General features: G+C 72.8%; 97 protein-coding genes and 3 tRNA genes (1 of these 100 cut by a window edge). 46 read left to right on the top strand and 54 right to left on the bottom strand.

Annotation, left to right across the window (positions count from 1 at the left end; all coding sequences use genetic code 11):
• The 7 genes in view from ACFYQQ_RS07280 to ACFYQQ_RS07250 are tightly spaced (at most 52 nt apart) and all read right to left on the bottom strand, a layout consistent with a single transcriptional unit that may run on beyond the window.
• Window positions 1–252 carry the start of a glycosyltransferase gene (locus tag ACFYQQ_RS07280; RefSeq protein WP_356164826.1) on the bottom strand. 882 nt of this gene lie to the left of the window's left edge, so the window shows 252 of its 1,134 coding nt (coding positions 1–252); the start codon lies at window positions 250–252; its stop codon lies off the left edge, out of view.
• Complete coding sequence (locus ACFYQQ_RS07275; RefSeq protein ID WP_356164829.1) at window positions 252–1,016, bottom strand: polysaccharide deacetylase family protein; 765 nt, start codon at window positions 1,014–1,016, stop codon at window positions 252–254. The genes ACFYQQ_RS07280 and ACFYQQ_RS07275 overlap by 1 nt, the downstream gene beginning before the upstream one ends.
• Entirely contained in the window at window positions 1,000–2,874 is a 1,875-nt protein-coding gene (murJ, locus tag ACFYQQ_RS07270; protein WP_388903815.1) for a murein biosynthesis integral membrane protein MurJ, read from the bottom strand. Before murJ ends, ACFYQQ_RS07275 begins: the two co-directional genes overlap by 17 nt.
• On the bottom strand, window positions 2,871–4,196 hold the full coding sequence (locus ACFYQQ_RS07265) for an O-antigen ligase family protein (protein WP_388904011.1): 1,326 nt from the start codon (window positions 4,194–4,196) through the stop codon (window positions 2,871–2,873). Before ACFYQQ_RS07265 ends, murJ begins: the two co-directional genes overlap by 4 nt.
• A 52-nt stretch (window positions 4,197–4,248) precedes the next feature.
• Window positions 4,249–5,682: an exopolysaccharide biosynthesis polyprenyl glycosylphosphotransferase gene (locus ACFYQQ_RS07260; protein ID WP_388903813.1), complete on the bottom strand. Its 1,434-nt coding sequence runs from the start codon at window positions 5,680–5,682 to the stop codon at window positions 4,249–4,251.
• Window positions 5,679–6,923, bottom strand: coding sequence for a glycosyltransferase (locus ACFYQQ_RS07255; RefSeq protein ID WP_388903811.1), 1,245 nt, complete (start codon window positions 6,921–6,923; stop codon window positions 5,679–5,681). The genes ACFYQQ_RS07260 and ACFYQQ_RS07255 overlap by 4 nt, the downstream gene beginning before the upstream one ends.
• Window positions 6,924–6,963: 40 nt before the next feature.
• Complete coding sequence (locus tag ACFYQQ_RS07250) at window positions 6,964–8,070, bottom strand: DUF3344 domain-containing protein (protein WP_355790406.1); 1,107 nt, start codon at window positions 8,068–8,070, stop codon at window positions 6,964–6,966.
• A 303-nt stretch (window positions 8,071–8,373) separates the two neighbouring features.
• Between ACFYQQ_RS07250 and chpG the strand changes: the two genes are divergently transcribed.
• From chpG to ACFYQQ_RS07205, 9 genes are all read left to right on the top strand, one after another.
• The gene (chpG, locus tag ACFYQQ_RS07245; protein WP_121402990.1) at window positions 8,374–8,613 is read left to right on the top strand and encodes a chaplin ChpG; all 240 of its coding nucleotides are present in this window, start codon (window positions 8,374–8,376) and stop codon (window positions 8,611–8,613) included.
• Between the two features lie 230 nt (window positions 8,614–8,843).
• On the top strand, window positions 8,844–9,563 hold the full coding sequence (locus tag ACFYQQ_RS07240) for a hypothetical protein (protein WP_355790402.1): 720 nt from the start codon (window positions 8,844–8,846) through the stop codon (window positions 9,561–9,563).
• Window positions 9,564–9,796: 233 nt separating this feature from the next.
• Window positions 9,797–10,105, top strand: coding sequence for a hypothetical protein (locus ACFYQQ_RS07235; protein WP_355790399.1), 309 nt, complete (start codon window positions 9,797–9,799; stop codon window positions 10,103–10,105).
• Window positions 10,106–10,188: 83 nt separating this feature from the next.
• Window positions 10,189–10,428 (top strand): chaplin, encoded by a 240-nt coding sequence (locus ACFYQQ_RS07230; protein WP_355790396.1) that lies wholly within the window; start codon window positions 10,189–10,191, stop codon window positions 10,426–10,428.
• A gap of 197 nt (window positions 10,429–10,625) precedes the next feature.
• Entirely contained in the window at window positions 10,626–11,123 is a 498-nt protein-coding gene (locus ACFYQQ_RS07225) for a DUF5949 family protein (RefSeq protein WP_356164846.1), read from the top strand.
• Entirely contained in the window at window positions 11,123–11,752 is a 630-nt protein-coding gene (locus tag ACFYQQ_RS07220) for a vitamin K epoxide reductase family protein (protein ID WP_356164848.1), read from the top strand. Before ACFYQQ_RS07225 ends, ACFYQQ_RS07220 begins: the two co-directional genes overlap by 1 nt.
• A gap of 140 nt (window positions 11,753–11,892) precedes the next feature.
• Window positions 11,893–12,402, top strand: coding sequence for a hypothetical protein (locus ACFYQQ_RS07215; protein ID WP_356164851.1), 510 nt, complete (start codon window positions 11,893–11,895; stop codon window positions 12,400–12,402).
• 90 nt (window positions 12,403–12,492) lie between these two features.
• A complete protein-coding gene (locus tag ACFYQQ_RS07210; protein WP_355793359.1) occupies window positions 12,493–12,951 on the top strand; it encodes a tyrosinase family oxidase copper chaperone in 459 nt (152 codons plus the stop codon).
• Window positions 12,935–13,801, top strand: a complete 867-nt coding sequence (locus ACFYQQ_RS07205) for a tyrosinase family protein (protein ID WP_355793355.1) — start codon at window positions 12,935–12,937, stop codon at window positions 13,799–13,801. The genes ACFYQQ_RS07210 and ACFYQQ_RS07205 overlap by 17 nt, the downstream gene beginning before the upstream one ends.
• A 79-nt stretch (window positions 13,802–13,880) precedes the next feature.
• Here the strand turns inward: ACFYQQ_RS07205 and ACFYQQ_RS07200 are convergent, their stop codons facing one another.
• Both ACFYQQ_RS07200 and ACFYQQ_RS07195 read right to left on the bottom strand, forming a co-directional pair.
• Entirely contained in the window at window positions 13,881–14,153 is a 273-nt protein-coding gene (locus ACFYQQ_RS07200) for a chaplin (protein ID WP_355793357.1), read from the bottom strand.
• A 287-nt stretch (window positions 14,154–14,440) separates the two neighbouring features.
• Window positions 14,441–14,513, bottom strand: a tRNA-Arg gene (locus tag ACFYQQ_RS07195).
• A 313-nt stretch (window positions 14,514–14,826) separates the two neighbouring features.
• On the opposite strand from ACFYQQ_RS07195, the gene ACFYQQ_RS07190 reads away from it, so the two are divergent.
• The 7 genes from ACFYQQ_RS07190 (at window position 14,827) to ACFYQQ_RS07160 (ending at window position 24,125) form a co-directional block, all read left to right on the top strand.
• Window positions 14,827–16,434: a dynamin family protein gene (locus ACFYQQ_RS07190; RefSeq protein WP_356237671.1), complete on the top strand. Its 1,608-nt coding sequence runs from the start codon at window positions 14,827–14,829 to the stop codon at window positions 16,432–16,434.
• Window positions 16,435–16,439: 5 nt separating this feature from the next.
• A complete protein-coding gene (locus tag ACFYQQ_RS07185) occupies window positions 16,440–18,545 on the top strand; it encodes a YfjP family GTPase (RefSeq protein ID WP_356164916.1) in 2,106 nt (701 codons plus the stop codon).
• A gap of 317 nt (window positions 18,546–18,862) precedes the next feature.
• Window positions 18,863–19,336 carry a single-stranded DNA-binding protein gene (locus ACFYQQ_RS07180; protein WP_355785291.1) on the top strand — a complete coding sequence of 158 codons (474 nt, stop codon included), beginning with the start codon at window positions 18,863–18,865 and terminating at the stop codon, window positions 19,334–19,336.
• Window positions 19,337–19,598: 262 nt separating this feature from the next.
• The gene (locus ACFYQQ_RS07175) at window positions 19,599–21,008 is read left to right on the top strand and encodes a TQXA domain-containing protein (RefSeq protein ID WP_355785294.1); all 1,410 of its coding nucleotides are present in this window, start codon (window positions 19,599–19,601) and stop codon (window positions 21,006–21,008) included.
• 353 nt (window positions 21,009–21,361) lie between these two features.
• Window positions 21,362–23,026, top strand: coding sequence for an energy-dependent translational throttle protein EttA (ettA, locus tag ACFYQQ_RS07170; protein ID WP_355785297.1), 1,665 nt, complete (start codon window positions 21,362–21,364; stop codon window positions 23,024–23,026).
• A gap of 2 nt (window positions 23,027–23,028) precedes the next feature.
• On the top strand, window positions 23,029–23,439 hold the full coding sequence (locus ACFYQQ_RS07165) for a thioesterase family protein (RefSeq protein ID WP_355785300.1): 411 nt from the start codon (window positions 23,029–23,031) through the stop codon (window positions 23,437–23,439).
• On the top strand, window positions 23,436–24,125 hold the full coding sequence (locus tag ACFYQQ_RS07160; protein ID WP_355785303.1) for a hypothetical protein: 690 nt from the start codon (window positions 23,436–23,438) through the stop codon (window positions 24,123–24,125). Before ACFYQQ_RS07165 ends, ACFYQQ_RS07160 begins: the two co-directional genes overlap by 4 nt.
• A gap of 96 nt (window positions 24,126–24,221) precedes the next feature.
• Here ACFYQQ_RS07160 and ACFYQQ_RS07155 read toward each other — a convergent pair whose 3' ends face one another.
• The gene (locus ACFYQQ_RS07155) at window positions 24,222–24,626 is read right to left on the bottom strand and encodes a globin (RefSeq protein WP_355785306.1); all 405 of its coding nucleotides are present in this window, start codon (window positions 24,624–24,626) and stop codon (window positions 24,222–24,224) included.
• A gap of 151 nt (window positions 24,627–24,777) precedes the next feature.
• On the opposite strand from ACFYQQ_RS07155, the gene ACFYQQ_RS07150 reads away from it, so the two are divergent.
• Window positions 24,778–25,758, top strand: a complete 981-nt coding sequence (locus ACFYQQ_RS07150) for a methyltransferase domain-containing protein (protein ID WP_356164930.1) — start codon at window positions 24,778–24,780, stop codon at window positions 25,756–25,758.
• 63 nt (window positions 25,759–25,821) lie between these two features.
• Here the strand turns inward: ACFYQQ_RS07150 and ACFYQQ_RS07145 are convergent, their stop codons facing one another.
• From ACFYQQ_RS07145 to ACFYQQ_RS07080, 14 genes are all read right to left on the bottom strand, one after another.
• Window positions 25,822–27,117: an FHA domain-containing protein gene (locus ACFYQQ_RS07145; protein WP_356164932.1), complete on the bottom strand. Its 1,296-nt coding sequence runs from the start codon at window positions 27,115–27,117 to the stop codon at window positions 25,822–25,824.
• 73 nt (window positions 27,118–27,190) lie between these two features.
• Window positions 27,191–28,537 (bottom strand): VWA domain-containing protein, encoded by a 1,347-nt coding sequence (locus ACFYQQ_RS07140; protein WP_355794048.1) that lies wholly within the window; start codon window positions 28,535–28,537, stop codon window positions 27,191–27,193.
• Window positions 28,538–28,650: 113 nt separating this feature from the next.
• Entirely contained in the window at window positions 28,651–30,141 is a 1,491-nt protein-coding gene (locus tag ACFYQQ_RS07135) for a protein phosphatase 2C domain-containing protein (RefSeq protein WP_356237675.1), read from the bottom strand.
• Between the two features lie 2 nt (window positions 30,142–30,143).
• Window positions 30,144–32,600 (bottom strand): tetratricopeptide repeat protein, encoded by a 2,457-nt coding sequence (locus ACFYQQ_RS07130; RefSeq protein WP_388904008.1) that lies wholly within the window; start codon window positions 32,598–32,600, stop codon window positions 30,144–30,146.
• Window positions 32,601–32,688: 88 nt separating this feature from the next.
• On the bottom strand, window positions 32,689–34,023 hold the full coding sequence (locus ACFYQQ_RS07125; RefSeq protein ID WP_355789719.1) for a hypothetical protein: 1,335 nt from the start codon (window positions 34,021–34,023) through the stop codon (window positions 32,689–32,691).
• A gap of 47 nt (window positions 34,024–34,070) precedes the next feature.
• Entirely contained in the window at window positions 34,071–35,087 is a 1,017-nt protein-coding gene (locus tag ACFYQQ_RS07120) for a glutamate ABC transporter substrate-binding protein (RefSeq protein ID WP_356164940.1), read from the bottom strand.
• Window positions 35,088–35,101: 14 nt separating this feature from the next.
• Complete coding sequence (locus ACFYQQ_RS07115; RefSeq protein WP_356164943.1) at window positions 35,102–36,553, bottom strand: hypothetical protein; 1,452 nt, start codon at window positions 36,551–36,553, stop codon at window positions 35,102–35,104.
• 263 nt (window positions 36,554–36,816) lie between these two features.
• Window positions 36,817–37,815, bottom strand: a complete 999-nt coding sequence (locus ACFYQQ_RS07110; RefSeq protein WP_355782725.1) for a BadF/BadG/BcrA/BcrD ATPase family protein — start codon at window positions 37,813–37,815, stop codon at window positions 36,817–36,819.
• A complete protein-coding gene (locus tag ACFYQQ_RS07105; protein WP_355782723.1) occupies window positions 37,806–39,071 on the bottom strand; it encodes a 6-phospho-beta-glucosidase in 1,266 nt (421 codons plus the stop codon). Before ACFYQQ_RS07105 ends, ACFYQQ_RS07110 begins: the two co-directional genes overlap by 10 nt.
• A gap of 2 nt (window positions 39,072–39,073) precedes the next feature.
• Complete coding sequence (locus ACFYQQ_RS07100; protein ID WP_355782720.1) at window positions 39,074–39,970, bottom strand: carbohydrate ABC transporter permease; 897 nt, start codon at window positions 39,968–39,970, stop codon at window positions 39,074–39,076.
• 2 nt (window positions 39,971–39,972) lie between these two features.
• Window positions 39,973–40,917 (bottom strand): sugar ABC transporter permease, encoded by a 945-nt coding sequence (locus ACFYQQ_RS07095; protein ID WP_355782717.1) that lies wholly within the window; start codon window positions 40,915–40,917, stop codon window positions 39,973–39,975.
• A 7-nt stretch (window positions 40,918–40,924) separates the two neighbouring features.
• Window positions 40,925–42,262 (bottom strand): ABC transporter substrate-binding protein, encoded by a 1,338-nt coding sequence (locus tag ACFYQQ_RS07090; RefSeq protein WP_355782714.1) that lies wholly within the window; start codon window positions 42,260–42,262, stop codon window positions 40,925–40,927.
• Window positions 42,263–42,342: 80 nt separating this feature from the next.
• Window positions 42,343–43,554 (bottom strand): ROK family transcriptional regulator, encoded by a 1,212-nt coding sequence (locus ACFYQQ_RS07085; protein ID WP_355782711.1) that lies wholly within the window; start codon window positions 43,552–43,554, stop codon window positions 42,343–42,345.
• A 227-nt stretch (window positions 43,555–43,781) separates the two neighbouring features.
• A complete protein-coding gene (locus ACFYQQ_RS07080) occupies window positions 43,782–44,858 on the bottom strand; it encodes a mechanosensitive ion channel family protein (protein ID WP_355782708.1) in 1,077 nt (358 codons plus the stop codon).
• A 273-nt stretch (window positions 44,859–45,131) separates the two neighbouring features.
• On the opposite strand from ACFYQQ_RS07080, the gene ACFYQQ_RS07075 reads away from it, so the two are divergent.
• A complete protein-coding gene (locus ACFYQQ_RS07075) occupies window positions 45,132–45,668 on the top strand; it encodes an HNH endonuclease (RefSeq protein WP_355782705.1) in 537 nt (178 codons plus the stop codon).
• A 46-nt stretch (window positions 45,669–45,714) separates the two neighbouring features.
• Here ACFYQQ_RS07075 and ACFYQQ_RS07070 read toward each other — a convergent pair whose 3' ends face one another.
• From ACFYQQ_RS07070 to ACFYQQ_RS07045, 6 genes are all read right to left on the bottom strand, one after another.
• A complete protein-coding gene (locus tag ACFYQQ_RS07070) occupies window positions 45,715–46,275 on the bottom strand; it encodes a hypothetical protein (protein WP_355782727.1) in 561 nt (186 codons plus the stop codon).
• A gap of 50 nt (window positions 46,276–46,325) precedes the next feature.
• Complete coding sequence (locus ACFYQQ_RS07065; protein WP_388903800.1) at window positions 46,326–47,735, bottom strand: hypothetical protein; 1,410 nt, start codon at window positions 47,733–47,735, stop codon at window positions 46,326–46,328.
• Window positions 47,732–48,481 (bottom strand): ATP-binding cassette domain-containing protein, encoded by a 750-nt coding sequence (locus tag ACFYQQ_RS07060; protein WP_355795789.1) that lies wholly within the window; start codon window positions 48,479–48,481, stop codon window positions 47,732–47,734. The genes ACFYQQ_RS07065 and ACFYQQ_RS07060 overlap by 4 nt, the downstream gene beginning before the upstream one ends.
• Window positions 48,482–48,561: 80 nt before the next feature.
• Window positions 48,562–49,446 (bottom strand): zf-HC2 domain-containing protein, encoded by an 885-nt coding sequence (locus ACFYQQ_RS07055; RefSeq protein WP_388903798.1) that lies wholly within the window; start codon window positions 49,444–49,446, stop codon window positions 48,562–48,564.
• Window positions 49,443–50,027: an RNA polymerase sigma factor gene (locus ACFYQQ_RS07050; protein ID WP_355794948.1), complete on the bottom strand. Its 585-nt coding sequence runs from the start codon at window positions 50,025–50,027 to the stop codon at window positions 49,443–49,445. Before ACFYQQ_RS07050 ends, ACFYQQ_RS07055 begins: the two co-directional genes overlap by 4 nt.
• A gap of 88 nt (window positions 50,028–50,115) precedes the next feature.
• Window positions 50,116–53,157 carry a beta-N-acetylglucosaminidase domain-containing protein gene (locus tag ACFYQQ_RS07045; RefSeq protein WP_388903795.1) on the bottom strand — a complete coding sequence of 1,014 codons (3,042 nt, stop codon included), beginning with the start codon at window positions 53,155–53,157 and terminating at the stop codon, window positions 50,116–50,118.
• Between the two features lie 417 nt (window positions 53,158–53,574).
• Between ACFYQQ_RS07045 and ACFYQQ_RS07040 the strand changes: the two genes are divergently transcribed.
• The 3 genes from ACFYQQ_RS07040 (at window position 53,575) to ACFYQQ_RS07030 (ending at window position 56,516) form a co-directional block, all read left to right on the top strand.
• Window positions 53,575–53,883 carry a hypothetical protein gene (locus ACFYQQ_RS07040; protein WP_355795198.1) on the top strand — a complete coding sequence of 103 codons (309 nt, stop codon included), beginning with the start codon at window positions 53,575–53,577 and terminating at the stop codon, window positions 53,881–53,883.
• A complete protein-coding gene (gene malQ, locus ACFYQQ_RS07035) occupies window positions 53,884–56,046 on the top strand; it encodes a 4-alpha-glucanotransferase (protein WP_356164968.1) in 2,163 nt (720 codons plus the stop codon).
• A gap of 221 nt (window positions 56,047–56,267) precedes the next feature.
• A complete protein-coding gene (locus ACFYQQ_RS07030; protein ID WP_356164971.1) occupies window positions 56,268–56,516 on the top strand; it encodes a hypothetical protein in 249 nt (82 codons plus the stop codon).
• Between the two features lie 254 nt (window positions 56,517–56,770).
• On the opposite strand, the gene ACFYQQ_RS07025 is transcribed toward ACFYQQ_RS07030, so the two are convergent.
• Window positions 56,771–57,280 carry a MarR family transcriptional regulator gene (locus ACFYQQ_RS07025; RefSeq protein WP_355796083.1) on the bottom strand — a complete coding sequence of 170 codons (510 nt, stop codon included), beginning with the start codon at window positions 57,278–57,280 and terminating at the stop codon, window positions 56,771–56,773.
• Window positions 57,281–57,462: 182 nt separating this feature from the next.
• On the opposite strand from ACFYQQ_RS07025, the gene ACFYQQ_RS07020 reads away from it, so the two are divergent.
• The 3 genes from ACFYQQ_RS07020 to ACFYQQ_RS07010 all read left to right on the top strand — a co-directional run bounded on the left by ACFYQQ_RS07020 (window position 57,463) and on the right by ACFYQQ_RS07010 (window position 60,530).
• Window positions 57,463–58,479, top strand: a complete 1,017-nt coding sequence (locus ACFYQQ_RS07020) for an EamA family transporter (RefSeq protein ID WP_356164977.1) — start codon at window positions 57,463–57,465, stop codon at window positions 58,477–58,479.
• Window positions 58,480–58,598: 119 nt separating this feature from the next.
• Window positions 58,599–59,555 carry a DMT family transporter gene (locus tag ACFYQQ_RS07015; protein ID WP_388904005.1) on the top strand — a complete coding sequence of 319 codons (957 nt, stop codon included), beginning with the start codon at window positions 58,599–58,601 and terminating at the stop codon, window positions 59,553–59,555.
• Window positions 59,556–59,564: 9 nt separating this feature from the next.
• Entirely contained in the window at window positions 59,565–60,530 is a 966-nt protein-coding gene (locus tag ACFYQQ_RS07010; RefSeq protein ID WP_356164980.1) for a LysR substrate-binding domain-containing protein, read from the top strand.
• 107 nt (window positions 60,531–60,637) lie between these two features.
• Here the strand turns inward: ACFYQQ_RS07010 and pepN (ACFYQQ_RS07005) are convergent, their stop codons facing one another.
• Window positions 60,638–63,211, bottom strand: coding sequence for an aminopeptidase N (gene pepN, locus ACFYQQ_RS07005; protein WP_388903791.1), 2,574 nt, complete (start codon window positions 63,209–63,211; stop codon window positions 60,638–60,640).
• A gap of 112 nt (window positions 63,212–63,323) precedes the next feature.
• Here pepN (ACFYQQ_RS07005) and ACFYQQ_RS07000 point away from each other — a divergent pair, with 112 nt between their 5' ends.
• Window positions 63,324–63,827, top strand: coding sequence for a DUF1203 domain-containing protein (locus ACFYQQ_RS07000; RefSeq protein ID WP_356164986.1), 504 nt, complete (start codon window positions 63,324–63,326; stop codon window positions 63,825–63,827).
• Between the two features lie 102 nt (window positions 63,828–63,929).
• On the opposite strand, the gene ACFYQQ_RS06995 is transcribed toward ACFYQQ_RS07000, so the two are convergent.
• Window positions 63,930–64,958 (bottom strand): aspartate-semialdehyde dehydrogenase, encoded by a 1,029-nt coding sequence (locus tag ACFYQQ_RS06995; RefSeq protein ID WP_356164988.1) that lies wholly within the window; start codon window positions 64,956–64,958, stop codon window positions 63,930–63,932.
• A 218-nt stretch (window positions 64,959–65,176) separates the two neighbouring features.
• Here ACFYQQ_RS06995 and ACFYQQ_RS06990 point away from each other — a divergent pair, with 218 nt between their 5' ends.
• Both ACFYQQ_RS06990 and ACFYQQ_RS06985 read left to right on the top strand, forming a co-directional pair.
• Entirely contained in the window at window positions 65,177–65,698 is a 522-nt protein-coding gene (locus ACFYQQ_RS06990; RefSeq protein ID WP_356164991.1) for a sigma-70 family RNA polymerase sigma factor, read from the top strand.
• A 1-nt stretch (window position 65,699) separates the two neighbouring features.
• Entirely contained in the window at window positions 65,700–66,491 is a 792-nt protein-coding gene (locus ACFYQQ_RS06985) for a hypothetical protein (protein ID WP_388903788.1), read from the top strand.
• Window positions 66,492–66,557: 66 nt separating this feature from the next.
• On the opposite strand, the gene ACFYQQ_RS06980 is transcribed toward ACFYQQ_RS06985, so the two are convergent.
• On the bottom strand, window positions 66,558–69,869 hold the full coding sequence (locus tag ACFYQQ_RS06980; protein WP_388903786.1) for a S8 family serine peptidase: 3,312 nt from the start codon (window positions 69,867–69,869) through the stop codon (window positions 66,558–66,560).
• A 240-nt stretch (window positions 69,870–70,109) separates the two neighbouring features.
• Window positions 70,110–70,673, bottom strand: coding sequence for a CGNR zinc finger domain-containing protein (locus tag ACFYQQ_RS06975; protein WP_355785960.1), 564 nt, complete (start codon window positions 70,671–70,673; stop codon window positions 70,110–70,112).
• Window positions 70,674–70,798: 125 nt separating this feature from the next.
• Here ACFYQQ_RS06975 and ACFYQQ_RS06970 point away from each other — a divergent pair, with 125 nt between their 5' ends.
• The 5 genes from ACFYQQ_RS06970 (at window position 70,799) to ACFYQQ_RS06950 (ending at window position 75,856) form a co-directional block, all read left to right on the top strand.
• Window positions 70,799–71,242 carry a VOC family protein gene (locus tag ACFYQQ_RS06970; protein WP_355785963.1) on the top strand — a complete coding sequence of 148 codons (444 nt, stop codon included), beginning with the start codon at window positions 70,799–70,801 and terminating at the stop codon, window positions 71,240–71,242.
• A 15-nt stretch (window positions 71,243–71,257) separates the two neighbouring features.
• Entirely contained in the window at window positions 71,258–72,136 is an 879-nt protein-coding gene (locus ACFYQQ_RS06965; RefSeq protein WP_355785965.1) for a pyridoxamine 5'-phosphate oxidase family protein, read from the top strand.
• Between the two features lie 9 nt (window positions 72,137–72,145).
• Window positions 72,146–72,604, top strand: a complete 459-nt coding sequence (locus ACFYQQ_RS06960) for an NUDIX hydrolase (RefSeq protein WP_356165004.1) — start codon at window positions 72,146–72,148, stop codon at window positions 72,602–72,604.
• 231 nt (window positions 72,605–72,835) lie between these two features.
• A complete protein-coding gene (locus tag ACFYQQ_RS06955; protein WP_388903783.1) occupies window positions 72,836–74,617 on the top strand; it encodes a TIGR03767 family metallophosphoesterase in 1,782 nt (593 codons plus the stop codon).
• 102 nt (window positions 74,618–74,719) lie between these two features.
• Window positions 74,720–75,856 (top strand): serine hydrolase domain-containing protein, encoded by a 1,137-nt coding sequence (locus ACFYQQ_RS06950; protein ID WP_355783938.1) that lies wholly within the window; start codon window positions 74,720–74,722, stop codon window positions 75,854–75,856.
• An 81-nt stretch (window positions 75,857–75,937) separates the two neighbouring features.
• On the opposite strand, the gene ACFYQQ_RS06945 is transcribed toward ACFYQQ_RS06950, so the two are convergent.
• Entirely contained in the window at window positions 75,938–76,987 is a 1,050-nt protein-coding gene (locus ACFYQQ_RS06945; RefSeq protein WP_355783936.1) for a hypothetical protein, read from the bottom strand.
• A 223-nt stretch (window positions 76,988–77,210) separates the two neighbouring features.
• A complete protein-coding gene (pepN, locus tag ACFYQQ_RS06940) occupies window positions 77,211–79,784 on the bottom strand; it encodes an aminopeptidase N (RefSeq protein WP_355791291.1) in 2,574 nt (857 codons plus the stop codon).
• 137 nt (window positions 79,785–79,921) lie between these two features.
• Here pepN (ACFYQQ_RS06940) and ACFYQQ_RS06935 point away from each other — a divergent pair, with 137 nt between their 5' ends.
• Window positions 79,922–80,566, top strand: a complete 645-nt coding sequence (locus ACFYQQ_RS06935; protein ID WP_355791294.1) for a DsbA family protein — start codon at window positions 79,922–79,924, stop codon at window positions 80,564–80,566.
• Between the two features lie 19 nt (window positions 80,567–80,585).
• Here the strand turns inward: ACFYQQ_RS06935 and ACFYQQ_RS06930 are convergent, their stop codons facing one another.
• The 10 genes from ACFYQQ_RS06930 to ACFYQQ_RS06885 all read right to left on the bottom strand — a co-directional run bounded on the left by ACFYQQ_RS06930 (window position 80,586) and on the right by ACFYQQ_RS06885 (window position 90,101).
• A complete protein-coding gene (locus ACFYQQ_RS06930) occupies window positions 80,586–80,819 on the bottom strand; it encodes a hypothetical protein (protein WP_355791297.1) in 234 nt (77 codons plus the stop codon).
• Window positions 80,820–81,000: 181 nt separating this feature from the next.
• Window positions 81,001–81,642, bottom strand: a complete 642-nt coding sequence (locus ACFYQQ_RS06925; RefSeq protein WP_356237689.1) for a superoxide dismutase — start codon at window positions 81,640–81,642, stop codon at window positions 81,001–81,003.
• Window positions 81,643–81,777: 135 nt separating this feature from the next.
• Window positions 81,778–83,187, bottom strand: coding sequence for an amino acid permease (locus ACFYQQ_RS06920; RefSeq protein WP_355793685.1), 1,410 nt, complete (start codon window positions 83,185–83,187; stop codon window positions 81,778–81,780).
• A 177-nt stretch (window positions 83,188–83,364) separates the two neighbouring features.
• Window positions 83,365–84,258 carry a TauD/TfdA family dioxygenase gene (locus tag ACFYQQ_RS06915; RefSeq protein WP_355793683.1) on the bottom strand — a complete coding sequence of 298 codons (894 nt, stop codon included), beginning with the start codon at window positions 84,256–84,258 and terminating at the stop codon, window positions 83,365–83,367.
• A 135-nt stretch (window positions 84,259–84,393) separates the two neighbouring features.
• Entirely contained in the window at window positions 84,394–85,737 is a 1,344-nt protein-coding gene (locus ACFYQQ_RS06910) for an LLM class flavin-dependent oxidoreductase (RefSeq protein WP_356165031.1), read from the bottom strand.
• Window positions 85,734–86,546: an ABC transporter ATP-binding protein gene (locus ACFYQQ_RS06905; protein ID WP_355793865.1), complete on the bottom strand. Its 813-nt coding sequence runs from the start codon at window positions 86,544–86,546 to the stop codon at window positions 85,734–85,736. The genes ACFYQQ_RS06910 and ACFYQQ_RS06905 overlap by 4 nt, the downstream gene beginning before the upstream one ends.
• Window positions 86,522–87,394 (bottom strand): ABC transporter permease, encoded by an 873-nt coding sequence (locus ACFYQQ_RS06900; protein WP_388903778.1) that lies wholly within the window; start codon window positions 87,392–87,394, stop codon window positions 86,522–86,524. Before ACFYQQ_RS06900 ends, ACFYQQ_RS06905 begins: the two co-directional genes overlap by 25 nt.
• Window positions 87,391–88,458, bottom strand: a complete 1,068-nt coding sequence (locus ACFYQQ_RS06895; protein ID WP_355794536.1) for an ABC transporter substrate-binding protein — start codon at window positions 88,456–88,458, stop codon at window positions 87,391–87,393. The genes ACFYQQ_RS06900 and ACFYQQ_RS06895 overlap by 4 nt, the downstream gene beginning before the upstream one ends.
• A 221-nt stretch (window positions 88,459–88,679) precedes the next feature.
• Window positions 88,680–88,832, bottom strand: coding sequence for a hypothetical protein (locus ACFYQQ_RS06890; RefSeq protein WP_355794538.1), 153 nt, complete (start codon window positions 88,830–88,832; stop codon window positions 88,680–88,682).
• Between the two features lie 54 nt (window positions 88,833–88,886).
• A complete protein-coding gene (locus ACFYQQ_RS06885) occupies window positions 88,887–90,101 on the bottom strand; it encodes an ROK family protein (protein ID WP_356165038.1) in 1,215 nt (404 codons plus the stop codon).
• A gap of 454 nt (window positions 90,102–90,555) precedes the next feature.
• On the opposite strand from ACFYQQ_RS06885, the gene ACFYQQ_RS06880 reads away from it, so the two are divergent.
• On the top strand, window positions 90,556–91,131 hold the full coding sequence (locus tag ACFYQQ_RS06880) for a biotin transporter BioY (protein WP_388903775.1): 576 nt from the start codon (window positions 90,556–90,558) through the stop codon (window positions 91,129–91,131).
• Between the two features lie 4 nt (window positions 91,132–91,135).
• Here the strand turns inward: ACFYQQ_RS06880 and ACFYQQ_RS06875 are convergent, their stop codons facing one another.
• Together ACFYQQ_RS06875 and ACFYQQ_RS06870 are read right to left on the bottom strand one after the other, a co-directional pair.
• Window positions 91,136–92,452, bottom strand: coding sequence for an FAD-binding oxidoreductase (locus ACFYQQ_RS06875; protein WP_388903773.1), 1,317 nt, complete (start codon window positions 92,450–92,452; stop codon window positions 91,136–91,138).
• A 123-nt stretch (window positions 92,453–92,575) separates the two neighbouring features.
• Window positions 92,576–93,295 carry an LPXTG cell wall anchor domain-containing protein gene (locus ACFYQQ_RS06870; protein WP_356165047.1) on the bottom strand — a complete coding sequence of 240 codons (720 nt, stop codon included), beginning with the start codon at window positions 93,293–93,295 and terminating at the stop codon, window positions 92,576–92,578.
• A 187-nt stretch (window positions 93,296–93,482) separates the two neighbouring features.
• Here ACFYQQ_RS06870 and ACFYQQ_RS06865 point away from each other — a divergent pair, with 187 nt between their 5' ends.
• Window positions 93,483–95,870, top strand: a complete 2,388-nt coding sequence (locus ACFYQQ_RS06865; protein ID WP_388903771.1) for a protein kinase — start codon at window positions 93,483–93,485, stop codon at window positions 95,868–95,870.
• A 299-nt stretch (window positions 95,871–96,169) separates the two neighbouring features.
• Here ACFYQQ_RS06865 and ACFYQQ_RS06860 read toward each other — a convergent pair whose 3' ends face one another.
• Entirely contained in the window at window positions 96,170–97,654 is a 1,485-nt protein-coding gene (locus ACFYQQ_RS06860; RefSeq protein ID WP_355789150.1) for an amino acid permease, read from the bottom strand.
• 230 nt (window positions 97,655–97,884) lie between these two features.
• On the opposite strand from ACFYQQ_RS06860, the gene ACFYQQ_RS06855 reads away from it, so the two are divergent.
• Both ACFYQQ_RS06855 and ACFYQQ_RS06850 read left to right on the top strand, forming a co-directional pair.
• Entirely contained in the window at window positions 97,885–98,370 is a 486-nt protein-coding gene (locus tag ACFYQQ_RS06855) for a ribose-5-phosphate isomerase (protein WP_355789153.1), read from the top strand.
• A 166-nt stretch (window positions 98,371–98,536) separates the two neighbouring features.
• On the top strand, window positions 98,537–99,346 hold the full coding sequence (locus tag ACFYQQ_RS06850) for a DNA-formamidopyrimidine glycosylase family protein (RefSeq protein ID WP_355789156.1): 810 nt from the start codon (window positions 98,537–98,539) through the stop codon (window positions 99,344–99,346).
• Window positions 99,347–99,349: 3 nt separating this feature from the next.
• On the opposite strand, the gene ACFYQQ_RS06845 is transcribed toward ACFYQQ_RS06850, so the two are convergent.
• Complete coding sequence (locus tag ACFYQQ_RS06845) at window positions 99,350–100,579, bottom strand: GNAT family N-acetyltransferase (RefSeq protein ID WP_355789159.1); 1,230 nt, start codon at window positions 100,577–100,579, stop codon at window positions 99,350–99,352.
• A gap of 161 nt (window positions 100,580–100,740) precedes the next feature.
• Between ACFYQQ_RS06845 and ACFYQQ_RS06840 the strand changes: the two genes are divergently transcribed.
• Together ACFYQQ_RS06840 and ACFYQQ_RS06835 are read left to right on the top strand one after the other, a co-directional pair.
• Complete coding sequence (locus ACFYQQ_RS06840) at window positions 100,741–101,913, top strand: PP2C family protein-serine/threonine phosphatase (protein ID WP_356165054.1); 1,173 nt, start codon at window positions 100,741–100,743, stop codon at window positions 101,911–101,913.
• Window positions 101,914–101,959: 46 nt separating this feature from the next.
• Window positions 101,960–102,415, top strand: a complete 456-nt coding sequence (locus tag ACFYQQ_RS06835; RefSeq protein WP_355793217.1) for an HD domain-containing protein — start codon at window positions 101,960–101,962, stop codon at window positions 102,413–102,415.
• A gap of 15 nt (window positions 102,416–102,430) precedes the next feature.
• On the opposite strand, the gene ACFYQQ_RS06830 is transcribed toward ACFYQQ_RS06835, so the two are convergent.
• Window positions 102,431–103,618 carry an acyltransferase family protein gene (locus ACFYQQ_RS06830; RefSeq protein ID WP_355793219.1) on the bottom strand — a complete coding sequence of 396 codons (1,188 nt, stop codon included), beginning with the start codon at window positions 103,616–103,618 and terminating at the stop codon, window positions 102,431–102,433.
• A 614-nt stretch (window positions 103,619–104,232) separates the two neighbouring features.
• On the opposite strand from ACFYQQ_RS06830, the gene ACFYQQ_RS06825 reads away from it, so the two are divergent.
• Window positions 104,233–104,427, top strand: a complete 195-nt coding sequence (locus ACFYQQ_RS06825; RefSeq protein WP_016435177.1) for a hypothetical protein — start codon at window positions 104,233–104,235, stop codon at window positions 104,425–104,427.
• Window positions 104,428–104,732: 305 nt separating this feature from the next.
• Here ACFYQQ_RS06825 and ACFYQQ_RS06820 read toward each other — a convergent pair.
• Window positions 104,733–104,806: transfer RNA gene (locus ACFYQQ_RS06820), tRNA-Gly, on the bottom strand.
• A gap of 163 nt (window positions 104,807–104,969) precedes the next feature.
• Here ACFYQQ_RS06820 and ACFYQQ_RS06815 point away from each other — a divergent pair.
• The 5 genes from ACFYQQ_RS06815 (at window position 104,970) to clpX (ending at window position 110,061) form a co-directional block, all read left to right on the top strand.
• Window positions 104,970–105,046 (top strand) — tRNA-Pro (locus tag ACFYQQ_RS06815).
• Window positions 105,047–105,261: 215 nt separating this feature from the next.
• On the top strand, window positions 105,262–106,647 hold the full coding sequence (gene tig, locus ACFYQQ_RS06810) for a trigger factor (protein ID WP_356165059.1): 1,386 nt from the start codon (window positions 105,262–105,264) through the stop codon (window positions 106,645–106,647).
• 561 nt (window positions 106,648–107,208) lie between these two features.
• Window positions 107,209–107,814, top strand: a complete 606-nt coding sequence (locus tag ACFYQQ_RS06805) for an ATP-dependent Clp protease proteolytic subunit (RefSeq protein WP_183116939.1) — start codon at window positions 107,209–107,211, stop codon at window positions 107,812–107,814.
• A gap of 116 nt (window positions 107,815–107,930) precedes the next feature.
• The gene (locus tag ACFYQQ_RS06800; protein ID WP_355791635.1) at window positions 107,931–108,611 is read left to right on the top strand and encodes an ATP-dependent Clp protease proteolytic subunit; all 681 of its coding nucleotides are present in this window, start codon (window positions 107,931–107,933) and stop codon (window positions 108,609–108,611) included.
• A gap of 160 nt (window positions 108,612–108,771) precedes the next feature.
• Window positions 108,772–110,061, top strand: coding sequence for an ATP-dependent Clp protease ATP-binding subunit ClpX (gene clpX / locus ACFYQQ_RS06795; protein ID WP_355791632.1), 1,290 nt, complete (start codon window positions 108,772–108,774; stop codon window positions 110,059–110,061).
• A gap of 71 nt (window positions 110,062–110,132) precedes the next feature.
• Here clpX and ACFYQQ_RS06790 read toward each other — a convergent pair whose 3' ends face one another.
• On the bottom strand, window positions 110,133–111,065 hold the full coding sequence (locus tag ACFYQQ_RS06790; RefSeq protein WP_356237695.1) for a hypothetical protein: 933 nt from the start codon (window positions 111,063–111,065) through the stop codon (window positions 110,133–110,135).
• Window positions 111,066–111,201: 136 nt separating this feature from the next.
• On the opposite strand from ACFYQQ_RS06790, the gene ACFYQQ_RS06785 reads away from it, so the two are divergent.
• Window positions 111,202–113,832: a valine--tRNA ligase gene (locus ACFYQQ_RS06785; protein ID WP_356168887.1), complete on the top strand. Its 2,631-nt coding sequence runs from the start codon at window positions 111,202–111,204 to the stop codon at window positions 113,830–113,832.
• Window positions 113,833–114,389 lie beyond the last annotated feature (557 nt).

The raw sequence follows: 114,389 nt of genomic DNA, 5'->3' as shown, positions 1-114,389 counted from the left end.
GTGGGTGTGGACGAGGTCGTAGCCGCCCGACCGGATGATCTTCACCAGGCGGGGGAGCGCCGAGAGGTCGCGGTTGCCGGTCATCCCGAGGTGGAAGACGCGTACGCCGTCGTCGGCGAGGCCGTCGGCGACGCTCCCCGGGTTGGTGAGGGTCACCACGTCGCAGTCGACCGGCAGATGCCGCAGGAGCAGGCGCAGTTGCTGCTCGGCGCCGCCGACACCGAGACCGGTGATGACGTGCAGGGCCTTCATCAGACCCCCTCGGCCGGGCGGCGGCGCAGCCGGTGCAGCCGGTGCTTGAGCAGCAGGCGCACGGCGGTGTCGTTCTGCCCGACGTGGACGCGGGGCAGCGCGAAGGGCCCGGTGAGCGGGCCGGGGTCGATCGCGCAGGCGTAGCGGTACCCGGCCGCCCGTACGGCGTCGACGGCCCGCTGGTCCACCGTGCCGTACGGGTAGCAGAACCCGTCGATGTCGGCACCGATCAGCTCCGCGAGCGCCGCCCTGCTCTCGGCGACCTCGGCACGCAGGACGGCGTCGTCGGCCGTGGTCAGGTCGACGTGGGTCAGCCCGTGCGAACCGATCTCGATGCCCTCGGTCGCGGCGGCGACGCGGATGCCCTGCTTGCCGAGCAGCGGCTTGCGGGGGCCGAGGGGGTCCCACGCGTTCTCGCCGTCCAGCCGGCCGGGCAGCACGAAGAGGGTGGCCCCGCAGCCGTGGCGGCGCAGCACCGGGAGGGCGTGCTCCACGAAGTCGGCGTACCCGTCGTCGAAGGTCAGGCCGATCAGGCCCCGCCCCTCGCCCCGGGCGCGCGCCGCGATCAGGTCGGCCATGCTCACGCCCCGCAGACCGCGGCGGCGCAGCAGGCCGAGCTGGAGGTCGAGACGGCCGGGCGTCACGGTGATGCGGTACGGGTCGTCGGAGCAGTCGCCCACGGAGTGGTACATCGCCACCCACGGGGGAGTGCCGGGGCGTCTGGTGGCACGTCGTGCTCGTGCCGTGTCAACGGAAACGGACATGCGGGAGCCTTCGGGTCACGGAACGGAGGGCGGGTGCGACGGCCTGGGCGTTCAGGGCCCAGGCCACCAGGACGAAGACGACGACGACGGCGGTGCCGCCGGCGGCCAGACCGGCCGGCGCGGAGTCGGTGCGGCTCGCGCAGAACGCGCCCGCCGCCGCCGCGGCCACCGCCGCGCGCACCGGGCGGCTGATCTCGGTCACGACCTGCCGGGTACGGATCGGCACCCCGTGCCGCCCCATCCCGGAGAGCAGGAGCAGCGCGGACAGGGTGATGCCGAGGGCGTTGGCGGCGGCGATCCCGCACACGCCCCAGGGGCCGACCGCCCACGCCCCGGCGCAGGCGGTGGTGACGATCCCCGCCGCCATCGCGCCCATCGGGTACCAGGTCGGCCGGCCCGCAGAGAAGTACGAGCGGACGAGCGCGCCCACGAGGGTGTGGCCGAGCAGGCCGAGCGCGTACACGCGCATCACGGCGGCGGTGGCCGCGGTGTCACCGGCGCCGAACGCGCCGCGCTCGAAGAGCAGCCGGATCATCTGCGGCGCGCAGGCCACGACCGCCGCCGCCCCGAGGAGGACGGTGCAGGACACGAGGGCCAGGTCGCGTTCCACCCGGTCCCTGGCGCGCCGGGTGTCGCCCTCCGCCAGCGCCTGCGCCACCACCGGGAAGGTGACGGTGCACAGCATCAGCGACAGCACCATCGGCATCTGGGCGACCTTCTGGGCGTAGTTCAGATGCGAGATCGCCCCCGCCGGGAGCGACGAGGCGAGGAACCGCTCCACGAGGACCTGGGACTGCCGGAACAGCGCGAAGAGGAGCACCGTCGCCACGAGGACCAGGTCCATCGAGCGCGCCGTCCGGTCGCCTTCGCCGGGGCGGCCGGTGGTGTCCTCGGCGGCCGGGGAGCCGTCGGCCGCCGAGGGCCGCTCCTCGCGCGAGCGTCCCCAGACCTGCCGCCACAGCGACGGCAGTTGCGTCACGACCATCAGGGCGCCGCCCACCGCGACCCCGGCCGCCGCCGACCGCACGCCCCAGCGCCCGCCGAGGACGAACATCGTCGTGATGATGCCGGTGTTGTAGGCGACGTAGATGGCGGCGGGCGCGACGAACCGGCGGTGCGCCCGCAGCGCCGCGCTGCAGTACCCGGCGAGCCCGAAGCTCAGTACGCAGGTCGCCGTCAGTCGCGTGCAGTCCACCGCCGGGGCGGGGTCGGGCAGTCCCGGCGCCAGCACCTCGACGACGTACGGCGCCCCGGCGATCAGCAGTGCCGCCGCCGCCACGAAGGCGAGCGCCAGCCGGGGCAGCGTGGTCGCGACCAGCGAGCGCACCGGATCGCCGCCGGCTCCCTGGGCCCGCAGCGCCACCGCCCGGCTGAACAGCGGGACGAGGACGAAGGCGAGCCCGTCCTCGATGAGCAGCGTCGCCGCGAACTCCGGCACGGTCCAGGCGACGAGGAAGGCGTCCGTCTCGCTGCCGGCCCCGAAGAGGTGCGCGAGCGCCTGGTCCCGGCCGAGGCCCAGCAGCGCGCCCACGATGGACAGGCCGACGGTGACGAGAGCGGCCTTGGCCAGGAAGCGCCGCGAGGACGCCCCGGCGGAGCCGGTATCGGCGGGATCGACCTTGTCGGTACGGGTACCCCCCGCCGAGCCGACGCCGTCGGCCGCGTCCGCGTTCTCGCGGATACCGGTGTCGGTACCGGGACATGTGCTGTGCGGGGCCGCGTCGGTACCCGGACCCGTGGTCCGTGGGGCCGCGTCCGTACCGGCACCCGTGCCCTCCGGGGCCGAGCCCGTGTCCGTACCGGTACGGGCCGGAGGCAGTGTCGCCGCGTCGTCGGCCCGGCGAGGGGTGACCGTCATCGCGCCGCCCCGGAGCAGCCCACCGTGACGCCCAGCCGGTCGGCCGCGCCGTCGGTCCCGGCCCGGCGTCCGCCTGGCCGCGCGGAGGCGGGATCCATCAGCGCCCACCAGGCCACGAGCCCGAAGCAGACGGCCGTCAGCACGGTCGAGGGGCCGCCGATGTCGCCGTACACGAAGTCCACCAGCTGCCAGACCAGCAGCCCGCACGCGACGAGCGCGCAGTCGAGGCCGTTCCCGCCGCCGGCGGCGCCGCCCGGCTCCTCGCGCCGCACGCGGACGAGCCCCCGCACGGCGCAGACCAGCAGCGCCAGCCAGCTCCCGGCCAGGGCGAGCAGCCCCAGGAGCCCCTGTTCGCTGAGCACCAGCAGGTACATGTTGTGCGGGGAGAGCAGCGGTTGCTTGCGGAACGCGGCGCCCGCGCCCTCCGTGTCGCTGCCCGAGGACAGCGCCAACGAGGCGTGCCCGTCGCGGTGTTCGGGGAAGCCCTTCAGCCCGACCCCGTTCACGGGGTGCTGCCGCCACATGTCGGTGGCGGCGGCCCACATCGTGTAGCGGTCGGTCACCGAGCGGTCGGGCGCGTCCGTGACCTGCGTGATGCTGCTGATGCGCTCCTGGAGCATCGCCGTACCGACGCCGACCCCGCCGACCAGGACCACCGCGGCGGCGGTGACGACGAGGGCCGCCTTCATCGCGCGCCGCATCCCGGCCAGGGCGAGCTGCGCCCCGACCGCCACGGCGGTGGCGATCCACGCGCCCCGGCTGAAGGACAGCGCGAGCGGCGCGAGCAGCACCGCCGCGCATGCCGCAGCGGTGGCCCGCTGCCGGGCCGGCCCGGTCCCGAGCGCCAGCGCGACCGCGCACACCAGCCCGAAGGCCACCACGGTCGCCATCCCCATGACGTCCGCCGCCCCGAACGTGCCCACGGCCCGGATCTCCTCGCCCATGTACGAGGCCCCCGTGCCGGTCGCGTACTGGCGCACCCCGATCGCGCCCTGCCACAGCGCCAGCGCCACGAACGACCAGGCGAGCAGCCGGAAGTCGCGCCGGTCCCGCACCACCAGCACCACCGCGGCCGGCACCAGCACGAAGACCTGGAGATAGCGGGCGAACCCGGTGAGCCCCGCCCCGGGCGACACCGCGCCGACCGCCGCCACCGCGAAACCGGCGACGGGCAGCGCGAGGATCACGGCGGCGGACGGTGTCAGGGGCCGCCGTCGCTGCCGCAGGAGACGGACCACGCAGTACGCCACCAGGAGCCCGGAGACGGCGTCGGCGACGGTCGCGCCGCCCTCCCCGCCGGGCGCGACCGGCAGCGCGAGCATCGCGACCACCGCCAGCACCGGCACGACGGGCGTCCACCTGACCCTCACCTGCTCAGCTCCCCGTCGGACGGACGAGCGCGACCGCGGTGCGCAGCAGGATGCAGACGTCCTGCCACAGCGACCAGTTGTCGATGTAGGCGTTGTCGAAGCGGCAGCGGTCCTCGATGGAGGTGTCGCCGCGCAGACCGTGCACCTGGGCGAGCCCGGTGATGCCGGTCCGCATCCGGTGGCGGGTCGCGTAACCGGGGTACGTCTGGCTGAACTTGGCGACGAAATAAGGGCGTTCGGGGCGCGGGCCGACCAGGCTCATGTCGCCCCAGAAGACGTTCCACAGCTGGAGCAGCTCGTCCAGCGAGGTCCGCCGCAGGAAACGGCAGAACGGGTTCATCTCGTGCTCGTTCGCCACGCTCCACCGGGTCGCCGCCTCGTGCGCGTCGACGGGCCGGTGCGTGCGGAACTTCAACAGCGTGAACGGCCGTCCGTCCTTGCCGATGCGCTCCTGCCGGAAGACCACACCGGGCCCGTCGGCGAGCCGCAGCACCACCGCGCACACCAGCAGCAGCGGACTGACCGCGAGCAGCAGCGCCCCGGAGACCAGCACGTCCAGCAGCCGCTTGCCCGCGCCGCCCCGGGGCTCGCCCACGCTGAGCCGCCGGCAGGAGAATCCGGCGAGCCGCTCGCCGTGCACGTCGTACGACGGCGACTCGGCGTCGACCTCCCACAGCACGCAGCCGGACTCGCCGAGCGCGCGCAGCAGCGGCGCGTGTTCGGCGCGGCGGCCGACGACGAGGACGGTCTGGACGCCGTTCTGGATGAGCGCCCGCTGCACCTCCTCGCCGGTGGTCAGCACCGGCAGCCCCTCGCCGCCGGACGGCTGCCGGTCCACGATGCCGACCGGCCGCACCCCGCAGGCCGGGTGGCGCAGGAAGGCCGCGGCCACCCGCTGGGCCGTGCCGGCGGGACCGATCACCAGGGCCGCCTCGGGGCGCCGGACCAGCGCCCTGCGCCGCCGCCAGTGGACGGCGCCGCGGCCCAGACAGCTCGCCGCCGACTGCGCGGCGCAGCCCGCGGCCAGCGTCCCCGCGGACAGCGCGTCGGCCGGCGAGAGCGCCGCGACGAGGGCCGCGAGCACGCACCAGCCCACGACGATCCGCCCGCAGACGGCGGGCAGTTCGTCCAGGACGGCGGGCACGGCGGGCGGCCGGTACAGCGACGCGCGCGCGTTCAGGCCGACCACGGCGGCCAGCAGCAGGCCGACGAGCAGTGGATGGCGCTGGGCCCCGGTCAGCGCCAGGGACGCGAGCAGCGCGGCGCCGGCGTCCACCGCGGGCAGCGGCCACCGCGCGGTCCGCCGTACGGAGGTCCGCCGGCCGGCGGGAAATCTGAAGCCGTCGGCGGCCTCGCGCGGAGGGATGACCGAGACGGGCGAGAATCCGTGCTCCCGTGGCTGTCCGCCGGGGGAGGGAACGGTGCTTTCCGCAGTCACGTGTGGATGGACTCCCTGCACTCGTTGTGTGCCCCGCGCGCGGCGAACTCCGCGCGCTCGGCGTGCCCGGCGGGCTTCGCGGCGGACCGCCCGCGGCGCCGGGACGGCTCCGCGACGAGCAGCTCGCCGTACACGGCGGCGACCGCGTCGGCCGTGTGCCGCACGTCGTGCGTGGCCAGCACGTGGTGCCGGCCGCGACGGCCGAGCGACTCCCGCAGCGGTGGATCGGACAGCAGGCCGCACAGCGCCTCGGCCAGTGCCCCGGGCGCCTCGGGGGGCACCAGGCACCGGTCCTTCAGACCCGGCGGAAGACTTTCGCGGGCGCCGTCGACATCGGTGATGACGACGGGGCGTTCGCAGGCCATGGCCTCCAGCGGCGCCAGGGCCATCCCCTCCCAGCGGGAGGGCAGCACCACCAGATCGGCGGCCTGGTACCAGGGCACGGCGTCGGCGGCGGCCCCGGCGAACAGCACGGAGTCGGGGGCGGCGGCGCGCAGTTCGGGGGTGTCGGGCCCGTCCCCGACCAGCACCAGCCGGGCCCCCGGCACCCGCCGGACCACCGAACTCCACGCGGCCAGCAGGACGTCCTGCCCCTTCTGCCGGCACAGCCGCCCGACGCAGACGACCAGCGGACCGGCCGGGCCGGCCTTCGCGAGCAGCGGGATCGCGGAGCGCGCGCTCCGCACGTCCGCCGGACGGAAGCGCGCCGTGTCCACGCCGTTGGGGATCACCCGCCACCGGGCGGCCACTCCGGCCCGCGCCCCGGTCGTACGCTCCGCCTCGCTGACGCACACCACCCGCGAGGCCCAGCGTGCCCCCCACCGCTCCCACCGCAGCGCGACCGAGGCGGTGACGCCGCCGACCGCCTCGAACGACCAGGCGTGCGGCTGGAACACGGTCGGCACCCGGCCGCGCAGGGCGAGCCGCACCGCGAGTCCGGCCTTGGCGCTGTGCGCGTGCACGACGTCCGGCCGCATCTCGTCGACGATCCTGCCGAGCTGCCACAGTTCCGACGCCAGCCGGCGGCCCGGCGAACGCGTCGCCCGCCACCGCCGTACGTCACTGCCGAGCATCCGGAGCGTGTCGGCGAGCCCGCCGCCCTCGGGGCAGGCGACCGTGACGTGCAGTCCGGCGGCGAGCTGCGCCCGCACCAGGTCCGTGACCACCCGCGCGACCCCGCCGTCGACCGGCTGGGTGACATGCAGGACCCGCGTCGGTGGGTCGGTCGATGACACTGGCATACGCGGTTCCTCGCTCACGGACGGCGCCGGCGGGAGCGCGTCACTGCTTGGCGTCGACAGCGACGAAGAGCGCCCCGGCCCAGGCCGCGTCCTGCTGCGCAACGAGCCGGAAGGCCAACTGGTCACCGCCGCGCCGCAGAGCCGTGCCCAGATCGAAGACGTCGGAGTCGTATCCGAGGGTGTTGGGGAAGGCGGGCGAGCGCCTGGCGACGGCCGGTCCCGGCTCGCTGATCGTCGAGTTCAGGACGTCGTCCGCGGGGTTCGCGGAGTCGCTCAGCGCCGTCACCCGTCCGCGTCCGGTCGACACCATGAGCGAATCCCCTCCGCGCCCGGCGTCGCCGTCGTAGGCCACCAGTCCCGCCCGGCCGCCGGCTCCCGGTGCGAGGGGCAGCCCGCGGACCCCGACGACCTGGTCCGCGCCCGGCCCGAGCGGGGCGAAGCCGTCCCACATCGCGAGGTGCCGCAGCGGTTCCGACTCCCGTTCGTACGCCACCATCAGCGTCCAACCGCCCCAGGCGCCGGCGGCCGAGCGGCCCATCGCCACGTTGACCTGCGCCACCGTGTAGAGGCCCGAACCGCTCGCCCGCACCAGCCCGGTGACGTCCGCGGAGGCCTGGAACGCGTCCGCCCCGCGTGTCACCCGGTGTCCGACGACGGTGTCCGCGAGCACGGCCTTGTACCGCCCACCGGGCTCGGCGACCAGCACGCGCGCGTTGTCCTTCGGCGGCTTCTGCTCGCCCACGCGCAGGTTCCCGCCCCAGTACAGGCGCGCGTACGTGACCCGCGCGCCCCGCGGCAGACGGACCTCGCCCCGGCTGGAGTTGTAGGTGTTCGGGTCCTTGTCGACGTCGATGTAGAACATGTCGAAGTCGTCGTTCGCGGCCGTCCCGCCCGCCCGCGCGGCCGTGCACGGCGACGAGCCCGACGTGCGGGAGGGGGCGGGCGCCGTACGGCAGCTGATGGACGAGTTGGCCGCGCGGACGATCCCGCCGTGCTGGAGGGCGTGGTACCGCTGCGTGAACGCGAGGCTCTCGGCCTCCGCGGGGGGCGGTGCGGTGCTCGCGTGGCCCGCCGGCGCGTACAGCGAGGTCAGGGCGAGGCACCCCACCAAGGCACGGCGCAGCAGAGGACCCGGGGAATGACGCATGATCGGCGTTGCCCTTCCGAGCTGTGAAGGTTCTGGAACGACGGACGGACTGTCGCGTGCGGATCGCACAGGTGTCGGTCGGTTCCCCCGTCCGTCCCGTGGTGCCAAGGGGCCTCGGGAGGAGCGCAACTCTAGCCGTTGTCGGTATTTATCGGTGAAACCTGCCAAGTGTGTCGGAATGGTGAAGCCCGGCACTTGTGACATCACTCCTTTGGAGGCACAACCCGCGCGTGCGCCGCGCGTTGACACAACGCCGGGCATATCCGCCCGGATGTTGTGTCGACCCCCAAGGAGCACCTCTCCATGTCGCGTATCGCGAAGGGCCTGGCCCTGACCTCCGTTGCCGCCGCCGCTGTGGCGGGCACCGCCGGCATCGCCGCCGCCGACAGCGACGCACACGGCGCCGCCGCCAACTCCCCGGGCGTGCTGTCGGGCAACGTCCTGCAGGTTCCGATCCACATCCCGGTCAACGTCTGCGGCAACACCGTCGACGTGATCGGCCTGCTGAACCCCGCGTTCGGCAACGTCTGCGTCAACGACTGACGCCGGTACGGACCCTTCTGCCGGCCGTTCTCCCCTGACGGGAGGGCGGCCGGTCCGCGTTGCCCCGAATGGACGGATGGGGTATCAGCGCGACGAGAACGCGCTCACCAGCGACGACGCCCGCGGTGGCGTCGACACGCGGACACCGGTGGCGGGCCGATCGGTTGCAGGGCAAGATCACCGATCCCACGGTGATCACAAGCTCCTCGCGACCATCGAAGGGAACGTCAATGCGTGTTCTGCCCGCCCGGCGCATCGCCTCCTCCGCACTCTGCGCCGCGCTCCTGCTCGGGATCGGTGCTCCCGCCGCACTCGCGGCCGACGGCGCCCCGACGCGTGGCCACGCCCGTGCGGCCGCTCCCGTCCCCGGTGCTGACGGGCTCCTGCCGCAGGTCACGGCCCTCGCCGGACTCGGCGGCCCGCTGACCCCGGTCACCGACCTCCTCGACACCGTGCTCACCACGGACCACGCCCGGCTCTCCGACGAGGAGACGGAGGAACTCGGTGCCGCGGCCGAGGCCGCGATCGCCCAGATCACCGAAGAGGCCGCCTCCGTACCGCGGTCCGACCCGGCGGCGGACGCCGACGGACAGGGGAGCGAAGACGGCACGGACGCCACGGACGTCAAGGACGACCCGCTCGCGAAGCTGCGCGGCAGCCTGGACAAGCTCCTTGAGGCGGTCACCTCGGGGGACCTCGGCAAGGTGGTCCCCGCGGCCACGGGCCTGGTGACCGGTCTCGTCGACGTCGTGGTCTCCACGGTGGTCGCGAACAGCACGACGGAGCCGAACACGTCCGCACTGCCCGACTCCGCCCAGTCGGCGGACCTGACGAGCGGGTTGAACCCGTCGAACGTGTCGAGCATGCCGGGCATGCAGCACCTGCCCGACTCCTCCCGCCTCCCCAAGACCGGTCTGCTCTCCCTGCTGGGCCTCGGGGCGGGCGCCTGAGACGAGCGGCGCGGCAGCGGAGCCGTCGGGCCGGCCCGGGGGGCCAAGCCCGACGGCTGTTTTATATGAGAATGAGACACGCCGTTCATTCGGGTGGCGTCCAGGAATTTACCGGGCGCGGGGTTTCCGGGTGCCACGGGGCTCGTTATCCAGGGCGAAGTGAGAGACCAGGCATAAGTAGTGCCTGTATTGAATTCCTCCTGGCGACGCGAGTTGCCGAAGAAAGGAACACGATGAAGCCCCTGAAGGCCGCCGCTGTCATTGCCGGTTCCCTCGTCGCCGCGGGCGCCGCCGCTCCCGCCTTCGCGTACGACGCCGCGCCCACCAGCCTGAACGGCGGCCTGAACGGCGCGGTGGAGACCATCGCGAGCCAGCGTTCGCTGGACGTCGAGGACCTTCAGCCCCTGAAGCACCAGTCGGACGCGCTCGACACCGAGAACAAGGACTCCGCGCTCAGCACCGTGAAGGGCGCGACGAAGACCCTGAACACGGTGAGCAGCCCCTCGGACACCCTGCTCGGCGGCCTTCCCGTCAACGGTTAATCAGTTCATTATTGCGTGTCCTTACGGAAAGCCTTGCGGGGCCGTTTATAGGCTGGAGCAAACCTTCCAAGAAAGGACCGACGATGAACACCGTCAAGAAGGCCGCTCTGTTCGTGGCCGCCGTGGGAATGTCCATGGGGGCCGCCGCGGGCACCGCGTTCGCGGACGCCGAAGCCGAAGGTGCCGCCGTCAATTCCCCCGGCGTCCTCTCCGGCAATGTGGTTCAGATCCCCGTGCACATCCCGGTCAACATCTGCGGCAACACCGTCGACATCATCGGCGTTCTCAACCCGGCCGCCGGGAACGTGTGCGTCAACAAGTGACGTCGTACGCCGGCGGGTGAGTTGACGCGCCGGCACCCGGCGACACGATGACGCCGAAGGGCCGGTTCCGGACGCTCGGAGCCGGCCTTCTCCCCTGTTCGACATCCGTCCCTCATTCGGGTGGTCGGCCCTGTGGTGTCACCCTGTCGAGTGATGAGTCGGCGGGGCGAATTCCGTTGCCTGGATAGGGTCTTGCGGTGACCTCAGCCTCAAGCGACACACGTCCGTTCAGCGCCGCCGAACTCGGCACGCTCGTCGTCATGGCCTTCAGCGGCGCCGCCCCCGACGGCGACATGCCCTACCTCCTCGCCTACACCCTGGGCGACGGCGCGGGCGGCCCGGAGGCATCCACCGCCGCGGTCGAGGAACTCCTGCGCGCCAACGGCCTGTCGACGGGCGACCAGATCATCGACGGCTCCCAGCGGCCGGACCTGCCGCTGACCCTCGTCGTCGACGGGGGCGAGGCCGTGGTCGACATGCCGTACCTCCACGCCCGGTGCGTGGTCCCCGAGGAGTGGCTCGCCGCCGTGGGCCGGCGCGGCTACGCCTACTTCCTGTTCGCCACCCGCCCGTGGCCCGGCGCCGAGCCCGGCAAGCCCGTGGCGCCGGAGGACCTGGCCGCCTTCGCGGGTGACGAGGGCATCCTCGACAGCGCGGCGCACGTGCTCCTGCCCGCCCGCGCCGCCCAGGGCTGATGGCGGCCACCACGGGGCCGGCGACGGGTGCCGGCGCCCGGTCCGAGGTGCGGGCGGTGGGCGGCGGCCGTGCCTTCGCGCTGCTGCTGGTGATCACCGGTGCGGCCGGTCTCCTCGCCGCCTGGGTCATCACGATCGACAAGTTCAAGCTGCTGGAGGACCCGGGCTTCGTACCGGGCTGCAGCCTCAACCCGGTCGTCTCCTGCGGCAACATCATGAAGAGCGACCAGGCCTCCGCCTTCGGGTTCCCCAACCCGATGCTCGGACTGGTCGCCTACGGCGTCGTCGTCTGCGTCGGCGTCAGCCTGCTCGCGGGTGCCGTCTTCCCGCGCTGGTACTGGCTGCTCCTCGACGCGGGGACGCTGTTCGGCGTCGGATTCGTCTCGTGGCTCCAGTTCGAGTCGCTGTACCGGATCAACTCGCTGTGCCTGTGGTGCTGTCTGGCGTGGGTCGCCACGATCCTCATGTTCTGGTACGTGACCTCGTTCAACGTACGGAACCGGTTCCTGCCCGCACCCCGCTGGGCGAGGCAGTTCCTCACCGAGTTCACCTGGGTCCTGCCGGCGGTGCACATCGGCGTCATCGGGATGCTGATCCTGACCCGCTGGTGGGACTTCTGGACGAGCTGATCGTCGTACCGATCCGATAGCCGCATGGCCGTCGGTCCTATTACTGCGTCCGTCGGGGGAATCTTTCGCTGATGCCGTTCCCGGGATCGTTACGCGGTACGGACCCAATGCACCGAATCCTGAAAGGGACCGTACCTGAGATGAAGTCCACCACTCGAGCAACCCTCGCCGCCGTCCTGACCGGTGTGGCGGCCTCGGTCGGCGCCGCCGCGACGCCCGCCGCCGCGGCTCCCGTCGTCCCCGTCCCGGTACCGCTGGGCGGCGCCGAGCGCGCTCTCGGCATGGAGTTGCCCAGGGTCGCCGGGGAGCTGCCGGTCCCCGTGCCGGGAAGCCCGAACGGGCCGCGGTACGTCACGGGCCGTCTGATGCCCGAGCGCACCCTCCCGCAGCTTCCGATCAGCGCGGGGCTGCTCGGTGCGGACGTCCAGGCGCCCCTCCCGCAGGCCCTCGGACAGGAATTCGAGTACCTGGTGGTCGACGCCCCGGCCTCCGACCTCAGGACCCTCACCCCGGGGCTGTCCGTCGACACCCCGGTGACCGCGCCCAACGCCGACCACCTCGGCCTGCCCGACCCGAAGCTGCCCCAGGCGGCCGTGCTCACCCCGCTGCTGCAGACGGCGCCCGGGCTGAATCTCGGGCTCGGGGACTGACCGGCGGGGGCCGGGGGTCCGTGGTCCGGTCCCCGGCGCCCGCGTCCCACCGGGGCGGCCACCGCCACGGGATCCGACAAGGAGAGAACGATGTCCGTCAGCAGAGTGCCGGTCACTACGGCCGGTCCGGTGGAGGTCGGGAACAGAACCCGCCGGAACGCGATGCGCGCGCTGTTCGCCTCGCTCGTCGCGGTGTCCGCGGTCCCGGTCGTGGCGGCCTCCAGACCCTCGGGGGGCGACGAGGTGGTGTCCGACCCGCACGACGTGGCGGACACCTTCGAGGAGACGTACCGGGGCCGCCGCATCCACGGCGTGTGGTCCGTCGCGGGCCGCGCCGCCTACGACAGCGGGCAGTGGCAGGTCACCGTGGACGGGCGGCCGCTGCACCTGATGCGGCGCGCCGACGGCTCGTATCTGAGCATGGTCGACCACTACGAGTCCTACCCCACCCCGCTCGCCGCGGCGCGCGCCGCCGTCGACGTGCTCGGCGCCTCCGAGCGGCTGCGCGGCCCCGCCACAGGGGGGAGGCACGATGGTGTACACGCGTAGGGACGTCAGTTCCCTGACCCGCGCCGAGCGGCGGCGGTTCGTCGGCGCCCTGCTGGAGGTCAAACGCCGGGGCGAGTACGACGAATTCGTGCGGACGCACATCGAGTACTACGTCTCCGACGGCGACGACGAGCTGCGCACCGCCCACATGGCGCCGTCCTTCCTGCCCTGGCACCGCAAGTTCCTGCTGGACCTGGAGCGTGCCCTGCGGCGGGTGGACTCCTCGGTGAGCGTGCCCTACTGGGACTGGACCCGCAGCCGTACGCCGTCCGCGGCCCCCTGGACGAGCGACCTGCTCGGCGGCAACGGGCGGCCCTCCGACCACCGGGTCATGACCGGCCCGTTCGCCTACGGGCACGGGAAGTGGAAGATCAAGGAGGGGGTGACCGACGTCGAGTACCTCACCCGCGACTTCGGCCGCCCGCACAACCCGATCGACCTGCCGACCGCGGCGGAGCTGGCCCGGGCGCTGGACGACCCGGTCTACGACACCGAGCCCTGGAACTCGACCTCGGCGCGCGGGTTCCGCAACAAGCTGGAGGGATGGGGGCCGGGCAGCGGCAGCGCCGCCTGGCGCAACCACAACCGCGTCCACCGCTGGGTCGGCGGGCACATGCTCGGCGGCGCCTCCGTCAACGACCCGGTCTTCTGGCTGCACCACGCCTTCGTGGACCTCGTCTGGACCCGCTGGCAACGCAAGCACCGGGGAGGGCGCTATCTGCCGGCCAGCCCGCCAGGACTGGGCAGTTCACAGTACGGACGGATCGTCGCGCGGCACGAGGCCCTGCCGCCCTGGGATGTGACGCCGGATCAGCTGGAGGACGTCGGCGGGATCTACCGGTACGCGTAGCGAGGGACGTGCCGGTGCCTGGCGCGCGAGACCCCCGGCGGTACCGCTGCCGGGGGTCGTTGCACACATGCAGGCCGGTTCAGCGGCCGTAACCGCCGTCGTGCTTGTCGTCGCTCTTGTTGACGCAGGAGTTGCCGAAGGCGGGGTTCAGCAGGCCGATCACGTCGACGGTGTTGCCGCACAGGTTGATCGGCACGTGGACCGGGACCTGCAGGACGTTGCCGGACAGGACGCCGGGCGAGTTGGCTGCGGCGGCGGCGGCCCCGGCGTCCGCGGTGGCCAGGCCGGCCCCGCTGAGCACCACGGCGCCGGTGCCGAGAGCGACGGTGGCTGCCTTCGCGATGCGAGACATCACGTTCTCCTTCTACTCGGTGAGTGCGACTGCACGGACGCGGCCGCACTTCCCTTCAACGCGCCCGGTCACCTTGGGTAACGGCGATCATCGGTGCGTCACCCTTACCGGAGAGGGCGCAGGTGGAGAGGCCGGGCGTAGGGGCCGGGCGGAGGGAGGGGGCCCGAGGCCGGAGAGGGCGGGACCAGGTGAGGGGCCGGGCGAGCGACGTCGCCCACGCGGCGGGGCCCGGCTGTGCGGCCCGTGAGAGGCACGCGCGTACTGCGACGACGCAGCCAGCGGCGGAGCGCCCCCGGCAGGACTCGAACCTGCGGCCAAGCGCTTAGAAGGCGCCTGCTCTATCCACTGAGCTACGGGGGCCGGGTGTGGTGGCCTGTGTCCTGGTGCTGCCCGGGTGTGGGCTGATCCGTGACCTTGCCGGGGACAAGGATAGGGCTCCCGCGTCCTTGCCCTTGGTGCTTCCCCTCCGTGGCTCGATGTGGAGGTTCAGTGAAGCGGTCCTGATAATCGCAGGCAGGTACGAATCGTGCACCGCTTTTGGGCTCTGTGGCACCGGGTGTTGTGCACTCGTTATGCCTGCGCCCCAGTCATCCCTTCCGCCCCCTGTGTCCTGTCGGCGCGCAGACATACCCATATGCTTCAGAAAGCCTCCAAAATTGGGCATTCTTCGCATGTGGTGACCTTGGACGTACGGCCTCAGCTGCTCGACGCACTCTCCGCCCTGCGCGACCGTGTCGCCGCCGCACGCTTCCCGCTGCCCCTGGCGGGGGCTCCACGCGCGCGTGCCAACCGCGACGAACTGCTCGCACAGCTCGACGACTATCTGGTGCCCCGGTTGAGAGACCCCGAAGCGCCTCTGCTGGCCGTGGTGGGCGGATCCACCGGTGCCGGCAAGTCGACCCTGGTGAACTCCCTCGTGGGCCGCCGGGTCAGCGAGGCGGGGGTGCTGCGGCCGACCACGCGCACCCCGGTGCTCGTCTGCCACCCGGAGGACCATCACTGGTTCAGCGGGATGCGGGTGCTGCCCGACCTCACGCGCGTGTGGGTGCCCCATCAGGAGCCGGGCGACGACATGAACCCACCGGTCGAGCGCGGCGAACGGGTGCTGCGCATCGAGACCGCCGACACGCTGCCACCTGGCCTCGCTCTGCTGGACGCGCCCGACGTCGACTCCCTGGTCGCCGACAACCGCGTCCTCGCCGCCGAGCTCATCTGCGCGGCCGACATCTGGGTCATGGTGACGACGGCCGCCCGGTACGCCGACGCCGTCCCGTGGCATCTGCTGCGGACGGCGAAGGAGCACAAGGCGACCCTGGTCACCGTGCTCGACCGGGTGCCCCACCAGGTGGTGTCCGAGGTGTCGCGGCAGTACGGCGCGCTGCTCGCCAAGGCCGGGCTCGGCGACGTGCCCCGCTTCACCGTGCCCGAACTGCCCGAGTCCGCCTGGGGCGGCGGTCTCCTTCCGGCCACCGCGGTCGCGCCGCTGCGGACCTGGCTCACCCACCACGTCCAGGACCCCGCGGCCCGCCACGAGGCGATGGCCCGCACCGCCTACGGGGTCCTCGACTCGCTGAAGTCCCGGATGCCCGAACTGGCCGGCGCGGCAGCCGCTCAGTACGCCGCCGCCCTGCGGCTCACCGCGGCCGTGGACGGCGCCTACGACAGCGAGTACGCGCGTGTACGGGGGCGTCTGCAGTCCGGCGCCGTGCTTGCCGGGGACGCGCTGAAGCGGTGGCGTGCGTACCCGCTGGACTGCACCGCCGGTGAACTTCTCGACGCGCTCGTCGAGAGCCTCGCCGCGCTCGTGCTGTGCGCTGTCACCGCCGCCGACGAACGGATCGACGAGGCGTGGCGGCGCGAACCGGCCGCGGACGCACCCGGGCTGACGGACCGTGACCCGACCCTGGAGAGTGCCGAGCACCGCATCGGGATGGCCGTACGGCGCTGGCGGCGGGTCCTGGAGGAGTACGCGGAGGAAGAGGTCCGCGACCTCGACAAGAGCGTCGCGCCGGACGCCGAGGTGGTGGCCGCGCTGGTCGCCACCACGCTCCTGGGCGGACGCCGGGCGCGGGTCGCGGGTGAGGGCCTCGCCGAACGGATCGGCGCGCACGGCGCCCTGCGGCTGCGGGACCGCGGCGGCCGCCTCCTCACCGACTACCTCGACCAGGCGCTCCACACCGAGCGGGAACGCCGTCTCGCGCCCCTCGACGCACTCGAGGTCCACCCGGAACCCCAGGCCGAACTCATCGCCGCGCTGTCCGTACTGCAGAAGGAGAGGTGACCGCTGTGACCGCCGTCACTGACCGCACGGATCACGCCGACCGTCCCGGAGACGAGCCCTCCGGGGACGGCACTTCCCAAAACGGCCTCTCCGGGGAAGCCCGTTCCGGGGCCGCGTCCCCGGCGGAGCCCGGAGGCGGCGAGCGTCCCGGGCGTGAGCCCACCGGGGACGGGTCCGCCGGTAAGGCCCCCTCCGACGGCGTCCACGCGCGCGTGGAGCGCGAGGAGGGCACCCCGCGGCTGACCCGCGCGGAGCCGGACAAGCCCGCACCGTCCGCCGACGCGGGCGGGTCCGGCAGGACGATCAAGCCGATCAGGTTCATCACCAGGAGGGGCCGCGGCGACAAGGACGAGAAGGGCGGCAAGGGCACCGGGGGCGCCGAGGACCGCTCCGACGCGGCCGCCGGTACGGAGGCCGGGCCCGCCTGGGACGACGGGCTGATCGCCCGCCGGGTGTCGGAGAGCGACACCCCGCAGGAGGTACCGGCCGTCGAGACCAGGCCCGCCGTACAGGCACCGCCCGAGCCCCTCGCGTACGACGGACCGCTGCGGTCGCGGCTCGACGCCCTGCGCGAACTGGTCGGCCTCTCCCGCGCGCGGCTCGACAACAGGACGCTCGCTGAGGCGGGACGGGTCCTCGACGAGGCGGCGGCCCGCCGCAAGCTCTCCGGGCAGCACACCGTGGTCGCCATCGCCGGAGCCACCGGCAGTGGCAAGTCGCAGCTCTTCAACGCCCTCGCCGGAGTGGCCATCTCGGAGACCGGCGTGCGCAGGCCCACCACAGCGGCGCCCATCGCGTGCAGCTGGAGCGACGGCGCCGCCACGCTCATCGACCGGCTCGGCATCCCCGGGCGGCTGCGCCGACGGCCGCTGCAGAGCCCGGAGGCCGAGGCGCAGCTGCGCGGGCTCGTCCTGGTGGACCTGCCCGACCACGACTCCGCGGCCGTCCAGCACCGCGAGCACGTGGACCGCATCCTGGCGCTCGTCGACGCGGTCATCTGGGTCGTCGACCCGGAGAAGTACGCCGACGCGGTGCTCCACGAGCGCTATCTGCGGCCCATGGCGGCGCACGCGGAGGTCACCTTCGTGGTCCTCAACCAGGTCGACCGGCTCCCCGGGGAGGCGGCCGACCAGGTCCTCGACGACCTGCGTCGGCTGCTCGACGAGGACGGGATCGCGCTGGGGGAGTACGGCGAGCCCGGCGCCACCGTGCTCGCGGTGTCCGGACTGACCGGGGAGGGGGTCGGCGAACTGCGCGAGGCGCTCGGCCAGTTCGTGGCCGAACGGGGCGCCGCGGCCCGCCGGATCGCCGCCGACCTGGACGTGGCCGCGGCCCGACTGTGGCCCGTCTACTCCACGGGCAGGCGCGCCGGGCTCAGCGAGGAGGCGCGCGACGAGTTCGCCGACCGGCTCGCGGACGCGGTGGGCGCGACGGCCGCCGGCGACGCGGCCGAACGCGCCTGGCTGCGCAACGCCAACCGTGCCTGCGGCACGCCCTGGCTGCGGCTGTGGAGGTGGTACCAGGACCGGCGCGAACCCCCTACCGGACGGCTGCCCGTGCGGGCTCCCGCGGACGAGGAGTGCACCGCGCGCCAGCGCGTCGAGCAGGCGGTGCGTACGGTCGCCGAGCGGGCCGCGTACGGGCTCCCGGCGCCCTGGGCGCAGGCGGTGCGCGAGGCGGCCGCACGGGGCGCTCAGGGGCTCCCTGAGGCGCTGGACGAGCTGGCGGTGCGCGCGGGGGGACCTCCCGGCCGGCCGCCCCGTCCCGGCTGGTGGCCGGTCGCCGTGTTCGCCCAGGCGTCCATGACGATCCTTCAGGTGGTCGGCGGCCTGTGGCTGCTGGGCCAGATCATCGGGTTCATGTCGCCCAATCTCGGTGTGCCGGTGCTGCTGATGGTGGCGGGCATCGTCGGCGGCCCGGTCGTCGAGTGGAGCAGCAAACTGGCCGCGCGCGGCCCGGCCCGCAGATACGGGCTGGAGGCGGAACGGCGGCTGCGGGAGGCGGCGGCCGGGTGCGGACGGGCCCGCGTACTCGATCCCGTGGCCGCGGAACTGCTGCGGTACCGCGAGGTGCGGGAGCAGTACGGGAGGGTCGTGGGGACGCGGGTGTAGGCGGAGACGGGTCCCGGGCGAGGGCGGGTGTGCCGTACGGGCGTTGAGCTTTCGGGGCGGGGGGAGAGAGGCGACGGGCACGGGTAGTACGTCCGGGCACGGAGAGTGTGCGCGGGGAGCGGAACTACTCGTTCGGGTGGCGGCGTTGTCCACAATCGGCCGGTGGCCCACAGCTCTCAGCGGGTCCGGCCCGGCGGAGGCAGTCTGAATCCGCGGCGATCGCACCGACGCGGTCGCCGCGGCAGACGCAGCCGTACGGGCCGGGCCCGTACGCGTATCCGCCCGGCGCGGCAGCCGGGGTGAGGGAGGGGTTCGGGATGAACGAGACGATGGTGTGCGCGGTGGGGAACGTGGCGACGCAGCCCGTGTACCGGGAACTGGCGTCGGGGGCGTCGGCGCGGTTCCGGCTCGCCGTGACGGCGCGTTACTGGGACCGCGAGAAGAGCACGTGGACGGACGGGCACACCAACTTCTTCACGGTGTGGGCCAACCGGGCGCTCGCGACGAACGTGGGGGCGTCCCTCTCGGTGGGCGATCCGGTCGTCGTGCAGGGCCGGCTGAAGGTGCGCACCGAGGTGCGGGACGGCCAGAGCTGGACGTCGGCGGACATCGACGCGGTGGCGGTCGGCCACGACCTGTCACGGGGGACGTCGGCGTTCCGGCGCCCGTCCAGGGAGGGGGAGGCGGCGGTTGCCGTCGCGTCCCGGCCGGAGCCCAACTGGGAGACGGAGCCCGGCATCCGGAGCGAAGTGGCGGCCCAGGAGCAACCGGAACCCGTCCCGGTGACGTGATGTCAGGTGTCGGACCGGGCTGACCGGTGGACGGCCCGTCGGCGTCCGCTTTCCGTACGGTCCTGGTGGATTTGTCGATAAGCCCAGCTCACAGGGTCTGCCCAGCCGATAACGATTCCGAGTCGGATCGGTTATCGGATGACATGACTGGGGAGAGCGGTGTGCCGTCTCCCTAGGATGCCGGGCATAGCTCATGGGGCTTCTGATTCTGCTGGTGGGACCGTTCCCCCACGTCAACGGGTCCTGCTCGGAGGGGAATTCTGTGTTTTCTTGGTTCTCTGCGTCGTCCGCGCGCGGACGGGGCGCCGCTCGCCTCACCGCCGCGACGTTCGTGTCGGGGCTGCTCGCCGCGGGGGTTCTGGCCACCGCCGGTGCGGCCGTCGCCGACGAGGCGCCGCAGAGTCAGGGCGGCGCGACAGCGACCATAGGCGGCCTGAAGACGTACGGCGACGCCGTGATCCACGACGGTGCCGAGGACCTCCAGGTCTCCGCGGGACTCTTCGAGATGTCGGTCGACAACGGCGGGATGCTGCAGACCTACTGCGTCGACCTGTACAACCCGACGCAGAAGGACGCCAAGTACCAGGAGACCCCCTGGAGCGGCACGTCGCTGAGCGGCAACCCGGACGCGGGCAGGATCCGCTGGATCCTGCAGAACTCCTACCCGCAGGTCAACGATCTCGCGGCGCTGGCCCGCGAGGCCGGGACGAGCGGCCTCACCGAGCAGGACGCGGCGGCCGGCACCCAGGTGGCCATCTGGCGGTACTCGGACGGCGCGGACGTCGACGCGGTCAGCCCGCGGGCCGAGAAGCTCGCGGACTACCTCCACAAGAGCGCGCGGAACCTCGCGGAGCCCAAGGCCTCGCTAACCCTCGATCCGCCGGCGGTCGCCGGTCACGCCGGCGAGAAGCTCGGCCCTGTGACGGTGCGCACGAACGCGGACAGCGTGACGGTGACGCCGCCGGCGGACGCGGCAGCCGCCGGGGTGCGGGTCGTCGACCGGGACGGGAAGCCGGTCACCTCGGCCAGGAACGGCAGCCGGCTCTACTTCGACGTGCCGGAGGACACGCCGGACGGGTCCGCGGCCGTGGGCGTGCAGGCGTCGACGACCGTGCCGGTCGGTCGTGCGTTCACCTCCGAAACCCGGAGCCAGACGCAGATACTCGCGGGGTCGAGTGAGTCCACGGTCTCCGCGACGGCCAGTGCGAACTGGGCGGAGAAGGGCGCGATACCCGCCCTGTCCGCCGAGAAGAACTGCGCCGAGGGCGGTGTGGACATCACGGCGGCCAACAAGGGCGACGAGGCGTTCACCTTCGAGCTGATGGGGCTGGAGCACACCATCGAGGCGGGGGAGTCGCAGACGGTGACCATCCCGCTCCAGGAGGACCAGGCGTACGACTTCACGATCAAGGGGCCGAACGGCTTCCAGAAGCGGTTCACGGGCGTGCTCGACTGCGAGACCGAGGGCGGCGCCGGCGGCGACGCGACCCAGACGCTCAGTGAGCCGAGCCCGGCGACCGCGGGCGGTGGTTCGACCACCGGGGGGACGGACCTCGCGGAGACCGGCAGCTCCGGTGCCACCCCGATGATCGCGGGCACCGCCATCGGCCTGCTGGTGATCGGCGGGACGGCCCTGCTGCTCCTCCGCAAGAAGGCGCCCGCACAGGACTGAGCGCGCGGGACCGAGCACACGGCACCTTGACATCTGGACAGGGAGACAGGCCCCCGGGGCGGGGCGGTCGGCTTCGGGGCGGGTGCCGGGTGGGTGCAGAGCGTTGCGGACCGTCGCCTGTCCTCGCCCCACGTTTCTCAGGCACCCCACAGGTATCGAGATCTATCCGAAATTGTGACCAAAGTGGATGCAATGCCCACAACAGAGAGTGCGTGATCGGCTCGGCGGAGAAGGCGGGTCCGCAGGCGCAGGTCACGGACCCCCGATGAGACTGGTTTCCATCCAGGGGTGGCCGTCAGGCAAGATGGGGTGTATCTGCCCACTGCCGATTTCAAGCGTCCGGACGGTTTCTCTTGGCTGAGTTCATTTACACCATGCGCAAGACGCGCAAGGCGCACGGCGACAAGGTGATTCTCGACGACGTCACCCTGAGCTTCCTGCCCGGAGCGAAGATCGGTGTGGTCGGCCCGAACGGCGCCGGTAAGTCCACCGTTCTGAAGATCATGGCCGGCCTGGAGCAGCCGTCGAACGGCGACGCCTTCCTGTCGCCGGGCTACTCGGTGGGCATGCTCCTCCAGGAGCCGCCGCTGGACGAGTCGAAGACGGTCCTGGAGAACGTGCAGGACGGCGCCGCCGAGATCATGGGCAAGCTCCGGCGCTTCAACGAGGTCGCCGAGCTGATGGCGACCGACTACTCGGACGCGCTCATGGAGGAGATGGGCAAGCTCCAGGACGACCTCGACCACGCCAACGCGTGGGACCTGGACACCCAGCTGGAGCAGGCCATGGACGCCCTGGGCTGCCCGCCCGGCGACTGGCCCGTCACCAACCTCTCCGGTGGTGAGCGCCGCCGCGTCGCGCTGTGCAAGCTGCTCCTCGAAGCCCCCGACCTGCTGCTCCTCGACGAGCCCACCAACCACCTGGACGCCGAGTCCGTGCAGTGGCTGGAGCAGCACCTCGCGAAGTACCCCGGCACCGTCGTCGCCGTCACCCACGACCGGTACTTCCTCGACAACGTGGCCGAGTGGATCCTCGAACTGGACCGCGGCCGCGCGCACCCCTACGAGGGCAACTACTCCACCTACCTCGACAAGAAGGCCTCCCGCCTCAAGGTCGAGGGCCAGAAGGACGCCAAGCGCGCCAAGCGGCTCAAGGAAGAGCTGGAGTGGGTGCGGTCCAACGCCAAGGGCCGGCAGGCCAAGTCCAAGGCGCGTCTGTCCCGCTACGAGGAGATGGCCGCCGAGGCGGACAAGATGCGGAAGCTGGACTTCGAGGAGATCCAGATCCCGCCGGGCCCGCGTCTGGGCAGCATCGTGGTCGAGGTCGACAACCTCAGCAAGGCCTTCGGTGACAAGGTCCTCATCGACAACCTCTCCTTCACGCTGCCGCGCAACGGCATCGTGGGCGTCATCGGCCCGAACGGCGCCGGCAAGACCACGCTGTTCAAGATGATCCAGGGCCTGGAGACGCCGGACTCCGGCACCATCAAGGTCGGCGACACGGTCAAGATCTCGTACGTCGACCAGAGCCGCGAGAACATCGACCCGAAGAAGTCGCTGTGGGCGGTCGTCTCGGACGAGCTGGACTACATCAACGTCGGCCAGGTCGAGATGCCCTCGCGTGCCTACGTCTCCGCCTTCGGCTTCAAGGGCCCGGACCAGCAGAAGCCGGCCGGCGTCCTCTCCGGTGGTGAGCGCAACCGCCTGAACCTGGCGTTGACCCTCAAGCAGGGCGGCAACCTGCTGCTCCTCGACGAGCCGACGAACGACCTCGACGTGGAGACGCTCTCCTCCCTGGAGAACGCGCTGCTGGAGTTCCCGGGTGCGGCCGTGGTCGTCTCCCACGACCGGTGGTTCCTGGACCGGGTGGCGACGCACATCCTCGCGTACGAGGGCGACTCCAAGTGGTTCTGGTTCGAGGGCAACTTCGAGTCGTACGAGAAGAACAAGGTCGAGCGGCTCGGCCCGGACGCCGCCCGTCCGCACCGCGCCACCTACAAGAAGCTGACCCGGGGCTGATCTTGCGGCACATCTACCGCTGCCCGCTGCGCTGGGCGGACATGGACGCGTACGGCCACGTCAACAACGTGGTGTTCCTCCGCTACCTGGAGGAAGCGCGTATCGACTTCCTGTTCCGCCCGGACAAGGATTTCCAGCAGGGGTCCGTGGTGGCGCGCCATGAGATCGACTACAAGCGCCAGCTCGTCCACCGGCACGCGCCGGTGGACATCGAGCTCTGGGTGACGCAGATAAGGGCGGCGTCGTTCACGCTCGCCTACGAGGTCAAGGACCCGGACCAGGTGTACGTCCGGGCCCAGACGGTCATAGTGCCGTTCGACTTCGAGGCGCAGCGCCCGCGCCGCATCACAGCGGAGGAGCGGGAGTTCCTGCTGGAGTACCAGGACGACCGCGCCGAGGCCGTCGCGGCATGACGGTCCTGCATCTGGCCGACGAGGGGGAGGCGGCGGACCTCGCCGCCTTCCTGGCCAGGCTGATCCACTACGACCGCGCCGCCGCCGTGCGCCTCCAGGTGTCCGGCACCGCGCTCGCCGTGTTCGGACGGCCGCCGTCGTTCGAGGTCCTGGCCGTCCGTGCGGCGCGGCTCGCCAAGCCGTACGAGAGCGGGCTCAACGACTCGCTGGACGTGACCGTCTCCGCGGGTGAACTCCTGGAGTCGCTCGACGACACGGCGGCCACGGTCACCGTGCCGGCCGCCGTCACCGGACCGCCCTGGGCCGGACTGCTGCCGCCCCGCGGCGGTTGGCGGCCGGAGCCCGGGCTTCCTGAACCGGCCGCGGTGCGGGCGACGGTCGCCGAGGCGGTCGCCGAATTCCGGTCGCGTACGCAGGAGTTGGCGGCCGACCGGCGCACGCGTGCCGAACTCGACAGGATCGGGCGGGAGATCTGGTCCCGGCCGCTCGGCGACAGCGGACTCCCGGTGCGGGCGGCGCACGCCGCACAGGCACTCGGGTTCCTGCGTCCCGCGCGCGCGGCGGCACCGGACGAAGAGCCGCTGGGGCTGTACTCGTCGGGAGCGTGGCTCAGACTGCGCACACCGTACGGCTCGATAGCCGTACGCAGGGCGGGACTTGGCGCACTGGACGTCAGCGTCCGCTGACCGGCCGCTCCGTACCCTGCCACGTCCTACGGGTGGGCGCCGTACCCGGCCAGGTCCTCTCTGCGGCCGGGTACGGGCAACCGGACGTGCCGTGGGTCAGCCGGCCGTGTTGACCATCGAGGCCGCCGCGTATGTCAGGTAGTTCCACAGGGTGTGCTCGTGCTCCTCGGAGAGGCCGAGCTCCTCGACGGCGACGCGCATGTGCCGCAGCCAGGCGTCGTGCGCGGCCCGGTCGACGGTGAAGGGGGCGTGGCGCATCCGCAGCCGGGGGTGGCCGCGGTTCTCGCTGTACGTCGTCGGGCCGCCCCAGTACTGGATCAGGAACAGCGTCAGCCGGTCCTCGGCGGGGCCCAGGTCCTCCTCGGGATACATCGGCCGCAGCAGCGGGTCCTCGGCGACGCCCTCGTAGAAACGGTGCACGAGGCGGCGGAAGGTCTCCTCGCCGCCGACCTGCTCGTAGAAGGTCTGCTCCTGAAGCGTGCCGCGCCGGATCTCATTCACCCGTCCATCGTCTCAGACGCGCCGACCGAGGACTCAAGACCTAGGTCGCTTCGCACCGGCCCGGGTGCTGCGGGCCGGCCGGGGGCCGCTTCTTACGGACCGCGGGGCTCCGGTACTCGCGTCGCGGGCCGTCCGGCAGCACAGTGGAGGTATGGGTGCCCACGCTCTCGACCCCGGCCTGGACGACCTCGCCGCGTCCGCGCGGGCGGCGCTGGTGCGCGAGATCGAGGCGAGCGGGGCCTGGGCCGCGGACCCGGTGTGGCGGGAGGCCTTCGAGGCGGTCCCGCGGCACCTCTTCGTGCCGTACTACTACGTCGGCGTCCTGGGCGGTTACGAGCGCATGTGGGGGGAGGACCCCGACCGGCGCAGACGGGAGCGCTGGCTGCGCGGGGCGTACGCCGACGCCCCGCTGGCGACGCGGGTGCGGGACGGGGAGTTGCTCTCCTCCAGCAGCCAGCCCTCGCTGATGGCGAAGATGCTGACCGAGCTGGCGGTACGGGACGGGCACACGGTCCTGGAGATCGGCGCCGGCACCGGGTACAACGCGGCGCTGCTCTCGTACCGGCTCGGCGACGACCTCGTCACCACCGTCGACCTCGACCCGGAGATCACGGACTCGGCGCGACGGCATCTGGCCACCGCCGGCCACCACCCGGCCGTCGTCACGGGCGACGGAGCCCGGGGGGTCCCGGAGCGCGCGCCGTTCGACCGGATCATCGTGACCTGCACGCTGACGTCGATCCCGCGGGCCTGGCTCCCGCAGTGCGCCCCGGGCGCCCGCATCCTGGGGCCGCTGGCCACCGGCCTGATCGCCCTGCGGGTACGGGACGGCCGGCACGCCGAGGGGCACTTCCTGCACACGCCCGCCTTCTTCGTGCCGCTGCGCGGGGACACCCCGCCCGAGCCGGAGCCGCCCCAGCTCGACGGGCTGCCGCACCGGGCGAGGACGGACGACCTGTTCCGGTTCCTGCTGACGCTGACGGCGGGCCGCCTCGACCCGTACGAGGCGTACGTCCTGTGGGAGCGCGAGCACCAGCCGACGCGGGAGCGGTTCGGCGTGACGGTCAGCGGCGCGGACGCCTGGGCGTGGCTGGACGACCCCGCGGGGCCGTACGCCTGGCCACTGCGCTGACCCGCGGCCGTACGAGCCCCGCGCGTCCGCCGTACGGGGCTTTCCGGAGCCGGGAGGCCCCGGTCAGCCCCGGCGGATGGTGATCGTCGTCCAGGCGCCGACGTGGACGCGGTCGCCGTCCTGGAGCGGTACGGGCACGAAGGGCTGAATGGGCTCCTCGCCGCCGTTGACCGTCGTCCCGTTGGTGGAGTTCTGGTCGACGACCGCCCAGCTGCCGTCCGGCTGCTGGACCAGGACCGCGTGCTGGTGCGAGACGCCCGGGTCCTCCGGCGGCACCGACAGGTCGATGTCGGGGGTGTCGCCGGTGGAGTGGCGGCGGCGGCCGATGGTGAGCTGGTTGCCGGTGAGCGGGCGCTGCTGCTCGGGCGAGTACGCGGGCAGGTTGAGACCCGCGGCCTCGGGGCCGGAGCGCTGCATCATCGCCATGAAGTACGCGCGGTCGGGGCCGATCGTCGCGGTCCAGGTGAGTGGCTGCTGCTGGTAGCCGCCGCCCGGGCCGGGAGGCGCCTGGGTCGCGCCGGGCTGCGGGTAGCCGTAGCCGCCCTGTCCCCGGCCCTGGTCGGGTCCGCCCTGGCCGCCGGACGGCGGAGGCAGCACCCAGTCGTCGTCGCCGCCGAAGGCGGGGCCACCGGTCTGCGGCCGGCCCTGCGGCTGCTGCCGCTCACCGGGGAAGGCGGGCGGAGCGGGCGGGCTCTGCTGCTGGAACGCCTGCGGGGCGCCGGGACCGCCGGACTGCTGCGGGACGGGACGGCCCGGATCGCCCGGGAAACCGGGCTGGGCGGGCCGCGAGGGGTCGCCGGGGAAACCGGGCTGGGCCGGACGTGCGGGGTCGCCGAAGCCGGAGGGGCCCGAGGGCTCCTGGCCGAAGGGCGGGATGGGCTCGGCGGGCCGGTTCATCTGCGAGGGACGCGAGCTCTGGTAGTCGTACGCGTCACCGCCGCCGCCGGCGTAGGACGGGCCGGGCTGCGGCTGGAAGCGCTGCGCGGGACCGGGACCGGGACCGCCCGGGGACCCGGGGCCCGGCGCCGGCGGGCGCGGTGCGGCCGGGGTGTACGAGGTCGCGGTGTTGGTCAGGAAGTTCCACCGGCACTCCTCGCAGAAGGGCGCGCCGCCCTCGCGGGGCGTGCGGCACTGCGGGCACAGCTGCGGCTCGTGCTCGGGCGCGGCGGAGAAGGGTCCGCCTCCCGGACCGCCACCGGGCCGGCCGCCCGCACCGGGCGGCGGCGAGCCGGGCGGCGGGTAGCCGTAACCGGCGGGCGGTGGGGGCGGAGGCGGGGGCACGGCACCGGCCATGCGGTGACCGCAGACCTCGCACCAGTCGTCGGAACCCGACTGGTGTCCGTTCGGGCAGGTCGGCATGTCGGCGCTTCCCCCTCTCCTTTTCCGGCCGGTTCGGCCGGGTTTCTCCGGTCCCCTGGAGGGGCCGGGCTCGCTACTTCTTTACACGAACAGTCTTTGTGGACCGGGTCTCGAGGGTCATTTCGTCCGCCTCCTCGACCCGTGCCTTCAATCGCACAGTACCCGCCGCCGCGTCGACGACGTCCACCACCTTCGCAAGCAGTTTCGCAGTATCGGCGTTGCCGGACGCACTCGCGAGCTGGACGGCTCGGCCCAGCTTGGCCGTCGCCCCGTCGACATCTCCCGCTTTGCGCGCATCCAGTCCCTGCTGGATGACTTGCGCCAGTTCGGCCTGACCTGTGTAGTGCGCGACCTGGGGGTTGATCGACGTCGACGCCACCATGTCCTCGGTCCACACCGCCCGTACGAGACCCTGCGCGCCGAGGTTCTGCACGCTCCCGTCGCTCTGCGGGATCACCAGGGAGACGCGGGCGGCCAGCATCTCCCGGCCGATGCCCGCGGAGGGGACCTCCACGCACACGTGGTAGTCGCGGGACTCGTCCCCCCAGGAGCCGGTCGGATAGTCGCCGGCGCGCGGGCCGGCCTCGGTGCGACGGTGCGTCAGTTCCTCGACGGTGGGAGCCACTTGCTTGACGAACTTGATCTCCGTGCCGACCGGCGTCCACAGCCGCAGCGCGACGTCCGCGACCTCCTTGCCCATGGCCGTCTCCATCATCTGCGTGAAGTCGGCGGACAGGGCCGCGGGGTCGGCGACGATGTCGGCGGTGCCCAGCAGCCCGGAGGCGATCGCGGTGACCTCCTTGACCTCCCAGTCCGTGCCGACTCCCCGGGCGTCGCAGGTGAAACGGCCCGCACAGGAGTCCAGGGCGGCCTTCAGGTCCTCCGGGGACTCGTGTTCGTTGCGCCCGTCGGTGAGCAGGATCCCGTGCCGGATCGACACGTCGGCCGAGGACAGCAGGCGGTCGGCGAGACGCAGCCAGGTGCCGATCGCGGTCCCGCCGCCGGCGCTGAGCCTGCGCAGGGCCTGCTTCGCCTGGTCGCGGGTCCGGGCGTCCGCCACCGCGAGCGCGCCGTTTCCGGGGTAGACCTCCTGGGCGGCGTGCGTGCCGGAGATCACGGCGAAGTGGACGCCGTCGCGGACCGCGTCGATCGCGGCGGCCGTCGCCTCGCGCGCGCCGCGCATCTTGGCCGGCGGGTAGTCCATCGAGCCCGAGCAGTCGACCATGATCGCCACCGCGGCGTCGGGCGCCTGCCCGGCCGGGTACAGGTGCGGGGCGGCGATCGCGCTGCCGACGGTGCCGCCGCCGGTCGCGCTCACCGTGACGATCGCGTTGACCTCGCGGCCGCCCTCCGGCAGGTACTCGTTCTGGTACACGTCCACCGAGAACTGCGGCACATTCGACTTCGAGAAATTGGCCATGCCTTCTCTGCTCCCCCTAGACATCCCGCGCCGCCGCTTCCCGCGGCGGGCGGAACGACGACGATATGCGGACCGGTCCCCTCCGGTCCGAGACCGTTCCCCGTGCTGCGGCCTCAGGCCGATCCTGCCCCCTGAGAGGGTGCGGGGAACGGCACGACGGCCACTGTTACGTTGTCGTGGCCCCCGCCGTCCAAGGCGTGACCGACCAGCACCTGCGCGCTGTGCAGGGGCCGGGCCGCCGCGTCGAGGGGGACCACCTCGGCCATGTGTTCGGCGGCCTCGGCGTAGTTCCACAGCCCGTCGGTGCAGACCACCACCACACCCGGCCGGTCGGGCTTGAAGGAGGCGGTGTGCGGCTCCAGTTCGTACGCGTCCGCGCCGAGCCAGCCCGTGATGGCGTGGGCGCGCTCGTCGGCGTAGGCCTCCGCCTCGTTCATCAGGCCCGCGGCGACCATCTGCGCGGCCCACGAGTCGTCCTCGGTGAGCCGGGCCGGCGGTGAACTCCGGTCGACCGGCACCCAGTAGGCGCGGCTGTCGCCGACCCAGCCGACGGTCAGCAGACTGCTGGTGACGACGGCGCCGACCAGGGTGCAGGCCGGGGCGTTCTGGTGCGGGGTGTGCTCGCGGGCCGAACCGGGGTCCTCCGCGAGGGCGTTGACGGCGTGCGAGGCCGCGATGATCGCCTCGTGCATCGCCTGCTGCGGATGCGTGCCCTGCGGCAGCGACTCCAGCAGCGCCTCGCCCGCGGCGCGGGAAGCGGCCAGGGACGCCTCGTCGGGGCGGGTCGCCGAGGAGACACCGTCACACACGATGGCGACGACGGCGGGCGAACCGTCGGGCAGCGCGGTCGAGGAGAGCGTGAACGCGTCCTCGTTGCGGTGGTGGCGCAGCCCGCGGTCGCTGACCGCGGCCACCGCGGCGAGCTCCTGCTCCATGTGGTCGCGCTCGCGGGGCTGGGCGTGCCCGCAGTTCTCGCAGTAGCCGTCCCGGTCGACGTGACCGGCGCGGCAGGCCACGCAGAGCTTGGTGCCGGCGGGCGGCGTCCCGAGGTCGGCGGTGCGCGGATCGGCGGGCGCCGATCCGGGCGGGGCCAGCGGGTACTCGTCCGGCTCGGCGGGCCGGTCGAAGCGCACCCCGGCCGACTCGCCCCCGGTGCCCGGCTGTTCGGCGCCCGGCGCGGCGGGGGAGGCGGCCTCGGGGTGCCCCGGAGCGGGGGCGGCCGAGGGCGCGGGACCGAAGGCGGCGGGAGGCCGCGCCCCGGGAGCGGCCGCGGGGCGGGGCTCGGACACCGCACCGGCGGCCGGGTGGGCGGCCGGCAGCTCCGAGCCGCCCGAGTCCGTGCCGGGGATGTCCGTCGGCAGGTGGACCGGGGCGGGCGCGCCGGAACTGCCCCGCTCGGGTGCGTCGGGCCAGTCCACGGACGAGACCTCCGAAGGGGGGCGGGGCGCCGCGCCGTTCATCGTGATCGTGGGGGTGTCCTGGGGCGGTGCGGACACCGCCGACAGGTCGAACCCGCACGCACCGCAGAAACGGTCACCCGACTCCAGGGGCTCCTCGCAACTGGGGCACCTCGAAAGAGCCGTCGGCTGGGGCATCTGGGACATCCTCACACCCACGTCCGGGGGCGGTAACGGTTGGCACGTTCCACCAGGTCGATCCTCTCCTCGCCGCCCTGCGCGAGTCTGGCAAGCATCCGGTACGAACGCTCCAGACCGAAGCGGAGGCCTCGCTCGTCCAGCTCGCTGCCCAGCAGCGCACGTCCGCCCCCGGCAGGTGCGGAACCCTGGCTACCGGAGAGTACCCAGTCCAGCGCACAGCCCAGGACCTCTGTGGACAACTGCTCGCGCCGCACGGCGTCCAGACCGTATCCGTCCAGCGCCTCCACCTGCCCGGCGGCGGCGGTCAGTTCGTCCAGGAAACCGGGCGCGGCGGCCTCCTCGGCCATCCGGTGCCGCAGCCGCGCCCGTACGGCCGCGACCCGCGCCGCCGTGTAGTGGATCGACGACTCCGGCACCGACTCCAGCGTCAGCACCGCGCCCCGCCGGTCGCCGGCCGCCAGCTGGACCCGCGCCAGACCGAACGCCGCGCTCACATAACTGGGGTCGGTCGTCCACACCAGGCGGTAGTACTCCGCCGCGTTGTCCAGCTGGCCGAGCACCTCCGCGCAGACGCCCAGCGCCAGCTTGGGCGCGGACTCGCCGGGGAACGCGTCGTAGACCGCGTCGAAGGACAGCGCCGCGCCCTCGTGGTCGCCGGTCGCCAGCGCCGCCACGCCCCGGTACCAGACCACCCGCCAGTCGTCGGGCCGCTGCTCCTCCAGCTTCCGCAGGACCTCCAGGGCCGTGTACGAGTCGCCGCTCTCCAGCCGGGCCCGGATCTGCCGCAGCCTCGTCTCCACGGACTCGCTGGGGGCCGCCGCGAGCGCCGTGATCAGTTCCCCGGGCGCGGACGTCAGCAGACCCGCCAGGAAGCCGGCGTTCGGGTCGCCCGGGTCGACGCGCGGGACGGGCAGCGCGAGCGCGGTGGCGGCCGTGTTCAGCGGCTTGACCAGGGACGCTCCGGGGCGCGGTGGCGGCGGTGCGCCGTTCGGCCTCGGGGCGGGCACGGAGGCGCCCTTCCCGCCCCGTACGGGCACGGCGCGCGCCCCCAGCCGGGAGACGTCACCGTCCAGCCTGACGAACAACTCCGTGTCCGTGACCTTGACCTCGGGCCCGAACAGCGTGGACAGCGAGGGGCGCGGGCGGCCCGTCTGCAGGGCCACGACCTCGCGCAGGACGCCGGTCAGCTGCTCCGACATCTCCTCCGCGGAGGCGAAGCGGCGGGCCGGGTCGGGGTCGGTGGCCCGCACGAGCAGCCGGTAGAAGGACTCGTACCGCCGGAAGACGTCGATGGTGTCCGGGTCCGGCAGCGAGTCCACGAAGGCGTTCGTGTAGCCCTGGAAGTCGAAGCTGAGCACCGCCAGGGTGCGCGCGACCGTGTAGAGGTCGGAGGCCACGGAGGGGCCGATGTCGGCGACCTCGGGGGCCTGGTAGCCGACCGTGCCGTAGATGGCCGACTCGTCGTCGTCCATCCTGCGCACCGCGCCCATGTCGATCAGCTTGAGCTGGTCCTCGGTCTGGATCGCGTTGTCGACCTTGAAGTCGCAGTACAGGAGGTTGCGGCTGTGCAGGTGCCCGAGGGCCTCCAGCGCCTCGATGCCGTACGCGCAGGCCTGCTCCACCGGCAGCGGGTCCCGCTTGCCGTCCGCCGTACGGCGCCCGTTCGCGATCTCCTTGAGGGACTTGCCGCCCACGTACTCCATGACGATGTAGCCGTCGAGGGAGCCGGTGCGCTGGTCCAGGTGTTCGACGAAGTTGTAGATGCGCACGATGTTGGCGTGCTCGATCTCGGCGAGGAAGCGGCGCTCGGAGATCGCGGCCGCCATCGCGTCCTGGTCCCCGGTGTCCAGGAGGCCCTTGAGGACCACCCAGCGGTCGGAGACCGCGCGGTCGACGGCGAGGTAGACCCAGCCGAGCCCGCCGTGCGCCAGACAGCCCACGACCTCGTACTGGCCGTGCACGATGTCGGCCGCGTGCAGCTTCGGCACGAACGAGTACGGGTGGCCGCACTTGGTGCAGAAGCCCTCCGTGCGCCCCGGCCTGTCTCCGCGCGAACGCCCCACCGGCGCACCGCAGTCGGAGCGCGAGCAGAACCGCTTGCGCTCGGGCACCTCCGGGTTCTCCAGGACCATCTCGCGCGGGTCGGGCCGCGGCACCCCCGGCACCTGCACCAGACCGGCGCCGAGCCGGCCGCGGCTGGAGGAACCCGTCGTCGAGCCGGAGCTGCGCACCGACACCGACCGCGAGCCCGAACTCCCCGACAGGGAACGCGACAGGCGGCCCGAGACCGAGCGCCGGGACTGCGAGGACCGCGACGACGCCCGCGAGCCGGTCCGCGAACTGCTGCCGCGCGACCCGCGAGAGCCGCCGGCCGTGATCCCGGTCGGCTGCGAGCCCACCATGCCGTCCGACGAGACGACCGGCGCCAGACCGCACGTGTCGCAGTACAGCTCCCCGCCGCCCATGTCCTCGTACGACCCCGGGCAACCGGGGCGCTGGCACTTGCGCGCACCGCTCACGGACTGCTCACTCACGCTGCCTCACCCCTGCCCCTCACGTGCCGGGCCTCCTCTGGTCCGTCGGCTCCCCGGCGCCGCCCTGTTCGGGCACCCGCGGGCTCAGCAGGTCGGCCGCCGCGCGCTGGTAGCGCAGCACCGCCTCCTCCGCGACCCGCAGATCGCAGGGCGCGCTCCACAGCATGCGGCGCGCCGCGTCGTAGCGCTCGATGAGGAACGGGTCCTCCGCGAGACCGTGCCGGGCGACCTTCGCCTTGTACGCGTCGAGCCGGCCGCGCAGCTCCGCGCGGACCGCCAGCGGCGCGGTGACGGCCGTCAACGACTCGCGGGCGCGCAGCAGTTCGTCCTCCGCCTTCTGCTCCAGCGACTCCAGGAGCGGGGAGAGGCGATGCCACTGCGCGTGCCTGCGGTACTCGGCGGCCGTCGCCAGCTGCTCGTGCAGCGCCGTCGGCGGACCGCTCACCGCGGGCACCTCGGACGCCGCGATCTTCGCCAGCACCTCACCGCGCGCGGACCGGGCCTCCGCCAGGGTGCGGTCGGCGCGCGAGAGCACGTCCCGCAGCCGCACGAGCCGCGCCTCCGCGTCCTGCCGCACCGTGAGCACCGCGTCGATCTCCCGTCGCACGTCCTCCAGGGCGCGCGCCTCGCGGTCGTACGCCGTCGTGTCCGGCCGGCCACCGCCGGGCGCCGAACTGCCCTGCGCGGGCAGCCAGAAGGCCAGCGGGTCGGAGATCACCTGCTCCCGCATCGACGTCAGCGTGCGCGTGATCCGCTCCAGGTCATCACCCGAGGGGTGCTCCCCGGGGCGTACGCCGACCGAGTGCGCGAGGCGGCGGGTGCGCTGGAGCTCCGCGGCCAGTAAATCGATCCGGGCCGGCAGCGCGGACCAGACGGCGTCCGCCGCCACGACCATGTCGAGCGAGGCCGCGTACAGCTCGTTCATCCGCTCCACGAGGGCGACCAGCGAGAACCGTTCGCTGAGCTTGCCCGAGCCGGCGAGCGTGGGCGCGTTCGCCGTGGCCGTGGCGCTGCCGGCGACGGTGACGCTCTCGCCGCGCAGCAGCTCCGTCAGCTCGGCCAGGTCCTCACGGCTCGACCAGCGCCGGCGCGCACGGATGCCGCGGGCCGCGCGCAGGGCGTCCGCGTACGCGTCGAAGTACGCCCACAGCAGGGTGATCGACGCCTCGGTGGCCGTCCAGCGCTCCTTGGTCGTGCCCGTGAGCTCGGCGCCTTCGAGGAGTCTGCGGCCCGCGTGGTCCTGGAGGGCGAGGAGCGAGGTCTCGATGGCCTCGTGCTCCGCGCCGAGCCGCGCCAGCGCACGGTCCACCTCGTCCCGGTCCATCACCGGCCCGGGGGGCCCCGTGACGCCCATCGATCACCTCTCGCTCTCGGTTGCTGCCTGTCGCCGGTCGTGGCACGTCACCTGTAGTGGGCCACCGGCGGCTTCGACGACGGCGACTTCTCGGGCAGGGTCGCGGACAGCCAGGTGTCGTAGGACGCCTGCCAGCCGCTCTTGCGGTAGTCCTCGATGACCTGGTTGACCCGGCGCACCAGGTCCTCGGCGTCCTTGTTCATCGCCACACCGTAGTACTCGGTGGTGAAGGTGCCGCCCTTGAGCTCGACCGTCGGGTCCTGCGCGGCCTGGCTCGCGGCCAGCGCGCCGTCGGTCACCACGGCGTCCACCTCGCCCAGCTGGAGCCGTACCAGGCAGTCGAGTTGGTTCGGGACGACGGTCCGCAGGTCGGCGGACGCGGGCAGCCGGCCCGCCTTCCGGTCGTCGGTGAGGGTCTCGTAGGCGGTGGAACCGTCCGCGGTGCAGATCCTCTTGCCGGCGAGGGTCTTGTCGTAGCCCTCGATGGCCGACTTCTTGGGGGCGAGCACCTGCTGACCGGTCATGAAGTACGGCGCGGAGAAGGCGACTTCGTCCAGGCGCTTGCAGGAGATCGTCATGGTGCGCACCACCATGTCGACCCGGCCCTCCCGGATGGCCGGGATGCGCTCGTTGGTGGGTATGGCCTGGAAGCGGATCTTGTCCGGGCTGCCGAGGATCGCCTCGGCGATCCGGCGCGCGAGATCGATGTCGAAGCCTTCCAGCTCGACCTTCTCCTTGGTGCTGTTCGGGTCCCGGTAGCCCCAGCGGTAGCTGTTCTGGTCGACGCCGACTTTCAGGTAGCCGCGCTCCTTGATGGCCTTGACCGTGTCGCCGCTCTCGTCGCCGGACGGGGAGGGGCTCAGGTCCTGCGGGTCCGTGCACTCCTCGGCCCTGGTCTGGCGGCCGTCGGCGACGCCCTGGCCGCCGATGCCCGTGCTGCCGTCCCCGCGCGCGTCGGCCAGCGGGAGCAGCAGCGCGAGAGCCGCGGTGAGGGCGCAGGCGAGCGCCATCGCGCCCACTCCGCCCCAGCCCCGCAGGCTCGCCCTCAGCCGTCGTACGGTCATGGCCGCTCCTCCTCTCACCGGTACTCCGAAAGCCTGCGCCCGATGCCGAGCACCGCCCCCGCCGCACCGAGCACCGCGAGGACGGCCGCGCCGACGGGCAGACCGGTCATGGCGCCCAGCCCGTCACCCGCCGACTGCCGGAACTCCCGCTCCTCGTGCCGCAGGGCCAGGTCCAGATTGTCGTCGACGCCGTCGAAGCACTCGCCGGTCGGTTTCTGCGCCGGGGTGCCGATGATCCTGTCGAGGGCGCCCTGGTAGTCGCCCGCGTCGTCGGCCCGGCGGGCCTCCAGGTGGCGGGACTTCCACACCTTCATGTTGCCGGTGGCGGTCGTGACGGGCTTCTCGCCCGCCGTGTCGTCCGCCAGCGCGGCCGCCTCGGCCAGGCCCTCGGTGAGGTCGCTCATCGACTTCTGGAAGTCGACGTCGAACCGGTCCTTGGGCTCGCCGCCGACGTCGACGGTCTCCGCGCCGCGGCTCACCAGGGTGAGCGTCTCGTTGCCGCGGGCCTTGAGGGAGGCGATCTGCGCGTCGTGCAGCACGTTCAGCGAGCGCACGCCGTGGTCGTAGGAGGAGTCGAGTCCGGCGCGGGCCACGCTGTGCCCGACGACCAGCCAGAGCAGGACCACCGCGGCGGCGGCCGTGGCGGCGGCCAGGCCATGGTTCAGCACGCGGTTGGTGCGCCGGTAGTGGCGCCGCTGGGTCCAGGCGAGCGCGCCGAGCACGAGCAGGCCCAGCGCGATCGCGGCCCAGGGGTAGGGGGTCGCGGCGGCGTAGTCGGAGCGCAGCCGGCGGTTCTCCGAGGTGTAGAGGTCCTCGGCGGCCGGGAGCATCTCCTTCTGCATCTTGTCGTTCGCGTACCGCAGGTAGGCGCCGCCGAGGGGGAAGCCCTGCCGGTTGTTGGCGCGGGCCCGCTCGACCAGGCCCTTGTACTGCGGCAGGAGCTTGTTCAGCTTGGTGATCGTGTCCGCCGAGGCCGAGCCTGGCTCGGAGTTCGCGGCGGCGGTGACCAGCTTGGCGGCCGCCGTCCTGATGTCCTTCTCGTACCGCTTCCGGGTGGCCTCCGGCTCCTGACCGCCCGCCAGGAAGCCGCTGGACGCCGCCGTGTTGGCGTCCGCGAGGGAGCGGTAGATGTCGGCCGCGTCGGAGCTCAGCGGCTGGCTCTTGTGCAGCACGTCGTCGGCGGCGGCCGAGCGGTCGGACATCTGCCAGGCGGTGACGGAGCCGAACGCGACGACCAGCAGCGCGAGGAGCGCGCCGATGATCCGCAGCCGGCCGGGCTCGGTCGTGGCGCCCGCACGCAGCCGGTCGACACCCTCGGACCAGGCGGTACGGCGCGGCGGGGCCGGGGCGGGCAGCGGACGCGCGGCCGGCACCGGCGCGGGCGGCCCGGCCTGCGGCGGCACGGCCGGGACCGCGGGCGCGGCCGGCGCCGGTGGCGCCGCACCGCCCTGCTGCGGATACGTCACGTGACCTCCCCCTGGTCCTTCGTCGGTCACCTCCGCCCGCCGCGCCGAGGGCGCGGGCGAAAGTGCACGGGCGCAAGTATCGCCGCCGCGGCGGACATCCGCACAGGCCTTGACTCGATCTTGTTCGGATCGCGGCACACCCGTCGGACTCCAGCACGGCGCACGACTCCCCGCGCCACCCCCCCTGCCCATGAATACGCGCGCCGGATCAGTTCGGTTCCCGGGCCGCGGCGGAGGGATCGCGCCCCCCGCCGCGCGGGAGTTCACGCCCCGTCGCGTACGGCGGTCACGTCCCCTTCGTAGGCGGCCCGCACGCGCGCGTGGACCTCGTCCGGGGCGCCGAGGTGGTCGAGGCCGAGGAGCGCGGCGCCGAGGACGGGGCTCGCCGTGACCACCCGGGGGACCGCCTTGGGGGCGCGGTCCGCGAGCAGTTCGCCGATCCGGTCGTCGAGCTGCGGGTGCCGGGCGGCGAGGATGCTGCCGCCGAGGAGGACCGGCACCTCCTCGTCCAGCAGTTCCAGGCGGGTCAGGGCGACCGCCGCCATGGCGACCACCTCGTCCGCGAGCCGGTCGACCAGCGCGCGGGCCGCCGGGTCGCCGTCCGCGGCGGTGGCGAACAGCACCGGGGTGAGCTCGTGCCGCCGGGCGTTGCCGATGTGCCCGAGGTGCAGGGCCTCGATCAGCGCGTACATCGAGCCGAGGCCGAAGTGGGCCGGGAGGGTGCGGGCCAGGGCCGTCGGTCCGCCCCGGCCGTCCTCGGCGCGCGCCGCGTGCCACAGGGCCTCCTCCGCGAGACCCCAGCCGCCGCCCCAGTCGCCGGAGATCCGGCCGATCGCGGGGAAGCGGGCGGTGCGTCCGTCGGGCCGCATGCCGACGCAGTTGATGCCCGCGCCGCACACCACGGCGACCCCGCGCGGCTCGGCGATCCCGGCCCGCAGGATCGCGAAGGTGTCGTTGCGCACGTCCACGCTCGCGCCCCACCCCCGCGCCTCCAGGGCGGCCGCCAACTGCTCCTCCTCCACGGGCAGATCGGCGTTGGCGAGACAGGCGGAGACATGGGCGACGGAGGTCACGCCCGCCGCGGCGTACGCCCGGCCGACCGCCGCGGCGACCGCGTCCACGGCCGGCCCGACGCCCACCGCGGGGGGCCGGAAGCCGCCGCCGCGGGCCGTGGCGAGCACCCGGCCGTCGGTGGACACGACCGCGATGTCCGTCTTGCTGTTCCCCGCGTCGATGGCGAGGACTCCTGCGCTCACGCCCACGCGAGGTGCTCCCGGTTGTGCGCGATCAGCCGGTCGGTGAGGGTGTCGGCGTAGGCGTACTGGCCCACCAGGGGGTGCGCGAGCAGGGCGCGGAACACCCGGTCGCGGCCCCCGCGCAGCGCGGCCTCCAGCGCCAGGTCCTCGTACGCCGTCACGTTCGCCATCAGCCCCGCGTACAGCGGGTCCACGTCCGGCACCGGCAGCGGCGTCGGCCCCTTGGTGCCGACCGCCGCCTGCACCTCGATCACCGCGTCGTCCGGCAGGAAGGGCAGCGTCCCCCGGTTGTAGGTGTTGACCACCTGGTAGGGGCTGCCGCCTCCGCCGAGCAGCGAGGCCGCCAGGTCCACGGCCGCCTCCGAGTAGTACGCGCCGCCGCGCCGGGCCAGCAGCTCCGGCTTCTCGTCGAGCGCCGGGTCGCCGTACATCCGCAGCAACTCCCGCTCCATCTCGGCCACTTCGGCGGCGCGCGACGGCTTCGTCCTGAGTTCGCGGACCACCTCGTCGTGCGCGTAGTAGTAGCGCAGGTAGTACGACGGGACGACGCCGAGCCGGTCGACGATGCTGCGGGGCAGGTGCAGGTCGTCCGCGACGGTGCCGCCGTGCTCGGCGAGCAGCCTGGGCAGGACGTTCTCGCCCTCGGGGCCGCCGAGGCGCACGCCGGTCTCCCAGGTGAGGTGGTTGAGGCCCACGTGGTCCAGGTGCACGTCGGCCGGTGCCACCCCGAGCAGTCCGGCGAACTTCCGCTGGAAGCCGATCGCCACGTTGCACAGCCCGACCGTCCGGTGGCCCGCCTGGAGCAGGGCGCGGGTGACGATGCCGACCGGGTTGGTGAAGTCGATGATCCAGGCGTCCGGGTTCGCGCGGCGGACCCGCTCGGCGATGTCCAGCACCACCGGAACCGTGCGCAGCGCCTTGGCGAGACCGCCCGCGCCCGTCGTCTCCTGCCCGACGCAGCCGCACTCCAGCGGCCAGGTCTCGTCCTCGTTGCGGGCGGCCTGCCCGCCGACGCGCAGCTGGAGCAGCACGGCGTCGGCGCCCTCGACCCCCGCGTCCAGGTCGGAGGTGGTGACGATCCTCCCCGGGTGTCCCTGCCGGGCGAAGATCCGCCGGGCCAGGCCGCCCACCAGCTCCAGTCGGTCGGCGGCCGGGTCGACGAGCACCAGCTCCTCGACGGGCAAGGTGTCCCGCAACCGCGCGAATCCGTCGATGAGTTCAGGGGTGTACGTGGAGCCCCCGCCCACTACTGCCAGTTTCATAGTCAGCCCTTCACTCCGGTGAGCGTGACGCCCTCGACGAACGCCTTCTGCGCGAAGAAGAACACGAGGATCACGGGGGCCATGACCAGGACGGTCGCGGCCATGGTGAGATTCCAGTCGGTGTGGTGCGCGCCCTTGAACGACTCCAGGCCGTAACTCAGTGTCCAGGCGGCGGGGTTCTCGGACGCGTAGATCTGCGGCCCGAAGTAGTCGTTCCAGGCGTAGAAGAACTGGAAGAGCGCGACCGCCGCGATACCGGGTTTCGCCATCGGCAGCACGACCCGCAGCAGCGTCCTGAGGTCCCCGCAGCCGTCGACCCGGGCCGCGTCGAGGTACTCGTTCGGGATGGTCGTCAGGAACTGCCGCAGCAGGAAGATGGAGAACGCGTCCCCGAAGGCCATCGGGACGATGAGCGGCCACAGCGTGCCGGACAGGTCCAGCTGCTTCGCCCAGAACAGGTACATCGGGATGACGACGACCTGCGGCGGCAGCATCATCATCGAGATGACCAGCATCAGCGACAGGTTCCGGCCCCGGAAGCGGAACTTGGCGAGCGCGTACGCCACCGGGATCGACGAGACGACGGTGAGGACGGTGCCGGCCCCGGCGTACAGCAGCGTGTTCTTCCACCAGGTCAGGAAGCCCGGGGTGTCGAAGACCTTTCGGTAGTTGCCCCACTCCCAGGTGTGCGGGATCAGGTCCCGGCTCAGGGCCTGCGAGTCGCTCATCAGCGAGGTGAGGAAGACGAAAACGAAGGGCAGCACGAAGAAGAGCGCGGCCGCCACGCCCAGCGCGTGCACGGCGATCCATTCCAGGAAGGCCCTGCGGCGGGCGGTGCGCTCGGCCGGTGAGACAGGCCGGGGCCGCAACTCCACCGGTTTGTCGAGTACTTGGGTCATGGTCAGTCACCTGCCTGGATGAGACCGCCCCGGCGCCGCATCAGGAACGCGGTGAACACCATGGACAGGGCGAACAGCACCAGCGCGACCACACAGGCGGAGCCGTAGTCGAAGCGCTGGAAACCGAGGTTGTAGACGAGCTGCGGCAGGGTGAGCGTCGACTTGTCCGGATAGCCGGGCTCGAACTGCGTTCCCGCGCCCTGGATGACGCCCGAGGCGACCTTCCCGGCGATCAGCGGCTGCGTGTAGTACTGCATCGTCTGGATCACCCCGGTGACCACGGCGAACATCACGATCGGCGAGATGTTCGGCAGGGTCACGTACCGGAAGCGCTGCCAGGCGGAGGTGCCGTCCAGCTCCGCGGCCTCGTACTGCTCCTTCGGGACGTCGAGCAGCGCCGCCATGAAGATGACCATGAGGTCGCCGACGCCCCACAGGGCGAGCATGGTGAGCGCGGGCTTGGACCAGGCGGGGTCGTTGAACCAGCCGGGGGCCGGGATGCCGATGCCCTCCAGGATCGAGTTCACCGGTCCCGTGCCCGGGTTGAGCAGGAAGGCGAACGCCATCGTGGCGGCGACGGGCGGGGCCAGGTAGGGCAGGTAGAAGAGGGTCCGGAAGACGCCCGTCCCGGTCCTGATCTTCGTGATCAGCAGCCCGACGCCCAGTCCGAACAGGACCCGGAGGCTGACCATCACGACGACGAGCCACAGGGTGTTGCGCAACGCGGGCCAGAACAGGGGGTAGTTCTGGAAGACGTAGACCCAGTTCTTCAAGCCGCTCCACGTCGGCGGCTTGAAGCCGTCGTAGTGCATGAACGAGAAGTAGACGGTCGAGAACAGCGGATAGGCGAAGAAGACCGCGAACCCGACGAGCCAGGGCGACATGAAGGCGGCCGTGCGCAGCGCCGCCCGGCGGCGCTTGGCGCGCAGTGTGTACGTGGCGCTCATGGACGTGTCACTTCGCCTGGGCGATGTCCGTGTCGATCTGGGCGGCGGTCTTCCTCAGACCGGCCTCCAGATCCCGCGCCTTGCCGCTCTCGTAGTCGTAGCCGAACTGCTGGATCGACACGAGGTAGGTGCCGCCGTTGATCGAGGCGGGGGTCGTCGTGGAGTGGGGGTTCGACGCGATGTCCAGGAAGGTCTTGAAGCGCGGGTCGTACTTCAGCTTCGGGGACTTGAGGGCTTCCAGTGTGGACGGCACGTTGTGGATGGCGTTGGCGAAGCCGACCACCGCGTCCGTGTCCGTGGTCATGTACTTCACGAGTTCCCAGGCCGCGTTCTGCTTCTTGCTGGTGGCGGCGATGCCGGCGATGGTGCCGGTGATGTAGCCCTTGCCGTACTGGTCGGCCTGGTCGTCGGGCACGGGCAGCGGCGCCACGCCGATCTCGAAGCCGGGCTTGGCCTCCTCGGCCATGCCGAGCCGCCACTCGCCGTCCAGCTGCATCGCGACCTGGCCGGTGTGGAAGGGGTGCTTGGGACCCCACTCGTCACCGAGCTTGGACCGGAACTTCTCCAGCTTCTGATAGCCGCCGAGCGCGTCGACCAGCCGCTTCTGGAGGGTGAACCCCTTCTTGAAAGCGGGGTCCTTCGCGATGTTCGACTTGCCCTCGCTGTCGAAGTACGTCGGCGAGAACTGCCCGAAGTAGTGCTCGGTGGTCGACTCCCAGCCGTGGTAGTTCGGCATGAACCCGAGTTGGGAGTAGGAGTCCCCCTTGGTGACGGTGAGCTTCTCGGCGTCCTTCTCGAACTCGGACCAGGTCTTCGGCGGCGCGGTGATGCCGGCCTTCTCGAAGGCGGTCTTGTTGTAGTAGAGCCCGTAGGCGTCACCGAGCAGCGGCACGGTGCAGCGGTTGCCCTCGAACTGGGTGTACTCGTTCATCGCCTTCGGGAACGTCTTCTCCGGGTCGATGTCCGCCTTCTCGAAGAAGGGGCCGAGGTCGACGAAGGCGCCGGACGAGCAGAACTTGCCGACGTTGTTGGTGGTGAAGGAGGAGACGACGTCGGGGGCCTTGTCGCCGCCCGCGCGCAGCGCCTGGTTGATCTTGTCGTCCGTCATGTTGCCGACGACGTTGACGTGGATGTTGGGGTGCTTCTTCTCGAAGCCCGCGATGAGCGACTTCACGGCCTTGACCTCACCGGGCGCGCTCCAGGCGTGCCAGAAGTTGAGCGTCGTCTCCTTGGACGCGTCGTCGCTGCCGCCGGAGTCGGACTGGCCGGTACAGGCGGTGGCGAGGAGGGCTATCGAGGCGGACGCGGCCAGCGCGACGACCGCTTTCCGGGACATTCCGGGCATGACGGGGTCTCCCTAGGACGGGCGGGACTGCAGGGGACGCGGGGGGTGGGTGGATCGGACGGTGCCGGGATACGGCGGGGTCAGCGCGAGGTGTCGAAGACCTCGTCGCGGGTGGCCGCCAGCGCGCTCTCCAACGCGCCGCGCAGCACGGGGTGTTCGCGCACGTCGCCGACGACGAGCCGCGGACGGGACGGGGCCAGTTCCTCCAGCTCCGCCTGGACCAGGGCCCGCAGCGGTTCACCGCCGGCGGTGAGGGAGGCGCCGCTGAGCACGACGAGTTCGGGGTCGAGGACGGAGACGAGTGAGGCCAGACCGGTGGCCAGCCCGGTCGCGTACGTCTGGAGCAGCCGCAGGTGCGGCCCCTCGTTCACGGCGGCGGCCTGGGCGACGAGGGCGGCGGCCACCTCGGCGTACGGCCCGCTCGGCACCGGCCGGATGCCCAGCTCGCGGGCGAGCGCCGGGATCGCCTGGGAGCCGGCCAGCTCCTGGTAGCCGCCGCTGTTGGCCCGGGTCACCTGCCGGACCAGGGGTGCGCCGGGCACCGGCAGGAACCCGACCTCGCCGGCGCCGCCGGTCCAGCCGCGGTGCAGCCGTCCGCCGAGGACGAGTGCGGCGCCGAGACCGCCCTCGTTCCACAGCAGGACGAAGTCCTCGTGACCGCGGGCCGCGCCGAGCCGCTGCTCGGCGACGGCGACGAGGTTCACGTCGTTCTCGTACTCGACGGGCATCGGCAGCGCCGCGGCCAGCTCGTCGAGGAGGCTGGGGGAGTGCCAGCCGGGCAGGTGCGAGGCGTAGCGCAGCCGTCCGGTGGTGGGGTCGAAGGCGCCCGGTGTGGCGATGACGAGCCGGTGCACGTCGTCGCGGGCGAGCCCCGCAGCCTTCACCGCCCCGTCCAGCGCGTCGGTGACCTGCCGGACCACGGGCTGCGCCGGACGCCGGCCGGGCGTCGGCAGCTCGAACTCGCCCACCGTGCGGCCGGTGACGTCGGCGACGGCGGCCCGGACGCGCTCGGGGGTGACGTCGAGTCCGGCCGCGTGGGCGGCGTGCGGGTTGACGGCGTACAGCTGGGCGTTGGGGCCCGGGCGGCCCTCGCTGGTCCCGGTGGCGAGCACCAGGCCGGCGGCCTCCAGGCGGGCGAGGAGCTGGGAGGCGGTGGGCTTGGACAGCCCGGTCAGCTTGCCGATCCGGGTGCGGGACAGCGGGCCGTGCTCCAGGAGGAGGTCCAGGGCGGCGCGGTCGTTCATGGCGCGCAGGACGCGCGGAGTGCCCGGCGTACCGGCTGATCCGGCCATGTCGTCCCCACCTGCCTCTCGGCTGCCCAGCTTCCCAGTGCCGCGGCGGCGACGTCCACGCGGGGGCCGGGGAGACCCCGCCGCAAGATCACTGTTAGGAAAGTTTCCTGTTCGATGGGAGGAACGTAGGCGCGGTGCCGTGAGGGCGTCAAGAGAGACCGCCCCCGCGGCAACAGAGTCGTTACCCGCGGGGGCGGTCGTGGTGGGTCCGCGCAGTGCGCCGGGGGCTACCTCTGCGGGGACCTCGGGGCGATCGGGGACGCGGCCTCCGACTGCGGGGACGCCGAGTTCGCGTACACCGAGGGCGCCGCCACCGCGGCCGTCGGGTCCGGGGCCGGCGTCTCCTCCGGCTGGACCGTGGACCCGCCGACGATCCGGATGTCGGCGGCGTCGAAGGCGCGCTTGATGCGCCAGCGCAGCTCGCGCTCCACCGTCAGGGCCTTGCCCGGCATGGTCTTCGCCGAGACGCGGACCACCATCGAGTCGAGCAGGACGCTGTCGAGGCCGAGCACCTCGATCGGGCCCCACAGCAGCTCGTTCCAGGGCTCCGCCTTGCTCATGGCCTCGCTGACCTCGTTGAGCACCGACCGGACGTGGTCCAGGTCCTCAGAGGCGCGGACGGTGACGTCGACGCCCGCCGTGGCCCAGCCCTGGGAGAGGTTGCCGATGCGCTTGACCTCGCCGTTGCGGACGTACCAGATCTCGCCGCTGTCGCCGCGCAGCTTCGTGACGCGCAGGCCGACCTCTATCACCTCGCCGGAGGCCACCCCGGCGTCGATGGTGTCGCCGACGCCGTACTGGTCCTCCAGGATCATGAACACGCCGGACAGGAAGTCCGTGACCAGGTTGCGGGCGCCGAAACCGATGGCCACGCCGGCCACACCGGCGGAGGCGAGCAGGGGCGCGAGGTTGATCTCGAAGGTGCCGAGGACCATCAGCGCGGCCGTGCCCACGATCAGGAAGGACGCCACCGACCGCAGCACCGAGCCGATGGCCTGGGACCGCTGCCGGCGCCGCTCGGCGTTCACCAGCAGCCCGGCGAGCGCGGTGCCGTCGACGGCCTGCGCGGTCCGGTTCATCCGTTCTATGAACTTGGTGATCGCCCGGCGCACCGCGATTCTGAGGGCCACCGCGATGACCACGATCAGCAGGACCCGCAGACCGATGCTGAGCCAGGTGGACCAGTTCTGCTCGACCCAGCTGGCGGCGTTGGTCGCGCTCTCCTGGGCGTCCTGAAGCGGGTCGGCCGTCGTCGAGGGTGACGGCGACGGGGTCGCGGTGGCCGACAGGACGGACAAGAACACGGGGTGTACCTCCAGGCGTAGCGGTCCGCCCGCGGCCGGAAATCACGAGAAGGACACCGTCGGGCAGACCCACCACACTAACGGGGCATCGTGTGTGGATCGTTGCCGTCCGCGAGGGAGAGACTGTGCTCACCCGGGGATGAAGAAGGTGTGGTCGAAAACACTCCCAGCCCGTTACCGGGACATGGTGGCGCTTCCACCAGGCATGAGGGGACACTGGCCACAGATCGTCCCGGCGCGAGCCACGCGCCGCCGGCGTACAAGGAGGCATCCGTGCCGCATGTCCTGGTCCTCAACGCGTCGTACGAGCCACTCGGCGTCGTACCGCTCCGCCGCGCGCTCGTCCTCGTCCTGGAGAACAAGGCAGTCTCCCTGGAGGAATCCGGCGCCTTCATGCACAGCGCGACCGTTACTGTCCCCGCACCCAGCGTGGTCCGGCTGAAGAGGTTCGTCCGGGTCCCCTACCGGGGCCCCGTCCCGCTGACCAGGCGAGCCCTGTTCGCCCGGGACGGCGGCCGGTGCATGTACTGCGGTGGCGTCGCAACCAGCGTCGACCACGTCGTCCCGCGCAGCCGCGGGGGTCAGCACGCCTGGGACAACGTGGTGGCGTCGTGCCGCCGCTGCAACCACGTCAAGGCCGACCGCCACCTGGTCGAGATCGGCTGGCGCCTGCGCCACAAACCCGCCCCGCCGACGGGGCTCGCCTGGCGCATCATCGGAACCGGCCATCGCGACCCGCGCTGGCTGCCCTACCTGCAGCCGTACGGCGCCGAGGACGCGATGGCCCGGATCGACGGCATCTCCGCCTGACGATCCGGGCTTTTGCACACCCCTGCCCGTCCCGCACGGCCCCGCCTCAGCCGCGGGGTCCTTCGGGGCGGGCGCCACGCCATGCGCAGAGCGCCGAGCCGGACACGAAGAGTGCCAGCGCGACGCCCCACGCGGCCGGCTGCGGGCCCGACTGAAGCGGCCAGGCGAGCACTGTCTCGTTTCTCACACGGGGTGAGGCGGCCGAGAGGTACACCGAGCTGAGGTACAGCGTCGTCGGCAGCCAGCTCGCCCGGGCGCCGGTCACGACCGCCGCGGCCGCCGTGAGGCCGACCGCGCCCAGCGTGTTGCGGACCATCGCCGCCGCGCCGAACACCTCCGCCCGCCCGGGCACGGCGAGCGCCAGCAGCAGCGCCGCGAGCGCGCCGAGGACCAGCAGGTGCGCCAGGCGCCGGGGCCACCAGGGCCGTACGGCCGTGTCGTCCAGCTCCCGCGCGTACGAGTGGAGGCTCACCCCGACCGCCGCCGAGGCCGCCAGCGGGGCGAGCGAGAGCAGCGGGACCCTGCGGTACGGGTCCAGGTAGGTCTCCGGCCGGCTCGCCGCCCACAGGGTGAGCAGGGCGGCGCCGGCCAGCACGGCGGCCGTCATGGGCAGGGTGCGGGAGCGGGCGTACAGGACGAGGGGAGCGGGCGGCGTCTTCACAGGGACGGGACCTCTCTCTCGTCCGGTGCGCAGTCCCGGGCGGTCGCGAACCAGCGGCCGAGCCAGGCGCGGCGCTCCTCCACGGTCATCGCGGCGAGGCGGGCGTACGCCTCGTCCTCGTCCCGGTAGCGGGCGAGGGCCTCCGTGTCGCCGCTCTTGCGGGCCGCTTTCACGAAGTACCGGCGCAGGTCGCGGGACAGGCGGTCCGGCGCGAGCCAGCGCAGCACGGCCTCGTCCGCGATCCGCACGCGTCGTGACGAAGGGCTTCCTTCGCAGTCCGCCCTGACCAGCATGTGCGCGGCCTCCCAGGCGTACCGCTCCGGATTTGTGAGCTCGCCGCGTACGACGCCCCACCCGAAGGGCGTCAGTACCGGCAGCTGCGCCTCGTCCTCGTGCGGGTCGCGCCCCAGGTCCTCGAAGCGCACCGGCACGTTCCGGACGCCCGCCAGCCGGCCGGTGAGACCGGACAGCGCGTCGGTCACCTCCGGCAGCAGACCGGGGTGGGTGGCGTTCACGCACACGTGCGGTGTGGTCGAGGTGTCGCACACCTGCCGGTGGAACCGCGGGTTGTCGGGGAGCACCCCGTCACCCGTACGGAGGAGCAGGACGGCGGCGCCCAGTGCGGCGGCCAGCGGCAGCAGCGCGGCGGGGCGGCGGCGCGCGGTGACGACCAGGACCGCGGCGGCGGCCAGCCCGCAGGCCCACAGGGCCGCGAGGAGCGGATACCACCACACCGGCACCGCCCGGTCGCCGTGCCCCCGCACCTGGGCGAGCGCCAGCAGGCGCAGACCGGAGCGCGAGGTGCCGAGGACGCCGCACAGGACGTAGCCGCAGATCGCCAGCGCCGGCGCGGTCAGCCGCCAGGGCAGCGCCCGGCCCGCCACGTGGCCGAGCAGCGTGCACGCGGCGATCGAGACGGCGGTGCCCGCGACGACCGTCGGGGCGGGGTGGCCCGCCGACGTGTAGGGCGCGCAGGCGGCCAGCGCCCCGGCCGCCGTGAGCAGGTAGGCGGCCGCCAGCCAGCAGCCAAGCGGCAGGGCCGCCGTGAGGAGCTGGGCCAGCGGTCCGCGGGCGCCCGAGGTGCGCAGCTCCGCCATCCCGGAACGGCGTTCCCGGCCGCCCTGCCACGCGCCCGCCGCCAGCGCGAAGGGCGCGCCGACCAGCCCCGCCGCGTCGCCGAGCCTGGTGGTCGTCCCGCCCCAGCTGCCCTGCCACTGCGCGGCGGTGGCCGCGAGGGGCCACGCCAGCGCCACGAGCAGTGCGGCGCCCGCCCAGGGGGCGAACCCGCGCAGGAACTCGGTGCGCATCGGGTGGCGCGCGCGGCGGCCGCGGGGCGCGGGAGCGGTGCCCCGGTCCGGCGGAAGAGCGGTGGTGCGGTCCTCGTCCGGTCGCGTGCCTACGCTCATCGGCCGGCCTCCGCGGAGGCGCCGGCGCGGTGGGCGCGCAGGGCCGCGGTGTAGCCGCGCTCCATGGCGTTGCCGTCGGCTGCGGTGCCGTCCGCGCCGAGGTCGGCCAGCGATCGCGGGGTTCCCCGGTAGGCGACCCGGCCCGCCTCGATCAGGGTGACGTCCGTGCAGGCGGCGGCCACGTCCTCGACCAGGTGGGTGGAGACGACGACGGTGGCCGCCCGGCCCAGTTCCCGCAGCAGGGCGCGGAACTCGACGCGCTGCTCGGGGTCGAGGCCCGCGGTGGGCTCGTCCAGCAGCAGGACGCGGGGTGCGTTCACGATCGCCTGCGCGATGCCGACGCGTCGGACCATGCCGCCGGAGAGCGTCCTGACCTTCGCGTCGAGGCGGTCGGCGAGCCCGACCCGGGTGACCGCGTGCTCGACGGCGGCCGGGACAGCGGCCGCGGGCATCTCCTTCAGCCAGGCCACGTACGCCACGAACTCCCGCACGGTGAACCCCGGGTAGTACCCGAACTCCTGCGGTAGATAGCCCAGTTCACGGCGTACGGCGGTCCGCTCCCGGTGCCGGCCGAGGTCGCCGCCGAGCATCTCCACGCGGCCCGCGGCGGGCTCCGCGACCGTCGCGAGGACGCGGACGAGGGAGGTCTTGCCGGCCCCGTTCGGACCGAGCAGCCCGTGGACCCCGGGACCGAGGTCCAGGTCGACGGCGTCCAGCGCGAGCGTCCTGCGGTGGCGGACGGTCAGCCCCCGGACGCGGACGGCCGGGGAGCCGGGCGCGGTGCCGTCCGGTGCGCGGGGCGCGGGCGGGGTGGTGGTGCCGGGGTTCACATCGTCTCCAGACGGTCGTACGCGGTGCGGCGCGCGACGAGGACCAGGGCGCAGAGCGCGGACGCCGCCGCCCAGGTCCACTGCGGCGAGGCGCCGGTGAGGTAGAGGGAGAGCTGCCGGGCGAGCCGGACCGTGACTCCGGCCCCGGAGTCCGCGAGGACGGGCGCGGCCAGGGCGAGCAGCCAGCCGCCGCCGACCGCCGCAGACGCGGCCCGGCAGCCCACGAACCCGGACAGCGCCAGGGTGGCCAGCGTCAGGGCGAGCCCGGGCAGCAGCCAGGCGGCCGCCGCCGGCACCTCCGGCGCCCCGGAGCCGGTGGCGGGCAGCAGGAACCCCGCGAGGGTCAGCAGCGGCAGGCTCAGCGCGAGGACGGCGGCCGTCCGCGTCAGCAGCAGGCGCAGCCCGCCGGAGGGCGAGGCGGCGGCGATCTCGTGCAGGGGATCGGCGTGCCGGCCGTAGGACAGGGCGACCCCGGCGACCGGGACGACCGGGGCGACGGCCGGCAGCAGCGGGCGCACGGCGTCGAACCCGCCGCCGTACGCGAGGGCCAGCGCCCCCGCGGCCACCAGGACCACGGCCGCCGCCCAGGCCCCGCGCAGCGCGGGCCCGGCGGCCCACAGGACGCGCCCGAGCCGCCCCCCGACGGCCCGGACCCGCACGGGCGCCGGGGCCCGGGCGGGTGCCGGGGCCGCGTGCAGGACCGCGTCCCGCACCTCGGCCAGCACCGCCCCGGCGGTGCCCGTCCGCGCCGCCCGCGAGGTCCGAGCGGCGCACGCGGCGCAGCCCTCCAGGTGCTTCTCCAGGGACCAGGCGTCCGGCTCCGGCAGGCCGCCGTCCGTGTAACGGGTGATCAGGTCGTCGGGTGCGTGCCAGCCGGTCATGCCGGACCTCCCAGCGGGGACGGGCCCGGGGCCCCGGACGGATGCAGGTGGGCGAGGGCGGCGCGCAGTTCGGCGCGGGCGCGCATGGCGCGGGTCTTGACCGTGCCCTCGGGGATGCCGAGGAGCCGGGCCGTCTCCCGGGTCGTGAGCCCGTCGACCACCGTGGCCCGCAGCACCTCGCGGAGCTCGGGGGAGATGCGGTCGAGCGCCGTGCCGACGTCGCCGTACTCCAGGCCCGCCAGCACCCGCTCCTCGGCGGAGGCCACCGCCACCGGTGCCTCGTACTCGACCCGCGCGGCCCGCTCCTGCACCCGGCGGGCGTCAACCAGCCGCCGGGCCGCGAGCGTCCACAGCCAGCCGCCGGCCTGCTCACCCCGGTGGGAGGCCGCCGACCGCCACACCGCCACGAAGGTGTCCTGGAGCACCTCGCGCACGACCTCGGGGTCCGCGCAGCGCCGGGTCAGCCGCGTGTGCAGCCACCCGGCGTGCCGGTCGTACAGGGCGGCCATCGCCGCCGAGTCCCCGTCCGCGACGGCCCGCAGCAGCGCCGCGTCCGTGACGTCCTCCCGGTGGCCCCCCATGGGGCGGAACAGTCTCACACCCCGTCTATCGGCCCCCGGGACGCCGCCGGTTCACCGTCCGGCACACGGTTCACGGGCGGGCGCCGCCTCAGCCGGCGACGCCGTACGCCTCCACCGACCAGAGCGAGTAGCCGTACCGGGTCGCGCGCTCCTCTCCCCGGACGCGCACGAAGCGCACGTCCCGCTCGTCCATGCGCACCGACTCCCGGCCGCCCCGCCCGTCCCGCACCGCCGCCGCCGTACGCCAGACGCGGCCGTCCGCGGAGACCTCGACGCGGTAGGCGGAGGCGTACGCGTCCTGCCAGCGCAGCGCCACCCGGCCCAGGCGCACCGGCCGGGGCAGCTCCAGCTGCCACCAGGCGTCGTCGCGCGCGGGCGAGGACCACCGCGTCCGCGGGTCGCCGTCGTTCGCCGCGGACGCCGGGAAGTCCGCCGTCTCGTCGCCGGAGGACGTGGCCCGCGCGCCTCGGGCGAGGTCGGGTCCCGCCGTGCGGGGGAACGCGCGGACGGTGAGGGTGCGGGTCTCCCCGCGGAAGGCGACGCGGACGGTGTACGTCCCCGAGGGCGTCTTCTTGGGCACCTCGATCTCGACCGGGACGGAGAGGTCCGTGCCGCGCCGCAGGCGCACCGGCGCCGCCGGGACGCGCACCCGGACACCCTCGGGCGCCCGCACCGTGAGCTTCCCGCGGACGTCGGAGGGACGCAGGGGGACCAGCCGTGCCGTCACCGACGCCGTGCCGCCGATCGCCACGTCCGTCTCCGCGCGCCCCAACTCCAGCCTCGCCTCCGGGGAGTCGGCGAACCACGGCACCAGGTGCCGTACCCGCGACGGCTCGGGTCCGGTCACCCGCAGGGCGTCCGCGCTCACCTTGGCGGCGGTCTCGGTCGCGCCGCCGGGCGCGAGGTCGCCGAGGCGCCGCCAGCCCTCGCCGGGGACGTGCGCCTCGACGGTGCCGGTCGTCCCGGGCTCGGTGAGCACCGTGACGGCGGTCAGCGGGCGGGCCCGCGCCAGGCGCACGGAGCGGGCGACGCGCTGCTCGCCCCCGCCGCCTTGTCCGGCGCGGTCCGGCGCGGGCTCGTGGTCGAGGCCCGCCCAGGTCTCGTACGCCTTCGACGCCCGCGCCAGGAACGGGCCGAGCACGCCCTTGCCCACCGTCACCGGGCTCGACGCGAGGTCGGCGCGCAGGCGGACCAGGGAGCGGTAGGCGTCCCAGGCCGCCGTGGCGTCGCCGTCCGACTGGGCGCTCAGCATGGCGACGGCCGTGTCGCCCGCCGTGCCGTAGCGCGCCAACTGCTCGCTCCAGGGCCGTACTTCGGACGCCAGTGAACGGCCCGGCAGGTGGTGGGGCGTCTCCCGCATGACCGCGAACGCGGCCCGCAGCCGCCGCGTCGCCGGGTCGCCCGCCGCGCGGTCCGGCGCCGCCCGGCCCCGCCAGAACGCCTCGACGAGCGGGCGCAGGTACGCCGACTCGTCGCCGCCGAGCACCGACGACGCGTCGTTCCCGGCCAGCGCGCTCAGCGCCCGCCCGCCCCGCGCGTCACCGCCCGCGAGGTCGTCGACCGCGGCCCGCCAGGAGTCCTCGGGGCGGTAGTCGCGGGGGTTCCAGGCGTAGTCGGCGGCGGTGAAGAGCGGGACGCGGGAGGCCTCCGCCTGCTGCATCGCGTTCGCCAGCAGCCCCGCCGAGCCGGTGGCGACGGCGGGCTCGCGGCCCCGGTACGGGCCGAGGAAGATCCGGTCCTGCGCGTAGTCGTTGACGGGGTAGTTGTCCATGGTGACCAGCGGATGCCCGAACGCGTCCCGGGCGGCGGCCAGTTCACGGCCGGTGATGGTGCGCGGCACGACACCGACGCCCGTCCACGCCACCTCGACGCCCTCGTCCAGCGCGTCCGCCAGCGCCCGCCGGTACGCGGTCGCGCCCTCCTGGTAGTACTCGGTCGGCATGAGGGACAGCGCCGCCGCGTCCGGGTGCCGTGCGGCCAGCCGCCGGGCCACCGCGTTCGCCACCCGCGCCTGCGCCCGCGCCGCCGCCTCCGGGCCCGAACCGAACTCCTCCGCGTCCGCCCCGCAGTGCCACTCGCTGTAGCTGACGTCCTGGAACTGCAGCTGGAAGGCACGGAACCCCAGCGCCCACATGGCGTCGAGCTTGCGCGTGAGGGCCGCCACGTCGGCGTCCGAGGAGAAGCACATCGCCTGCCCCGGCGCGACCGCCCAGGCCGGGGTGACGTGATCGCGCACCGCCCGGTCCGTCAGCTCCCGGAAGTCGGCGCGCTGCCGCGCCGGGTACGGCTCGCGCCAGCGCGCCTGCCGGTAGAGGTCGTCGCCGGGCGCGTACAGGTAGCGGTTCTGCTTGGTGCGGGCCATGAAGTCCAGCTGGGCCAGGCGCTGTTCGTGGGTCCACGGGGTGCCGTAGAAGCCCTCGGTGGTGCCCCGGACCGCGGTGCCCGGCCAGTCGCGGACCCGGACGCCGGCGATCCGCCCGCGGCCGTCGACCAGTTGGCGGAGCGTCTGCACGGCGTGGAACAGGCCGTCCTCGCCGGCCCCGGCGAGGGCGACGGTGGCTCGGCCCGCGACCCGTCCGACGGCCAGCCGGTAGCCCCCGGACGGGAGGTCGGCGCGGGGCGGGGCACCGAGCGCGGTCAGGGCCTCGTCCAGCGGGGTCGCGGCGCGGACGCCCAGCGCGTGCGCGCCCTCGGTCGCCGCGCTGCCGGCGTGCCCGCCGAAGGGGTACGCGCTCCGGCCGCCCGTACCGTCGGCGCCCGTCGAGCCGGGGCCCTGGGCCGTCCTGTCGTGCGCCCTCTCCACGCCCGCGCGCACCACCAACGCGCCCGCGCGCAGGGCGGCTTCGGGGATCGGGTCGCCGTCGCGCACCGTCGTGACCTTCCGCGCGCCGGCCTGCCACAGCAGCGAACGCAGCGCGTCCAGGGCGTACGGATCGGCCGCCGCGTCGGCGACCAGGACCACCTCGCCGGTGACCGCGACGGCGGTGCCCCCGGTGTCCAGGGACTGCGGACGGGGCCAGACCGCGGGCCCGGCGCCCGCATCCGGCGCGTCCGCGGCGGCGGGCGCCGGGTCGGCGACGGCCTCGGGCGCGACGCCCAGCGCGCCCGCCGCGAGGAGCAGCGCGACCACGGCCGCGCCCGGCCCCCGGCGAAGCGGTACGCCACCAGGCCCCCGCACGGGCCGCACCGCCCGCTGTCCCCGCCGAAGCAGCACGGCTCCCCACCCGCCCCGGAGCTGCAACAGCCCTCCCTCGTCGACCGGTCCACCCCGCACGGCTCGGTCGGGGCGGCATCGAGCCCACCATCCACGCGGTCGCGGTGTCAACGGAAGGGGCCGACGTGCCGCGTGCGCCTCACGTGGCGGATCAGCCCGGCGTCCGGCGCGGAGCCGCCCCTGGCGTCACCCGGCTGCCTTCTGGTGCCGCGGCCGCCCCTGGAACAGAATGTGACCAAGGACACCTTGGGCGTTCGTGCACGTCTGCGGCCGCGCTCACTGGGTAGGGCTGCGACAACCCGCGTCCAGCCTTACGACGACAAGGAGACCCTCGTGGCCGCTTCGGCGCACCTTCTGCTCTCGGCCCTCTCCAAACCCTCGGCGGAGTCCTCCGCCGATTCCCGCGACCCCGGCCTCACCCCGAAACAACGGGACGGACGGCCCACCCGCGTCCCCGAGTGGGACACCCTCGGATTCCCTCCCCGGGCGGGCGACAGCGCCGAGGGCTCCTGGGGCGAGGCCCCGCTGACCAGTGAGCCCCCGCTGCCCGACGCCGAGCCCCTGACCAGCGAACCGCCGCTCTCCGACGCCGCCCACCTGACCAGCGAGCCGACCTCGACCGGCGCCGCCGCGGGAGTCTAGATGGCACCGTCCCCGCCGGCCGAGTCCGCCGAGTGGCCCCCGTCCGGTGCCGCGCCCGCCCGGCCGGCCGAGTCCGCCGGGACCCCGCTGTCCCGGCTCGCCGCGCTGCACGGCGTGGCCACCTCCTACAGCCCCTCCCCGGACCGCACGGTCCCCGCCTCCGACACCGCGGTCACCGCGGCCCTCGCCGCCCTCGGCGTCGACGCGAGCACCCCGCAGGCCGTCCTCACCGCCCTCGCCGCCCGCGAGGCCGAATTACGCGAGCGGCTGCTGCCCCCGACGATCGTGTCCTGGGGAGGCGACCTGCCCGCCGCGCTGGCCGGCCTGCCCGACGGCACCCGGCTGCGCGTCGAGACCGAGCAGGGCGACACCCGCGACTCCGCCGCGCACCTCGCACCCGGCGTCCACACACTGCACGCTCAGGCGCCCGACGGCCGCACCGCCGACGTCCACCTCGTGGTGGCCCCGGACCGGCTGCCCGCCCCGCCCGGACGCACGCACGGACTCCTCGTCCAGCTCTACTCCCTCCTCTCCCGGCGCTCCTGGGGCATGGGCGACCTCGGTGACCTCCGCGAGCTGGCCACCTGGGCGGGCCGCGCGCTCGGCGCCGGATTCGTCCAGCTGAACCCGCTGCACGCGGCCGTCCCGGGCGCGCCCACCGACCCGTCCCCCTACCGGCCCTCCTCCCGCCGCTTCCCCGACCCCGTGCACCTGCGCGTCGAGGACGTGCCCGAGTTCGCCTACGCCGAGGACCGGGAGCGGCTCGACGCCCTGCGCCTGCGCGCCGCGGAACTGCGCGACACCGTCCTGAACAAGGGCGCGCTCATCGACCGCGACGCCGTGTGGGAACTCAAGCGCGCGGCACTCGAACTGATCCGCACGGTCCCGCTCGGCCCCGGCCGCCGGGCCGCCCTCGACGACTTCGTCGCCGAGGAGGGCGCCGCCCTGGAGGACCACGCCACCTGGTGCGCGCTGGCCGAGGCGCACGGCTCCGACTGGCACACGTGGCCCGCGGGGCTGCGCGACCCCCGTTCGGCCGAGACCGCCCGTGCCCGCGCCGAGCTGAAGGACCGCGTCGACTTCCACACCCGGCTCGCCTGGCTCACCGACGCCCAGCTCACCGCCGCCCAGCGCGGCGCCCGCGACGCCGGCATGCCGGTCGGCCTCGTCCACGACCTGGCCGTCGGAGTCCACCCCGGCGGGGCCGACGCCTGGGCCCAGCAGGAGTACTTCGCGGCCGGCACCACCGTGGGCGCCCCGCCCGACGCCTTCAACGCCCTGGGCCAGGACTGGGGTCTGCCGCCCTGGCGCCCCGACCGCCTGGCCGCGTCCGGCTACGCCCCCTTCCGCAGCCTCCTGCGCGCCCTCTTCCGCCACGCGGGCGCCCTGCGCATCGACCACGTCATGGGCCTGTTCCGGCTCTGGTGGATTCCCCGGGGCCAGGCCCCCACGGACGGGACCTACGTCCGCTACGACGCCGAGGCGATGCTCGCCGTCCTGGTGCTGGAGGCCTCGCGCGCCGGTGCCCTGGTGATCGGCGAGGACCTCGGCACCGTCGAGCCCGGCGTACGCGAGGCGCTCCAGGAGCGCGGGGTGCTCGGCACCTCCGTGCTGTGGTTCGAGCGGGACTGGGCCGGCGACGGACTCCCGCTGCCCCCCGAACGCTGGCGCGCCGACTGCCTCGCCACCGCGACCACGCACGACCTGCCGTCCACCGCCGCCCGCCTCACCGGCGAGCACGTGGAACTGCGCGACAGCCTGGGCCTGTTGACCCGGCCGGTGGCGCAGGAGCGGGCCGAGGCGGCGGCCGACACGGGGGAGTGGCTGGCGCTGCTCACCGGGCTGGGGCTGCTGGAGGACACGGGCGGCGACCTCGCGCCGGCGTCCGAGGAGGCGGCGATCCAGGCCGTGCACCGGTTCCTGCTGCGCACCCCGGCCCGCATGGTCGGCGTCTGGCTGCCCGACACGGTCGGCGACCGCCGCCCGCAGAACCTGCCCGGCACCTGGGACCAGTACCCGAACTGGCGGCTGCCCGTCGCCGACGCCGAGGGCCGCCCGGTGACGCTGGAGGAACTCGCCGAGTCACCCCGGCTGCACGCCCTGATGGACGTCCTGCGGCGCGAGCCGGCGGAGCGGAGGAGCCGGGCGGAGTCGGGCGACTAGGAGCCCCGGAGCCGCCTTGGGACGCGGGGCGTCCGGGGTGGCCGGGCGTTCGGGTCCGGTGGGGGGTGACGCCCGGTCCGGTGGCCCGCCGCTTCGGCGGGCTCCCGGACGCCGGCCGTGGCCTCGCGCGCGCCCCGGAGCGGGCACTCGCGCCCGGCGCGTGATTCCTCGTACGGCACCCCGGACGCGCGGCTCCGCCGGGCGTTCGCTACGTTTGCACCGTGGACAAGAAGAACGCCCTGCGCGCCGGCGCCCTGGCTGCCGGTACGACGCTGATGATGCTGCTCATGTCGTCCCCCGCGCTCGCGCTGAACCGCGACGACGGTGACCAGCCCGGCAGCGGACTGAGCGTGATCGAAACGCTGGGTCTCTATGTCGCGGCGCCGATCGTGCTGTTCCTGGTCATCGCCGGTCTCGTGATGGTCCTGGACAAGTCCCCGAAGCAGCCGAAGCCGCAGAAGCAGAGCTGACCCGGCGCGTCCGGACGTCCGCGTCCGGGCCGTACCGGTCAGCCCTTCCGCCTTCCGCCGCCCGACGTCACGTCGCCGAGGGAGTCCGCACCCGAGTGGGGTGCGGACTCCCTCGACGCGTTTGGGCCCCCGCCCGCCTCACCGCTCCGCCGCCGTGCGGCCGCCGAGGGTCACGTCCGCGGGCGGTCCGTGAGGCAGCGGCGCACCTCCCCGCACCGATCCGCCCCGGCCCTGGGACCGGGACCGGGTCCGGCTCACGCCGTCGTCGTGCCCGCGAGCAACAGACGCAGCAGACCGGCCAGTTGGCCCGCCTGATCCGGGTCCAGGGCGTCGAGCGCCTCGGTCTGGACGGCGAGACCCGCGCCCACCGCCTCGTCGATCAGGCGGTACCCCTCGTCCGTCAGGGTCACCTGGAGCCCGCGCCGGTCGTGCGGATCGGGTGACCTGCGCAGCAGCCCCGCGCGCTCCAGCTTGTCGAGGCGGCCGGTCATCCCGCCCGTGGTCAGCATGAGCGTCGCCGAGAGCTGGCGGGGCGAGAGCGCGTACGGCTCCCCGGACCGGCGCAGGGTCGCCAGCACGTCGAACTCGCCGCGCGAGATCCCGAACCGCGTGTACGCCTTCTCCATGCGGTCTCCCATCGCCCGTGAGAGACGGAAGATGCGGCCGAAGACCTCCATCGCCGCGGTGTCGAGGTCGGGCCGCGCGACGGCCCACTGCTCGATGATCGCGTCGACGGCGTCCTTGCTCGGTGGGTTCCCGGTCATGGGAGGAGTATCGGGCCGCGCCTCGGTCGGTCGCAAGAAAGTGGCTCATGGGTAAGTGGCTTTTCGCTAAGCGGCTTGACGCTAAGTTGCTTAGCGCTAAGCTATTAATGTCGACCTGGTCCGGGTCGGCCACCTCACCGCCGACGCGTCCCGGCGCCGGCCCACTTCTGGAGGGCGCCGTCATGGCGGACGCGACCCACGACCTCACCGGCACCACCGGACGGCGTTCCGTCACCGTCCTGCTGACCGCTCTCGCCCCCGTCTCCTGGGGCAGCACCTACGCCGTCACCACCGAGTTCCTCCCCGCCGACCGGCCCCTGTTCACCGGGCTGATGCGTGCCCTGCCCGCCGGGCTCGTGCTGCTCGCGCTGGCCCGGGTGCTGCCGCGCCGTGCCTGGTGGTGGAAGTCGGCGGTGCTGGGCGCGCTGAACATCGGCGCGTTCTTCCCCCTCCTCTTCCTCTCCGCGTACCGGCTGCCCGGCGGGATGGCGGCCGTCGTCGGCTCGGTGGGACCGCTGTTCGTTGCCGGGCTCGCCGCCCTGCTGCTGGGGGAGCGGCCGACCGTACGCACCCTGCTCACCGGGATCGCCGCCGCGCTCGGCGTGAGCCTCGTCGTGCTCCAGGCGGCCGGGGCGCTGGACACCCTCGGAGTCCTCGCGGCCCTCGCCTCGACCGCCTCGATGTCCACCGGCACGGTCCTCACCAAGCGGTGGGGGCGCCCCGAGGGCGTCGGCCCCCTGGCGCTGACCGCCTGGCAGCTGACGGCCGGCGGACTGCTCATCGCCCCGGTCGCGTTCCTCGCCGAGGGCGCCCCGCCCGCGCTCGACGGCCGGGCGGTCGGCGGATACCTCTACCTGGCGCTGGCGAACACGGCGGTCGCGTACTGGCTCTGGTTCCGCGGGATCGGCCGGCTCTCCGCCACCCAAGTCACCTTCCTCGGCCCGCTCTCGCCGCTCACCGCAGCGGTCATCGGCTGGGCGGCGCTCGGTCAGGCGCTCACCCCGCTCCAGCTCACCGGCATGGCGCTGGCGTTCACCGCGACCGTGGTGGGCCAGCGCCGCCCGCGCCGCGTCACGGCACCCACGGGGGACCGGACCCCCGCGACGGCGCCCGCCTCCCCGCCCGTCCCCGCGACGGCGATCCCGGCTACCGCGCCCGTCCCCGCGGCCCCTGTGACACCGGCCTCCCGGGCCTCGTAGCCCCATCACCTTTCAGTTCTCCTGAACGGAAACGTCGAAAAGTTTCGATGGACGTGACGGTTCCGCCGCTGCGACGGTGGGCGGGCACCCGCACCCACCATCGAGAGGCAGGGATGTCCATGGCGGTCCTGGACCGGACGCGTACGCACCGGGCGACGGCAACGGCGACGGCGGCGGCGGGGAGGCGGGCGGCCGGTCCCGGTATCGCCCTCGCCGCCGTCGCCACCCTCGTCTGGTCGGGCAGCTTCGTCGCCGCCCGCGCCCTGCACGACAGCGTGCCGCCCGTCCAGCAGGCGTTCTGGCGCTGGACCGTCGCCCTGCTGGTCGTCGCCCCCTTCACGGCACGCGGGGCCTGGCGGCGGCGCGCCCTCCTTCGCCGGCACCTGGGCCACTGCCTCCTCGCCGCCCTCCTCGGCGTCACCGTCTACAACACCCTGGTCAACCAGGCCGCCCTGTCCACCTCGGCGGGCAACATGGGCATGATCATGGCCGCCGCGCCCGTCCTGATGGCCGCCCTGGAACGGCTGGGCGGCGTACGGCTCGGGGCGCGGCGGACCACCGGGATGCTGATCGCCTGCGCCGGGGTGCTGCTCCTGATCGGCACCGGCTCCGGGGCCACGGGGTTCACCGCGGGAGACCTCTGGATGCTCGCCGCGGCGGCGAGCTTCGCGGCGTACAGCGCGCTGCTGCGCCGCCGTCCCGCCGAACTCGCCGGTCCCGCCTTCCTGTTCACGACCTTCGCCCTCGGCACCGCGATGCTCCTGCCCGCGTGCGCGCTCAGCGTCGCCGTCCAGGGCACCTTCACCCCGACGCCCGCCACCGTCGGCCCGCTCCTGTACGTCGGGGTCCTGTCCTCCGCGCTCGCCTTCCTCGCCTGGAACAAGGCCGTCGCCCTGGTCGGCGCGGCCCGCGCGGGAGCCGTCTACCACCTCCAGCCGCTGTGTGTGGCCGGCCTGTCGTACGTCCTGCTCGGTGAACGCCCGAGCTGGACGCAGGCCGCCTGCGCGGTCCTCGTCCTCGGCGGCGTCGTCCTCGGCACGGCCGCCCCCGGCCGGGCGGGACACACGGGTGGATAGGTTGCCGCCATGGCCGAGTACGACAGGTGGGACATCAAGAAGCTGCGGATCCTGCGGACGCTGCGGGAGCACGGCACCGTCACCGCGACCGCCGAGGCGCTGGCGCTGACGCCCTCCGCCGTGTCGCAGCAGCTGACGAACCTCGCCAAGCAGCTCGGCGTGCCGCTGCTGGAGGCGCGGGGGCGGCGGGTGCGACTCACCGACGCGGCCGAACTCGTCCTGCGGCACGCGGCGGCCGTCTTCGAGCAGCTGGAGCGCGCCGACGCGGAGTTGACCGCCTACCTGCACGGGGAGGCGGGCGAGGTACGGGTCGGCGCCTTCTCGACGGCCGTGCCCGCGCTGGTCGTCCCGGCGGTGCGGGCGCTGCGGGTGACGCGTCCCGGGATCCGCGTACAGGTGCGGGAGGCCGAGGCGGCACAGGCGTACGAACTGCTCGCCGCGGGCTCGGTCGACCTCGCCCTCTCCCTGGCCGCGCAGGCGCCCACGGCGGCCGACCCGCGTTTCAGCCGGGTGCCGCTGCTCGCCGACCCGCTCGACCTCGCGCTGCCCCGGGACCACCCGCTGGCCCGCGCCGACGAGGTCCGGCTGGCCGACTGCGCCGCCGAGCCGTGGATCTTCGGCGGCAGCGGGCCCTGGTCGGACATCACGCGGGCCGCCTGCGAGAGCGCCGGGTTCAGCCCGCACCAGGGGCACTCCGCGGCGGGCTGGACGGCCATCCTCGCCATGGTCGAGGCGGGCATGGGAGTCGCCCTGGTGCCGCGGATGGCGTCCGTACCGCGCGACGGCGTCGTCATGCGCCGGCTCGACGCGGACCGTCCGCACCGCCACGTCGTCGCGGCGGTACGGCGGGGCGCCGACGAGGGTGCCGCCGTCGGCCGGGTCCTGGACGCCCTGCGCGAGGCCGCGGCGCGGCCGGCCGCCGGTGAGCCGGGCGGGGAGGCGGCCGGAGGCAGGCTCGGCTTCGGGGGTGCGTGACCGGGCGCGCGCCGACACCCCGGCGGTACGCGGTGGGGCCGGACGTGAAGAGGGGGCGCCCGGCACAGAGCCGGGCGCCCCCTCTCCCGTACGACGTACGGTCGGCGTCAGGAAGCCGCGGCGTCCGCAGCCTGCGCCTTGAGGGCGCGCTCGACGCCCGAGCGGGCCTCGGAGATCAGCCGCCGCAGGGCCGCGTTCGGCTCGGCCGAGGCCAGCCACGCGTCCGTCTTGGCGAGCGTGTCCTCGGAGACCTGCACGGCCGGGTAGAGGCCCACCGCGATCTGCTGGGCCATCTCGTGCGAGCGGGAGTCCCAGACGTCCTTGAGCACGGCGAAGTACTTGTCCGTGTACGGGGCCAGCAGCTCCCGCTGGCCGGTCTGCACGAACCCGCCGATCACCGCCTCCTGCACGGCGTTCGGCAGCTTGTCGGACTCCACGACCGAGGCCCAGGCCTCCGCCTTCGCCTCCTCCGTGGGACGGGCCGCGCGGGCGGTCGCCGCGTGCCGCTCACCGGCCGCCGTCCGGTCGCGCTCGTACTCGCTCGCGATCTCCGCCTCGTCGAAGCGGCCCACCGCGGCGAGCCGCTGCACGAACGCCCAGCGCAGCTCGGTGTCCACCGCCAGGCCCTCGATGCTCTCCCGGCCGTCGAGCAGGGCCTCCAGGAGGTCCAGCTGCTCCGGGGTGCGGGCGGTCGCGGCGAACGCGCGCGCCCAGGCGAGCTGGTGGTCGCTGCCGGCCTGCGCGGTGCGCAGGTGGGCGAGCGTGGCCTCCGTCCAGCGGGCCAGCAGCGTCTCGCGGGCGGCCGGGTCCGCGTACAGCTCGATCGCCGTCTTCACCTGGCGGTGCAGCGACTGCACCACGCCGATGTCGGACTCCTTGCCGATGCCGGCGAGGACGAGGGAGACGTAGTCGCGGGTCGCGAGCTCCGCGTCGCGCGTCATGTCCCACGCCGACGCCCAGCACAGCGCGCGCGGCAGCGACGACTCGAAGTCGCCCAGGTGCTCCGTCACGAACGCCAGCGACTGCTCGTCCAGGCGCACCTTCGCGTACGACAGGTCGTCGTCGTTGAGCAGCACCACGGCCGGACGGCGCTTGCCCACCAGCTCGGGGACGGCGGTCAGTTCACCGTCGACGTCCAGCTCGATCCGGTCGCCGCGCACCAGCTTGCCGCTCGCGTCCAGGTCGTACAGGCCGACCGCCACGCGGTGCGGGCGCAGCGTCGGCTCGCCCTTCGCGCCGGCCGGCAGCGCGGGGGCCTCCTGGTGAATCGCGAAGGACGTGACGACCCCGTCGGCGTCCGTCTCGATCCGCGGCCGCAGGACGTTGATGCCGGCGGTCTGGAGCCACTTCTTCGACCAGGTCTGCAGATCGCGTCCGCTGGTCTCCTCCAGCTTGCCCAGCAGGTCCGACAGCCGCGTGTTACCGAAGGCGTGCGCCTTGAAGTACGCCTGCACGCCACGGAAGAACTCGTCCATGCCGACGTAGGCGACGAGCTGCTTGAGGACGGAGGCGCCCTTGGCGTACGTGATGCCGTCGAAGTTGACCAGGACGTCGTCCAGGTCGTTGATGTCCGCCATGATCGGGTGCGTGGACGGCAGCTGGTCCTGCCGGTACGCCCACGTCTTCATGGAGTTGGCGAACGTCGTCCAGGAGTGCGGCCAGCGCGAGTCGGGGTGGTACGCCTGGCAGGCGATCGACGTGTAGGTGGCGAAGGACTCGTTGAGCCACAGGTCGTTCCACCACTCCATGGTCACGAGGTCGCCGAACCACATGTGGGCGAGCTCGTGCAGGATCGTCTCCGCGCGCACCTCGTACGCGGCGTCGGTCACCTTGGACCGGAACACGTACTGGTCGCGGATGGTGACGGCGCCCGCGTTCTCCATCGCGCCCGCGTTGAACTCCGGCACGAAGAGCTGGTCGTACTTCTTGAACGGGTACGCGTAGTCGAACTTCTCCTGGAACCAGTCGAAGCCCTGCCGGGTCACCTCGAAGATGGCGTCCGAGTCGAGGAACTCGGCCAGCGAGGGCCGACAGTAGATGCCGAGCGGCACCGACTGCCCGTCCTTCTCGTACACGCTGTGGACGCTGTGGTAGGGGCCTGCGATCAGCGCGGTGATGTACGTCGAGATCCGCGGCGTCGGCTCGAAGGACCAGACGTCGTCCTTGGGCTCCGGCGTCGGCGAGTTGGAGACGACCGTCCACCCGGACGGCGCCTTCACGGTGAACTGGAAGGTCGCCTTCAGGTCGGGCTGCTCGAACGAGGCGAAGACCCGGCGGGCGTCCGGCACCTCGAACTGGGTGTAGAGGTAGGCCCGCTGGTCGACGGGGTCGACGAACCGGTGCAGGCCCTCACCGGTGTTGGTGTACTCGCAGTCGGCCACGACCCGCAGGACGTTGCGTCCCTCCAGCAGGCCGGGCAGCGCGATCCGCGAGTCCCGGAAGACCTCGGCGGGGTCCAGCGGGTCACCGTTGAGGATCACCTCGTGGACGGCCGGGGCCACCAGGTCGATGAAGGACTCCACGCCCGTGCGGGCGGAGTCGAAGCGCACCGTGGTCACGGACCGGTAGGTGCCGCCCCCATCCTGCGCGCCGGAGAGGTCGAGATCGATCTCGTACGAGTCAACGCTGAGCAGCTGCGCCCGCTGCTGTGCCTCTTCGCGGGTCAGGTTTGTGCCAGGCACGCGGTCATCTCCTCGTTATGTGTGGGTTGCGTCATCCTTCCATGGGAACTGTGCGGAACGCGATGTCCGTTTCCCGCCGGTGGAGGCGCCGGAGCGGGGCGAGTCTTGAGGCATGACGACCTACACCGCACGAGCCGTCGAGCCGACGGTTCTGAAGGAACTCCGGGACCGGGACGACGCCGGACGGCCCCTCGCGCCGTTCACCGACGAGGAGGGCGGGGCGCCGCTGCGCTGCTGTCTGCGCCGCAGCCGGACCGGCGAGCGGATCGCCCTCGTCTCCTACGCGCCGCTGCGGCGGTGGGCGGCCGCGACGGGCGCCGACCCGGGGGCGTACGACGAGCAGGGGCCGGTGTTCGTGCACGCCGAGGAGTGCGCGGGGCCCGGCGGCGACGGACATCCGTTCGTCCGGCCGGGCGTCCTGCGGGTCCTGCGGCGCTACTCCGCCGAGGGGCACATCCTGGGCGGCCGGCTGCTGGAGGTGCCGCAGGACGCCGGGGCGGCCGACGGGGCCGTCGACGAAGCGCTCGCCGAGGCCTTCGCGGACCCGGCGGTCGCCCTGGTCCACGTCAGGGCCGTGGAGTACGGCTGCTTCCACTACGAGGTGCGGCGGCCCTGAGCAGCGCCCGCGACCCCGCCCCTGAACGCCGGAAGGGCCGGGAGCGCGCGTGCGCGTCCCGGCCCTCGCGGGCACGTCCCGGCGGGGCGGCCGGGACCGGCGTCAGTCCTTCAGCTCGGCCGCGACCAGCTCGGCGATCTGGATCGCGTTGAGCGCCGCGCCCTTGCGCAGGTTGTCGCCGGAGACGAAGAAGGCGAGACCGTTGTCGACCGTCTCGTCGCCGCGGATGCGGCCGACGTACGAGGCGTCCTGGCCGGCGGCCTCCAGCGGCGTCGGGATGTCCGAGAGGACGACGCCCGGGGCGCCGGCGAGCAGCTCGGTGGCACGCTCCGTGGACAGCGGACGCTCGAAGCGGGCGTTCACCTGGAGGGAGTGGCCGGAGAAGACGGGCACGCGCACGCAGGTGCCGGAGACCTTCAGCCCGGGGATCTCCAGGATCTTGCGGGACTCGTTGCGGAGCTTCTGCTCCTCGTCGGTCTCGTTCAGGCCGTCGTCGACGACGTTGCCCGCGAGAGGGAGCACGTTGAAGGCGATGGGGCGCTTGTAGACCTGCGGCTCGGGGAAGTCGACCGCGCCGCCGTCGTGGGTCAGCTTGTCGGCGTCGGCGACGACCTTCTGCGCCTGGCCGTGCAGCTCCGCCACGCCCGCGAGACCCGAACCGGACACCGCCTGGTAGGTGGCGACGACCAGCGCCTGGAGGCCGGCCTCCTCGTGCAGCGGCTTCAGCACCGGCATCGCGGCCATCGTCGTGCAGTTCGGGTTGGCGATGATGCCCTTGGGGCGGTCGGCGATCGCGTGCGGGTTCACCTCGGAGACGACCAGCGGGACCTCGGGGTCCTTGCGCCAGGCGGAGGAGTTGTCGATCACGACGGCGCCCTGCGAGGCGACCTTCTCAGCCAGCGCCTTCGAGGTGGCGCCGCCCGCCGAGAAGAGCACGATGTCCAGGCCGCTGTAGTCGGCGGTGGAGGCGTCCTCCACGGTCACGGGCGTGCCCTTGAAGTCGATCGTCGAACCTGCGGACCGGGCCGAGGCGAACAGGCGCAGCGTCTCGACCGGGAAGTCGCGCTCCACGAGGATTCTGCGCATGACCGTGCCGACCTGACCGGTGGCTCCGACGATTCCTACCTTCACGACGACTCCTAGCGTGCTTTTCCTGCGTACGGACGACAGGTCCCAGTGAACCCATCATGCGTCTCACCAGGCCCCGTGTGTCCAATCCTTTGCCCGAGGAATGGGACGGCCCCTGTGACGTACCCCTCGGCCGCCCGCACGCGTGTGACCCAGGTCTCGGTGAACGTTTCGGCCCGCCCCGGCGTCGTAGAGAAAACGCGGCGAGGGGAGGGGTGACGGTGCTGCGCGGAAGGACGCGCCGCGTCCAGGGGGTGGACGACCCCCTGGACGCGGCCCAGGAACGCCGGGTGCGTGCGGTGCTCGCGCTCGGCGGGGTGCCGCAGGCGGACCTGCCGGACGGGGTGCAGCAGGTCCGCCTGCGGCTGCTGGAGCGGGCCGCCAAGGGGGACGAGGCGCCGCGGGACGTGTCGGCCTGGGCCGCGGTCGTCGCCTCCAACCTGGCGATGGACTGGCACCGCGCCAAGCGCCGTCAGGAACGGCTCGGCGAGCGCCTCGCCGGGCTGCGCCCGCTGGAGCACCCCTCCGACGAGGACTCCAGCGTGCTCTCCCTCGCCGTGGCGCGGGGGCTGGACGAGCTGCCCGACGCCCACCGGCAGGTGCTCGTGCTGCGCTTCTACGCCGATCTGCCGGTGCGCGGGATAGCCGAGGAGCTCGGCATCCCGGAGGGCACGGTCAAGAGCAGGCTGCACTCGGCGGTGCGCGCGCTGCGCGTCCGCCTGCACGAGGACGAGGTGGTGTGACGTGGCCGGGTACGAGAGCGGGCCAGCCGGATCCGGCGCGGACGCGCTGTGGGCCGCGATCATGGACGAGCCGCTGCCCGAGGAGGTGCGCGACGACGCCGCCGTCCTGGCCGAGCACCGGTCCGCGGCGGCGGACGTGGCACTGCTGCGGCAACAGCTGACCGCCATCGGGGACGCGCTGGCCGGCGATGTGCCGGCACGTGAGCGGGCGCCGGAGCGGGCGCGAGAGCCGGTCAGGAACCGGGCCCCCGCACGGCGTACCCGCCGTCCGCTGCGTCTGGCCCTCGGCACCCTCGCCGCGGCCGTCGCGGCCACCGTCGTGGCCGGCATGGGCTGGCTCGTCACGCAGGGCGGGGGCATGGGCGCCGCCGACTCCTCGGCGAGCGGCAAGTCGGCCGCCGCCGACGCCAAGGCCGGTGGTCAGGAGTCGGATCACTCGCCGGCCCTGCGCATCGCCTGCTCCCGGGTCCTCGTCGAGGGGACCGTGGTGAGCCTCACGCCCCGGCACGACGGGGACGTCCGGGTGGTGCTGAAGGTGAAGCGCTACTACCGGCCGCGGGAGTCGGTGAAGGACCGGCCGACGATCACCGTCACCCTGGACGGCAGTGCGCGCGAGGATCTGAGGCCCGGCGTCCGCACGCTGGTCCGGGTGCCGGTCCACCCGGAGACGGACCGGCAGGACTGGGAGGTCGGCCGGGGGATCGGCGACGCGCGCGAGGACATCCTGAAGGCGTTGCCCGGGGCCGAGCACCTCACGTGCCCGGCCCCGGAGGGGGACGGCGGCAAGGACTGACGGCGCGGGAACGGGAAGGGGCGGGCGCCCGTACGGACGCCCGCCCCCGCTGCCGTGAACCGTCGGTTACGGCGTGACCTTCTCGATCTTGACGCTGCCGAGGCCCGCGACCGTGCCGCGGGCGTTCACCAGCTGGACCTGGCCGAAGAACTCACGGCCCTCGGGGGCCGCGGCCGCGGCGGTGACCGAGGCGGACACCGTCGCCGTGTCACCGGTGCCGAGCTTGACCGGCGCGGACCCGTCGACCGTGACCTGGCCGAGCGAGGACGAGAAGAACACGTCCTGGTAGTCGTACGCCGTGGAGCCCGAGGGAACCGCGTAGCCCACGACCTCGATGGTGTACGTCCCGGCGGCCGGGGAGGGCACGGAGACGGCCTCCTCCGAGTCGCCGTCCGCCGACGAACCGACCGTCGTCCCGGCGGCGTTCTTCACCGTCAGGTCGAGGTCGGCGGCCGTGTCGGACACCTTGCCGATGGCGACGTCGAGCGACTTGGCGCCCGCGGGCACCTCGACCGTGGTGGTCTGCGTCGCGCCCTGGGCGATGGTCGGCCGGGCCGTCTTCGAGGAGCCGAGCGGGCCGCCCTTGAGGGTGCCGTCGAGCGCCGCGAACTTGTTCGTGACCTTCCACGAGGCGGCGGCCGGGGTGCCGACCTTGGCCTCGGGGACGGTGACGACGGCCGGGTCGAAGGCCGCGCCGAGCACGGCGACGTCCAGCTTGTACGGGTTGTCGAGCAGCGGCGACGTACGGCGCGACTCGACCTCGATCTCCCAGACGCCGGCCTGCGGGTCCGCGTACGCGCGCACGTCGGGCTTGCAGCCGTTGCCGTCGAGGTAGTTGTTGTAGCAGTACGGCGTCGAGGTGTTGTCGACCGGAACGCCGTACGGGTGGATGGAGATGAAGCGGGTCTGGCTCTTGTCCTTCAGCCCGCCGATCGCGACCTCGAGGGACTTGGCGCCCTCGGGGACGGTCACGAAGTACGACGTGCTGCTGTTGCGCTGGACCGAACCCGACGCGGAGTACGTGTACTTGACCGGCGCCGCGACGACGACGGTCGACAGGATCTGCTTGTCGACGCCCTCGGTGCGCGGGTCGTCGACCTCCAGGATCGCGCTCTTGATTCCGGCCGAGGAGGGCCGGGCGGCGATCTTGACGGTGACCGGCTTGTTCAGCGGCAGCGCGACCTCGTCGGAGCTCACGATGCGGAAGGTGCCGCCCGCGTTGTTCTCCAGGTGCAGCTCGTGGCGCAGCGCGCGGTCCGGGCCCGAGGTGCGGGTGACGGTCACGTCGTACGTCTTGGACTGGCCGGCCTTCAGGCCGCCCTCACGGTCGTACAGGCCGGTGCCGAAGCCCGGCGTCTTCAGGGCGTAGTCGATCGCGGTGTCGACCGGCGCCTGGACCGTGTAGGTGTGCGCGGTGGCGTCGTCCTTGATGGACTCCCACGCGTCCTCGATGTTGATGAGGCCCGCACCCTCCTCGTACGCCTGCACACCCTTGATGTGGTCGGCGGTGGAGTTCAGCGCGGTGCGCAGGGTCGCCGGGGTGAGGTCGATCCCCTTCTGCTTCGCGGCGCTCAGCAGCAGCGCCGAGGCGCCCGCGGCCTGCGGGGACGCCATCGAGGTGCCCTGGAGCATCGAGTAGCCGGCCGGCAGCGTGTAGCCCGCCTCGGCGACCGGGGAGCCGGGCAGCCAGGTCTGGGTGGTGTTGATCGAGGCGCCGGGCGCGCTGATCGTCGGCGTGAAGCCGCCGTCCTCACGCGGGCCGCGCGAGGAGAAGGGCATCATCGCGTACGACTTCTCCACCTGGGAGCCGTAGTTGGCGGCCCAGGTGCGCTTGGAGATGGTCGCGCCGACGGAGATGACCTTGTCGGCCAGGCCGGGGTCGCCGATGGTGTTGGCACCGGGGCCGGAGTTGCCCGCGGAGATCACCAGCTGGACGCCGTAGGTGTCGATGAGGCGCGTGTAGAGCTCGGCGCGCGCGTTGTTGCCGTCGTTCAGCGCCGGCAGACCGCCGATGGACATGTTCACGATGTCGACGCCGCGGTTGGCGACGAGGTCGATCATGCCCTCGGTGAGCGCGATGTTGGTGCAGCCGCCACTCCAGGTGCAGGCGCGCGAGGAGACGAGCTTCGCGCCCGGGGCCGCGCCGTTCATCCTGCCGCCGAACAGGCCGTTCGCGGAGGTGATGCCCGCGACGTGCGTGCCGTGCTCGGACTCGATGATGCCGATGTTGACGAAGTCGGCCTTCTTGCCGACCCAGTCGCCGCCGTACGGGTCGGTCGGCACGTCCTTGCGGATCTCGACGACGAACGGCTGCCGCTCGGCGACGTCGGTCGCCGGGTTGTCGGTGCCGAAGTAGCCGACCTGGAAGCCGTCCTTGTAGGGCTTCATCGGCTCGTCGTCCGTGAAGTCCTGGTTGTTGTTCAGGTCGACGCGGACCGTGCCGGCCTTGGCGTCGTAGAGGATGCCCCAGACGTCGGTGGTGTCGCCGTCGCGGTTCGCGTCGCCGTTGGCGTCGCCGCCGACGGAGGCGGACTCGCGGAAGAGGTTGACCTGGTAGTCGCCCGCGGGGGCCTTCCAGGTGGCGCCGCCGTAGGTGAAGACGGGGCCGGCGACCGGGTTGGTCATCCGGCGCCAGGTCGCGTCGGCGTCGGTGATCGGGTCGGTCGCGGTGACCCAGTCGACGATCTTGCGCGCGCCGGTGGTCGTCTTCTGCAGGGCGGGGTGACCCAGGTCGACGCCCGAGTCGAGGATGCCGATGGTGATGCCCCGGCCGTCCGCCTTCGGGTGGTCCTCGACGAAGTCGACGGCGCCCGTCTCGAAGGAGGGGTTGTACGGGTTCTCGGCGGGCGTGCTCTTGGAGGGCGCCGGGTACGCCGTCGTGGCGGTGGCACGCTCCTTGGCGCCCTTGGCCGTGTCGGCGCTCGGGGCCGGGTCGTCGAGCGCGATCTCCTGGCGCAGGTCGATGCCGTGCACCGAACCGAGCTTCGCGGCGGCGGCGATGGCGGCGTCGGCCTTGGCCGTCGGGACCGTCGCGCGGACGTAGCCGAGCTTGTCGTAGGTGCGGCCGACGGAGCCGCCCTTGACCGCGTCCAGCTGCCCGGCGACCTGCTCGGTCTGCCCGGGAGCGGTGGCGATCATCATCGTGACGTTCTTGGCACCCTCGGCCTTGGCCTCCGTGAGGAGGTCGGCGTCGGCCGAACCGAGCTTGGCGCTCGCGGACTTGGTGCCCGGGTCCGGTGTGGCGGGCGCGTGGTCCGCCGAGAAGGCCATGGGTATCGGCCCGGCCGCGGAGAGCGCGGCCACCAGGCCTGCGGCGGCGACCACGCGGGCCACGCGTCTCGCGCCCGATATCGGAGCGCGCTGAGGTTCGGGGGTCATCTGCATCCCTTGTAGGTAAAGGAACGAGCGTGGAGCGACCGGGTCCGGGATGAATCGGGCCGGTCGCGTCAGTCCGGTATGTGAACCCGGAAGACCGCTCAGCTTTACCCAGGGGACAGTTGTTTGGGGAGAGTTGACCGGGGCGGGTTGGAGGCATGGCGTACTTCCGCCATACGTCACGGCGGCCAAAGTGCCGCAGGAGGGGGCATTCCCGACGCCGTGCGCCGGGCCGGCGGGGTTTCAGCCCTCCTTCGTGCGCGCGTAGTGGCGGGACGCCTTCGCGCGGTTACCGCACGCCGCCATCGAGCACCAGCGCCGGGTGCCGTTCCGCGAGGTGTCGAAGAAGTGCAGGATGCACGCCGTGTGGGCGCAGCGGCGGATGCGGTCCGGGGCGGTGGTGAGCAGCTCCAGGTAGTCGCGGGCGGCGAGCCAGGCGGGGCCCCACGCCGCGTCCTCGAACTCCGGTCTCTCGCCGGGCCCTTGCGGCGTCAGGGTCACCCTGACCCGCCCGTGCGCGAGGACGGCGTCGACGCGGTCCGCCCCGCCCTCCAGCGAGCCGTCGGCGATGGCGCGCAGGGCGTCGCGAGTGTGCAGGAGGTGCCGCAGGGTGGCGTCCCGGGCAGGGAAGTCCAGGCCGTTCGCGTGCAGCCACACCGCGAGGCCCGCGGTGTCCGTCAGCAGGTCCCGCACGGTCCCCTCGTGCATCCAGCGGGTGTTGAGCAGGTCGAGCGAGAGGGGCTCGCCGGTGAGCGGGCGCGGATCGGGTGCCGGGGCCGCTGAGGGTGCGGAGGGCGCGGGGGACATGGGGGCTCCTTCACTGCTAACCGGTCAAGACTACGTGACCGGTTGCGCCCGTCGATTCTAACCTCTAATCTCCATGACGAGGGTTAGCCCCGCTTCGGGGGCCCCATCGACAGAAGGGGACTGTCATGACACCGCGCACCGGGCATATCGGCCTCAGCGTCACGGACCTCGACCGCTCGCTCGGCTTCTACCGGGACGTCCTCGGCTTCGGCCTGATCGGCGAGGGCAAGGAGGAGGACCGCAGGTACGCGTTCCTCGGGGAGGGCGGCAGCCCCGTGCTGACGCTGTGGCAGCAGGCCGAGGGCTCCTACGACCGCGGCCGGGCCGGCCTGCACCACCTGGCGTTCGAGGTGGACTCGGTCGAGCGCGTCAGGGAGTACGAGACGGCCCTGCGCGCCTACGGGGTGGAGTTCGCGTACGAGGGCGTGGTCGCCCACGGCGAGGGGAGGGCCTCCGGCGGCATCTTCTTCCACGACCCCGACGGCATCCGCCTGGAGATCTACGCGCCGCAGGGGGCCGACGACGCCCCCGCACCCTCGTCCTCCGCACCGACCTGCGGCTTCTTCTAGGCGAAGGGGCGCCCCGTGACGTATCACCCCGGCTCGCGCGCCGTGCAGGAGCGGGTCGGCGTCCGCGACCTCGCCGACCACGTGGGCCAGTCCGTCGGGCAGGGCATCAGGCCCGTGGCCGCGGCCTTCCTGGAACAGCAGCCGATGCTCGTCCTCGGCGCCGCCGACCCGGTGGACGGCGCGGTGTGGGCCTCGCCGGTCACCGGGCGCCCGGGCTTCGTACGCGCCACCGGGCCGCGCCGGATCTCCGTCGCCGGCTCGGTCCGCGCGGGCGACCCGATCGAGGCCGCCCTCTCCACGGAGGGCACGGCCGTCGGCACCCTCGCCCTGGACCCGCGCACGCGCCGCCGCATGCGGCTCAACGGCCGGGCGCGGCCCACGCCCGGCGGTCTCGCCGTCGAGGCCGACCAGGTCTTCGCCAACTGCCCCAAGTACCTCCAGCGCAGACAGACGTACGAGACGCTCGTCCGCACACCACGCGAGACCGGCCGCGGCACCGAACTGACTCCGGAGCAGCGGGAGTTCGTCGCCGCCGCCGACACCTTCTTCCTGGCCAGCGTGCACGCGGACGGCGCGGACGTCAGCCACCGCGGCGGCAACCCCGGCTTCGTGCGCGCCGGTTCGCCCCGCGAGCTGAGCTGGCGCGACTACCCGGGCAACTCCATGTTCCTCTCCCTGGGCAACCTGGAGGCGGACCCGCGGGCCGGACTGCTCTTCCTGGACTGGTCGTCGGGCACGCTGCTCCAGCTCACGGGCACCGCCCGCACCCGGTACGGCCCCGGCGGCGAGCGGAGCGTCCACTTCACCCTCGCCGAGGCCGTGGAGACCGCCGGGGGCAGCCCGCTGCGCTGGTCACCGCCCGATTACTCACCCGCCAACCCCTCCCTGCCGTAACGTCTGTGCATGCATGAGGAGTTGCGGGTGGCGGCCTACGCCGTGTGTGTACGGGACGGAATGATGCTGCTGGCCCGGTGGGTCGCCGGGGACGGCAGCAAGCGGTGGACCCTGCCGGGCGGCGGCATGGACCACGGCGAGGACCCCTACGACACCGTCGTCCGCGAGGCCGAGGAGGAGACCGGGTACGCCGTGCGCCCGGTCACCCTGCTCGGCGTGGACTCCATCCGCCGCACCTATCCGCGCCGGCTGGGCGCGACGGCCGACTTCCACGGGCTGCGCATCGTCTACGAGGCCGAGGTCACCGGCGGCGAACTCCGCCACGAGACGAACGGCTCCACGGACCTGGCCGCCTGGCACCCCCTGGAGTCGGTGACCGGCCTCGACCGGGTCGGGCTCGTCGACGTCGGCCTCACCCTGTGGCGGCGGCGCCCGGCCGACGGACGGGCCGCCGACGCCGGATCGTAGGCCGCGTACCCCGGAAGATGAACACGGAGTGACCGCCTCCCGGCCGTCCGGAGAGAGGTCCGTGGCCACGCAGGGCAGGCGGTGATCCACGTACGGTGATCGGCGTTGCCCGTTGCCGTCCAGTTAACGCGCAGGTCATTCCCGGTGCCAACGATCCAGTGTGAGCGGGGATTCCAGCAGAGGAGTCCCCGCGAACACCGCCGACGCGTTCGTACTCGGGGAGATCGCGCCATGTCGCGCATACGCTCTGTCGCCACAGCCGCCGCCAGCACCGCCACCGCCTCCCTCGACCGCCGTGCCCTGCTCGCCGCCGCCGGGGCGGTCACGCTCTCCGGAGGGCTCGGCTACGCGCTGCGGCCCGGCGCCGAGGCGCACGCCGCCGCGGGGCAGGCACCGGCCGCGGCGGCGCAGGCACCCGTCGCCATGTCCCGCCGCGCGCCCGCCGCGCCCCTGGCCCCCTACACCCGCGGCACCACGCTCGGCTCGGTCGCCGCACCCCGCGGCGGCACCGGCTACCGGCGCCTCGGCGACGGCCCCGCCTGGCAGCGGGTGGTGCGCGGCGAACTGGCCGCGCCCCGGGCGGGCCGGGCCGGCCGGCGCACCGCGCTCGCCTCCTTCGTGCAGTTCACCGACCTGCACCTGGTCGACGTCCAGCACCCGCTGCGCTACGAGTACCTGCGCGCCCAGACCGCCAGCGCCTGGCGCCCCCAGGAGGCGCTGTCCGTGGCCGGCGCCGTCTCGCTCGTCGAGCGGGTCAACAGCCTGCGGGGAGCCCCCGTCACCGGCTCCCCGCTCCACTTCGTGATGACCACCGGCGACAACACCGACAACAACTCCAGGACCGAACTGGAGTGGTTCCTGAAGGTGATGAGCGGTGGGCGCGTCACCCCCAACTCCGGCGACCCGCGCCACTACGAGGGCGTCCAGAACAGCGACCTCAAGCTGTACTGGCAGCCCGACACCGCCCTGCGCGACGCGGACAAGCAGCGCGGCTTCCCGCGCATCCAGGGCTTCCTCGACGCGGCCGTGCGCGAGCTGCGCAGCCCCGGCCTCGGCCTGCCCTGGTACTCCACGGTCGGCAACCACGACGCCCTGCCCGGCGGCTGCTACGCGCCCGGCGACTCCTTCTTCGCGGAGTTCGCCGTGGGCGGCAAGAAGCTGATGACGCTCGACGAGGCGGTCGGCGCCGCGCTCTGGAAGAACGTGAAGAAGGGCGGCGACCCCAAGGGCACCGACTTCCGCGCGATGCTCAAGTCCCAGGCTCGGCACATGCGTTCGGTCACCCCCGACGAGGCGCGCGCCCCCTTCACCCCGGCCGAGTACGTGCGGGCGCACCTCGACCCCGCCCACACCGGCCCCGGCCCGGTCGGCCACGGCTACTCTCAGGCCAACCTCGCCGCGGGCACCCAGTACTACGCGTTCCGCATCGCCGACGACGTCCTCGGCGTCAGCCTCGACTCGACCGACCCCGGCGGCCACTACGAGGGCTCGGTCGGCACCGCCCAGCTCCGCTGGCTGGAGCGGACCCTGCGCGACAACCGGGACGCGCACGTGATCGTCTTCAGCCATCACACCAGCAAGACCATGCGCAACCTGCGCGCCGACCCCGCGCACCCCGGCGAGAGGCGCCACGGCGGCGACGAGCTGCTCGCCCTGCTCGGCAGCCACCGCAACGTGCTGGCCTGGGTCAACGGCCACAGCCACAAGAACGACATCACCCCGCACCGGACGTCCGGCGGCGGCTCCTTCTGGGAGATCTCCACCGCCTCGCACGTCGACTTCCCCCAACTCGCCCGCGTCATTGAGGTGGTGGACAACAAGGACGGCACGGTCTCCCTGTTCACCACGCTCATCGAGTCCGCCGCCCCGCACCGCACCGACTACGCCGACCTCTCCCAGACCGGCCTCGCCGCCCTCTACCGCGAGCTGTCCTTCAACGCCCCGGGCGCCCGCAGCGACCTGACGGGCACGGCCGGCGACCGCAACACCGAGCTGGTGCTGAAGAAGGGCTGAAACCGGCTCAACCGGACCGGCGGCGGTCAACCCTCCCCGCGCCCGCCGGGTCCCTTCCCCCGACACGGACGGTGCGGGCGTTCAAGGCGATGGGGGAAACACATGTCAGTACGTACGGGACTGGTGGCGACGACCGCGGTGGCGGCGGCGTTCGCCCTGGCGGCACCCGCGGCGGCGGCGCCCGGCGGGCGGGACCACACCCCGACCCGGCGGGCCATGGACGCCGCCGTGCGGGACGGCGTCCCGGGCGTCACCGCCCGCGCCGAGGACGGCCACGGCACCTGGAAGGCGGCCTCCGGAACCGGCGACCTGAGGACGGGCAGGGCCCGCGGCACCGACGACCGCTACCGCGTCGGCAGCATCACCAAGACCTTCGTCGCGACGGTCCTGCTCCAGCTGGAGGCGGAGGGCCGGCTGTCGCTGGACGACACCGTCGAGAGGTGGCTGCCGGGCGTGGTGCGCGGACACGGGCACGACGGCCGCCGCATCACGCTCCGGCAACTCCTCAACCACACCAGCGGCGTCTACAACGTCACCGAGGACGAGGGCTTCGCCCGCACGTACTTCCTCAAGGACGGCTTCCTCCGGCACCGCTTCGACACGACGACCCCCGGACAACTGGTCGCGATCGCCATGGCCCACGCACCCGACTTCGCCCCGGGAGCCTCCTGGCACTACTCCAACACCAACTACGTCCTCGCCGGCATGGTGATCGAGAAGACCACCGGGCACACGTACGCGACCGAGATCCACCGCCGCGTCGTCGAACCCCTCGGACTGCGTGCCACCCTCGTGCCCGGCACCTACCCGAAGGTGCCGAAGCCGAGCAGCCGCGCCTACGGCAAGCTCGCGCGGACGGCGACCGGACCGACGTACGACGTCACGGAGCTCAACCCCTCCCTCGCCTCCTCGGCGGGCGAGATGATCGCCGACTCCCGCGACCTGAACCGCTTCTACTCGGCGCTGCTGCGCGGCCGGCTGCTCCCGAGGAAGCAGCTCGCCGAGATGAAGACCACCGTCCGGGTCGACGACATCCCGGGCGCCGGCTACGGCCTCGGCCTCATCGACCGTGAACTGAGCTGCGGCGTCCACGTCTGGGGCCACGGCGGCGGCATCCACGGCTCGACCTCGGAGGCCGTCACCACCGCCGACGGCCGCCACTCCCTCGCCTTCAATTTCAACGGCGACTGGTCGGGGGACGGCGACGCGGTGATCGAGGCGGAGTACTGCGGTTCCTAGGACCCACACGGCACGCACGAGGAGGGGCCGCCGGTGGCCCGGCGGCCCCTCCTCTCCCCTCCTGGTGTCCCCGGTCCGTCACTACCGGGGGAGCACCACGACGTACGCCGCCGGATCGCGGTCGCTCGCCGCCATCAGAGCCGTGCGCACGACCGCCGCCTGCTGCTCCATCGCGTCCCGCAGCTTGCGCGGCGTCACGTGGACGACCGTGATGCCGAGCCGCTCCAGGTGCTCGCGCTTGCGGGCGTACTCCGACCACAGCGCGTCGTCGTCCTGCCGGGGCGCCCGGGTGTCCAGCTCCAGCGCCACCGCCTGCTCGGGCCAGTACGCGTCGAGACCGCCGAGGTGGGGGCCGCCCGGCAGCCGCAGGTCCACGTTCCACACCGGGTCGGGCAGACCGTGCTCGCGGACCATGCGGTAGAGGCGCTCCTCGGCGATCGCGCGGCCCTCCGCCAGCAGCGAGTCCACGGCGTCCACCACGTGCGGGCGGCTCAGCAGCCGAGCCTGCGTCAGCTCCCGCACCACCGTGGCCGGTTCGCAGTGGCCGCCGCGCACCGCCTCCGTCAGCAGCCGCCGCACCACGCCCGCGTCCACCAGGTCCGCCACCGCGTCGGCGACGGCACGCGCCACCGGGGCCACCGGGACGCCCGTGACCTGCTCCGGGACGGGCAGCACGGCGGTGCGCACGATCCGCACGCAACCGGTCGAGCGCAGCCTGCGCAGCCGGGGCACCAGGACGTCGATCCGGTCCAGGGAGAGCAGCGGGGGCGCGGCGGAGAAGCCGTGCAGCGTGAGGGCCGCCAGGCCGGTGATCATCGCGTCCTGGTACGTGGGGCGGTGCGGCTGCTCGGCGCTCGGCTGGGCCGGGACACCGGACGCCTGCTCGCCGAGCGGGGAACGGGCCGCGTACAGCAGGATCGCGTGCAGCCGCTCCTCGCCGGTGGGCGGGCCGGGGTGCAGCAGGTGGACCCCGGGGAGGATCTGCTGCCACGGGCCGCCCGGACGGCACTGCTCGTTCACCTCGGCGGCACTCACGCCGTGGGCCCGGAGCTGCGCGCTGGTCAGGACGCGCCGCTGGACCTCGGACAGGTGACGCAGGGGGCGGGGGGAGAGCGGGGTGTTGTGGGTCATGACCCGGAGCTTCCCGCCTGTGATCCGTTCCCTAACCGCTGTTACACGCCCGTCGACAAATCCGGACAAGCTCGCCCTAAAGTACGGGCGTTCGACTGCCGAAAGCGGCAGGTCCGGGCAGGGGGCCATCGGAGTTACGGCCGGGCATACCTGAATTTAGTAACCACTCTTCACGGTGACGGAGGGCACCGGCGTCCGCCGGTGCCCTCCGGGCCGGGCCGGGTCAGCCGGCCGCCGCGTCGCACGCCTGGGCGCGCAGGGAGCGCGCCAGGTCGTCCCGTGCCTCAAGCACCAGGCGGCGCAGGGCGGGCGGCGCCCCCTCGTGCGCGGACAGCCACGCGTCCGTCGCGTCCAGCGTCCGGGGCGAGTCCTGGAGCGCCGGGTACAGGCCCCGGACCACGTCCATCCCGATCTGGATGGACCGCTCGGCCCACACGCGCTCGATCGCCTCGAAGTACTTCGCGGTGTACGGCGCGGTCAGTTCCCGCTGGGACGCCCTGCCGAAGCCCGCGATGGTCGCCTCGACCAGCGCGTTGGACAGCGCGTCGGACTCCACGACGGACGCCCATGCCTGCGCCTTGACCGCCGCCGACGGACGGGCGGCCAGGCAGCGGACCTGGTGCCGCTTGCCGGACGCGGTGTCGTCCCGGGCCAGTTCGGCGGCCAGCACCTGCTCGTCGGCCTCCCCGGCCGCGGCGAGCGGCTCCAGGAACGCCCAGCGCAGCTCCTGGTCGACGTCCAGCCCGTCGATCCCGGCCGTGCCCTCCAGCAGCCCCTTCAGCAGCTCCAGGTCGGAGGCGCCGGACGCGACCCGGGCGAAGAACCGGGCCCAGGTGAGCTGTTCCTGGCTGCCGGGCGCGCCGGCGCGCAGCTCCTTGAGGGCGCCGTCCGCGAGCAGCCGGCCGCCCTCCTCCCGCCAGGCCGGAGCCACGTAGTGGGTCAGCGCGGAGTTGGCCCAGGCGTGCAGCATCTGCAGGACGCCGATGTCGGACTCGCGGCCCGCGAACCGCAGCACCAGGCCGATGAAGTCCCGGGCGGGCATGAGTCCGTCGCGGGTGAGGTTCCACAGCGCCGACCAGCACAGGGCGCGGGCCAGCGGGTCGGAGATGTCGCCCAGCCGCTCGCGCAGCGTGACCAGCGAGTTCTCGTCGAAGCGGATCTTGCAGTAGGTGAGGTCGTCGTCGTTGACCAGGACCAGGTCGGGTGCCGGGGCGCCGGCCAGCTCGCCGACGACCGTGCGCGGGCCCTCGACGTCCACCTCGGCGCGCGCGTACCGCTCCAGGGCGCCCTCGGGGGAGCGCCGGTACAGGCCCACGGCCACCCGGTGCGGCCGCATCTCGGGGTGCGACTCCGGTGCCTCCTGGACGACCGCCAGCTCGGTGACGCGCCCCTCGGGGCTCAGGATCACCTGCGGGGTGAGGGAGTTGACGCCCGCGGTCTGCAGCCAGGCCCGCGACCAGGCGGCCAGGTCGCGCCCGCTGGTCTCCTCCAGCGCCGACAGCAGGTCGCCCAGACGCGTGTTGCCGTACGCGTGGCGCTTGAAGTACCGGCGGGCGCCTTCGAGGAAGGCGTCCCGGCCGACGTAGGCCACGAGCTGCTTGAGGACGGACGCGCCCTTGGCGTACGTGATCCCGTCGAAGTTGAGCTTCGCGTCCTCCAGGTCACGGATGTCGGCCGTGATCGGGTGCGTGGACGGCAGCTGGTCGGCGCGGTAGGCCCACGCCTTGCGGTTGTTGGCGAAGGTGATCCAGCCGTCGGTGAACCGGGTCGCCTCGACCATCGAGAAGGTCCCCATGAAGTCGGCGAAGGACTCCTTGAGCCACAGGTCGTCCCACCACTGCATGGTGACCAGGTCGCCGAACCACATGTGCGCCATCTCGTGCAGGACGACGTTGGCGCGCCGCTCGTACGACGCCTGCGTCACTTTGCCGCGGAAGATGAACTCCTCCCGGAACGTGACCAGTCCGGGGTTCTCCATCGCGCCGAGGTTGTACTCGGGCACGAACGCCTGGTCGTACTTCCCGAAGGGGTACGGGTAGTCGAAGTGGTCGTGGAAGAAGTCCAGGCCCTGCTTGGTGACGAGGAAGACGTCGTCCGCGTCGAAGTGCGGCGCGAGACCCTTGCGGCACATCGCGCCGAGCGGGATCTCCAGCACCGTGCCGTCGGGCAGGGTGCGGGAGTAGCTGTCGCTCACGTAGTGGTACGGGCCGACGACGAACGCGGTGATGTACGTGGAGATCGGCTCGGTCTCGGCGAACCGCCAGACCCCGTCGGTCAGTTCGCCGGCGCCGTTGCTCCACGCCGTCCAGCCCTCGGGGGCCCGCACCTCGGCGCGGAACGGCGCCTTGAGGTCCGGCTGCTCGAAGTTGGCGAAGACCCGGCGGGAGTCGGCGGGCTCGTACTGCGTGTACAGGTAGACCTCGCCGTCCTCCGGGTCGACGAAGCGGTGCATGCCCTCGCCGGTGCGGGAGTAGGCGCAGAGCGCGTCGACCACCAGTTCGTTCTCGGCGGCGAGGCCGTCCAGCCGGATCCGCGCCCCGTCGAAGACGTCGGCGGGGTCGAGGTCCTTGCCGTTGAGCGAGACGGCGGTCACGCTCGGGGCGATCAGGTCGGCGAAGGTGCTCGCGCCCGGCTCGGCGCAGCGGAACCGGACGGTGGTCACCGAGCGGAAGGTGCGCGGCTCGCTCCCGGCGTCCCCCACGGCGGACCGCAGGTCGAGGGACACCTCGTACCCGTCGACGGACAGCAGCGCGGCCCGCTCCCGGGCCTCGTCGCGGGACAGATTCTCACCGGGCACGGGCGGCACTCCTTCGTGGCGTGATCGGTACGTGTGAACAGGACCGATCCTGCCATGTGCTCCTGACGGCGGACACCCGGGAATGGCGGGGGCGCGCGGCGGTGTTGCCCACGGAAACAGACCTCACGAGGAGAGCCATGTCCGAGAAGACCCCTGTCGACTTCTGGTTCGACCCGCTGTGCCCCTGGGCCTGGATGACCTCGCGCTGGGTGCTGGAAGTGGAGAAGATCCGCGACATCGAGGTCCGCTGGCACGTGATGAGCCTCGCCGTCCTCAACGAGCCGAAGCTGGACGAGCTTCCCGAGCAGTACCGCGAGCTGCTCACCACCAAGGCGTGGGCCCCGGTCCGTGTGGTCACCGCGGCCTGGCAGAAGCACGGGGACGACGTCCTCGGCCCGCTCTACACCGCGCTCGGCACCCGCTTCCACAACCAGGGCGAGGAAGCGACCCGCGAGGCGATCGCGGCGGCGCTCGCCGACGTGGGCCTGCCCGCGGACCTGATCGACTACGCCGACCAGGAGGCTTTCGAGTTCGACGCCGAGCTGCGCGCCTCCCACAAGGAGGGCATCGACAAGGTCGGGCAGGACGTCGGCACGCCGGTGATCGCGGTTCCGGGCGCGGACGGCGAGCAGATCGCCTTCTTCGGCCCGGTGGTCACCCCGGCGCCCAAGGGCGAGGACGCGGGCAAGCTCTGGGACGGCACCCTGATGGTCGCCTCGATCCCGGGCTTCTACGAGATCAAGCGCACGCGCACGGCGGGCCCGGACTTCAGCAACCTGTAGGGCTCTTCCCGGCGCGGGTTCAGAAGCCCTCGGGCAGGTTGCCGCCCACCTGCCAGTTGTCCTTGCGCTGGACGCGGCGGCAGTTCTTCGTGGTGCACCGGTGGTACGCCTGCGGGCGGAACTTCTCGTCCCGCTCGCCGGGGTATGTGCTCACCACGGCCCTGGTGGCCTCCGCCTCCGCCTTGTTCAGGTCCTTGAAGCGGCGCAGGGGGCCCCGGCAGGTCGGGTTGGGGCATCGGGCGTCGGACAACATGGCTGCCTCCTCGGGCCGGGACTGAGAAGGTAGGCCGCCGGGCGCCGCCGCGCGAGAGCGGAACCGGGCGCGCCGGGAAACGGAACGGAAGGCCCCCGTGAGTCACGTCCTCACGGGGGCCTCCCTGTGCGCCTGCCGCGTGCCGGGTGAGAAGACGATCACGAGGCAGGTGTCATCGGGGTCAGGGCGCGAGCAGCAGCACGTCCGTACGGTCCCGCGCGGCCGCGTGACGCCGGGCCACGTCCTGCCAGTCCACCACCTGCCACATCGCCTCGACGAAGTCGGCCTTCTGGTTCCGGTACTGGAGGTAGAACGCGTGCTCCCACGCGTCGAAGACCAGGATCGGCGTCGAGCCCTGGCCGACGTTGCCCTGGTGGTCGTAGACCTGCTCGACGATCAGCCGGCCGCTGAGCGGTTCGTAGGCGAGGACGCCCCAGCCCGAGCCCTGGGTGGTCGCCGCGGCCTTCGACAGCTGGGCCTTGAAGGCACGGAACGAGCCGAAGGACTCGGCGATCGCGTCGGCGAGCTCGCCCACGCCGTCCGCGGCCAGCGGTTCGCCGCCGCCGTCGCCGCTCATGTTGTGCCAGTAGACCGAGTGCAGGATGTGCCCGGACAGGTGGAACGCCAGGCTCTTCTCCAGGCCGTTCAGCGCCGCCCACCGCTCCTTGTCGCGTGCCTCCGCGAGCTGCTCCAACGTGTCGTTGGCCCCCTTCACGTACGCCGCGTGGTGCTTGTCGTGGTGCAGCTCGACGATCTCCGGGCTGATCACGGGAGCGAGCGCGGCGTAGTCGTACGGCAGCTCGGGAAGTGTGTAGACGGCCATGCCTGGGGTCCCCTCCGCTTTCCTTATTGCAATCTACTTGCAACTGCACGCTAGCAGCAAGAGGGTGCCGATGCGTGCCCGGACATGCGAGGGCCCCCGCACGGAGCGTCCGTGCGGGGGCCTGTGGAGCGGGGGTCAGGCGCGGGCGCGCGTCCGCTGCCAGAGGTAGCCGACCGCCGCCAGGAACACCGTCATCCCGCCCGTCGAGTACAACTGCACCCGGGTGTCCGGCTGCCGGGCCATCAACACGAAGATCGCGGCCATCCCCGCCAGCGCCAGCCAGGTCAGGAACGGGAACGCCCACATCCGCACCGTCAGCCGCTCCGGCGCCTCCCGCTCCAGGGTGCGCCGCAGCCGCAGCTGCGAGACCGCGATGAAGATCCAGACGACCAGGATCACCGCGCCGATCATGTTCAGCAGCCAGGGGAAGACGTCGTCGGGCCGCCAGTAGCTGAGCAGCACGCAGCCGAAGCCGAACACGCAGGAGGCGAGCACCGCGACCCGCGGCACCCCGCCCGAGACCCGGCCGAGCGGCTTCGGCCCCTGCCCCCGCTCGACGAGCGAGTACGCGATGCGCGAGGCGCCGTAGACGTTGGCGTTCATCGCCGAGAGCAGGGCCGCCAGGACGACCACGTCCATCAGCCGCGCGGCGCCCGGAATCCCGAGGTGGTCGAGGGCGGCGACGTAGGGGCCCCGCTCCAGGACCTCCGCGGAGTCCCACGGGACCAGCGTCACGACGACCGCCATCGAGCCGACGTAGAACAGCGCGATCCGCCACATCGCCGTGCGAACGGCCCGCGCGACCCCCTGGACCGGGTCCTCGGACTCGGCGGCGGCGATGGTCACCGTCTCCAGGCCGCCGTACGCGAAGACGGACGCGAGCAGGCCGACGACCAGCCCCTCGCCGCCCTTGGGCAGGAGCCCGCCCTCGCCGGTGAGGTTCGCGGTGCCGGGGGAGTCGGTGCCCGGCAGCAGCCCGGCGATCGCAAGGACGCCCAGCACCAGGAACAGGGTGATCGCGCCCACCTTCAGCGCGGCGAACCAGAACTCGAACTCGCCGAAGTTCTTCACGGCGGCCAGGTTGGCCGCGCAGAACACCGCCACGAACAAGGCCACCCAGGCCCACTCGGGCGTGCCGGGCAGCCAGTCGGCGACGATCCCGGCGGCGGCGATGCCCTCCAGCCCGACGGCCGTGCACAGCAGCACCCAGAACGACCAGCCGGAGGCGAAGCCCGCCCAGGGGCCGATGGCGCGTTCGGCGTGCGCGGAGAAGGAACCGGACGAGGGGTGGGCGGCCGACATCTCGCCCAGCATGCGCATCACCAGCATGACGAGCAGGCCGGAGAGGGCGTACGCGACGACGATCGACGGGCCGGCGGCGGCGATGCCCGCACCCGACCCGACGAACAGGCCCGCGCCGATCACCCCGCCGAGGGCGATCATCGACAGATGGCGCTGCTTGAGTCCGTGCGAGAGCGGCGGGGCCGGGTCGGCGGTGGCGTCGTCCGGTCGGTCGACGCCGGTGTCGGGAGCGGTCCGAGACATGCGCGTGGGGGGTCCGTTACGTGAGGCGGGCAAAAACGCCCACATTCTGGGCGGTCCGTCCGTCCGTCCGGGGAGACCGCCCACCATGCGGACGCCTCCACCACGGAACGTGCCGCCCCGGTCACCGGTGGGCGACCTGGGGCAGCACGGCGCCCCGCGCGTCCCGGGGGAAGGGGCTCAGGCGGCGAGCGGCGTGTAGTGCGAGGCGTCGCCCGTGATCGAGTAGCTCTCCTTGCCCTCGACCCCGACCGGCACGTCACCGGCGACGGTCACCCGGTGCAGCCGGCGCGGCAGACCGTCGTAGTTGTCGACGGCGTAGTGCTGGGTGATCCGGTTGTCGAACAGCACGAGCTGGTCCGGCGACCAGCGCCACCGCAGGATGTTCTCCGGCCGCGTCACGTACGACTGGAGCAGCTCCAGCAGCTTGCGGGACTCCGCCACCGACAGTCCGACGATCCGCTGCGCGAAGCCCCCGATGAACAGGCCCCGTTCACCGGTCAGCGGGTGCACCCGGACCACCGGGTGGGCGGTGCGGTACTCGATGGACGTGAACTGGGCGCGCTGCGCGGCCCGTTCCTCGTCGATGTCCTCCGCGGGCACGGCGTAGTCGTAGTCGTTGGTGTGCTCCGCCCACAGGGTGTCGGCCAGCTGCCGCAGCGGCTGGGGCAGGTCGCGGTAGGCGCCGGCGGAGTCGGCGATCAGCGTCTCCCCGCCGTACGGCGGCACGGTGATGCTGCGCAGGGTGCTGGCCTGCGGGGGGTTGAGGACGAAGGTGACGTCGGTGTGCCAGTGGTTGGCGCGGCCGTTCTCGCTGTCGACGGGGAGCACGTTCGGGGCGCCGTCGACGGCGGGCACCGTGGGGTGCGCGGTGGTGAGGTCACCGAAGTGGCGGGCGAAGGCCTGCTGTCCGGCGTTGTCCAGGCCGACGCCGTCGAACACCAGCGCCTTGTGGCGGTTGAGGGCCTCGCGCAGGGTCGCGACGGTCTCCTCGTCGAGGGGGCGGCCGATGTCGACGCCGGACACCTGGGCGCCGATGCGGGCGGTGACCTTGCGGATCTCGATCTCGGGCATGTGCGGCGGTCCTTTCGGCGGATGACTCACGGGGGCTGGCTGCGGGCGGCGGCTCCGGGCGGGAGCGCGGGGCCCGCGGTCCGGACCGGGCGTGACCGGCGGTTCGTCCGGGTCGGCCCGGTCCTCGGGGACGGCTCAGTGGGCGGCGAGGGCCGGGGTGGCGTACTGGTTGGCGGGCCGCGGCAGCCCGTAGCGCTCGCGCAGGGTCCGGCGGGGGCCGTACTCGGTGCGCAGCAGGCCGCGGGCGCGCAGGAGCGGCACCACGTGGTCGACGAACAGTTCGAGGCCGGACGGCAGTACGGCGGGCATGATGTTGAAGCCGTCGGCCGCCCCGAGCCGGAACCAGTCCTCGATGGCGTCGGCCACCTGTTCCGGGGTGCCGGCGAACGTCAGATGGCCGCGTCCGCCGCCGAGCCGCCCGATGAGTTGCCGGACGGTGAGCCGCTCGCGCCGGGCGAGTTCCACCACGAGCGTGTAGCGGCTCTTGGCACCCTCGATGGCGCTCTCCGGCGGGAGGTCGGCGGGCAGTCGCGCGTCGAGTTCGAGCGTGCCGGGCTCCACGCGCAGCAGGTGCGCGAGCCGGTCCAGGCCGTGCTCGTACACGATGTGGTCCTCCAGGACCGCCTCGTGCCGGCGGGCCTCGGCCTCGGTGGACCCGATGACCGGGACGATCCCGGGCAGGATCTTGATGTGGTCGGGGTCCCGCCCGGCCCGCTCCGTACGGGACTTGAGGTCGGCGTAGAACGCCTGCGCGTCGCCCAGGGTCTGCTGGGCGGTGAAGACCGCCTCCGCGTACCGCGCGGCGAACCGCCTGCCGTTCTCGGAGGAGCCCGCCTGGACGAGCAGCGGGTAACCCTGCGGCGAGCGCGGCACGTTGAGCGCGCCCTCGACGTCGAAGTACGTCCCCCGGTGCCGCGGCGGGTGGATCTTGCGCTCGTCGCCCCAGACCCCGGCCGCCTTGTCCGCGACGACCAGGTCGTCCTCCCAGCTGTCCCAGAGCTTGAGCGCCACGTCCAGGAACTCGGCGGCGCGCTCGTAGCGGGTGGCGTGGGCCGGCTGGTCGTCGAGCCCGAAGTTGCGCGCGGCCTCGGCGCCGGCGGTGGTCACGATGTTCCAGCCCGCGCGCCCGCCGCTGAGGTGGTCCAGGGAGGCGAGTCTGCGGGCCAGGTTGTAGGGCGAGTTGTACGAGGTCGACGCGGTGGCGATCAGGCCGATGTGCTCGGTGGCGGTGGCCAGGGCGGTGAGCAGCGTGATCGGTTCCAGGGCGCCCGACGGACGCTGGCCGACGCTGTTGAAGAGCACCGGGCCGTCGGCGAGGAAGAGGGAGTCGAAGGTGCCGCGCTCCGCGATGCGGGCGAGGTCGCGGTAGTGCCCGAGGTCGACGCTCGCGTGCGGGTCGCTCTCGGGCAGCCGCCAGGAGGCCTCGTGGTGCCCGGTGTTCATCAGGAACGCGTTCAGGTGCAGTCTGCGCCGGGTCACGGGGTGGTCTCCTGCTCTCGTACGGGGTCCGTGTGGACCTCGGGCTGCCGGTCGTGCCTCTCGCGCGGTTCCGTGTCCGCGTGGTGCCCGGTCACGCCGAGCGCCTCCAGGAGCCGCTCGCGGTACTCGCCGAGTAGCGGATCGCGGTACGAGCGCGGGTGCGGGCGCTCGATGGCCAGGTCGACGCCGATGCGGCCCCGGTCGAGGACGAGGACCCGGTCGGCGAGCACGATCGCCTCGTCCACGTCGTGGGTGACGAGCAGGACGGAGGGCCGGTGCCGTTCCCACAGCTCCCGCAGCAGGGTGTGCATCCGGATCCGGGTGAGCGCGTCCAGGGCGCCGAACGGCTCGTCGGCCAGCAGGAGTTCGGGTTCCCTGACCAGGGAGCGGGCCAGCGCGGCGCGCTGGGCCTCACCGCCGGACAGCTCGTTGGGCCAGGCCCGCTCGCGCCCGGCGAGCCCCACCTCGGCGAGGGCGGCGCGTCCGCGCTCGGCGGCCTCCCTGCCGTCCGTGCCGAGCAGCACGTTGTCGAGCACCCGCCGCCAGGGCAGCAGCCGGGAGTCCTGGAAGACCACCGACACCCGCTCGGGCGCGGTCAGTTCACCGCTCCCGCTGACGTCGTGGTCGAGTCCGGCGATGGCCCGCAGCAGGGTGCTCTTGCCGGAGCCGCTGTGCCCGAGCAGTGCCGTGAACTGGCCGGGCGGCAGGTCGAGGTCGATGCCGTCGAGGACCGTGCGCTCCTCGAAGGAGCGGGTCAGGCCCCGCAGCCGCACGGCCGGCCGGGTCAGTTGCTCAGTGTGCGTCGCCATGACAGCACCCTCCGTTCGACGAGGCGCACCGCGGTGTCGGAGACGAGACCGAAGACGCCGTAGATGAGCAGGCCGACGAGGATCACGTCCGTCTGGCCGTAGTTCTGGGCCTGGAACATCAGATAGCCGAGGCCGCTGGTGGCGTTGATCTGCTCCAGCACCACGAGCGACAACCAGGAGCCGGTCACCCCGAGCCGCAGCCCGGCGAAGAACCCGGGCAGCGCGCCCGGGACGACGATCTGCCGGATGAACCGGACCCTCGACAGGCCCTGCACCTCGGCCAGTTCGACGAAGCGGTGGTCGATGCCGGAGAGCGCGGCGTGCAGGTTCAGGTAGATCGGGATGTAGACGACGATGGCGATGATCGCGATCTTGAAGGTCTCGCCGATGCCGAGCCACAGGATGAACAGCGGGATCAGTCCGAGCGTCGGGATCGCCCGGTTGAGCTGCACGGTCCCGTCGATCAGCGCCTCGCCGACCCGGCTCAGCCCGGCCGCCAGTGCCAGCGTCACCCCGGCGGTCAGCCCGAGGGCGAACCCGTAGGCGGCGCGGCGCAGCGAGGTCAGTACGTCGGTCGGGAGCGTGCCGTCGGTCCACAGGTGACCGGCGGTGCGCAGCACCGTCCAGGGGGCCGGGATCGCGCCGGGGTCCAGCTGTCCCGCGGCGGAGGCGAGGGCCCACAGCGCGGCGAACAGCGCGGGGCCGATGAGCCGGGATGCCGGCAGCCGCCGGCCGGGGGCCAGCCCGCGGCGCCGGGTGCGGTGCTTCCTCCGGCCGGGTGTCCCGGCGGGTGCGGCGGCGGGGGAGACGGCGGCGGGCGCCGGTGCGGTGGTGGTCACGGCGGTCACCTCCGGTACTCGGCCGGGACGGCCTTGGCGGCGATGTCCTCGAAGCGGCGGTCGAAGAGGGAGCCGACCTTGAACGCCTTCACGAAGCCGCCCTCGGCCAGCAGGTCCGCCGTCTCCTGCTCCCAGGCCACCGCGCCGTCCCAGCTCGGCGGGAAGTACGGCTTGTTGGCCAGCTCGGTGATCGACCGCGCCTGGGCGAGGGTCAGGTTCTGCGTCTTGACGTAGAACTCCTCGTTCCACCGGTCGGGGTGCTCGTACGCCCAGACCTGGCCCTTCGCCCAGCGCGGGATGTACGCGGCCACGGCGGCGGCCTTCGCGGGGTCGGCCAGCACCGAGGTGGGCGCCCACAGCAGGTTGAGGAGGTCGACGACGTCGGTCTTGATGGTGTGCGCGCCCTTGGCCCGGTACTGCTTGAGGTAGGCCGGCGCCTGGCTGTTGGCGAGCGGGGCGATGTCGACCTGGCCGGCCTGGAGCGCGGTGAGGAACTGGTTGCTGGTCAGCGGCACCAGCTCCACCTCGTCGTACTTCAGCCCGGCCTTCTTCAGGGCGCGCAGCAGGACGACGCCCTGCGCCTGCCCCTGCGAGAACGCGAGCCGCCTGCCCTTGAAGTCCCGCACGTCCTGGATGTCGCTGCCGGGCTTGGTGGCGAAGAGGTAGTTCGGCTTGCGGGTGACGTTGATCGCGACGATCTTCGCGTCGAAGCCCTGGTAGTGCGCCTGGATGGGCGGGATGCCCGCGTTGTTGGCGAGGTCGAGGGACTTGGCGCGGAAGGCGTTGATGACGTCGGGGCCGGCGCCGATGTTGGGCCAGTCGGCGACCTCGAACGGCAGGTCGGACAGGCCCGCCAGCTTGAACTGCAGCTGCTGGACACCCTGGTAGGAGGCGATCTTCAGGCGGGTGCCGGCGGGGACGTCGGTCTTCAGCGGGGCGGACGTGGACCCCTTGGTGCCCGTGTCGGCCGCGCTGCTCCCGGCGCAGCCGCTGAGCCCGGCAGCTGCGGCTGCGCCGAGCAGTGAGGACAGGAACCGCCGTCGGTCGGCACCGGACGCGGACAGTGGTGGCATGGCAGGACTCCAGGAGTTCATGAGGCGGAGAGCGAGCGGGATTCCGGGCAGGGCGAAGCCCGGGGCGGAGGTCACGCACGGGGAGAGGGCACACGCCCGGGGCGCGGCCGGGAACGGTCGCGGGACGTGCGGAGCGGAGGAGGCGTGCCGCAAGGACGCCGGAGCGTCTCCGTACGGCAGGCAATCGACGGGAATTGACGGGACGTCAGGGCGTCAACGCGTCAGCAACAAAGGGTGCGTCCGACCCGCATCAGGTCGATGACCCGGCACCTGGTGAGCGGGACCCGCCGCACCGGTGACAGCGCGCCGCCGGCGCTCCGGTCGCGGCCCTGCCGCAACCGGAACACCGGGGAGAAGTCCTGCGCGCTGCTCATGAAAGGGATGTTCCTGGCCACGCCCGACGCCTGTCAACATTCCGAGTTTCTGAATTAAGTCGCCCCCGGTGAGGCGCCCAACGGGTCCCGGTAGAGCACGTCGAGCGCCACCGCTCCGCCCGCCACGGCCAGCACCGAGTCCGGGAAACCGGTCGGCACGACCGCCGCCGCCCGCTCGGCGCCCACCTCCTCGCGCAGCGCGGCCAGGCAGTCCTCCCGGTGGATGACGCCGATCTCGGTGACCACGACGGTGTCCGGGTTGAGGACGTCGAGCAGCAGCGCCGCCGCCCGGCCGACCAGCCGGGCCCGCTCCACCAGCAGCCGCGCGGCGACCGGGTCACCGGCGGCCGCGGCGGCGACCACCCGCATCGGGTCGTCCGTGCCGCCGACGCCCTCCGCACGCGCCCGCGCGCACAGCGTCCGCTCGCTCAACTCGGCCTGGAGGCAGCCGGTCCGCCCGCACGCGCACCGCTCGGTACCGCCCGCCAGCGGCAGGTGCGCTATCGCCCCGGCCTGCGAACGGGGGCCGTGGTGCACCTCGTCGTTGGTGGCGAAGGCGGCGTCCACCACGTTGCCGACGAACAGGTGCAGCACGCTCCGGCTGCCCCGCGCCCGCCCGAACAGCCGCTCGGCGTTCACCAGCGCCCGCGCGTGCCCGTCCACATGGACCGGCAGCCCGGTGCGCGCCCCGACCGCCTCGCGCACGGCCACGTCACGCCAGCCGAGGAGCGGATGCTCCACGATGGTCCCCGAGTCCCGGTCCACCCAGCCCCCGGTCGCCACCCCCACCCCGAGCGCCGTCGCCGCGGGGTGGCCGGCCAGCAGCGCGTCGAGGCCGTCGGCGGCGTTCGCCAGCAGCCGCTCCGGTGCGGTGCCCTCGTGGTCCAGCCGCCGCTCGGCGACCACCCGGCCGCGCAGGTCGAGCAGCGCGACCGTGGTGTACGGCACCGCCACGTGCACCCCGCCCACCACGAAACGGGAGTCGTCCAGGTCGACGGGTACGTGCGGGCGTCCGACGCCGTTCGAGCGCCGGGGAGCGGACGCCTCCCGGATCAGGCCGAGCTCGGCGAACCGGGCGCAGTAGTCGGTCACCGACGCCGGGGAGAGCCCGGTCAGCCGGGCGATGGTGCTGCGGGCGACGGGTCCGTGCTCCAGCACGGACCGCAGGATCACGCTGGCGCTGGTCCTGCGCCGGTCGCTGTCGACGGCGCGGCGCACGGCCGCGGGCGCCGCCTGGCGGGGAGGGGTGAGCGTGAGGGAACGGGGCATGGCAAACGTCCTCGGAGGTCGGTCCGGCACTGCGCTCGACGTGTCGGCGAGCCGGATCCGCTCCGCCCGCCTCAGTCCGGACGACAGGTGGCCGTGCCCTGGCGCCGCAGGTCGACATAGCGACGTGAGGCGAAGTTCTCGGACTGGGCGACCATGGCTGGGAGCGTAGAGCCTGCGCCCCCTTTCCGGCCAGGCCCCCGTACCGGGGAACGGACCGGCGTCGGCGCGAAGGCCGTTTGGCGGGACCCTACAGTTCCCGCTCCGCCCCTGATCGTGGGCGAACCGACGCCACCGCAGTGACCAGCATCACGCCGCGGCGGGTGTACACGCCATCCTTTGTCGGAAGGGCACCAAGCGCGTGTTCCCCCCTTTGTCGAGCGCTGACGGTGATCGCCCCGACGGCGCTGGGATAGCGTCACGGTGTCCCGAATCGTGAGAAGCCGCCGGAGTCCCCATGAGTACCGCTGCCGTGACCACCCGCCCCCGCCAGGTCCTCGCCGACCTGCTGCCCGCCTCCCGCGTCCGGGACGTGGCGCTCGTGGCCGGCGGTGCCGCGCTCACCGGGCTCGCCGCCCAGATCGCCCTGCCCGTGCCGGGCTCCCCGGTGCCGGTGACCGGCCAGACCTTCGCGGCCCTGCTCGTGGGCACCGCGCTCGGCGCCGGCCGCGGCCTCTTCTCCCTCGCCCTGTACGCCCTCCTCGGCCTGGCCGGCGTCCCGTGGTTCGCGGGCGGCACCTCGGGCGTCAGCGTGTCGTTCGGCTACATCCTCGGCATGCTCCTCGCCGCCACCGTCGTGGGCGCCCTCGCCCGCCGCGGCGCCGACCGTTCGGTCCCGCGCATGGCGGGCGCGATGCTCCTCGGCGAGGCGATCATCTACGCGATCGGCGTCCCGTACCTCGCCTTGGCCGCCGACATGTCGCTCACCGCGGCGGTCGCGGCGGGCCTCACCCCGTTCCTGATCGGCGACGCCCTGAAGGCGGCCCTGGCGATGGGCGTCCTGCCCACCGCCTGGAAGTTCCTCGACCGCTGATCCCTCACACCCCGCCGAAGAGGCTCGCCGGGTCGTGGCGCGACGCCAGCCCGGCGAGCCTCTCGCGCGTTCCGGGGCCGTACAGCCCCCTGCGCCGGTCGCCCGCGCCGAACGCGAAGTTGACGGCCCGTCCGATGGTCCACGGCTCAAGGAGCGCGAGAGCCGGGTCCAGCCGGGCCCGCGCCCGGTCCCGGCCGGCCGTCGCCAGCACCCGGACCAGGAAGCGCCCCTCGCGGTGCGGCACCGAGTTCGGCGCCGACCGGGCCAGCGCTCCGCCCAGCTGGTTGATCTGCACGACGGTCATCGGGGACGCCCCCGCGCCGGTCAGTGACAGCAGTCCGGCCGCCGCGTCGACGTCCAGCTCGCTCAGCACCGCGTTGTCGCCGTAGTAGGTGTGCGGGAAGTCGGGGTCGCCGTGGATGGTGTGGCTCTCGGCGTACGGCAGCTCGCGCAGCGAGTCCGCGAGCACCGGACCGAGTTCCCGCAGCGGGGCGACCAGCCGCTCGCCCTCGGCTGCCGGGCCCGTGTACGCGACGCGCACGGAGACGACCCGGCGTCCGCGCAGGACCGGCGGCAGCGCCGGCACGTCCGGATACGGCACGACGGCGAACGACGACGTCAGCCGGTCGGGGACGGTCCGCGTCCAGCGCTCGTACGCCCGCAGCACGGCCACCGGGTCGACGCGCCGCCCGTCGAAGGCGAGCGAGCCGCCGTACAGCCGGGCCACCGGGACGAGGGCCGTCTCCAGCGCGGTGACGACACCGAAGGCGTGCCCCGCGCCTAGCAGCGCCCAGTACAGGTCGGGGTCGGAAGCCCGGGTCACCCGGCGCAGCCGCCCGTCCGCGGTGACCACGTCGAGCGACCGGACGTGGTCGGCCGCGTACCCGAACTCCCGGGCGAGGACGCCGAGTCCGCCGCCCAGGGTGTATCCGACGGCGCCCACGCCCGGGGACGAGCCGTTCAGCGGGGCGAGCCCGGACGGCGCGGCCGCGGCGACCACGTCGCCCCACCGGACGCCGGCCTCGACGCGCACGGTGCGCGCCCCGGCGTCGACGGTCACGGCGTCCATGCGCCGCGTGCTGATCAGTACGCCGCCCGCGGCGCCGCCCGGCACCCCGTGCCCGGTGGCCTGGACGCCGACCCTCAGGCCCGCCGCCGCGGCCTGACGCACCGCCGCGACCACGTCGTCGGCACAGGTCACGGCGTGGACCACGGCGGGGCGCCGGGTGAAACCGGTCTGGAATCCGGCGAGTTCCTCCTCGTAGCCCGCGTCGCCGGGCCGCAGGACCCGCTTGCCGGGGTTGCTCTCCACAGTGCTCATGGACGCAGGGTGGACGCACAACCTGACAGGTGCCGTCAGCTTTTCGTGGACGCCGGGCGGGCCGCGTACGGCACCCGGCCCGCCGGCGCGCGGGGACGGTCCCCGGCTCAGTCGCTCACCCGCTCAGCACGGCCGCGGTCGGCGGCGGCCCGTCCACCACAGGCCCGCCGCACCCGCCGCGAGGAGCGCCGCACCCGCCGCGCCGAGCGGCAGGACGTCGTCCCCGGCACCGGTCCTCGGCAGCTCGTCGCCGCCGGGGGCCGCCGGTTGGTTGTCGGTGCCGAGGAGCAGCGGGGTGGCGGGCGCGTTCGGCGACGGGTTGGTCGTGCCGAACGGGACCGGTCCCTGCTGCCAGAACGTCTTCTTTCCCGCGGCGTCCTGGACCGGCAGGCAGATTTTCCCGGTCTTTCCCAGATCGAACGTCGCATCGACGTCGTACGACTTCGACGCGTCGGCCGCGAGCTTTCCCACGGCGCAACTGAAACCGCTGTTCGACCCTTCGGGAAGATCCTTCGCGGCAATGGCGGTGCAGCCTTCGACGTTCTTGACGCGCAGGCCGTCGAAACCGACCACCAAAAGCCGGATGCTGTCGCTTTCCTTGCTTCCCCCGTTCTTCACCGTGGCGGTAATCGACGCTTTCTCCGAACTGTTGTCGACCGAGATCCTCTCCGGCAGCTCCGTGGTCAGCCGTACGCCCGCCGGTGCCTTGTCGACCGCCTTTCCCCCCTTGCTGCTCTCCGGTCCCGTGTCGTCAGCGACGGCGGTGAAGGAAAGGATCATCACGGCCGAGAAAGATGCCGTGAGCAGCGATCCCGCGATGGTCGTCGTGTGACGAGAACTCATGTTCGTCCCCCTTGGCTGCGCCTGAATTCGCAGTACTTGAAGAGGTACCACAAGATTTCTCCGCACTATGCTGGTACGGCCTGAAGTGTGACCATTGTGTTTCTGCTGTTGCGGACGTTCGCGGCGGGTGCGGAGGGGGTGCAGGGGGTTGCCGGGAAATGCGTACGGCGGTGTTCCGGGATTATTGGTGACGGGCCGATATCGGCTGGTCGAAAGCATCGGCCAGGGGGGAATGGGGCGGGTGTGGCGGGCGTCCGACGACATGCTCGACCGGCCGGTGGCCGTCAAGGAGATGCGGATCGACGGACTCGACCAGGAGGACACCCGCACCCGCCGCGAACGCACGCTGCGCGAGGCGAGGGCCACGGCCCGGATAGACCATCCCAATGTCGTCCGCATCTACGACGTGGTGGACGAGGGCGAGCGGCTCTGGATCGTCATGGAGCTGGTCGACGGCCGCTCCCTCGAACAGATCGTGGCGGCCGACGGGCCGCTCACGGTGCGCGAGGCGGCGCGGCTCGGGCTCGGCCTGGTCGCGGCACTGCGCCAGGTGCACGCCGGGGGAGTCCTGCACCGGGACATCAAGCCGGGCAACGTCCTGGTCGAGCGGCGCGGCCACCGGATCGTCCTCACCGACTTCGGTATCGCCGCGATGCAGGACGCCAAGGCACTGACCATGGTCGGGATGCTCGTCGGTTCCCCCGACTACATGGCACCGGAGCGGGTGTCGGGGCAGCCGCAGGGCCCGCCGTCCGACGTGTGGTCCCTGGGCGCGACGCTGTGCGCGGCCCTTGGCGGACGCTCCCCGTTCTCCCGCTCGACGACGCTGGCGACACTGCACGCCGTGCTGTACGAGGAGCCCGAACTGCCCTCCTCCGCAGGGGAGTTGCGGGACGTCCTGGCCGCCCTTCTGGAGAAGGAACCGTCCGTCCGCCCCGGTCTGGCGGAACTGGAGGAGGCTCTGGCCCCGCTCGCGTTCCCGGTGCGGACGCCGGGGCCGGCCGAGACGGTGCCTGATCCCGGGACGGTGCCCGGTCCCGGGCCGGCGCCTGGCTCCGCGACGATGCCCGCACCCGGGAGCGGCCCCGGTACCGGGACCGGCGGCGAACCCGGATCCGGCCCCGGGCGAGGGAGCGGGAGCAGGGCGGGACCCGGACCTGACCCGAGGCCCGGGAGCGACCCCGACCCCAGGCTCGGCACCGCCACCAGGACCGACACGGAGACGGGACCCGCACCCGCGACGGACCCGGCCCCCGGTCCCTGGACGCATCCCGACCCGGCCCCCGGTCCCCCGGGGCATCCGGCCCCGAAGCCCGGGACGGACCCGACCTCCCGTCCCGGAACCGACCCGCTCCCGGAGCCCCGGAGCCATCCCGGCCCCGGCCTCGCCCGGACCTCACAGCCCGACCATGGGGACCCGCACCCCGCCCCCGAAAAGCGCGGCACCGGGAAGTCCCAGCCCGCAGCATCGACACCGGGACCGGCACAGGATCCGGCGGAAACCTTCCCGCCCCCGGTCCGCCCCGAATCGCCGACGCGCGCCCTGATGCGGCCGGCCCCCGTCCAGGACGCGGTCCCGGCGGCACCCACCCCGACCGTCGTCCCCGTACCGGTACCCGACCGGCCCGCGCACCCCGAGCCCACCGCCCCGCCCACCGAACCGGCGCGCACCCCCGCGCAAGCCGCACCGGAAGAAGCGCCCGCGTCCGCGTCCGCCCCCGTTCAAGCCCCGCCGGAGGAGCCGACCGCCCCCGCACCGACCCCACCGGAGAAGGTGAGCGCCTCCGCGGAAGCCCCGCCGGAGGCCGTGAACGCCTCCACCGGAGGGCTCGCCGAGGCGCCGACGGAGGTCCGCCCGACGCCGGGGACACCCGCGCCCCGCCCGGCACCGCCGGGTGAACTCCCGGGCCCCGCCCAGCCGTCCGCCTCCCGGACGGGCCGTCGCCGTACGGTGCTCGCCGGTGCCGCCGCGGTCGTCGCGGGTGCCGTCACCGCCCTCGTGCTGACGGCCACGAACGGCCCGTTCGGCGGCCACGGCCACGGCGCCCTGCCACGGTCGTCGGTGTCGTCCGTCACCGCCGACACCGGCACCGGCACCGGCGGCACCGCGTCCGCCAGGCCCACCGTCGAGGGCACCTCGCGCCCGCCCAGTCTGCCGCCGGGGGCGCACCGGGAGGCCGGCGGCTTCGCGTGGGTGACGCCCGAGGGCTGGCGCCGGGATCTGAAGACGGGCGCCGAGGTGCACTACACCTCGCCGGACGGCGCGCAGGAACTCGTCGCCAAGTCCGCCCTCGCCCGGGGCGACCTGATGAAGACCTGGCGGACCTCGGAGCAGAACGCCCACCAGGGGCAGGACTACCGGAAGGTCCGCCTGGAGAGGACGACGTTCCGCGGCCGGCCCGCGGTGGTGTGGGAGTACACGTTCACGATGAAGGGCGTGCACTGGCACGCGCGCCTGCTGGGCTTCGACGCCGACGGGAAGTCGTACCAGATCAACACCTGGTACCAGCCCGACGACGAGAGCCGGGCGCTGCGGACCTACGAGAAGGTCAAGGACAGCTTCACGATCCTGTGACGGCACCCGGTCCGCGCCCGGCGCCAACACCCGCACAGGCACCGGCGTCGGCACGTCACACGCACCGGGCCCCGGCGGCAACACCCGCACCCGGCACCGGCGTCGGCACGGCACCCGCACCGGGCCCTGGCGTCGGCATGTCACTCGCACCGCACCGGCGTCCGCAAGGCACCCTCGCCCGGCACCGGCGTCGGCAAGACACGGCCCGGCACCCGCGAGGGCGACTCCGCACGGTAGACGGACGGGGCCCCGCGGCAAGCGCCGCGGGGCCCCGTCGTCACACCTCTCGCCGCTCGGCGTCAGGCGCCGGCCTCGCCGGATGCCTCGTCCTGCGGACGGGCGGCCGCCACCGGGTGCGCGGCCCGGCCGGCACCCGTCTTCTGGCGGATCAGCGCGATCGTCAGGACCACGGCCGCGACGAGGAGCGACAGCAGCACGGTCTCGCGTCCGTCGTGCTCCGTGTCGGTCAGCATGTAGCCGAGCACGAAGACGATCAGCGCGGCGGTCGCCCAGGTGAGGTAGGGGTACAGCCACATCCGCACGACCAGCTTCTCGGGCGCCTCACGCTCGATGATCTTGCGCATGCGCAGCTGGGAGAAGCAGATCACCAGCCACACGAACAGGGCCACCGCACCGGAGGAGTTGACCAGGAAGAGGAAGACCGAGTCGGGGAACTTGTAGTTGAAGAAGACGGCGACGAAGCCGAACACGACCGAGACGACGATCGCGGTCATCGGCACACCGCGCGCCGTCGTCCGCGCGAACGCCTTGGGCGCGTCCCCGCGCTCACCGAGGGAGAACGCCATCCGGGAGGCCGTGTAGAGGCCCGAGTTGAGGCAGGACAGCACCGAGGTCAGCACGATGAAGTTCATGATCTGGCCGGCGTGCGCGATGCCGAGGGAGTTCAGGGCGGCGACGTACGAGCCGTCCTCGGCGATGGACTTGTCGTCCCACGGCAGCAGCGAGACCACGACGAGGATCGAGCCGAGGTAGAAGACGCCGATCCGCCAGATGATGCTGTTGGTGGACTTGGTGACCGCGCGCTGCGGGTCCTCCGACTCGCCGGCGGCCAGGGTGGCGATCTCGCTGCCCATGAAGGAGAAGACCACCAGCAGCACACCGGTGAGGATCGCGCCGGGCCCGTGCGGCAGGAAGCCGCCGTGCTCGGTCAGGTTGCCGAGGCCCGCCTTGTCCGCGTCGACGCCGGGGAGCACGCCGAAGACGGCCAGGCCGCCCACCACGATGAACGCGCCGATGGCGACGACCTTGATCCCGGCGAACCAGAACTCGAACTCGCCGTAACTGCCGACCGAGACAAGGTTGGTCGCGGTGAGCACCACCATCACGATGAGCGCCCAGCCCCACTGGGGTACGCCCGGCATCCAGCCTTCGAGGATCTTGGCCCCGGCGGTGGCCTCCACGGCCAGCACGACCACCCAGAAGAACCAGTACAGCCAGCCGATGGAGAACCCGGCCCAGCGGCCGAGCGCGCGGTCGGCGTGTGCCGAGAAGGAGCCCGAGGTGGGATTGGCGGCGGACATCTCGCCGAGCATGCGCATCACGAGCACCACGAGGGTGCCGACGAGGGCGTAGGACAGGAGGATGCCCGGGCCCGCGGTGGCGATTCCGGTGCTGGAGCCGACGAAGAGTCCGGCTCCGATGACACCGCCGATGGCGATCATCGACAGGTGGCGGTTCTTCAGTCCGGCCTGGAGTCCGCCACCGGGTTCTCCGGGGCTCTCCGGGCCGTTTCCGGCCTTCGACAGGGTCGGCTGCGAGGTCATGGGACGAATTCCTTTGTGCCGAGCGTGCAGATTTCCCGTACGAGCGGTGTACGGCTCCTCATACGAGCGGTGTACGAGTCGGTCCAGTGAAACGGAGGCCAGAGAATTCGTGAACCTTTGAATCCGGATCGTTACTTGAGGTTTTCCTGAGGTTATGCGATGCGGACCACACTTTTCCTCGGGTGGCACCCGGCGAGGCCGGACGGGGACAGCCGTGTCACACTCGGAGCATGCGCGTGTATCTCGGCTCCGACCATGCCGGTTTCGAACTCAAGAACCACCTCGTCGAGTGGCTCAAGGCCGCCGGTCACGAGCCCGTCGACTGCGGACCGCTCATCTACGACGCCCAGGACGACTACCCGCCGTTCTGCCTGCGCGCCGCCCGGCGCACGGCGGAGGACCCGGGCTCCCTCGGCATCGTGATCGGCGGCTCCGGCAACGGCGAGCAGATCGCGGCGAACAAGGTGGCCGGCGTCCGCGCCGCCCTCGCCTGGAGCGAGGAGACGGCCGCGCTGGGCCGCGAGCACAACGACGCCAACGTGATGTCGGTCGGCGCCCGCATGCACACGCGCGAAGAGGCCACGAAGTTCGTCGAGATCTTCCTCGGCACCCCGTTCTCCGGCGACGAGCGCCACATCCGCCGCATCGACATGCTCTCGTCCTACGAGACCACCGGCGACCTCCCCGAGATCCCCTCCCACCACCCGCAGCAGTAGTCCGCCCGGGAGCGCCGGACGGAGCCCGAACCGGCCCGTCCGGCGTCCGACGGCGAGCGCGACGGCGCGACCCGGCGGCTCGGGGCGCGGCCCCCGGTCACGGGACGGGCAAGGGCGGAGGGGGAGACCCGGCCGTCCTCCAAGAACGTACGACGGGGGAGGACCCGTGCCCGAGGGGCACACGATTCACCGGCTGGCCGAGGACTACGCGGCCGCCTTCCGGGGCCGCCGCGTCCGCGTCACCAGTCCCCAGGGCAAGTTCGCGGACGCCGCCGCCCTGCTCGACGGCACCGTCCTGGAGTCCGCCGACGCGCACGGCAAGCACCTCTTCCTCGGCTTCCGGGCGTCCGAGTGGATCCACATCCACCTCGGCCTCTTCGGCAAGGTCGCCTTCGGCCCCGCCCCGGCCCCGCCGCCCACGGACACCGTCCGCCTGCGCCTCGCCGACGACACCTCCTACGTCGACCTGCGCGGCCCGACGACCTGCGCCCTGATCACCGACGCCGGGAAGCAGGCCGTGCACGACCGTCTCGGCCCCGACCCGCTGCGGCCCGACGCCGACCCGGCGCAGGCGTACCGGCGCGTCTCCCGCAGCCGTACGACCGTCGCCGCCCTGCTCATGGACCAGAAGGTCGTCGCCGGCGTCGGCAACGTCTACCGCGCCGAGGTCCTCTTCCGGCACGGCATCGACCCCTACCGGGCCGGCAAGGACATCACGCCCGCCGAGTGGGACGCGATCTGGGACGACCTGGTCGCCCTGATGCGCGAGGGCGTCCGCCACAACCGCATCGACACCGTCCGCCCGGAGCACACCCCCGAGGCCATGGGCCGCCCGCCGCGCGTCGACGACCACGGCGGCGAGGTCTACGTGTACCGCAGGGGCGGGCTGCCCTGCCACGTCTGTGGCGGCGAGATCCGCACCGCCCCTCTCGCCGCCCGCAACCTCTTCTGGTGCCCGGCCTGCCAGACCCGCTGACCGTCAGAAGCCGTGCGGCAGCCACGGCGCGACCGGCGAGGTGAACCCGGCGGACGCCTCGGCCAGCGCGCCCTGGCGCAGCTCCCGCACCAGCCCCGCCCCGGCGAGGGCGGCCAGCGACACCCCGCCCAGGTACGCCGACCCCAACTCCCGCACGGTCAGGGCGAGATCGGCCGCATCCCGGGTCGGCGCGCAGGACGCGCCCTTCGTGTCACCGGTGAGCCGCCAACGCCCCGCGTTCCAGGGGCAGAAGGCGTCCTCCACCTCGAACACCACGTCCACCGGGGCCTGGTAGGTCCGGGCCTCCAGCGCGGCACCGACGTCCACGAGCCGCACGTGCATCGAGTCCCTGGTACGCATGCTGCACCGCCGCACGTCCGACACCAGGTACTGCCAGCCGTCGTCCACCGGACGGCCCTTGGTGCGCAGCGTGGACGTCAGGTCGATGCCGAAGAGGAACCGCCACAGGGCGGCCCGCGCCACCGGGTCGAGCCCCTCCAGGTCCTCCAGGACGACCATCCCGCTGTGCCCGGACATCGTCCACTCCGGCTTCACCCGGAAACGCGTGTAGCCGACGACCTCGCCGTCCCGCTCGGCGACCACGCACTGCAGCGGGGAGGCGCCCTGCCGCTCGCCCTCGGGGTCGAGCAGCGGGACCCGCTCCCAGCCCGGCCGGCGGGCCAGCATGCCCGGACGCAGCGGCACCTGCGCCGCGTACACGGCCTCGCAGGCGTCGAGCACGTCGGCCGGACGCGCGTACCGCAGGCGTACGTCGTCGGTGCCGGGCGGCACCGACAGCCGCACCCGGTCCGTGTCGATCTCCGCGTTCAGGTTCATGGTGCCGGTGCCGTAGCCGAACCGGCCGTAGATCGCCGGCTCCGAGGCGGTCAGGACGGCCACCGGCTCGCCCCAGGAGCGCACGTCGTCCAGCTGCCGGCGCATCATCGACGTCAGCACCCCGCGCCGCCGGTGGGTGGCGGCCACGCTCACCATCGTGACGCCCGCGGCGGGCACGCAGGAGCCGCCGGGGACCGACAGGCGGAAGGTGAACGCGCCCGCGGTGCCCACGCACGCGTCGCCGTCCCAGACACCGAGGGAGCGGTCGTATTCGGTGAGCGCGTTCCACAACTCGCGCTCCTCGGACGACTCGTCCACCCCGCCGAAGGCGCGAAGGAGATTCCCGTACCAGGCGTCCCATTCGTTCTTCCGCAGCACCCGCACGTCAGTGGTCATGAGCCATACCTATCAGGGCAATGCGGTGCGAGCGAGGGAATTTCGCCCGGGTTACCGGAACGGTTCTTCCGCGAAGTTCTCTGTGAACTTGAGCGCTCGGACGGGGGACAAGTGGGACCTCCCGTGCCAAGGGGCTGGTCCGATGGATAGGGTCCCGAGCAATGGCAGCAGGACGAGAGCGGCGCACGGCCGCCGAGACGTTCACGGCCCGGTTGAAGAAGCAGTGGCACCGGGTCCGCACCGCCCTGCGCAGATCCGCCGTCGACTACTTCCGCGGAGACGGTTCGGACTGGATCGCGCTGGTCGGTCTGCTGCTGATGATCCCGGTGATCGCGTCCACCACGATGGTCAACTCGGTGTGGTGCTCACCGGCCGCGCTCGTCCTGCCGATCGTCGCGGGCGGGCTGCTGCTGCGCCCCGCCAGCCTGCTCGGCCTGTACGCCGCAGCGGCCACGGCGCTGATCGTGGAGTCCGTCAGGCTCGGCCCGTACACCCAGGGCCCGTCCCGGGTGACGCCGGGCGTCGTGCTCGTCGTCGCGGCCTGCGGCTTCTTCGGACTGCTGATCGCCCAGTTCCGCAGCCGCGTCGGGGTGCCCTGGCGGCGCGGCGGCACCATGCTCTTCGACCTGCGCGAGCGCATCCGGGTGCAGAGCAAGCTGCCCCAGCTGCCGCAGGGCTGGCACCGGGAGATGGCGCTCCGGCCCGCGGGCGGACAGTCCTTCTCGGGCGACTTCGTGGTGGCGGCCCGCACGAACGGCGGGCGGACCCTGGAGGTCGTCCTCACCGACGTCTCCGGCAAGGGCATGGACGCCGGATCGCGCGCGCTGCTCCTGTCCGGCGCCTTCGGCGGCCTGCTCGGCTCGCTGCCGCCGCACGCCTTCCTGCCCGCGGCCAACGGCTACCTCCTGCGCCAGGACTGGGACGAGGGCTTCGCGACCTCCATCCACCTGGTCCTCGACCTGGACTCCGGCGACTACGAGCTGTTCTCCGCCGGGCACCCGCCGGGCCTCCAGCTCAGCGCGGGCAGCGGCCGCTGGGAGGAGAAGGTGGCCGAGGGACCCCTCCTCGGGGTGTACGACGGCGCCCAGTTCGACCCGGTGAAGGGCTCGCTGCGCCCGGGGGACGTGCTGATGCTGTTCACGGACGGGCTGGTGGAGACCGCCGACCGCGACATCGTGGAGGGCATCGACCGCCTCACCGGAGAGGCCGACCGCTATGTGGCGGGCGGTTTCCACGGCGCCGCCTGGCACCTCATCGAGGCGGTGGCCAAGGACGTCAACGACGACCGGGCGCTGCTGCTGATCTGCCGCGACGGACCCACCTCGGCCCGCTGAGCGGCTGCCGGGGCGGTGCGGGCGGGCCCTGGGAGACACTGGGGGCGTGACGCAGACTCTCCTGACCCTGGCCGAAGTCGAAGCCCTCGCCCGCACGGCGCACGCCGCGCAGAGCGACAAGGCGGGCCGGCCGTACGCAGAGCACCTCCAGGCCGTGGCGGAGGGGGTGCGCGAGCGCGGCGGCGACGACGAGCAGGTGGCGGCGGCCTGGCTGCACGACGCCGTCGAGGACGGCGTGCTCACCCGCGAGTGGCTGAACGGCGCCGCGCTGACGCAGCGCACGAAGGACATCGTCCTCGCGCTCACCAAGGGCGAGGACGAGCCCCCGGAGTCGTACGCGGCACGCGTCCGCTCGACCCCGGGCGCTCTGGTGGTGAAGGCGGCGGACCTGGCGCACAACGGCGACCCTGCCCGGCTCGCGGCCCTCGACGAGCACACGCGGGCCAGGCTGGCCAAGAAGTACGCCACGATGCGCGCGCTTCTCGGCCTGCCGCCCGCGTGAGGGCCACCGCGGGCGCTACCGGGCCGAGTTGGCCCTGGCGCGCTCGCGGGCGAGCTCCGTGGCGTCCCGCTTGAACGCCCACTCCATCTTCGGCTCCATCGCCCAGCGGAACATCCGCTGGACAGGCGGCGTGCACAGCACCGTGATGACCGCGGCCGCGAAGAGCGTCGCGAAGATCTCGCCGTACGGCTGCTGGAGCCAGGCGTAGCTGTCGTACCAGCCCCAGAAGCGGGAGCCCTTGGCGAGGAAGCCGTGCAGCAGGTAGCCGTACAGCGTGCCCGCGCCCAGCACCGTGAACCACGTCTGCCGGCGCGGCACCCAGGCGAAGAAGCACGAGGTGAGCACCATCGAGCAGCCGAAGAGCGCGAGCGTCATGACGACTCCGGCCCACCACGGGGCACCCAGCTCCTGAGCGCTGTCCCGGTGGTAGAACCAGGCCGAGTTCATCTTCGGGCCCACCCAGTAGGCCACCGCCAGCGCGGCCGCGAAGAGGGGCAGCGACAGCAGACGGACCTCACGGCGCCGCATCAGCTGGAAGTACTCGGGCTTCATGAACAGGCCCATGACGAAGAACGGCAGGAACTGCAGCACCCGTTGCAGGTCGAGGTCGTCGCCGATGTCGGGCGAGACCGAGGCCAGAACGGCGACGGCGAGCGCGAGCGGCACCGGCCAGCGCACGACCTTCCACAGCGGGGTGGTCAGCCGCCACACGAACAGGGCGACCAGGAACCAGGTCAGGTACCAGGGGTCGAGCAGACTGATGGGGTGCGTCGGGTCGTCGTCCGCGAACCGCTTGAAGAGGGAGTACGCGACCTCGAAGAGCACGTACGGCACGGCGACGCCGGTGACCAGCCGCCGGAGCCGGTCGGGGCGCATGTCGAAACTGCGCGAGAAGTAGCCGGAGATGAGGATGAACGCCGGCATGTGGAAGGTGTACACGACCATGTACAGCGCCTCCGCGGCGCGGCTGTGGTCGGTGAGCGGCTCCCAGGCGTGACCCATCGCGACGAGGACGATCGCCAGGTACTTGGCGTTGTCGAAGAAGGCGTCGCGCTGTTTGACCGGCCTGCCGCCCGGGGAGGCGGTGTGTGCGGCCGGCGGTGCGGGGTGGGGCGAGCGCGGACTCGGGACTCCGTCCACCGGCGGCTGTGCCGGGGGGAGCGGCGCTCTGTCGTGGCCGTGCGGACGCAACGAGTTCGTCACAGGCCCTCCCACCAGGAACTCGGCGGGTCGGTCCGTGACCTCGCTGCACTTGCGGGGGACGAGGCAGCGTGGAACATCTGAGGCACCCTAGCGTTGTCTGCGGGATTTCGTAAAACCCCTGGGTGTGATTACTGCTTTCGCCTGCGCATACCCCCGATTTGGCGAAGTCAACATCCGAATCCGAACACAGTCCGATCATCGATCGGCAGAACCTGTCCGCCCGTTGTGTCCCTCTTCATCCTGACTAAATGGTGCATAACACTCGCGGGCGACTCCTGTGGAATGTCCGTTTCCGGAGACTTCCGTTGCGTGTCTTCGGCTCACCAGGTGTGCCCGCGGCGACAATTCGAATTACCTGCGAACAGGATGTGTGGGCATGGAAACGATCACGCTGAATTCCTGATGCGGGGTCACCCTCGAATTGCAGTGCGGGCAGCCGCCGTTGCGTCCCGTGGGGCCCGTGCGGCGACGCGGACTCCAGCTCTCCTCGACCGACGTTGCCTCACCAGCCGCATACGGCGGGCCTGTTGGTGGCACGATGGTTCTGGCGGGGGTGCGCGGGGCTGGCGCTCCCGGGCCGGTAGAGCGGAACCGACCGTAGGGTGTGATCAGTTGTGGCCATTTCGCTGTCAGTGGTGCTGCTGTTGGCGATCATCCTGGTGGTGTTGATCCGAGGGGGATCGATCAAGGCGGGGCCCGCCATCGTCGCGGTGCTCTTCGGCTTCTTCCTCGCCTCGACCGGGATGGCTCCGTCCATCAACCGGTTCCTGAACTCGATAGCGGAGACCATCAACTCGATCAGCTTCTGACCGGGAGCCCTCCCCGGGGTGCCCGCCCGCCCGGGCCCGGCCGGCGCCCCTCCGGTGAGCGGCGCGCGCGTCGACCGCCGAGCGGGGGGCGCGCGCCGGGCGCCGGCTCCGCGACCCCGCACCACCGGTGTCGCCATGTACCGGTCGACCAGGACGCCGAGGCCCGCTCCCGGCGCCCCGGTCCCCGCACCTCTCACGGAGCCGCACGCCGGCCGGTCCGCCGCCCACCGCCGGCGACGGACGGTACCCACGACACGACAGAGGGCCAGACCGAGGAGTGATCCTCTGCCTGGCCCTACGTCATCTGGAGCGGGCGACGGGAATCGAACCCGCGTAGCTAGTTTGGAAGACTAGGGCTCTACCATTGAGCTACGCCCGCACGGCTCGCGCCGCAGGTCAGTGACCGCGGCACAGAAGGCATCGTAGCGGGTCGCACCCACTCGCCGCACACCCGTCACGCACTTCCTCCGCGGGCGCCGCGCACGCGGGGAAAATGGGCCCGCCGCCGGGCCTGCGGGCATGTACCCTACGTGTCGCACCGACGGGGTGTGGCGCAGCTTGGTAGCGCGTCCGCTTTGGGAGCGGAAGGCCGTGGGTTCAAATCCCGCCACCCCGACCACCTGGATCTTCGTCAGGACGGCTGGTTCCGGCAAGGAACGCCGGGGATCCCCCGATCTCCTTTTGGGGCGTGTACCGCCTGCGGCTAGTATGCAAACTGCGCGCCCGTATGTCTGCACTGTCATGTCTCTCAAGGGCCGCGAATCCTCAGAGGCTCTGCCCGACCGGCAGAGGCACGCAGAACCCCCAAGAAGTCAGCCACAAGGAGACCGAACCGTGAAGAGCGCCGTGGAGACCCTGAACCCGACTCGGGTTCGGCTCACTGTCGAGGTGCCCTTCGAGGAGCTCAAGGACAGCCTCGACGCGGCGTACAAGAAGATCAACCAGCAGGTCACGGTGAAGGGGTTCCGGAAGGGCAAGATCCCGGCGCGCGTCATCGACCAGCGGTTCGGTCGTGGCGCCGTGCTCGAGGAAGCCGTCAACGACGCGCTCCCGAAGTTCTACACCGAAGCGGTCAACGAGGCTGAGCTGAACGTCCTCGGCCAGCCCGAGGTCGACATCACCGAGCTGAAGGACGGCGAGACGCTGAACTTCACCGCCGAGGTCGACGTCCGCCCGACCATCGAGATCCCGGACTACTCCGGCATCGAGGTCGAGGTCGACGCCGTCGAGGTCAGCGACGAGGACGTCGAGAAGGCCGTCACCGAGCTGCGCGAGCGCTTCGCCTCGACCTCCCCGGTCGAGCGCGCCGCCCAGGACGGTGACGTCGTCACCCTCGACCTGGAGGCCAAGGTCGACGGAGAGATCCTGGAGGACGGCGTCGCCTCCGGCGTCTCCTACACCATCGGCTCCGGTGAGCTGCTGGACGGCATCGACGAGGCCGTGAAGGGCGTGGAGGCCGGTGGCGAGGCCACCTTCACCTCCGAGCTCAAGGGCGGCTCGGCGGCCGGCAAGGAGGCCGAGGTCACCGTCAAGGTCACCCAGGTCGCCGCCCGTGAACTGCCCGAGCTGGACGACGACTTCGCGCAGCTCGCGTCGGAGTTCGACACCCTCGACGAGCTCAAGGCCGACAGCCGCAAGCGCCTCGAGAACATGAAGCAGTACGACCAGGCCACGCAGGCCCAGGAGCGTGTCCTGGAGAAGCTGCTCGAGCTGGTCGAGGTCCCGGTCCCCGAGAAGCTGCTCGCGGACGAGATCCAGACCCGCAAGCACAACCTCGAGCACCACCAGCTCGGCCAGATGGGCCTCGACCTCGCGAAGTACCTGGAGATCCAGGGCAAGACCGAGGAAGAGTTCGACGCCGAGACCGAGGAAGCCGCGGTCAAGGGCATCAAGACGCAGTTCGTCCTCGACGAGCTCGTCAACAAGGAGAAGCTGAACGTCAACCAGGAGGAGCTCACCGAGCACCTCATGCGGCGCGCCGCCTCCTCCGGCATGTCCCCCGACCAGTTCGCCCAGGCCGTCGTCGAGGGCGGCCAGGTCCCGATGCTGGTCGGCGAGGTCGCCCGCGGCAAGGCCCTCGCGGTCGTCGTCGAGGCCGCCACGGTCAAGGACACCAACGGCGAGATCGTCGACCTGGACGACGAGGACGAGACGGCCGAGACCGTCGAGGCCCCGGCCGAGTCCACGGACGAGACCCCGGAAGCCAAGCCCGAGGCCTGATCAACCTGCGGTAACCGCGACGGGCCCCCGGGACAGCAGTCCCGGGGGCCCGTCGCGGTTACCAGGGGCGCGGGGAACGGCGCGACCGGCCCCCGACGACCCGCACCCGCCTCCGTGCAGCCCCCGGCAGACGCGCCTGCGCCTGAGGGTCCCGTAGGGGCCGTTTGCACGGCGCCCCGCACACCGGGCAAGCCCGAGGCGCGACCGCCCCGTAGCGCGCCCTCAGGGGGCGGGGAACGGTGCGCTCGGCCCGAGGCGCCGCGTCCGCCCCCCCGCGCCTCGCGAGGCAGCCCCGTGGGCGCCCCCGCGCACCCCGGGTCGCCCCTGCGAACGGCGCCGAGTGAACCCCGGTCAAGCCAGCGCAGCACATGCGCTCACAGCGAACAGTTCCTTCTGCGGGATTCTCCGGAGGGACCCGCGCGTTAGGGTCCATGAATACGAGGGCAGGGGAGTCCCCGAAGCCGCCCCGGGGCGGTGCGGGTGGGGCCCCAGGCCTGAGCAGAAGACGTGAGACGGCCCGGCGCCGTCGCAAGACGAGCAGGTGGATACGTGACGAATCTGATGCCCACAGCTGCCGGCGACCCCATCGGTGGTGGCCTCGGCGACCAGGTCTACAACCGACTGCTCGGCGAGCGAATCATCTTCCTCGGCCAGGCGGTCGACGATGACATCGCCAACAAGATCACGGCGCAGCTGCTGCTCCTTGCCTCCGACCCGGACAAGGACATCTACCTCTACATCAACAGCCCCGGCGGCTCGATCACGGCCGGCATGGCGATCTACGACACCATGCAGTACATCAAGAACGACGTGGTGACGATCGCCATGGGCATGGCGGCCTCGATGGGCCAGTTCCTGCTCAGCGCCGGCACCCCCGGCAAGCGCTTCGCCCTGCCGAACGCCGAGATCCTGATCCACCAGCCTTCCGCCGGCCTCGCGGGCTCCGCGTCGGACATCAAGATCCACGCCGAGCGGCTGCTGCACACCAAGAAGCGGATGGCGGAGCTGACCGCCTTCCACACCGGCCAGAGCGTGGAGCAGATCACCCGCGACTCCGACCGTGACCGCTGGTTCGACCCGATCGAGGCCAAGGAGTACGGCCTCATCGACGACATCATGCCCACCGCGGCCGGCATGCCGGGCGGCGGCGGCACCGGGGCGGCGTAACAGGCTCGGGACGGTGCGGGCCGACGTACGCGGTATTCGCCGCCGTACGCCGGCGCGCGAGCCCCTCGAGCCCCCCAGTCGACGCCTCAGCCCCTTTCAGGCTTCCAGGAGACACAGTGAACGACTTCCCCGGCAGCGGCATCTACGCCCGCACGCAGGCCGAGTACACCGGTCCTCGTGCTGAGTCCCGCTACGTCATCCCGCGCTTCGTCGAGCGCACCTCGCAGGGCGTGCGTGAGTACGACCCGTACGCGAAGCTCTTCGAGGAGCGCGTGATCTTCCTCGGCGTGCAGATCGACGACGCCTCCGCCAACGACGTCATGGCGCAGCTGCTGTGCCTGGAGTCGATGGACCCCGACCGCGACATCTCCGTCTACATCAACAGCCCCGGCGGCTCCTTCACGGCGCTCACGGCCATCTACGACACCATGCAGTTCGTGAAGCCGGACATCCAGACGGTCTGCATGGGCCAGGCCGCCTCCGCGGCCGCCATCCTGCTGGCCGCCGGTACGCCGGGCAAGCGCATGGCCCTGCCGAACGCGCGCGTGCTGATCCACCAGCCGTACAGCGAGACCGGCCGCGGTCAGGTCTCGGACCTGGAGATCGCCGCCAACGAGATCCTCCGGATGCGCGGTCAGCTGGAGGACATGCTGGCCAAGCACTCCACCACGCCGATCGAGAAGATCCGCGAGGACATCGAGCGCGACAAGATCCTCACGGCCGAGGACGCGCTCTCGTACGGCCTGATCGACCAGATCATCTCCACCCGGAAGATGAACAACTCGGCGGTTGCCTGACGCGACGCTGTATCGTCTGCCGCTCCTTGGCACGGAGCACGTCAAAGTGAACCGTGCCAAGGGGGGCCCGAACGGGGGTCCCGGCAAGGTACCGTCGGACATAAGGCAGCACCAGGAGCCGCTGGACCTAGGCGTCTCCCAGGCGAAGGGGAAGCACACCGTGGCACGCATCGGTGACGGCGGCGATCTGCTCAAGTGCTCGTTCTGTGGCAAGAGCCAGAAGCAGGTCAAGAAGCTCATCGCAGGCCCCGGTGTGTACATCTGCGACGAGTGCATCGACCTCTGTAACGAGATCATCGAGGAGGAGCTCGCCGAGACGAGCGAGGTCCGCTGGGAGGAACTCCCCAAACCGCGGGAGATCTACGAGTTCCTCGAGGGGTACGTCGTGGGCCAGGAGGCCGCCAAGAAGGCGCTCTCGGTCGCGGTGTACAACCACTACAAGCGGGTCCAGGCCGGGGAGAACGGCGGGGCGCAGGGGCGTGACGACGCCATCGAGCTGGCGAAGTCGAACATCCTGCTGCTGGGCCCGACGGGCTCCGGCAAGACCCTGCTGGCCCAGACCCTGGCCCGCATGCTGAACGTCCCGTTCGCCATCGCCGACGCGACGGCACTGACGGAGGCCGGGTACGTCGGCGAGGACGTCGAGAACATTCTGCTGAAGCTGATCCAGGCGGCGGACTACGACGTCAAGAAGGCCGAGACCGGCATCATCTACATCGACGAGATCGACAAGGTCGCCCGCAAGAGCGAGAACCCGTCGATCACCCGCGATGTGAGCGGCGAGGGCGTGCAGCAGGCCCTGCTGAAGATCCTCGAGGGCACCACCGCCTCGGTCCCGCCGCAGGGCGGCCGCAAGCACCCCCACCAGGAGTTCATCCAGATCGACACGACGAACGTGCTGTTCATCGTGGGCGGCGCCTTCGCGGGCCTGGAGAAGATCATCGAGTCCCGGGCCGGCGCCAAGGGCATCGGCTTCGGCGCGACGATCCGCTCCAAGCGCGAGATCGAGTCCAAGGACCAGTTCGAGGCCGTCATGCCGGAGGACCTGGTGAAGTTCGGGATGATCCCCGAGTTCATCGGCCGGCTCCCCGTCATCACCTCGGTCCACAACCTCGACCGCGAGGCGCTCCTGCAGATCCTGGTGGAGCCGCGCAACGCGCTGATGAAGCAGTACCAGCGCCTCTTCGAACTCGACGGCGTGGAGCTGGAGTTCGAGCGCGAGGCCCTGGAGGCCATCGCCGACCAGGCCATCCTTCGCCAGACCGGCGCCCGCGGACTGCGCGCCATCATGGAAGAGGTCCTGATGTCGGTGATGTACGAGGTCCCGTCCCGCAAGGACGTGGCCCGTGTCGTCATCACCCCGGACGTCGTTCACTCGAACGTGAACCCGACGCTGATCCCGAGGGACGCGCGCAACGGGCGCGGCCCGGGCGAGCAGAAGACGGCGTAACCCGCCGCGGTACGCGCAGCGAAGAGGCCCCGGTCGGACGACCGGGGCCTCTTCGCTTTTGGTGCGCGGGGTCAGATCTTGACGCGCACGTCGTTGCGGAGCTTCGCGGCGAGGTCCGCCGTGGTCTCCATCGAGCCGCCCTTGCCGGTGGCGAAGGTGCTCAGGTCGAGCGCGAACACCGAGGCGACCGTGCTGTGGTCGGCCCAGATGCACAGCGGCATCTTCACGGTCTTGGGGGCACTGCTCGTGCTCGATTCGTCGTTGTTGGTGATCTCGGTCTCCTGGCACTTCAGGATGCCGTTCTCGAAACCGTCCGGAGTGAACTCCTGCGGGCTGCCGAGCAGCTTGCCCGTGCTGGCCTCGTCGCTCTGGTCCTTCTCGGACTCGCTCTTGGCCTTGGCGAACATGGCGTCGACGACCCCCTCCGGGTCGTCGATGGTGCCGTACACGCCGCTGAAGGAGAGGTTCTTGCCCGTCAGACCGCTGCCGCTCGTGTAGCCGGCGCTGACGTCCTTGGCGTCCTTCACGCCCCACTTCTCGAAGTCCTTGAGGTCCTCGTCGGACGTCGTGTTGGCGGCGTTCTCGCTCTTCTTGTACGAGCCGTCGAGCACCTTCGCCGGCGTCGTCAGCTTGTGGGGGCCGTCGTCCGCGACGGACGAGGAGCCGCTGCCCGACCCGAGCACGAAGTACGCGCCGACCGCGATCGCCGCCACGACCGCCACCGCACCGATGACCAGACCGGTCTTCTTCTTGCCGCCGGCCGGGGCGGGCGGCTGCGGGGCGCCGTAGGGCTGCTGGCCGTACGGCTGCTGGGGCGGAACGCCAGGAGGAGCCTGCTGCGGATAACCGTAGCCCGGCTGCTGGGGAGCCTGCTGCGGGTAGCCGTAGCCGGGCTGCGGCGCCTGCGGCTGCTGACCGTAGGGCCCGGGCTGCTGCGGCTGCTGGCCGTACGGTCCGGGCTGCTGGGGCTGCCCGCCGTACGGGCCCGGCTGGTTGTAGCTCATTACTGGGTTCCCCTCCGGATACTTATGTGTTCCGAACATCCTGGCGCAAGGTCGTACGCGGGAGGGCGCCGGGGGGCTCACCGTTACTGAAGAATCCCGTTTCGGGACGGGCCCGTGACACCTCTAAACTGGCTCCGTGACCGACAACGCTCAGCAGCAGCCGCCAGCATCCACTCCCGAACTGCCGACCCAGTACGCGCCGGCCGAGGTAGAGGGGAAGCTGTACGAGCGCTGGGTGGAGCGGGGCTACTTCACCGCGGACGCCAAGAGCGAGAAGCCTCCGTACACCATCGTCATCCCCCCGCCGAACGTGACCGGCTCCCTGCACCTGGGCCACGCCTTCCAGCACACCCTCATGGACGCCCTGACGCGCCGTAAGCGCATGCAGGGGTTCGAGGCGTTGTGGCTGCCCGGCATGGACCACGCCGGTATCGCCACCCAGAACAAGGTCGAGCAGCAGCTCGCCGAGGAGGGCAAGTCCCGCCACGACCTGGGGCGCGAGGAGTTCGTCGAGCGCGTCTGGCAGTGGAAGGAGGAGTACGGCGGCAAGATCCTCGGCCAGATGCGCCGGCTCGGCGACGGCGTGGACTGGTCGCGTGAGCGCTTCACCATGGACGAGGGCCTGTCCGAGGCCGTCCAGACCATCTTCAAGCGGCTGTTCGACGACGAGCTGATCTACCGCGCCGAGCGCATCATCAACTGGTGCCCGCGCTGCCTCACGGCGATCTCCGACATCGAGGTCGAGTACCAGGAGGATGACGGCGAGCTCGTCTCCATCCGGTACGGCGAGGGCGACGAGACGCTCGTCGTCGCCACCACCCGCGCCGAGACGATGCTCGGCGACACCGCCGTGGCCGTCCACCCCGACGACGAGCGCTACCGCCACCTCGTCGGCAAGCGGATCAAGCTGCCGCTGACCGACCGCACCATCCCCGTCGTCGCGGACACGCACGTCGACCCCGAGTTCGGCACCGGCGCCGTCAAGGTCACCCCCGCCCACGACCCGAACGACTTCGCGATCGGCCAGCGCCACGGCCTGGAGTCGATCACGGTCATGGACGAGCGGGCGGTCATCACCGTCCACGGCCCCTTCCAGGGACTCGACCGCTACGAGGCCCGTTCCGCCATCGTCGGCGCGCTGCGTTCGCAGGGCCGCATCGTCGCCGAGAAGCGTCCGTACGTCCACTCCGTGGGCCACTGCTCGCGCTGCCGGACGACCGTCGAGCCGCGCCTTTCCATGCAGTGGTGGGTCAAGGTCGCCCCGCTGGCGAAGGCCGCCGGCGACGCCGTGCGCGACGGCCGCGTCGCGATCCACCCCGCCGACATGTCGAAGCGCTACTTCGACTGGGTCGACAACATGCACGACTGGTGCATCTCACGGCAGTTGTGGTGGGGCCACCGCATCCCCGTCTGGTACGGCCCCGAGGGCGAGGTCGTCTGCGTCGGCCCCGACGAGGAGCCGCCCGGCACGGAGGCCGAGGGCTGGACCCAGGACACCGACGTCCTGGACACCTGGTTCTCCTCGGGCCTGTGGCCGTTCTCCACGCTCGGCTGGCCGGAGCGCACCCCGGATCTGGAGAAGTTCTACTCCACCGACGTCCTGCTCACGGGACACGACATCATCTTCTTCTGGGTCGCCCGGATGATGATGTTCGGCCTGTACGCGATGGACGGCGAGGTCCCCTTCAAGACCATCGCGCTCACCGGTCTGGTCCGCGACGAGCGCGGCAAGAAGATGTCCAAGTCCTTCGGCAACGTGGTGGACCCGCTCGACTGGATGGACGCGTACGGCTCCGACGCCGTCCGCTTCACCCTGGCCCGCGGCGCCAACCCCGGTACGGACGTGCCGATCGGCGAGGACTGGGTTCAGGCCTCCCGCAACTTCGCCAACAAGATCTGGAACGCCACGCGGTTCGCGCTGATGAACGGCGCGACGGTCGAGGGCCCGCTGCCCGACGCCTCGCAGATGTCCGCGACGGACCGCTGGATCCTGTCCCGGCTGAACAAGACGGTCGCCGAAGTCGACGCGTTCTACGAGGACTTCCAGTTCGCGAAGCTTTCCGACGCCCTCTACCACTACGCGTGGGACGAGGTGTTCGACTGGTACGTCGAGCTGTCCAAGACCACGTTCATGGGCGGCGGCGAGGCGGCGAAGGTCTCCGGACGGGTCCTCGGCGAGGTCCTGGACGTCACGCTGCGGCTGCTCCACCCGGTCGTCCCGTTCGTCACGGAGACCCTGTGGACGACCCTCACCGGCGGTGAGTCCGTCGTGATCGCCGACTGGCCGAAGGACAGCGGCTTCCGCGACGACGCCGCCGAGCGGGAGATCGAGACGCTCCAGCGGGTCATCACCGAGGTCCGCCGCTTCCGCGCCGACCAGGGTCTGCAGCCCGGTCAGCGCGTCCCGGCCCGGCTGACCCTCGACGGGACCGCACTGGCCCCGCACGAGGCGGCCATCCGGCAGTTGCTGCGCCTCCAGCCGGAGGGCGAGGAGTTCACGGCCACGGCGACCCTGCCGGTCGGGGGAGCGCAGGTCGCGCTCGACCTCTCGGGCACGATCGACGTCGCCGCGGAGCGCAAGCGGCTGGCCAAGGACCTCGCCGCCGCCGAGAAGGAGAAGGCCCAGGCGAACGCCAAGCTCGGCAACGAGGCGTTCCTCGCCAAGGCCCCGGACAACGTGGTGGAGAAGATCCGCACCCGCCTCGCCAAGGCGGACGAGGACATCACCCGCATCCAGACCCAACTGGACCGCCTCCCCCAGGCGTAACACCCCACCACGCACACGAAGGAGGCCCCCGGTGCCAATACGGCACCGGGGGCCTCCTCATACCCCCGACTCCTGGCCGCGGGCTCCGCCCCGACCCTCGAAGCTGGGCTACGCCCCCTGACCCGAGGGCTCGCTCCGTAGCCAGCGGTGGGCTCCGCCCCCTGTCCCCAGGGCTCGCTCCGTAGCTGGCGGTGGGCTCCGCCCGGCCTCTGGCGTCGCCCCGCACCGCCGAAGGTGGGCTCGGCCCCCTGTCCCGGGGCCTCGCACCGCAGCCCGCAGTGGACTACGCCCCGGCTCCCGATGGCTTCGTCCCGGCTTCCGGCCACGGGCCGAGACCCCGGCCCTGCCACCGGGCGGCGGGCTCCGCCCCGCGCCCCCACCCCCGGGGCTCGCCCCGCCCTCCGGGGGCGTAGCCCCAGCTTCCGGCCGTGGGCTCCGACCTCGACCCCCGGCCCCCGGCCTCCGACCTCGACCCCCGGCCCCCGGCCTCCGACCTCGACCCCCGGCCCCCGGCCTCCGACCTCGACCCCCGGCCCCCGGCCTCCGACCTCGACCCC

The organism is Streptomyces sp. NPDC005496, from assembly GCF_042872045.1.
Classification (GTDB): domain Bacteria; phylum Actinomycetota; class Actinomycetes; order Streptomycetales; family Streptomycetaceae; genus Streptomyces.
This window is presented reverse-complemented; position numbering and strand designations above follow the sequence as displayed.

What these genes read in the sequence shown, in the direction of transcription:
- ACFYQQ_RS07275 (WP_356164829.1), bottom strand. Translation starts at nt 1,016, where the DNA reads ATGTCCGTTTCCGTTGACACGGCACGAGCACGACGTGCCACCAGACGC.
- murJ (WP_388903815.1), bottom strand. Translation starts at nt 2,874, where the DNA reads ATGACGGTCACCCCTCGCCGGGCCGACGACGCGGCGACACTGCCTCCG.
- ACFYQQ_RS07265 (WP_388904011.1), bottom strand. Translation starts at nt 4,196, where the DNA reads ATGCTCGCGCTGCCGGTCGCGCCCGGCGGGGAGGGCGGCGCGACCGTC.
- ACFYQQ_RS07255 (WP_388903811.1), bottom strand. Translation starts at nt 6,923, where the DNA reads ATGCCAGTGTCATCGACCGACCCACCGACGCGGGTCCTGCATGTCACC.
- ACFYQQ_RS07250 (WP_355790406.1), bottom strand. Translation starts at nt 8,070, where the DNA reads ATGCGTCATTCCCCGGGTCCTCTGCTGCGCCGTGCCTTGGTGGGGTGC.
- chpG (WP_121402990.1), top strand. Translation starts at nt 8,374, where the DNA reads ATGTCGCGTATCGCGAAGGGCCTGGCCCTGACCTCCGTTGCCGCCGCC.
- ACFYQQ_RS07240 (WP_355790402.1), top strand. Translation starts at nt 8,844, where the DNA reads ATGCGTGTTCTGCCCGCCCGGCGCATCGCCTCCTCCGCACTCTGCGCC.
- ACFYQQ_RS07235 (WP_355790399.1), top strand. Translation starts at nt 9,797, where the DNA reads ATGAAGCCCCTGAAGGCCGCCGCTGTCATTGCCGGTTCCCTCGTCGCC.
- ACFYQQ_RS07230 (WP_355790396.1), top strand. Translation starts at nt 10,189, where the DNA reads ATGAACACCGTCAAGAAGGCCGCTCTGTTCGTGGCCGCCGTGGGAATG.
- ACFYQQ_RS07220 (WP_356164848.1), top strand. Translation starts at nt 11,123, where the DNA reads ATGGCGGCCACCACGGGGCCGGCGACGGGTGCCGGCGCCCGGTCCGAG.
- ACFYQQ_RS07215 (WP_356164851.1), top strand. Translation starts at nt 11,893, where the DNA reads ATGAAGTCCACCACTCGAGCAACCCTCGCCGCCGTCCTGACCGGTGTG.
- ACFYQQ_RS07210 (WP_355793359.1), top strand. Translation starts at nt 12,493, where the DNA reads ATGTCCGTCAGCAGAGTGCCGGTCACTACGGCCGGTCCGGTGGAGGTC.
- ACFYQQ_RS07205 (WP_355793355.1), top strand. Translation starts at nt 12,935, where the DNA reads ATGGTGTACACGCGTAGGGACGTCAGTTCCCTGACCCGCGCCGAGCGG.
- ACFYQQ_RS07200 (WP_355793357.1), bottom strand. Translation starts at nt 14,153, where the DNA reads ATGTCTCGCATCGCGAAGGCAGCCACCGTCGCTCTCGGCACCGGCGCC.
- ACFYQQ_RS07180 (WP_355785291.1), top strand. Translation starts at nt 18,863, where the DNA reads ATGAACGAGACGATGGTGTGCGCGGTGGGGAACGTGGCGACGCAGCCC.
- ACFYQQ_RS07160 (WP_355785303.1), top strand. Translation starts at nt 23,436, where the DNA reads ATGACGGTCCTGCATCTGGCCGACGAGGGGGAGGCGGCGGACCTCGCC.
- ACFYQQ_RS07150 (WP_356164930.1), top strand. Translation starts at nt 24,778, where the DNA reads ATGGGTGCCCACGCTCTCGACCCCGGCCTGGACGACCTCGCCGCGTCC.
- ACFYQQ_RS07145 (WP_356164932.1), bottom strand. Translation starts at nt 27,117, where the DNA reads ATGCCGACCTGCCCGAACGGACACCAGTCGGGTTCCGACGACTGGTGC.
- ACFYQQ_RS07140 (WP_355794048.1), bottom strand. Translation starts at nt 28,537, where the DNA reads ATGGCCAATTTCTCGAAGTCGAATGTGCCGCAGTTCTCGGTGGACGTG.
- ACFYQQ_RS07135 (WP_356237675.1), bottom strand. Translation starts at nt 30,141, where the DNA reads ATGTCCCAGATGCCCCAGCCGACGGCTCTTTCGAGGTGCCCCAGTTGC.
- ACFYQQ_RS07130 (WP_388904008.1), bottom strand. Translation starts at nt 32,600, where the DNA reads ATGGGCGGCGGGGAGCTGTACTGCGACACGTGCGGTCTGGCGCCGGTC.
- ACFYQQ_RS07125 (WP_355789719.1), bottom strand. Translation starts at nt 34,023, where the DNA reads ATGGGCGTCACGGGGCCCCCCGGGCCGGTGATGGACCGGGACGAGGTG.
- ACFYQQ_RS07120 (WP_356164940.1), bottom strand. Translation starts at nt 35,087, where the DNA reads ATGACCGTACGACGGCTGAGGGCGAGCCTGCGGGGCTGGGGCGGAGTG.
- ACFYQQ_RS07105 (WP_355782723.1), bottom strand. Translation starts at nt 39,071, where the DNA reads ATGAAACTGGCAGTAGTGGGCGGGGGCTCCACGTACACCCCTGAACTC.
- ACFYQQ_RS07100 (WP_355782720.1), bottom strand. Translation starts at nt 39,970, where the DNA reads ATGACCCAAGTACTCGACAAACCGGTGGAGTTGCGGCCCCGGCCTGTC.
- ACFYQQ_RS07095 (WP_355782717.1), bottom strand. Translation starts at nt 40,917, where the DNA reads ATGAGCGCCACGTACACACTGCGCGCCAAGCGCCGCCGGGCGGCGCTG.
- ACFYQQ_RS07090 (WP_355782714.1), bottom strand. Translation starts at nt 42,262, where the DNA reads ATGCCCGGAATGTCCCGGAAAGCGGTCGTCGCGCTGGCCGCGTCCGCC.
- ACFYQQ_RS07085 (WP_355782711.1), bottom strand. Translation starts at nt 43,554, where the DNA reads ATGGCCGGATCAGCCGGTACGCCGGGCACTCCGCGCGTCCTGCGCGCC.
- ACFYQQ_RS07070 (WP_355782727.1), bottom strand. Translation starts at nt 46,275, where the DNA reads ATGACGGCCGCCGTGCTGGCCGGCGCCGCCCTGCTCACCCTGTGGGCG.
- ACFYQQ_RS07065 (WP_388903800.1), bottom strand. Translation starts at nt 47,735, where the DNA reads ATGAGCGTAGGCACGCGACCGGACGAGGACCGCACCACCGCTCTTCCG.
- ACFYQQ_RS07055 (WP_388903798.1), bottom strand. Translation starts at nt 49,446, where the DNA reads ATGACCGGCTGGCACGCACCCGACGACCTGATCACCCGTTACACGGAC.
- ACFYQQ_RS07050 (WP_355794948.1), bottom strand. Translation starts at nt 50,027, where the DNA reads ATGGGGGGCCACCGGGAGGACGTCACGGACGCGGCGCTGCTGCGGGCC.
- malQ (WP_356164968.1), top strand. Translation starts at nt 53,884, where the DNA reads ATGGCACCGTCCCCGCCGGCCGAGTCCGCCGAGTGGCCCCCGTCCGGT.
- ACFYQQ_RS07025 (WP_355796083.1), bottom strand. Translation starts at nt 57,280, where the DNA reads ATGACCGGGAACCCACCGAGCAAGGACGCCGTCGACGCGATCATCGAG.
- ACFYQQ_RS07020 (WP_356164977.1), top strand. Translation starts at nt 57,463, where the DNA reads ATGGCGGACGCGACCCACGACCTCACCGGCACCACCGGACGGCGTTCC.
- ACFYQQ_RS07015 (WP_388904005.1), top strand. Translation starts at nt 58,599, where the DNA reads ATGGCGGTCCTGGACCGGACGCGTACGCACCGGGCGACGGCAACGGCG.
- ACFYQQ_RS07010 (WP_356164980.1), top strand. Translation starts at nt 59,565, where the DNA reads ATGGCCGAGTACGACAGGTGGGACATCAAGAAGCTGCGGATCCTGCGG.
- ACFYQQ_RS07000 (WP_356164986.1), top strand. Translation starts at nt 63,324, where the DNA reads ATGACGACCTACACCGCACGAGCCGTCGAGCCGACGGTTCTGAAGGAA.
- ACFYQQ_RS06980 (WP_388903786.1), bottom strand. Translation starts at nt 69,869, where the DNA reads ATGACCCCCGAACCTCAGCGCGCTCCGATATCGGGCGCGAGACGCGTG.
- ACFYQQ_RS06975 (WP_355785960.1), bottom strand. Translation starts at nt 70,673, where the DNA reads ATGTCCCCCGCGCCCTCCGCACCCTCAGCGGCCCCGGCACCCGATCCG.
- ACFYQQ_RS06970 (WP_355785963.1), top strand. Translation starts at nt 70,799, where the DNA reads ATGACACCGCGCACCGGGCATATCGGCCTCAGCGTCACGGACCTCGAC.
- ACFYQQ_RS06960 (WP_356165004.1), top strand. Translation starts at nt 72,146, where the DNA reads ATGCATGAGGAGTTGCGGGTGGCGGCCTACGCCGTGTGTGTACGGGAC.
- ACFYQQ_RS06955 (WP_388903783.1), top strand. Translation starts at nt 72,836, where the DNA reads ATGTCGCGCATACGCTCTGTCGCCACAGCCGCCGCCAGCACCGCCACC.
- ACFYQQ_RS06950 (WP_355783938.1), top strand. Translation starts at nt 74,720, where the DNA reads ATGTCAGTACGTACGGGACTGGTGGCGACGACCGCGGTGGCGGCGGCG.
- ACFYQQ_RS06945 (WP_355783936.1), bottom strand. Translation starts at nt 76,987, where the DNA reads ATGACCCACAACACCCCGCTCTCCCCCCGCCCCCTGCGTCACCTGTCC.
- ACFYQQ_RS06935 (WP_355791294.1), top strand. Translation starts at nt 79,922, where the DNA reads ATGTCCGAGAAGACCCCTGTCGACTTCTGGTTCGACCCGCTGTGCCCC.
- ACFYQQ_RS06930 (WP_355791297.1), bottom strand. Translation starts at nt 80,819, where the DNA reads ATGTTGTCCGACGCCCGATGCCCCAACCCGACCTGCCGGGGCCCCCTG.
- ACFYQQ_RS06925 (WP_356237689.1), bottom strand. Translation starts at nt 81,642, where the DNA reads ATGGCCGTCTACACACTTCCCGAGCTGCCGTACGACTACGCCGCGCTC.
- ACFYQQ_RS06920 (WP_355793685.1), bottom strand. Translation starts at nt 83,187, where the DNA reads ATGTCTCGGACCGCTCCCGACACCGGCGTCGACCGACCGGACGACGCC.
- ACFYQQ_RS06915 (WP_355793683.1), bottom strand. Translation starts at nt 84,258, where the DNA reads ATGCCCGAGATCGAGATCCGCAAGGTCACCGCCCGCATCGGCGCCCAG.
- ACFYQQ_RS06905 (WP_355793865.1), bottom strand. Translation starts at nt 86,546, where the DNA reads ATGGCGACGCACACTGAGCAACTGACCCGGCCGGCCGTGCGGCTGCGG.
- ACFYQQ_RS06895 (WP_355794536.1), bottom strand. Translation starts at nt 88,458, where the DNA reads ATGCCACCACTGTCCGCGTCCGGTGCCGACCGACGGCGGTTCCTGTCC.
- ACFYQQ_RS06890 (WP_355794538.1), bottom strand. Translation starts at nt 88,832, where the DNA reads ATGAGCAGCGCGCAGGACTTCTCCCCGGTGTTCCGGTTGCGGCAGGGC.
- ACFYQQ_RS06885 (WP_356165038.1), bottom strand. Translation starts at nt 90,101, where the DNA reads ATGCCCCGTTCCCTCACGCTCACCCCTCCCCGCCAGGCGGCGCCCGCG.
- ACFYQQ_RS06880 (WP_388903775.1), top strand. Translation starts at nt 90,556, where the DNA reads ATGAGTACCGCTGCCGTGACCACCCGCCCCCGCCAGGTCCTCGCCGAC.
- ACFYQQ_RS06875 (WP_388903773.1), bottom strand. Translation starts at nt 92,452, where the DNA reads ATGAGCACTGTGGAGAGCAACCCCGGCAAGCGGGTCCTGCGGCCCGGC.
- ACFYQQ_RS06870 (WP_356165047.1), bottom strand. Translation starts at nt 93,295, where the DNA reads ATGAGTTCTCGTCACACGACGACCATCGCGGGATCGCTGCTCACGGCA.
- ACFYQQ_RS06860 (WP_355789150.1), bottom strand. Translation starts at nt 97,654, where the DNA reads ATGACCTCGCAGCCGACCCTGTCGAAGGCCGGAAACGGCCCGGAGAGC.
- ACFYQQ_RS06855 (WP_355789153.1), top strand. Translation starts at nt 97,885, where the DNA reads ATGCGCGTGTATCTCGGCTCCGACCATGCCGGTTTCGAACTCAAGAAC.
- ACFYQQ_RS06845 (WP_355789159.1), bottom strand. Translation starts at nt 100,579, where the DNA reads ATGACCACTGACGTGCGGGTGCTGCGGAAGAACGAATGGGACGCCTGG.
- ACFYQQ_RS06840 (WP_356165054.1), top strand. Translation starts at nt 100,741, where the DNA reads ATGGCAGCAGGACGAGAGCGGCGCACGGCCGCCGAGACGTTCACGGCC.
- ACFYQQ_RS06805 (WP_183116939.1), top strand. Translation starts at nt 107,209, where the DNA reads ATGCCCACAGCTGCCGGCGACCCCATCGGTGGTGGCCTCGGCGACCAG.
- ACFYQQ_RS06790 (WP_356237695.1), bottom strand. Translation starts at nt 111,065, where the DNA reads ATGAGCTACAACCAGCCGGGCCCGTACGGCGGGCAGCCCCAGCAGCCC.